Genomic DNA, 112,124 nt, shown 5'->3' with positions numbered 1-112,124 from the left:
TAGCGTGCAACCAGGTCATCGTGCAGCGGCCGCGCCAGGTCGTCGCGCTGCAGGGCGACGTAGGCCTCTTCCATGCCCAGCCGAGGTTCGATGTCACGCGGGTCCAGCGCGTGTGCCATCTGCTGTCGCTGCAGCGCCCTGCGTGGCCAGCCGCGCATCATGTAGACGCTGCCCAGCGCACTCTGCAGTCCTCCGTTGCCGGGTGCGATGTCCACCATCGACTCCAGATCGTGCTGCGCAGTGACCAGGTCGCCGCTGTAAGCGCGCACCATCGCCAGGTTGAGATCGGCCTCGTAGCGTGACCAGTTCGCGTACGGTGATTTGCCATTGCTCCAGCGCCACGCAGGCTCCTTGTCGCGCCATGCCTGCAGCACGTCGATCGCCTTTTCCTGCTGCTCGCTTTCCAGGTAGGCGTAGGCCAGTTCCGAATGCGAGGCGTCGCGCGCCGGATCGCCGGCGACGGCCGCCTGCAGTACCGGAATGGCTTCTTCCGGGTGCAGGGTGCCCATCAACGAATCGCCCACGGCAGGCAGCACGTAGTCGGGCAGGGTGTGGCCTTCGGCCTGCAGGGCTCGTGCTTCCTCGCGGACCTGCGCATGGCGGCCCAGCCGGTTGAGCAGGATCAGCCGGTCCATGCGGATCCGCAGTGGGGCCTGCGAGGGCTGGGTGCATTCGCCGCCGAGGTAGCGCTGCATGCGCGCCAGGGTCGATTCGGCTTCTTCCAGGCGGCTGTCCTCGCTGCTGCTGTAGGCCAGGCTCCAGACCACGAGTTTGGCCAGGTAGTCGCCTTCCAGGCGCTGCTTCTGGGCCTCGTCGAACAGCTGCGGCCGCTGCTGGTACAGCTCCCAGGCGCGCCAGGCATTGCCGATGTCGCCCAGGGTCAGCACGCGCAGCTTGAACAGCAGATCGTCGTTGGGCTGCTGCTGGCTGGCGCGCTCGATTGCGCCGAGCGCATCCAGCCAGCGGGCCTGGTCGCGATAGCGGCCGATCTCGGCCAGGGCCGCGTCGCGGTCGGACGGAGCCGCGCTGCTGGCCCAGGCCAGAGCGGTGCATGCGAGGCCGACGCAGAGCGCCAGCCGGCGGTGGACAACCATTGGGGACCCCCTTGGCTTCCTAACCAGACAACCCGTGAAAATGTGACGCAAATCACATGCCAGTGTTTGGCGTGGCCGTGGCCCGCGTCACTCCCTTCGTGCATTCCCGCCCAGCGAAGACGGATACAACCCGGACAGCGACCTGCAATGTCTTGTCTGAAACGAGAGTCCCCCGCACACCGAGTGGTGGCCTGGGCGGCGCTGCCGCCCCCATGCCCGATGCCGGCACGCGGCAGGAAAGGGCATTCGTGGGCACTATCCGCCCGGAATTGTCAGTTCGGCGTCAAGATCGCCCGGTGTCTGACGAGCGGTAGGCGGGGCCGTCTGGCGGCCCCGGCCGGGCTACCAGAGATCTTCCAGCTTGCGGGGCTTGCAGGCGACCCACGAGGCGCAGAGCATCAGGGTGGCGCAGCCGAACAGGAAGCTGAACGGGAGCGTCCAGCCATTGCTGACGGTATGCAGCCAGCCGACCAGGAACGGGCCCAGGCAGCTGAAGCTGTAGCCCACGCCCTGCATGAAGCCCGACAGTGCGGCCGAGCCGGCCGGGGTGCGGGTGCGCAGGTTGATCAGGGTCAGCGCCAGCGGGAAGGTGGACGGGCCGACGCCGAGCAGGCAGGCCCACAGCAGGGGAGCCTTCATCGGCGCCAGCAGCAGCCCGGTGAAGGCGATCACGAACGAGAAGAAGCCGATCAGCACCAGCGGGAACGGGTTCTGCATGCGTACCGCCATCGACGGAATGACCAGTGACGGCAGCAGGCCCAGTGCCGAGAACACCGCTACCATCACGCCACCGAACGCAGGCGTGCCACCGGCCTCGACCACGATGCGCGGCAGCCAGGTGAACATCGAATAGGTCATCAGTGACGTCATGCCGAACATCAGCGTCATGCTCCAGCCCAGCGACGTACGCCAGACCTTTCCGTGCGGCTGCGCGGTGGGATCGGCGGCGTCGGCCAGCGGCTTCGGTGCGCGCCTGGCCAGCACCAGCCATGGCAGCGCGGCGGCCAGTGCAAGCAGCGCCCACATGCCCAGCGACACCCGCCAGCCTGCAGCGTTGGCCACCGGTACTGCCAGCAGCGCCGGCAGCATCGTGCCCAGCTGCAGCACGCTGATGTAGAGCGTGCTCATGGTGCCGACCTTGTTGGCGAAGTAACGCTTCACCAGCGGCGGCACCACCACGTTGCCGATGCCCATGCCGGCCAGCGCGATTACCGAGCCCAGCAGCAGGCTGCCGACGTTGCCGGCGCTGGAGCGCAGCAGCAGGCCGGCCATCGCCATCAGCATCGCCAGCAGCGTCGTGCGTTCCAGGCCCAGGCGCCGCGCCAGTGCCGGCGTGGCCACGCCGAACAGCGCGAACGAGGCGGTCGGCAGCATGCCCAGCACGCCGGTCATGGTGGTACCGAAGCCGAACTGCTCGCCGAGCACGTCCAGCAGGGGCGTGATCGACGTGACTGCGGTGCGCAGGTTGATCGCTGCCAGCAGGATGGCGGCGAAAGCCAGCACGCGCCCGTGCAGCAGCGACGGCGAATCGGAAGTGGAGGAACTCATCGGTGGTCCTTGCAGGTGTCGCACGCCGCGGCAATGGCATGCAGCGCCGGCATCGGTCTACGCCGAAGCGGCAGGTGGGGGAGTGGTGGCTGCAGGTGGGCCGGCAGCGCGGCCATTGTACGTGTGCGCTCCGGCAAGGTCCCGTCATGCGGGCGGCCTGGCGCGGGGTACAAAAAAACCCGGAGGACAGTGATGTCTTCCAGGCTTCTTGGTGACCACCGAAGTGGTCGGGGAGACAGGATTCGAACCTGCGACCTCTACGTCCCGAACGTAGCGCTCTACCAGACTGAGCTACACCCCGAAGGGAGCCGCCTATTCTAGCGATTCACCCCGATGGCGGCAAGGGGTAAATGCTGGTTTCTTCACACCGCCGAAGCAGTGCCACCTCAGGGAACAAAAAAGCCTGGATGACTTCACCAGGCTTCTATGCGACCACGTGAGTGGTCGGGGAGACAGGATTCGAACCTGCGACCTCTACGTCCCGAACGTAGCGCTCTACCAGACTGAGCTACACCCCGAAGGAGCCGCCTAAGATACCGTGTGAAGGCCAAGGCGGCAAGGTTTTTTTACAGCTCAGCGACGATTTTCTTTCTCGATACGGTTCTGCTCGCGGGCTTCGAACCACATGCCGTTGAGGATGGCCACTGTCGAGGCGAGGCCGGCACCGAGAATCCAGGCGAAATACCACATGATCAGTCTCCTTCATTCCGGGTAGGTGCCGACCGTTGGTCGGCACACGTGCAAGCAATCAATACGCGTTGGGGTTGTTGCCCATCTCTTCGGTGGTGGTCTTGCCCTTCAGTACGCGGTACACCCAGGTGGTGTAGGCGAGGATGATCGGCAGGAACACCGCCGTGGCCAGCAGCATGATCCACAGGGTCAGGTGGCTGGACGAGGCATCCCACACGGTCAGGCTGGAGGTGGGCTGGCTCGAGGACGGCAGCAGGAACGGGAAGATGGCGAAGCCGACGGTCAGGATGATGCCGGCGATGGCCGCACCGGAGGCGATGAAGGCCAGGCCACCACGACGGGCACGCAGCAGCACCGCACTGGCCAGCAGACCCGCCAGGCCGAGCAGCGGGGCCAGGATCGTGGCCGGCATCGCGCTGTAGTTGCGCATCCAGCCACCGGCGGCGCCGAGTTCGGCGGTCTTCAGCAACGGATTGGTGGCGCCATCGGTAACCACCTGCGAGGTGATCTGGTAACCCGGCAGGCCGAAGGCCACCCAGGCGCCACCCACTGCGAACAGCACGAAGGCGATGATTGCCGCGATGCTGCCGAAGCGGGCGGCACGCTCGGCCACCGGGCCGTCGGTCTTCAGCACCAGCATGGCGGCACCGTGGGCGACCAGCATCGACACGCTGAGCAGGCCGGCCAGCAGCGCGAAGGGCATCAGCAGGCCGAAGAACGAGCCGGTGTAGAAGATGCGCATGCTGTCATCGAAATGGAACGGCACGCCCAGCAGCACGTTGCCGACCGCCACGCCCATGATCAGCGCCGGGATGAAGCCACCGATGAACAGCGCCCAGTCCCAGGTGTTGCGCCAGCGTTCGCTGGGCATCTTGCTGCGGAACTTGAAGCCGACCGGACGCAGGATCAGGGCGAACAGGATCACGAACATCGCCAGGTAGAACCCGGAGAAGCTGACCGCATACAGTGGCGGCCAGGCGGCGAAGATCGCGCCGCCACCCAGGATCAGCCACACCTGGTTGCCTTCCCAGACCGGGCCGATGGTGTTGATCACCCGGCGGCGTTCGGCATCAGTGCGGGCGACGAAGGGCAGCAGGGTGCCCACGCCCAGGTCGAAACCATCCATCACGGCGAAACCGATCAGCAGGATGCCGAGCAGCAGCCACCAGATCACGCGCAGCGTGGTGTAGTCCAGAAGAATGAAATCCATCTTGGTTCTCCTGCCTCAGGCCTGGCCGGCGGCCGGCGCCGAGGCAATGTGGGAAGCATGCGGCTGGGGCGACTGCAGCGACGGCAGCAGTTCGTCCGGCCCCTTGCGGATCGCCTTGAGCATCAGCTTGATCTCGACCACGATCAGCGCGGTGTAGATCGCGGTGAAGCCGGCCAGGGTGAGCACGATTTCATGCAGCGCCAGACCCGATGCCGCATAGAAGGTCGGCAGCACGCCATCGACCGCCCACGGCTGGCGACCATACTCGGCCACGAACCAGCCGCACTCGATCGCGATCCACGGTGCCGGCAGCGTCCACAGGGCCAGCTTGAGGAACCAGCGCTTGTCCTGGAAGTTGTTGCGGCACGAGTAGTAGAAGGCCAGCGCGAAGAAGGCGATCAGGTAGAAGCCCAGGCCGGCCATCACGCGGAAGGTCCAGAACAACGGCATCACGCGCGGCACCGTGTCCATCGCCGCCTGCGAGATTTCCTGCGGGGTGGCGTTGAGGATGTCATCGCGATAGCGCTTGAGCAGCAGGCCGTGGCCCAGGTCCTGCCAGTGGCGGTCGAACATCTCGCGCGCTTCCACGTCGTTCTTGTTCGCACGCAGGCGTTCCAGCGCGCCGTAGGCGAGCTGGCCGCCGCGCACGCGGTGTTCGGCGCGCTCGACCAGTTCCAGGATGCCTGGAATCGGCTGGTTCAACGAACGGGTAGCGATCAGGCCCATCAGGTAGGGGATCTTCACCGCGTAGTCGTTCTGGTGGGTGTCCTGGTTCGGGATGCCGAAGGCGGTGAAGTCGGCCGGCGCACGCTCGGTCTCCCACATCGCTTCGATCGCGGCCAGCTTCATCTTCTGGTGTTCACTGGCGGCGTAACCGCTCTCGTCACCCAGCACCACCACCGACAGCGAGGACAGCAGGCCGAACGCTGCGGCCACCGCGAACGAACGACGGGCCAGGTCCTTGTGCTTGTTGCGCAGCAGGAACAGGGCGCTGATCGCCATCACGAACACCGCACCGGTCACATAACCGGCGCTGACGGTGTGCACGAACTTGGCCTGCGCCACCGGGTTGAACACCACCGCCATGAAGTCGACCACTTCCATGCGCATGGTTTCCGGGTTGAACACCGCACCGGTCGGGTTCTGCATCCAGCCGTTGGCGACCAGGATCCAGATCGCCGACAGGTTGGTACCCAGTGCCATCAGCCAGGTCACCATCAGGTGCTTGACCTTGCTCAGGCGGCTCCAGCCGAAGAAGAACAGGCCGACGAAGGTGGCTTCCAGGAAGAAGGCCATCAGGCCTTCGATCGCCAGCGGCGCACCGAAGATGTCACCGACGTAGTGGCTGTAGTAGGACCAGTTCATGCCGAACTGGAATTCCATGACGATGCCGGTGGCGACGCCCATGGCGAAGTTGATGCCGAACAGGACGCCCCAGAACAGGGTCATCCTGCGCCAGATCTCCTTGCCGGTCATCACGTACACGCTCTCCATGATGGCCACCATGAAGGACAGGCCGAGGGTGAGCGGTACGAATAGGAAGTGGTACATCGCGGTCAGCGCGAATTGCAGCCGCGACAGTTCTACGACTGTCTGATCAATCATGGCCTGGCTACCTCGTTGGATAGTGCCGTTGCAGGTGGCGGGAAGGGTGGTCTACGACGTGAATGATGTGACCGACTACTTCAAACAGCCTTGATCCAGATCAATGTATGAACAGGTGCCCCGGTTGATCGTATGCCAACCCGATGAAGACTGCGACCGCTGGCCGCAGAGGCCGGCCATTGCCTGCGCCTACAATGCCGTGTCTCCCCCGTTGCCCGTGAAGACCCCTTGAGCGCTGCCGACACAACCCCCGACGCCCTGTCCCGGGACGCCGAAACGACCCGCCAGCGGCGCGCCCGCAGCGCGTGGCTGGCCGATCTGGCGCGGCCTGCTCGAGGCCGCCAGCGGCTGGCGGCACTGTGCATCAGCCTGTCCGGTGCCCTGTTGATCGGCCAGGCGGCCGCCATCGCCTGGCTGGTACAGCAGGTGCTGGTGGAGCGCGCGCCGCTGGCCTCGGGGTTGCCGGTGCTGGGCGGTCTGGCGGCGATCCTGGTGGCGCGCACGCTGCTGGGCAGCGCCACCCAGGCCGCCGCCGGTGATGTGGCCGATGCCGCGCGGCTGGCCCTGCGTGAACGCGTGTTCGGGCGCCTGCTTGGCCATGGGCCGCTGTGGCTGCGCCAGCGCCGCACCGGCGAACTGGGCGAACTGATGCTGCATCACGCTGATGCGATCGAGAGCTATTACAGCGGTTTCCTGCCGGTACGCACCGAAGTGGTGGTGGTGCCGCTGCTGATCCTGGCCGCCGTAGCCTGGGTCGACTGGGTGGTGGCGCTGATCCTGCTGCTCACTGCGCCGTTGGTACCGTTCTTCATGATGCTGGTGGGCTGGGGGGCCGAAGCGGCCGGCCGCGCGCAGCTGGGTGAGCTGGCGCGGATGAGCGGCCATTTCGCCGACCGCATCAAGGGCCTGGGCCTGCTGCGCCTGTATGGCCGCGGCGAGGCTGAGCTGGAGGGGATCGAGGCGGCTGCCGAAGGCGTGCGCGTGCGCACCCTGAAGGTTCTGCGCATCGCTTTCCTCTCGTCCACGGTGCTGGAGTTCTTTGCCTCGGTCAGCGTGGCGATGGTCGCCCTGTACCTCGGGCTGAGCTATCTGGGCATGATGTCGCTGCATGCAGCGGTACCGACGCTGGGGGTGGGCCTGTTCTGCCTGCTGCTGGCGCCGGAATTCTATGCGCCGCTGCGACGGCTGGCCGCGCACTACCATGACCGTGCCAATGCGCTGGCTGCCGCTGCCGAGGTGGAGCGCCTGCTGCAGTCGCTGCCCGATGAGCAGGGCCTGATCGAGAACGAAGCTGCGCCACTGGCGGTGGAACCGGCCGAGGCCGCGCTGCCGCCGCTGCGGGCACAGGGGCTGGTGCTGCGTCCGCTGGGCGCACCGCACGATGTGCTGCGGGATCTGGACGTGCTGCTGGAACCGGGCCAGCGCCTGGCCCTGGTCGGTCCCAGCGGGGCCGGCAAGAGTACGCTGCTGGAGGCGCTGGCCGGTTGGCTGCCGCCGCGTGCCGGCAAGCTGCAGGTGCGTCCCGGCGTGCAGGTGGCCTATGCCAGCCAGCGTCCGTACCTGTTCCACGGCAGCATCGCCGACAACCTGCGCCTGGCCGATCCCGGCGCCAGCGATGCGCGCCTGCGCGCGGTGGCCGAGGCTTCGCAGGTACTGCAGTTTGCGCAGCGCCTGCCGCACGGGCTGGATACGGTGATCGGCGAACGTGGCTTCGGCCTGTCCGGTGGTGAGGCGCGTCGCATCGGCCTGGCCCGCCTCCTGCTGCGTGATCCGCAGGTGCTGCTGCTGGACGAACCCACCGCGTTCCTGGACGCCGATACCGAAGCGGCATTGCTGCGCAGCCTGGCCGCATATGCACGTGGCCGCAGCGTGGTGGTCGCCACCCACAGCCCGGCAGTGATCGCCTGGGCCGATCGTTGCCTGCTGTTGCCGGAAGGCCGCCTGGTGGAACCGGCACAGGCGGTGCGCGCATGAGCCGTTCGCCCGATTCGCTGCGCGCGGTGTTCCTGCGTCATCGTCCGCGCCTGTTGCTGACGATCCTGTTGTTGTGGACCACGATGCTGGCCGGCACTGCATTGCTGGGCCTGTCCGGTGGTTTCCTCACTGCGGCCGCGCTGGCCGGTGCCGCAGGCCTGGGGCAGGGATTCAATTTCTTCTCGCCGTCCGCGGGTATCCGTGGCTTGACCATGGCGCGCATCGTGTCGCGCTACTTCGAAAAGCTGGTGGGCCACGATGCCACCCTGCGCATCGCCCGCGATCTGCGCGTCTGGTTCTTCCGCCGCGCGCTGCCACTGGCGCCGGCACGGCTGGGTGCTACGCGCACTGGCGAGCTGCTGGCGCGCCTGCTGGGCGACATCGGCGAGGTGGATGGCCTGCTGGTACGGGCGATCGGGCCGCTGGTGGCGCTGGGTGCGCTGTCGGTGGTGGCGGTTGCATCGGCGGCGCTGATCCTGCCGTCGGCGGCAGTGCTGCTGGCGGTGCTGGCGCTGCTGATCGCCTTCGGTGTGCCGTGGCTGGGCGTGCGTGGCCACGATGAGGAAGAAGCCGACCGCGCCGCGCATCGCGCCGCATTGCGCACCGCGGCCTTTGAAGGGTTGGAAGGGGCGGGAGATCTGACCGCGCTGCATGCCGATGCCGCGTGGCAGCTGAAGGTGCGCGTGGCAGCCAAGCAGCTGGCCTCGCGCGACCGCCGCCGCCGTTGGCGCCTGATCGCGGCCTCGACCCTGCACGGCCTGGTGGCCGGGCTGGGCCTGGTGGCGATGCTGGCGTTGGCCCTGCACGCCGCCGAACAGCAGCGCATCGCGCCGGAAATGGCGGCGGGCCTCGTGTTCCTGACCGTGGCGTTGATCGAACTGTGGGCCGGCATGGGCCTGGCGTGGCAGTCGCTGCAGTCCGGGCGCATTGCCGCCGATCGCCTGCAGGCGATCGTCGAGCAACCGCCGACGGTGGACGATCCGCAAGTGCCACAGCCGGTGCCGCAAGCCGCGCGCGTGCATTGGGACGATGTGCATTTCCAGTGGCCGGGCGCGGCGCGGCCGGTGCTGTCCGGCCTCCAGCTGACCCTGGCGCCAGGCGAACGCATCGCCATCCGCGGCGACAGCGGCAGTGGCAAGACCACGCTGTCCAGCCTGCTGCTGCGGCTGTGGGATCCGCGGCAGGGGCGAATCACCTATGGTGGCCGCGACCTGCGCGACTTCGCCCAGGCTGAGTGGCACCAGCAACTGGCGTGGCTGCCACAGAACGCACCGGTGTTTGCCGGCAGCGTGGCAGAAAACCTGCGGTTGGGTGATCCCGATGCCAGCGACGCAGCATTGTGGGCGGTGCTGCGTCGGGTGCGCCTGGGCGACTGGGCCGGGAACAATGGTGGCCTGCAGACCTGGGTGGGCGAGAACGGCGCGACGATGTCGGCCGGCCAGGCGCGGCGGTTGGCACTGGCGCGCGCGCTGCTGCGCAATGCGCCGATCCTGCTGCTGGACGAACCGACCGAAGGCCTGGACGTGGATACCGCACGTGCGCTGCTGCAGGACCTTTCCGGGTTGCTGGACGGGCGCAGCCTGTTGATGATCACCCACGACGACCTGCCCGAAGGCGTGGTCGATGCGCAGTACCGGTTGCGTGATGGGGCTCTGGTCCGCGAAGCGTGAATGGTAGTGCCGGCCGCTGGCCGGCAATTGGAGCGTATGAGGTTGCCGGCCAGCGGCCGGCACTACCGATTGCGGGCGTTACCGCGAGAACTCGCGCAGCAGTACCGCGATCGAGGCCACGTTGGCCAGCACGCACAGCCAGAACACCCATTGGAACGCGGCCTTGCGGTGCTTGTGGCGGAACATCGCCTGGCCCAGCAGTGCGCCGGGCCAACCACCGGCAAAGGCCAGCAGCTGCAGGGTGCGCTCGGGAATACGCCACTGCTTTCGCTGCGCCGCGCGCTTGTCATGGCCATAGAGGCCGAACGACACCGCACTGGCCAGCAGGCACCAGCCGCCCAGCCACAGCGGCAGCACGCCGCTGATCATCAGCGCGATCAACGCGCCGAACGCGGCCAGTGCGAGGTTACGCCGCCACGCCACTTACAATGCGTCGAGGAAGCCGCGCACGGCCGGGCCGAAACGCTCGAAATCGACGAGGAAGGCGTCATGGCCCTGCGGCGATTCCAGGCCGATGAAGTGCGCATCGGCGCCGCCGGCGCGCAGGCCATCGGCAACCTGTTGCTGCTGCTGCACGGGGAACAGGATATCGGTGTTCGCGCCGATCGCCAGCGCCTTCTCCACACGGATCTTCGCGAGCCCGGCCAGCACGTCGCCGTCGGCATACTCGGCCAGGTCGAACCAGTCCATCGAGCGGCTCAGGTACAGGTAGCAGTTCGGATCGAAGAAACGCACGAAGCGCCGTGCGTGGCCTTCCAGATAGCTTTCCACCTGGAATTCCAGGCCGAACGGATCGTCGTCGGTCTGGTCCGAATCCAGCCGCACGCGGCCGAAGCGGCCATCCCACTCCAGCGCCGAGCGGTAGGTGATCACGCCCAGCTTGCGCGCCATGCGCATGCCGGACTCGGGGTACTCGGCATCGTTGTAGTGGCCGCCATTCCAGCGCGGGTCAAGGCGGATCGCCTCGCGCTGCAGCGAGCGGATCGCGATCGAGAACGGCAACGCCTGCGCGCTGCCGGAAATGTTGACGTGGCTGCGCGCGATGCCCGGATGCAGCATCAGGATGGCAAGGGCCGTCATGCCGCCCATCGAGTTGCCGACCACGCAGGCCAGCTGCCCGATGCCCAGCGCACGCACGACTTCGATCGCGGCGCGAGCGCCGTCTTCGATCGACAGCTCGGGGAAGTCCAGGCGGTAGGGCTCACCGTTGGCCGGGTTGAGCGAAGCGGGGCCGGTCGAGCCCTTGCAGCTGCCCAGCGAATTCACGCACACCACGAACCAGCGGTTGGTATCGATGGGTTTGTCGGGGCCAACCATCGCTTCCCACCAGCCCGGTGCCGGATTGGCCTCGTTGGCCGCCGCATGCGCATCCGGCGACAGGCCGGTCACGATCAGGATCGCATTGCTGGCGTCAGTCGCCAGCGTTCCCCAGGTCTCGTAGGCCACCCGTGCACCATGCAGGGCGCCACCGCGCTTGAACGGGAAGGGCGAGGGCAGGGCGTGGAAGCGGGTGCCGGGCGGGATGAATTCGGTCATGCACGCATTCTAGCGGGGCCGCATGTGGAGCTGGCGACACGCTGGTTTCCATCGGCACTACCGGGCGGCGCGTTATGGAAACCGCAGCTCCACCACGCCCTCATGCGGCAGGCTTACCTTCACCGGAACGCTCTGCAGGTCGTCCTCGCTGCGATTGGCACTGCCGGTGCGCGAGATGCGTGCCAGCACTTCCACTTCGCGATGGGCCGACAGCGGTGCGGTTGGCATCGGACTGTCACCGTCACCCAGCCCGACCGTGTCCGGGAATCCGCTCAGCGGCAGCTTGCGAGCGGCCACCGGCATCGGCGGGCCGCCGACGGCACGGGCCAGCACGAACACCTCGGTGCTGGCTGGCCACTCGGCGTTCTTCAGTGCCGGCAGCTGCACGCGCACCTGCAGCAGCGCCGGTGGCGCCGCGGCGCCAGCATCGGGCGCCTGGCCGGCGGCCTCGCGGGCAATCGCGATCTGCGCTTGCAGCGCCTGCGCGGCACCCGGTTCCAGTCGCGGCAGCAGGCCGCTCCACACGTCCGCAGCCTCGGCGTTCTTTCCGCGTTGCCGCAGGGCGATGCCCAGCAGCCAGCTGGCGCGCTCGGCGTCGGGGGCCTGTGTACGTGCCTGCTGCAACCAGGCCATCGCAGTGTCATCGAACTGCTTGCCGGCATCAGCCTGCGCGCGCGCCTCCGCGGCTTCCACCAGCACGCCCGGATCATCCGGTGCCAGTTCGGCGGCCTTCGCGAAGGCGTCTGCCGCAGCTGAGGCATTGCCCAGTTCGGCCTGCGAACGCCCGAGCAATGCCCAGCCATCGGCACGCTGAGGGTCGCGCTTCAGTGCATCCTGCAGGGCCTGCACGCCATCGCGCAGGGTGGCTACCGACGGCGTCGGCTGTACCTGTGCTGCACGCGGATCACCGATCAGCAGGTACAGGCAGGCACCGGCCACGCCCAGTGCGAACACGCCGACCACGAAACCGCGACGACCGTGGTGGCGCAACGGCCACAGCACCAGGGCTGCCATCAGCGCAGCAACCAGACCGGCCAGCACCGGCAGCCAATGGTTCACCATTCGTCTCCTTCATCGGCCTTGCCGGCCGGCGCCGCGCCGACGGTGCGTCCACGTCGGCGGACGATGCCCAGCACCACCAGTGCACCGGCGCCGAGCACCAGCAGGGGGCCACCCCACAGCAGCCAGGTGCCCGGCTGCAACGGTGGTTGATAGAGCACGAACTCACCGTAGCGCGCGACCAGGAACTGCTTGATCTGTGCGTCGTCGCGTCCCTGCTGCATCAGCTGCAGCACCTCGCGGCGCAGGTCCTGGGCGATCTGCGCGTTCGAATCGGCCAGCGACTGGTTCTGGCACTGCACGCAGCGCAGCTGCGCGGCCAGGTCATGGAAGCGGCGTTCCTCGGCGTCATCGCGGAACTGCAGCGGCTGCGGATCGTGCAGCGGCTGCTGGGCCAGCGCGGCCAGCGGCAGCGTCAGAAGCAGCAACGCCAGCAGCCAGCGCATGGGTTCAGGGCGCCGTATGCAGGGTGTTGCCGGCACTGCCCTGCGCTTTCTCGATCTTCTGCAGTGCCGGGATGAGCTTCTCGTCGACCACGCGCTGGGTCATCGCTCCACTGTACTTCCAGCGCACGATGCCACTGCCATCGACCAGGAACGTCTCCGGTGCGGCGGTCACGCCCCAGTCGATCGCGGTGCGGCCCTCGACGTCGCTGAGCACGACCATGAACGGGTTGCCCAGCTGTTCCAGCCAGTGCAGCGCGTCAGTCGGGTCATCCTTCCAGTTGTAGCCGATCACGCGCACGCGCTTGCTTTCTGCGAAACGGGTCAGCACCGGGTGTTCTTCACGGCAGGCCGCGCACCAGCTGCCCCAGACGTTCAGCAGATAGGGCGCGCCGCGCAGCTCATCGCTGCGCACGATCATCGCCGGGTCGTGCAGCACCGGCAGCGCGAACGCCGGCGCCGGCTTGTCGATCAGTGCCGACGGCAGTACGTCGCGCTGCGGGTCGCCCGACTTCATCACCCCATAGATCATCAGCCCGAGCAGGCCGAAGAAGAACAGCACGCCGATCACGATGGCTACCGGCGGCAGCGGGCGGGAGGGACGCGGGGCGGGGGACTCGGACATGGGAACTCCTACGGACGACGGAAACGGCGGTCGGCGGCGGTGATGAATCCGCCCAGGGCCATCAGCAGCGCGCCGAGCCAGATCCAGCGCACGAACGGCTTGATGTGCACCCGGACCGCCCATGCATTGTTGCCCAGCGGCTCGCCCAATGCCACGTAGACATCGCCGTCGAAGCGTGCATCGATGCCGGCCTCGGTCATCACCTGGCCGCCGCTGGCGTACTGGCGCTTCTCGGGATGCAGCAGGGCCTGCTCGCGGCCGTTGCGGAACACCCGCAGGTGGCCTCGATCAGCGATGAAATTCGGCCCTTCACGATGGTCCACGCCTTCGAAGCGGACTTCGTAGCGACCGACCACCAGCTGCTGGCCCGGTGCCAGCGCCACTTCACGCTGCACGTTCAGCGCTTCGACCAGCAGGGCGCCGGCCAGGAACACGGCGATGCCGGCGTGGGCGACGATCATGCCGAGCATCTCGGCGGTGAAGCGGCCATTTCCGCGCAGGCGCTGCCAGACGAAGCGTGCGGTGCCGAGTGCGACCCAGGCCGCAGCGGCGACGCCGATGCCGGCCTTCCAGCCGTTCTGCGGCGCCTGCCACCAGGCCAGCGCGCCCAGCAGCAGCGCCAGTCCCAGCCAAGGTGCCAGCAGCGCGAAGGCGCGCGAGGGCTGGTCACGCTGCCATTTCACCAGCGGGCCGAACGGCAGCAACAGGATCATCGGTGCCATCAGCAGCAGGAACAGGCTGCCGAAGTAGGGCGGGCCGACCGAGATCTTGCCCAGCGACAGCGCATCGGCCAGCAGCGGGTACAGCGTGCCCAGCAGCACCATTGCGCAGGCGGTGGCCAGCAGCAGGTTGTTGGCCAGCAGCAGGGTCTCGCGCGAGGTGGCGGTGAAGCCACGGCGCGGATCGTCGGCGTCCACGCTCAGCTGGCTGGCACGCAGCGCATACAGCAGCAGGCTGCCGCCCACCAGCACCGACAGGAACACCAGGATGAACAGGCCGCGCGAGGGATCGGCGGCGAACGAATGCACGCTGGTCAGCACGCCCGAGCGCACCAGGAAGGTGCCCAGCAGTGACAGCGCGAAGGCGGCGATCGCCAGCAGCAGGGTCCAGCTGCCGAAGGTGCCGCGCTTTTCAGTGACGGCCTGTGAATGGATCAGTGCCGCACCGACCAGCCACGGCATGAAGCTGGCATTTTCCACCGGGTCCCAGAACCACCAGCCGCCCCAGCCCAGCTCGTAGTAGGCCCACCAGCTGCCCAATGCGATGCCCAGGGTCAAAAAGCCCCAGGCAACGTTGGTCCACGGCCGCGTCCAGCGCAGCCAGCGCGCATCCACGCGACCTTCCAGCAATGCCGCCACCGCGAACGCGAACGGCACCGCAAAGCCCACGTAACCGATGTACAGCATCGGCGGGTGGATGATCAGGCCCGGATCCTGCAGCAGCGGATTGAGGTCGCGGCCTTCCAGGGGCGCCGGGTTCAGGCGCAGGAACGGATTGGAGGTGAAGATCAGGAAGGCGAGGAAGCCGACGCTGACGATGCCCATCAGCGCCAGTACGCGCGCCTGCACCGATGCCGGCAGGTGCCGCGAGAACAGCGCCACCGCGCCGGTCCACAATGCCAGCACCAGCGCCCACATCAGCAGCGAGCCCTCGTGCGCGCCCCACACCGCCGAATAGCGGTAGATCAGCGGCAGCAGCGAATTGGAGTTCTCGGCCACGTAGCGCACCGAGAAATCCTGCTGCACGAACGCGGCGGTCAGCACGGCGAAGGCGCCGGCCAGCAGCAGCAGCTGCGCGAAGGCGGCAGGCCGCGCCACTGCCATCCATGCCGCGTTGTTGCGATGCGCACCGACCAGCGGCAGGCCGGCCTGCAGCAGCGAGGCCAGCAACGCACACAACAGCAGGATCTGACCCAGTTCGGGCAGCACTCAGCGCACCTCGGGGGCCGTCACCGGCACGTCGTGCTTGCGATGGGCATCGCCCATCTTGTCGGCCACTTCCTTCGGCACGTACTTCTCATCGTGCTTGGCCAGCACTTCGTCGGCGACGAAGACACCGTCCTGCAGGCGGCCACTGGCGACCACCGCGGTGCCTTCGGCGAACATGTCCGGCAGGATCCGCGAGGTGGTCACCGCCAGCTGTGCATCGCCGTCGGTCACTTCGAAGCGCGCCTCCAGCGAGCCGACCGGGCGGTTGAAGGAGCCCTTCACCACCATGCCGCCCAAGCGGAAACGCGACTGTGCATCGACATCGCCGCGCAGCACTTCCGAAGGGGTGTACAGGTAGGCGATGTTGCGCTCGAGCGCCATCGCCACCAGCGCGGTGGCCAGGCCGGAGGCGAGCAGGGCCAGCAGCACCCACACGAGGCGGCGACGCTGTACCGGGGTCATCGTTCCAGCTCCGTCGACAGCGGCGGCACCGCGTCCTGCCTGCCGGCGCGGGTCTGCTGGCGCTGCTGCCGGGCCAGTGCCAGCCGGCGCGCCACGCGCAGGCGCAGCCACGAACCGAGGGCATCGGCGCCGAGCACCAGCACGAATACGGCGTAGGCGCCGATCACATAGGGCAGGTGGGTCATGGCTGGGCCTCCCGGGAGGCGCGCGCGGTATCGACACGGCCGCCGACCCAGGCCTTGCCGGCCTCGCGGTCGAGATTGTCGGCGCGGGCCTTGGCCAGCACCGAACCGGCAAACCAGAACTTGGTGCCGATCACCATCCACCACAGCGGCGCGATCATCGCGCTGCTGATCGCCGATTCACCGAACACGTTGATCGACTGGCGCTGGTGCAGGCCGCCCCACCAGTCCACCGAATAGCGGATCACCGGCAGCAGGCTGACACCTACAATGGCCAGCAGGCCAGCGGCGCGCGCGGCGCTGCGGCGGTCCTCGATGGCGTGGTACAGGCCGATCACGCCCAGGTACAGGAACAGCAGTACCAGTTCGCTGGTCATGCGCGGGTCCCAGTCCCACCAGGTGCCCCAGGTGCCCTTGCCCCAGATGCTGCCGGTCAGCAGGGTGATCAGGGTGAAGCCGGCGCCCATCGGCGCGCAGGCCATGGCCAGGATCTCGCAGATCTTGATCCGCCAGATCAGCGCGATCGCGGCATACAGCGCCATCAGCGCGAACACGAACAGGCTCATCCAGGCACTGGGCACGTGGATGTAGAGGATGCGGAAGCTGTCCAGCTGCTTGGCTTCCGGCGGCACCACCAGCAGCGCCTGCCACATGCCGACCAGCAGCACCGGTACTGCAGCAAGGTAGAACACCCGCGACCAGCGGGCAGCGAAACGGTCGAACGTGGGAGGCGAACCGAGTTGGTGGAACCAGCGGACAATCGGATTCATGCGTGACGGCTATCCAGCAGGGGTGGATTGGCTCTCAGCTCGGTCAACTCAGAGAAATACGTATTGCAGCGGCAGTGGCCAGCGGCGCCAGCACCAGCGCAAGCAGCAGGCCGGCGCCCAGCATCAGCAGCGCACCGACCGGATCCTGCCCGCGTCCGGCTGCCGCCAGGCTGCCTGCGCCGAACACCAGCACCGGCACGTACAGCGGCAACGACAGCAGCGCCACGAGAATACCAGAGCGCCGGATGCCAACGGTCAGTGCGGCGACCACGCCACCGATCAGGCTCAGCAAGGGCGTGCCCAGCAGCAACGATGCCAGCAACATCGGCAGCTGGTCATGCGGCAGATGCAGCATTTCGGCCAGCAGCGGGCTGACCACGATCAGCGGCAGCGCGGTGGTCGCCCAATGCAGCAGCACACGCACCAGTACCAGCCAGGCCAGCGGCACCGGCGCCAGCAGCCATTGTTCCAGCGAGCCGTCTTCGGCATCGGAACGGAACAGCGAATCCAGCGACAGCTGTCCCGCCAGCAGCACGGCCAGCCACAGCACCGCGCCGGCGGTGGCGGCCAGCAGTCGTGGCTCACGACCCTGGGCCAGCGCGAACAGCACCACCACCAGCACCGCGAACAGCAGCGGTTGCAGCGCGTCGCCGCGGCGGCGCCAGAGCAGGCGCAGGTCGCGCTTGAGCAGGGCGCCTGCGGTCTGCCACAGGCCCGGTTCGGTGCCCGGCGCGATCATGCGGCACCGCCGAGGTCGAGCTGGCGGGTGCGCACCGGCGGTGCGGCATAGGCGCCGTGGGTGGTGACCAGCGCAGCGCCACCGGCGCGCAGGTGCGCCGAAATCATCCGGTTGACCAGGGTGATGCCCTCCAGGTCGAGGTTGGCATAGGGCTCGTCGAGCAGCCACAGCGGCGCCGGCGACAGCCAGATGCGCGCCAGTGCCAGCCGCCGCTTCTGCCCAGCCGACAGGTGGCGTACCAGAGTGTCCTCGTAACCGGCCAGGCCGACGATGGCCAGCGCGTTGCCGGGCATCTGCCGCGCACGGCGGCCGTGCAGGCCACACAGGAAGTGCAGGTTCTCCAGCGTGCCGAGGTCCGGCTTCAGCGCCGGCAGGTGGCTGAGATAGGCGACATAGCGCGCGCGCTCGGCGTTGCTGGCGGGCTTGCCGTCGATCCGCACCTGGCCGGCGCCGGGCCGGGCCAGGCCGGCCAGCACGCGCAGCAGGGTGGTCTTGCCGGCGCCGTTGCCACCCTGCACCAGCAGGGCTTCACCCGCGTCCACATGGAAGTCCAGCGGGCCGAACACCGGCTCGTCATTGCGGGAGAAGCTCAGGCCGCTGGCGGCCAGCAATGCAGGGGTGTCCAAGGGGCAGGGGTCTTCATGCCGGAGTGCGGTCGCAATTGTAGCGGTGAATGCCGACGGTAGTGCCGGCCGCTGGCCGGCAGATGCGACGCGACGTCGCAGATCGTCCCAGGGGTGCCGGCCAGCGGCCGGCACTACCGACGCGTGGATTGCGTAAACTCGGAGGCCTTGTTCCCCACAGTCCAGGCCGATGCAACCCACCACCAAGCTGCCCAAGGTCGGTACCACGATCTTCACCGTGATGTCCCAGCTCGCCGCCGAACACGGCGCGGTCAACCTGGGCCAGGGTTTCCCGGACTTTTCCGCGCCGCAGCGCCTGATCGATGAGACCGCCAGGGCGATGGCCGCCGGGCTGAACCAGTACCCGCCGATGACCGGCGTGGCCCCGCTGCGCCAGGCCATCGCGCAGAAGGCGCTGGACTGCTACGGCGCGCAGGTCGATGCGGACAGCGAGATCACCGTCACCAGCGGTGGCACCGAGGCCATCTTCAACGCCATCCACGCCGTGGTGCGTGCGGGCGAGGAAGTGATCGTGCTCGACCCGGCCTACGACTGCTACGAGCCGGCGATCGACCTGGCCGGCGCCAAGGCGGTGCATGTGTCGCTCGATCCGCAGACGTTCGCCGTCGATTGGGATCGCGTGCGTGCAGCGATCACCCCGCGCACCCGCATGTTGATCGTCAACACCCCGCACAATCCGTCCGGCGCGATGCTGTCGGCGCAGGACATGCAGGCGCTGGCCGAGCTGCTGCGTGGCACGCAGATCTACCTGATTTCCGATGAAGTGTATGAGCACATCATCTACGACGGCCGTCGCCATGAGTCGGCGCTGCGCTACCCGGAGCTGCGCGAGCGCGCGTTCGTGATCTCCAGCTTCGGCAAGACCTACCACTGCACCGGCTGGAAGATCGGTTATGCGATCGCCCCGCCGGCGCTGACCGCCGAGTTCCGCAAGGTGCACCAGTACAACACGTTCACCAGCTTCGGCCCGGCCCAGTACGGCTTCGCCGCGATGATCCGCGACGAACCCGAACACCACCTGGAACTGGGCGCGTTCTACCAGGCCAAGCGCGACCGTTTCCGCGAGCAGCTGGCCGGCACCCGCCTGAAGGCGCTGCCGGTGCCGGGCGGCTACTTCCAGCTGGTCGACTACTCGGCCATCAGCGACCTGCCGGACCATGAGTTCGTGAAGTGGCTGACCATCGAGAAGGGCGTGACCGCGATCCCGCTGTCGCCGTTCTACGAGACTCCTCCGGCCGGCCAGCGCTTGGTGCGCCTGTGCTTTGCCAAGAACGAAGCGACCATGGACGCGGCGATCGAACGCCTGCGCCTGCTGTGAGCGGAGGCGTAGACATGCAGGACCTGCGCATTTCCCTCGTACAGGGCGACACCCGCTGGCACGATCCGGCCGGCAACCGCGCCTACTACGGCGCGCTGCTCGCACCGCTGGCTGGCACCACCGACCTGGTGATCCTGCCGGAGACCTTCACCAGTGGTTTCTCCAACGAGGCCATCGCCCAGGCCGAAGGCATGGACGGCCCGACCGTGGCCTGGGTGCGCGAACAGGCGAAGGCGCTGGACGCGGCGGTGATCGGCAGCGTGCAGCTGCGCGACGGCGAGGGCGTCTACAACCGCCTACTGTTCGCCACGCCCGATGGCGGGCTGCAGCACTACGACAAGCGCCACCTGTTCCGTTACGGCGGTGAGCACGAGCGCTATGCCGCTGGCCGTGAGCGCCTGAGCGTGGAATGGAAGGGCTGGCGGATCAATCCGCAGGTCTGCTACGACCTGCGCTTCCCGGTGTTCTGCCGCAACCGCTACAACGTGGAGCGTCCTCAGCAGCTGGACTTCGACCTGCAGATCTTCGTCGCCAACTGGCCGTCGGCGCGCGCCTATGCGTGGAAGACCCTGCTGCGCGCGCGTGCGATCGAGAACCTGTGTTTCGTGGCAGCGGTGAACCGCGTTGGCGTGGACGGCAACCAGCTGCACTACGCCGGCGACAGCGCGGTGCTGGATTTCCTCGGCCAGCCGCAGGTGGAGATCCGCGAACGCGAACAGGTGGTCACCACCACCATCTCGGCCGATGCCCTGGCCACGCATCGCGCGCGCTTCCCCGCGATGCTCGATGCCGATGCCTTCCACCTGGACGAACAGGCCTGAGCGACGGCCTGAACACCGCCGCACCAGCGCGCGCGCCTGCATCCAACGTGCACGCGCGCGCTGCTAGATTCGCCGGCAGTCCGACCGAACTGGAAGTCCTGCCATGAACAAGCCCTTCGCCCTGCTGCTGGCCCTGTCTGCTGCCACGCTGGCCCCTGCTGCGCACGCCGCCGGCAATCTCGATTGCCAGCTGCGCTACAACCTGTCCGGCTGGTCGCTGATCTACAAGACCGCGTCCGGCACCGGCACGGTCACCTGCAGCAATGGCGCCAGCATGCCGGTGCGTATCGAAGTGAAGGGCGGCGGCCTGACCGTGGGCAAGTCGAAGATCACCAATGGGCGTGGCAGCTTCACCGGCGCCGTGAGCGTCAATGAGCTGCTGGGCACCTACGCCTCGGTCGGTGCGCATGCCGGCGCGGTGAAATCCAGCAATGCGCAGGTGATGACCAAGGGCGACATCTCGCTGGCCCTGTCCGGCACCGGCAAGGGCTGGGACCTGGGCGTGGACGGCGCCGCCTTCACCATCAGCCGTCGCTGACAACAAAAAAGGGGACGGAGGGGATTAAGTCGTTTTTGCCTAGCCAATTCACAATGTGGCAAAAACGACTTAATCCCCTCCGTCCCCTGTTTTACATCAGGCGCCGTCGGTGTTCGTGCGTACATTGAGTTTCCAGCGGATGCTGCCCTGCTGGGTCGAGTGCTGATGGTGCGACTGCGGCGGGAAGGGGTCGTTCTGATTGCTCGTGATCTCGCGCCTGCAGCCAAGGCAGACGTAGATGCCTGAAACGGGAACAGTGTGGCCCGGGCCGTAGACTGTGTTCCACCAGGTATTGGTGGGATTTACCAGTGTCAGCACAGAGCCGCTGGTATGCCATGCCATCGTCGTTTCCTTATGCGGGGAGAGGCTTCACGATAGGCGTTCATCGCGTTGCTCGCGTCGACCTGTGGCACTAATTGCACGTTTTCAAAGAAATCCTAATGCACGCTTTTCAACCACGTGTGGCGTGGATCTACCCGCGGGTCGACTTACCAGGCAAAGAAAAACCCCGACCGGAGCCGGGGTTTTCATTTCAGTCGGGCCGCTGATCAGCCGCCGCGCGGGCCGCTGCGGCGCGGACCGCCGGGACCGCGGTTGCCACCGGGGCCACCCGGGCCACGGTTGCCACCCGGACCGCCGGGGCCGCGATTGCCACCCGGCCCACGGTTGCCACCACCCGGACCACGACCGCCCGGACGGGCGCCGCGCGCCGGCTTCGGGCTGCCATACGGGTTGAAACCCGGGGTTGCATGGTCGGACGGGAAGCTCGGGGCGTTGCCCGGATGGCCGTACGGGTGCTTGTTGCCCTGGCCCTGCGAGCGGTTGCCCGCACCGGCCGGCCGGCCCTGGCCGCCTGCGCCACCACGGCCTTCGCCACCGAAACCGCCACGGCCCTGACCGCCACCGGCGCCAGCACCCGGGCCCTTCGGCTTGCCGTACGGGCGGCCCTGGCCGCCTGCGCCCGGACCACGGGCACCCGGGCCACGTGCGCCCGGACCGGCATTGCGATGGCCGCTCGGGCCGGTGCTCACGCCATCCGGCACGTACCAGGTGCGGAACGCCGCCGGATTGCCTTCCGGCAGCGAACGATCGTTCTTCTGGGCGCGCTGCTTGAACGGCTTCTGCGACTGCTTGGCTGCCGCTTCACCGCTGACCGTCAGGCCGCCCTTGAAGCCGCCGCCCTTGCCACCGCGGCCACGGCCGCGGTCTTCGCGGACGTTGTCGAAGCGGCGCAGTTCACGGCCTTCGTCGGCGGTGTTGTGGCCATTGACGTAGGCATTGCCGCGGCCACCTTCGCGCACGCGCACAGTGGTCTTTGCGGCGCGGCGCTGGCCGATCACCGGCTGCAGCGTCAATGCCGACGGAGCGCCTTCTTCCAGCTTCAGCTGCGCGCGCAGCGCTTCCACCTGGGCGGTGCCCAGTTCCACCGAATGGCCACGGGCCAGTTCGCGCGGCAGGCTCACCTTGCCATAGCGGGTGCGCTTCAGGCGGCTGACCTGGCAGCCCTGCGATTCCCACAGGCGGCGCACTTCGCGGTTGCGGCCTTCCTTCACCACGACGCGGAACCAGTCGTGGGAATCGGTGCCGCCGATGCGTTCGATCTCATCGAACTTGGCCGGACCGTCTTCCAGTGCGACGCCACGGCCGAGGCGGTCGACGATGGCGTCGGAGACCTTTTCCTCGCCTTCCGGTGCACGCACGCGCACCACGTACTCGCGCTCGACCTCGAACGACGGGTGCATCATGGCGTTGGCCAGCTCGCCGTCGGTGGTGGCCAGCAGCAGGCCGGTGGTATTGATGTCCAGGCGACCGATGGCGATCCAGCGCGCGCCCTTCAGCGGCGGCAGCGACTCGAACACGGTCGGGCGGCCTTCGGGATCTTCGCGGGTGGTCACCTGGCCTTCCGGCTTGTTGTAGACCAGCACGCGCGACGGTTCGGCCAGGGCAGTGGCGACGAAGCCACGGCCATCCAGTTCGATCCTGTCGCCGCTCTTGACCGACATGCCGGTCTGCGCGACTTCACCGTTGACCTTGACCAGGCCTTCGGCGATGCGCTGTTCCAGCGCGCGGCGCGAGCCGAGGCCGGCCTGGGCCAGCACCTTGTGCAGGCGCTCTTCCAGCTTGAACTGTTCGGAGGTGGCTTCGCGCTTCAGCGAGAGCTTGTTACGGGGGGTGTCACTCATCAGTTTTGCTCCGGCCGACGGTTTCGAGGTCGGCCTCTGGTTCGGAATCGGCTTGGTCAACAGCCACGGTCGTCATCGCGACGGCGTTGTCTTCGCGTTCGTTCACTGGCACCGCGCGCTCGCCCGGCGCGGAATCGGGGTGCCCATCATCGAGGGGCGAAGGTGCTTGCTCATCGGAGGCCGATGCAGGGGCTGCATTGGCGGAATCGGGGGTGTCACTGCCGGCCAGGCCGGCGTCATCGTTCGCGGCAACGCCATCGGCGCCGGCCGAGATGTCCGGACCCTCGGCACCGGCCACGGGCGGTGCATCACGGTCCAGGGCCAGCTGCGGTTCCAGCTCACCCAGGTCCTTCAGTTCCGACAGCGGCGGCAGTTCGTCCAGCCGCTTCAGCCCGAAGTAGTCCAGGAAGCCCTTGGTGGTGCCGAACAGCGCCGGCTTGCCGGGCACGTCGCGGTGGCCGACCACGCGGATCCATTCGCGTTCTTCCAGCGCCTGGATGATGTTGCTGCTGACCGCCACGCCGCGCACCTGCTCGATCTCGCCGCGGGTGATCGGCTGGCGGTAGGCGATCAGCGCCAGGGTTTCCAGGGTGGCGCGGGTGTAGCGGGTCTTGCGTTCGGTCCACAGCCGGCTGATCCAGCCATGTACTTCGCCGGTGACCTGGTAGCGGAAGCCGGAGGCGACCTCGACCAGTTCCACGCCACGCCCTTCGCAGGCCTCGCGCAGGCGCTCCAGCGCACGTTCGATGCTGCCCGGCGGTGCCGGTTCCTCTTCCGGAAACAGGTCCTTCAGCTGGGCCAGGGTGAGTGGCTGGCTGGAGGCCAGCAGGGCACCCTCGACAATGCGGTCGATCAGCGATTGATCCATCGGCAGTCAGCGCTCACTCGTTGGCATTGGCGGCGTCGTTGTCGTCGAACTCGCTGCTGAACTGCAGCGGGGCGTTGGTGTTGCCAGCGGCCAGCGACTTCACGTAGATCGGCGCCAGCGGTTCTTCCTGGACGATGTCCAGCAACTGTTCCTTGGCCAGTTCCAGCACTGCCAGGAACGTGACCAGCACGCCCAGCTTGCCTTCTTCGGCGGTGAACAGCCCTTCAAAACGATAGAACTTGCCGTCCTCCAGGCGCCCCAGCACTTCCCCCATGCGCTGCCGCACGCTCAGTGCTTCACGCTTGATGGCGTGGCCGCTGAACAGCTCGGCGCGCTTGAGCACGTCGTGCAGGGCCAGCAGCATTTCCTTCAGGTCCACCGGCGGCGGCAGCTTCACCGTGGCGCGCTCGGGCATGAAGGCATGCGCCACCGTGGTGTCGCGGTCCTGGCGGGGCAGCGCGTCGATGTCCTCGGCGGCCTGCTTGAAACGTTCGTACTCCTGCAGCCGGCGCACCAGCTCGGCGCGCGGGTCGGCCTCATCGCCTTCCTCGCTGACCGGGCGCGGCAGCAGCATCCGCGACTTCACCTCGGCCAGGATCGCGGCCATCACCAGGTACTCGGCCGCCAGCTCGAAGCGCAGCTCGCGCATCACGGTGATGTATTCCACGTACTGCCGGGTGATTTCGGCCACGGGAATGTCCAGCACATCCAGGTTCTGGCGGCGGATCAGGTACAGCAGCAGGTCCAGCGGGCCTTCGAAGGCGTCCAGGATGACTTCCAGCGCGTCCGGCGGGATGTACAGGTCCTGCGGGATCTGCAGGACCGGTTGCCCATGCACCACGGCCAGCGGCATTTCCTGCTGCTGGGGGGCGGGCGGCCGGGTTGGCGGGTTCGCGTCGAGCGCGAGTTCGGAAGTCATCTAATGGACATCAGGATTGCAACGGACCAGTCGCGGCACCGGGTTCGCCGGGCCAACGCCACGGAGCCCCAGGGCACCAGACACGCCGGGATCGGCGCGATTCCACACATATCAAACAGCAGGACGCGCCGCAGTAAACGGCAGCGACAGAACTACGGGGAGGTCGTCTACGTGGCCCGGCCAGGTGGTCCGGTTTGAAGCAGCGGATCTGTCGTCGGGGGCTGCGTGGCCGCAGAAACCGACGGGCTGCTGCATCCAGCCACGTGCAATGGAGTCTAGGGTAAGCCTTTGCTGCGCCAGTGTCCAGCCGGACCGGGGCAGGGGCTGCATTGGCTAGAATCGGCGGACCCGACAACGCAAGCGAGGAAATGCCGGTGTGGTATGTGATCGAAGGGTATGACGGCCAGGATGTGCTGGCACAGCGGCTGCAGGCCCGGCCGGAACACCTGGCGCGGCTGCACGCGCTGCGCGACGCGGGGCGCCTGCTGCTGGCCGGGCCTTGCCCGGCGGTGGACAGTGAAGACCCGGGCCCGGCCGGTTTCAGCGGTTCGGTGGTGATCGCGCAGTTCGAGTCGCTGCCGCAGGCCCAGGCCTGGGCCGATGCCGACCCGTACGTGGCTGCAGGCGTCTACACCCGCGTGCAGGTCCGCCCGTTCCGCAAGGTGCTGCCGTGAACGCGGAACGGATCGAGCGGATCCGTGATGCGCTGCAGCAAGCGCTGGCGCCGAGCGTGCTGGAGATCGAGGACGACAGCCATCGTCACGCCGGCCATGCCGGTGCGCGCGACGGGCGCGGCCATTTCAACGTGCATGTGGTCAGTGAGCGCTTCGCAGGGCTGGCTCCATTGGCCCGGCATCGCGCGGTCTATGCCGCGCTGGGATCGATGATGGACACCGATATCCACGCGCTGTCCATCCGCGCACAGACCCCGTCAGAACAGGGCTGAGTCCTTGTCCCGCACTGTCCTGGCCGGTCCCTGCGGGCCTCGCCGCGGACAGATTTTCATGTCCATTTCGGGACATTCGCCTAACGGACTGTTTACAAGCCTGGATGGAAACGCTTACATTCCGCGCCAATGCTGGTAGGTCCAAGCCGTGGAGGGCGGCTTCGTGAACAAGGCAGCCATCACAATCAAAGACGTCGCACGCGAAGCCCGGGTCTCCGTGGCCACGGTTTCCCGCGCGCTCAACGGGCATGAAAATGTCGCCGAACCGGTCCGCCAGCTTGTGCTGGAGGTGGCCGCACGGCTGCGTTACACCCCGCACGCCGCCGCCCGCAGCCTGAGCAGCCGCCGCACCAATACGGTGGGCGTGGTGCTGCCTGACCTGTACGGCGAATTCTTCTCCGAGCTGATGCGCGGCATTGACGGGGTGGCCCGCAACCGCCGCCAGCACCTGCTGGTGTCCAGCTACCACGGTGACCAGGAACAGCAGGGCGCCGCCCTGCGTGCCATGCGCGGCCGCGTCGACGGCCTGCTGGTGCTTTCGCCCTATGCCGAGAGTCCGGGCTTCCTGACCGACAACCTGCCGCAGTCGTTGCCGACGGTGTTGATCAACACCTATCTGCCCGGGCAGGACCACCCGGTGCTGAGCATCGACGACCACGCCGGCGCGATGGCGATGACCCGCCACCTGCTGGATGCCGGCCACCGCCGCATTGCCTTCATTTCTGGTCCGGACCTCAACTTCGACGCGCGCGAGCGCCTGCGCGGCTTCCGTGACGCGCTGGCGGCTTTTGGCGGTAGCGCCGAAGGCATCGAGCTGCCCGGTAATTTCGACGAAGCTTCCGGCCATCGTGCCGGTCAGGAGTTGCTGGCAGCCGGAGCGCTGCCCGATGCCGTATTCGCCGCCAACGACATGATGGCCCTGGGCTGCCTGTATGCGTTCACGCAGGCAGGGGTCCGTGTGCCGGCCGATGTGGCCCTGGCGGGTTTCGATGACATTCCACTGGCGCGTTTCGTCCACCCGTCGCTGACCACCATGCAGGTCAGCATCGCCGAGCTCGGCGACCGGGCCATGACGCGCCTGATGCAGTTGATGGACGGCACCTCCACGGATGGGGCAGGGGACAAGCAGACCCTGGTTCCCCGCTTGATTGTTCGCGATTCCACCACTCCGCCATCCGGCCGTTGAAGCCAGAGGCGTTTCTTCTTTTTTTGACTGATCGCAGGGACCGCGCAAGCGGTTACCGCCACCCGGAGATTGAGTTGATGATGCATACCACCTTCCGCATGCCGGCGCGCCGGCTGCTGAGCACCGCCCTGGTCAGCTGCCTGATGCTGGCTGCCGCCCCCAACGTCATGGCGCAGTCGGCCAACGCCAGCCTGCGCGGCCAGGTTGCCGGTGCCCAGGCCGGCACCGAAGTGACCGCCACCAATGTGGCCACCGGTACCGTCCGCCGTGGCACCATCCGCGCCGACGGCAGCTACTCGCTGATGGGCCTGGATCCGGGCACGTACAACGTGGTCGCCAACGGCCAGACCCAGAAGGTCACCGTCACCGTGGCGTCGACCGCGACGCTGAACTTCGCCGGTGCCGCCAGCAGCACCCCGGGTTCGACCGCGGCCACCAACCTGGACACCGTCAACGTTGTCGCGCCGACCCTGCTGCAGGAAGTGCGTACCTCCGAAGTCGGCAAGACCGTCAGCCTGCAGCAGATCCAGACCACCCCGCAGGTGTCGCGCAACTTCCTGGAGTTCGCCGACGCGGTGCCGGGCCTGATCTTCACCCGCGACGCCAAGGGCAACACCTCGCTGCGCGGCGGCGCCACCAATGCAGATGGCACCAACGTCTACATCGACGGCGTGGGCCAGAAGAGCTACGTCAAGGGTGGCGGCGTGGCCGGCCAGTCCGGCAGCGCCGGTAACCCGTTCCCGCAGCTGGCCATCGGCGAATACAAGGTCATCAGCGGCAACTACAAGGCCGAGTATGGCCAGGTGTCGAGCGCCGCAGTGACGGCTGCGACCAAGTCCGGTACCAATGAGTTCAAGGGTGAGGCGTTCTACCGCTACACCGATGAAGACATGCGTGCCAAGACCCCGGCCGAGCGCCAGGGCGGCAAGGAGAAGATGGTCTCGGCCGAGAAGGAATACGGCTTCGCCCTGGGCGGCCCGATCATCCAGGACAAGGCGCACTTCTTCGTGACCTACGAAGCCAAGCGCTTCGACCTGCCGGTCACCATCGCGCCGGATGGCGCGGTCACCGGCGCTGCCGGCCTGCTGCCGCCGGCCGGTGCCGCCGGCCTCGGCCCGGCCAGCCAGCCGTTCCAGCAGGATCTGATCTTCGGCAAGATCGACTTCGAGCCGACCGACAACGACCGCATCGAACTGACCTTCCAGGACCGCGACGAAACCCAGTCGCAGTTCAGTGGCCAGACCTCGCCGGAAGCCGGCCGTGAAGTGGTCAACACCGACCGCCGTTATGCCCTGCGCTGGAACCACAGTGGTGAGCGCTACTACAACGAGTTGATGGTCACCCACGAAGACTCGTTCAACAACCCGACCCCGCTGACGCTGGCCAACGGCATCACCTACACCGCACCGGACGGCCCCGAAGACCGCACCATCGTGAAGATCGGTGGCGCCTCGGCACTGGATTCGCAGGTGAAGGGCCAGAAGGGCTGGTCGATCGAAGACAACCTGACCCTGGATGGCATCCAGTGGGCCGGTGACCACACCATCAAGATGGGCGTGAAGTACAAGCAGATCGACCTGTACGCGTCCGACGCGGCGCAGATCAATCCGACCTTCACCTACTCGCTGGGCGATCCGGACTTCCCCGATTCCATTCCGTACAAGGCGCAGTTCGTCAAGCCGGTGACCGGCGTGACCGGTGTGTCCGGTGAAGTGCGTTCGAAGTCCAAGCAGTACGGCGTGTTCATCCAGGACGACTGGCAGGTCAATGACCACCTGCAGCTGAACATCGGCCTGCGCTGGGACTACGAAAAGACCCCGTCCTACCTCGACTTCGTGACCCCGCAGCAGGTGGTCGACGCCATCTATTCGCAGGATCCGCGCGCCCCCGCCGGCCAGACCTATGCCGATTCGCTGGCACTGGGCGGCCTGGACATCAGCGACTACATCAGCAACGGCCACAACCGCAAGGCGTTCAAGGACGCCTGGCAGCCGCGCCTGGGCTTCTCGTATGACATCAACGCCGACGAGCAGCACGTGATCCACGGTGGTGCCGGCCGTTCCTACGACCGTGACCTGTTCGACAACCTGCAGCTGGAAACCACCAAGCTGGCCCTGCCGCAGCCGACCATCTACTTCCGCAACCCGGCCACCGGCGCCTGCATCAACGGCCAGGCCGCCTGCTATGACTGGAACCCGAACCTGCTCAACGGGATCGGCAACCTGCAGGCACTGGTCGGCGCGACCAGCAATGCCGGCCTGGAAGTGGACCTGCTGAACAACAAGCTGAAGGCGCCGTACTCGGATCAGTTCAGCCTGGGCATGAGCAACCAGATCGGCGACTGGCTGACCGACGCCACCATCGCCCGTACCCTGAGCTACGACGGCTTCGCCTTCACCCTGGGCAACCGCTACCCGACCGGCCAGTTCTTCGATGATCCGCGCCTGTGTGGTGGCACCTCCCCGGGCCTGAGCCAGGCCTGGAGCTGCAACGTGCCGGGCTTCGGCAGCCTGATCATCGGCCAGCAGGGCATCAAGACCCGTGCCACCCAGGTCCTGTTGTCGGCACAGAAGCCGTTCACCAAGGAAAGCGGCTGGGGCACCTCGATCGCCTACACCTGGACCACCGCGCGCCACAACCGCGACATCAACGAGAAGTATGCGTTCGATCGCGGCCTGATCGGTGACTACCCGACCATCCGCTCCAACGGCGCACCGCGCCACCGCCTGGTGGTGACCGGTTCGTACGCGGGCTTCTGGGGCATCACCTTCGGCGGCAAGATCACCCTGGCCACTCCGACCGCCGTCAACGACTGGTACCCGGTGATGCAGGCCAGCGGCTACACCCTGCCGACCCCGCAGGCGGCCGTGCCCAACGCAACCGGCAAGTTCCTGGTGGGTGGCAAGATCTTCGGCTACCGTTCGGTCGACCTGCAGGCGACGAAGACGTTCAAGCTGGCGGGCAACACCGAGCTGTACGCCCGTCTGGACATCATCAACGTGTTCAACTTCGACAACTTCTCCACCTACAACTACGTCAAGACCAACGGCAAGCTGCAGGCCAGCTACAACGAGACCGGCGACATCATCGGCACTCCGCGCCAGGTCAAGGCCGAAGTGGGCTTCCGCTTCTAAGTGGCGCCGCCTGTTGCTGTATCCGATGCCGCCGGTCCGCCGGCGGCATCGATTGTGTGAGAACGGCAATGGCCGGCCCCGTGCCGGTCCATTGCCCACGCCGCTGCCGGGCAGGGGGCAGCGGCGTGGGCAATGATCGCGGTGTCAGACCACGTTTTTCGTGGTTTTTTAAGAGCGCATCTTGTAAACGATTTCAGATCATTGGACGGTATGCTTTCCCATCGATCAGACCACCGGAGGAACCGCGCCATGCAGGCACGCCATCTGTCGTCCGCCGCAATGCTGTGCTTGGCGGTGGCCGCCTGCCAGCCGGCCCAGCAGGAACCTGCCAAGCCGCGCCCGCCGGTGATCCTGATCGAGGCCGATGCACCGCCGCGGCCGATGAAGCCGGAGCTGCCGCCGCTGTTCGATGACATTGAGCGCCGCACCTTCCAGTTCTTCTGGGACACCACCAACGAAGTGAACGGGCTGACCCCGGACCGCTACCCGTCGCGGCCGTTCGCCAGCATCGCCTCGGTCGGCTTCGCGTTGACTGCCTATCCGATCGGCATCGAGAACGGCTGGGTCAGCCGCAACCAGGCCATCGACCGTACCCTGACCACCCTGAAATTCTTCCGCGACGTGCCGATGGGCCCGCAGCGCACCGGCAAGGCCGGCTACAAGGGCTTCTACTACCACTTCCTGGACATGCAGGAAGGGCATCGCTACGACAGCTGGGTCGAACTGTCCTCGGTGGATACCGCACTGCTGATGATGGGCGTGCTGTTCGCGCAGTCGTACTACGACGGTGACGATCCGCGCGAAAAGGAAATCCGCCAGATTGCCGATACCTTGTACAAGAAGGTCGACTGGCCGTGGCTGCAGCAGCGTGCGCCGCTGATCTCGATGGGCTGGTTCCCGGAGAGCGGCTTCATCGACCACGACTGGATGGGCTACAACGAGGCGATGATGGTCTACATCCTCGCCCTGGGCTCGCCCACGCACCCGGTCAGCCCGGATGCGTGGACGGTGTGGACGCGCACCTATGACAACGACTGGGGTGTCTACCAGGGCCAGGAATACCTGTCCTTCGGCCCGCTGTTCGGCCACCAGTACAGCCACGTCTGGATCGACTTCCGCGATATCCAGGACGCGTACATGCGCGAGCGCGGCAGCACCTATTTCCTCAACAGCCGCTCGGCTGCGCTGGCCCAGCGCGAATACGCCATCGCCAACCCGATGCAGTGGAAGGAGTATGGCGAGAATGTGTGGGGCCTGACCGCCAGCGATGGCCCGCAGAACACCACGCAGGAATACCGCGGCGAGCAGCGCCAGTTCCGCCATTACTCCTCGCGCGGCGCTGGGCTGCGCGAGAATTTCGATGACGGCACCATCGCCCCGACTGCGGCGATCGCTTCGGTGGTGTTCGCGCCGGAGCAGGTGATCCCGGCCACGCTGGAAATGCACAAGCGCTACGGCGACTACATCTATTCCAGCTACGGCTTCCTGGATTCATTCAACCCCAGCTTCAACTACGACATCCCGATCAAGACCGGCCGCCTGGTGCCGGATCGCGGCTGGGTCGCCAGCGACTACATCGCCATCGACCAGGGACCGATCCTGACCATGATCGCCAACTACCGCAACGACTTCGTCTGGGAAGTGATGAAGAAGAATCCGTACATCCGCAAGGGCCTGGAGCGGGCCGGATTCAGCGGCGGCTGGCTGGCGCCGGAAGGGTCGTTCCAGCCGCTGGAACTGCAGAAGGACGAAAAGGCCGCGGCAGCACGCGCGGTGGGTATCGCCGAATCACGCGCGGCTGCCGCGCAGGAACAGAAGAACAATGCCAACCGCACCACAGGCCAGGGCAAGTAACCCGATGCCGAACTGGATCGACCGCCTGCGCCGCTGGGCGCTGCCTGCCCTGGCCACCCTGGCCGTGGCCGGCTGCGCCCGCACCGAACCGGGCACCACCACCGTGCGCTTCTGGGCGATGGGCCGCGAAGCCGAGGTGGTCAGCGAGCTGATCCACGAGTTCGAGGCCGAAAACCCCGGCATCAAGGTGGATGTGCAGAACATCCCGTGGACCGCCGCGCACGAGAAGCTGCTGACCGCGTTCGCCGCCGACGGACTGCCGGACGTGTGCCAGCTCGGCAATACCTGGGTGCCGGAGTTCGCCGAACTCGACGCGCTTACACCGCTGCAACCGTTCGTGCAGCGCTCCACTGTGGTCGACCCGAAAGATTACTTCCAGGGCATCTGGGATACCAACGTGATCCACGGCGAACTGGTCGGCGTGCCGTGGTATGTCGACACCCGCCTGATCTACTACCGCAAGGACCTGCTGGCCAAGGCCGGCTACGACCACCCGCCGCGCACGTGGCCGGAGTGGGAGGAGCAGATGGCGGCGATCAAGCGCATGCAGGGCCCGAACCGCTACGCGGTACTGATGCCGATCAACGAATTCGAGCAGCAGCTGTCGCTGGCCCTGCAGCAGCCCGATCCGCTGCTGCGCGACGACGATACCCGCGGCAATTTCGCCAGCCCGGGGTTCCGCCGCACGCTGGCCTTCTACGCCAACATGTTCGAGCAGGGCTGGGCGCCGAAGATGTCCGAGACGCAGATCTCCAACGTCTGGGATGAATTCTTCCGCGGCTTCAACGTGTTCTACATCTCCGGCCCCTGGAACATCCGCGAGTTCAAGAAACTGCAGCCGAAGGAACTGGAAGGACAGTGGGGTACCGCCGCGCTGCCGGGGCCGGACGGTCCGGGCGCGGGCATCGCCGGTGGCACCAGCCTGGTGATCTTCCGCAGGTCGCAGCAGAAGGAGGCGTCCTGGAAGCTGATCGAATTCCTGTCGCGCCCGCAGATCCAGGCACGCTTCCATTCGATCATCGGCGACCTGCCGCCGCGCCGCAGCGCCTGGAACGCGCCGTCGCTGGCCAACGATCCGCTGGCCGCCGCGTTCCGCGATCAGCTGGAGCGGGTCAAGCCGACGCCGAAGGTGCTCGAATGGGAGCGCATCGTGCAGGAAATGCGCATTGTCACCGAGAAGGTGGTGCGCGGAGGCCTGCCGCAGGACAAGGCCGTGGCCGAACTGGACCAGCGCGTGGACAAGGTGCTGGCCAAGCGCCGCTGGATGCATGAACAACAACGCCTGCAGGAGCGCGCGCCGTCGCCGCAATCGAGCAGCGCAGTGGCCGCCGGGAGCGCGCAATGAAACGTACTTCGCTGGCCGGCTGGATCTTCGCCGGCCCCTCGCTGATCGTGCTGGGCGTGTTCTTCGGCCTGCCGGTCGCCTCGGCGCTGGCGCTGAGCGTGACCGACTTCGACCTCTATGCACTGGCCGACAGCAGCAACCTGCGCTTCGTCGGCCTGGGCAACTACATCGACCTGCTGCAGACGCCGATGTTCTGGAAGTCGCTGTGGAACACCACCTACTTCGTGCTGATCGGCGTGCCGTTGTCGATCGGCGTGTCGCTGGGCGCGGCGATGCTGCTCAACGCACCGGCCGCGCGCTTCAAGGCGCTGTTCCGCACGGCACTGTTCGCACCGGTGGTGACCACGCTGGTGGCGGTGGCAGTGATCTGGCGCTACCTGTTCCATACCAGCTATGGCCTGGTGAACTACGGCCTGGGCCATCTGGGCATCAGTCCGATCGACTGGCTGGGTGATCCCAACTGGGCGATGCCGACCATCATGCTGTTCGCGGTGTGGAAGAACTTCGGCTACAACATGGTGATCTTCCTCGCCGGCCTGCAGGCGATCCCGCATGACCTGTACGAAGCCGCGCGCATCGACGGTGCTTCGCGCTGGAAGCAGTTCCTGCACATCACCCTGCCGATGCTCGGCCCGGTGCTGCTGGTGGTCGGGGTGATCACCGTGTCCGGCTACTTCCAGCTGTTCGCCGAGCCGTACGTCATGACCCGCGGCGATCCGCTGCAGAGCACCGTCAGCGTGCTGTATTTCATGTTCGAGGAAGGCTTCAAGTGGTGGAACCTGGGGCGCGCCTCCGCGGTGGCGTTCCTGCTGTTCCTGATCATCCTGGCGGTGACCACCGTGATGCTGCGTTTCGGCCGCAAGAGGCAGTTGGTATGAGTCGTGAAATCGGCCAGTCGCGCTGGTATCCGTGGATGATCAATGGTGCGTTGCTGGTGCTGGCCCTGGTCAGCCTTGCACCGCTGCTGTGGATGCTCTCGGTCTCGTTCATGCCGCAGGGCGAGGCCAGTCATTTCCCGCCGCCACTGCTGCCTTCGAGCATCACCACGCACAACTACCACGAGCTGTTCGCGCGCACCGGCATGGGCGGCAACTTCGCCAACAGCCTGCTGGTGTCGCTGGCTATCACGCTGGGTTCGCTGCTGCTCAACACCATGGCCGGCTACGCCTTCGCCAAGCTCAACTTCGTTGGCCGCGAACGCCTGTTCCAGGTGCTGATGGCAGCGCTGGTGATACCGGCGCAGGTGGCGATGCTGCCGCTGTTCCTGCTGATGAAGCAGCTGGGCCTGGTCAACAGCTTTGGCGGGGTGATCGTGCCGGCGCTGGCCAGCGTGTTCGGCATCTTCCTGGTGCGCCAGTACGCGCGTTCGATCCCGGACGAGCTGCTTGAAGCGGCGCGCATCGACGGCGCGGGGGAGCTGCGCATCTTCTTCCAGATCGTGCTGCCGATGCTCAAGCCGGTACTGGTGACCCTGGCGATCTTCACCTTCATGGGTGCATGGAACGATTTCATGTGGCCGCTGATCGTGTTGACCGACCAGGAGCACTACACTTTGCCGGTGGCGCTGGCCACCCTCTCGCGCGAGCACATCATGGACGTGGAAATGATGATGGCTGGCGCGGTGGTCACCGTGGTTCCGGTGCTGGCACTGTTCCTGGTGCTGCAGCGGTACTACATCCAAGGTCTGTTGCTGGGGAGCGTCAAGGGATGAAGCGAGCGATCGCCGTTGGACTGGGCCTGTTGTGGACTTCCCTGGCGATCGCCGCACCACCGGCACTGCCGGCGCCGAAGGTACTGGACGATTTCGACGACATCGGCGCCTGGAAGCTGGTGCTGTCCGATCAGGTCAGCGGTTCGCTGCGGCCGGTGAGCGGTGCCGGTGGCGGCCGCGCGCTGTGCCTGGACTACGATTTCCACGAGGTGTCGGGCTACGTCGGCATCCGCCGCGCGCTGGGCATCGAGTACCCGGCCAACTACCGCTTCGGCTTCCAGCTGCGGGGAGATTCGCCGGGCAACGACCTGCAGTTCAAGCTGATCGATGCCAGCGGCGATAATGTCTGGTGGGTCAATCGTCCGGGCTACAGCTTCCCCAAGGCGTGGACGCCGGTCGAATACCGCCGTCGCCAGATCGACAAGGCGTGGGGGCCATCGCCGGATAAGGAGATGGCGCGCAGCGCTGCGGTCGAGTTCACGATCTACAGCAAGGTCGGCGGCCGCGGCACGGTGTGCTTCGACAAGCTGACCCTGCAGGGCCTGCCGCCGCAGGATGATTCGGCGCTGGTGCCGTCGGTGATCGCCGATACCGCCACCGCGCTGCAGGACCGGATGATCGACGGAAAGAGCGATACGTTCTGGATCAGTGGCGGGGTCAAGCAGCAGACCATCAGCCTGGACCTGCACAAGAGCCGCGAGATCGGCGGTGCGGTGATTGACTGGCTGCCGAACCTTGAAGCCAATCGCTACACCGTGCGGACGTCCGAGGATGGCCGGGACTGGCGCACCGTGCGCGAGGTGACCGGCGGTGCGGGTGGCCGCGACTGGCTGGCGCTGCCGGATACCGACGCGCGCTACGTGCGCTTCGATCTGCGCGATGGCCCGAACTGGCGCTATGGCATCCGTGACATCACGCTCAAGCCGCTGGCGTTCGCGGCCACGCCGAACGCATTCCTGTCCTCGGTGGCGGCCGACCTGCCGCGCGGCTCGCTGCCGCGTGCATACGTGGGCGAACAGCCGTACTGGACCCTGCTCGGCCTCGATGGCGGCCAGGAGCAGGCACTGATCAGCGAGGACGGTGCGCTGGAACCGGCCAAGGGCAGTTTCAGCATCGAGCCGTTCATCCGCGTGGACGGCAAGTTGCTGGACTGGTCGAAGGTGGCCATCACCCAGTCGCTGCAGGATCGCTATCTGCCCATCGCCAATGTCGACTGGGTGCATGAGAAGGCCGGCCTGGCGGTGACCAGCTTCGTGCAGGGCACGCCGGAGCGTGCGCAGCTGATCGGCCGCTACCGGTTGAGCAATCCGGACAAGGTGGCGCACGAGTACACCCTGGCACTGGCGATCCGGCCGTGGCAGGTGAACCCGCCGACCCAGTTCCTCAATACCGTCGGCGGCTTCAGTCGCATCGATGCGCTGGATGTGGGCGAACAGCTGGTGCGCATCAACGGTGAGCCGCGCATCTATCCGTTGCAGGTGCCGGATGCGCGCTTTGCCAGTACGTTCGATGGCAAGCTCGACGCGATGCATCTGGCCTCCGGTAAATACCCGGCCAGCACGGCGGTGAAGGACAGCACCGGCATGGCGTCCGGTGCGCTGCTGTATACGATCAAGCTGGAGCCTGGCCAGAGCCGAGAAGTGGCGGTGGTGTTGCCGCAGACCGGAGGCTGGGCGCCGCAGGCGCTGGATGTGGCCAAGGCGCAGGCACAGGTCGCAGAGCAGTGGCGGCAGAAGCTGGGGGTGGTCTCGTTGCAGGTACCGGCTGCGGGCCAGGCACTGGTCGATACCCTGCGCACCGCCGTGGCGCACATGCTGATCTCGCGGGTCGGCCCGCGCCTGCAGCCGGGCACGCGCTCGTACGCGCGCAGCTGGATCCGCGATGGCGCGATGATTTCCGAGGGCCTGCTGCGCATGGGGCGCAGTGATGCGGTGCGTGATTACATCAACTGGTATGCGCCCTATCAGTTCGAGAATGGCAAGGTGCCGTGCTGTGTCGATGCACGTGGCAGCGATCCGGTGCCGGAGAACGACAGCCATGGCGAGCTGATCTACAGCATTGCCGAGTATGGGCGCTATACCGGTGACAGCACCTTCGCCGAACTGATGTGGCCGCATGTGCAGGGCGCCTACAACTACATGGAGCAGCTGCGCGCCAGCGAGCGCACGGACGAGAATCGGGCGCGCAATCCGGCGTTCTACGGCATGATGCCGGCCTCGATCAGCCACGAAGGCTATTCGGCCAAGCCGATGCATTCGTACTGGGACAATTTCTGGGCGTTGCGCGGCTACAAGGACGCGGCGTCGCTGGCGGCCCAGCTGGGCAAGGTCGAAGCCATGCAGATCGCCGAATCGCGTGACCAGTTCCGTGATGACCTGCAGGCCTCGCTGCTGTCGGCGATGCAGCAGCACAGCATCGATTACCTGCCGGGCTCGGCCGAGCTGGGCGATTTCGACGCGACCTCGACCACCATCGCGCTGGCGCCGGGCGGCGAGCAGGGCCGCCTGCCGCAGCAGGCGTTGGAGGCGACCTTCGAGCGTTACTGGAAGGAATTCGTGGCCCGTCGGGACGGCAAGCGCGAGTGGAAGGACTACACGCCCTACGAGTGGCGCAACGTGGCCGCCTTCGTCCGCCTCGGCTGGCGCGATCGCGCCTGGCAGGCGACCGAGTTCTTCTTCAAGGACCGTGCGCCGCAGGCCTGGAACCAGTGGGCCGAAGTGGTCTCGCGCACGCCACGCAAGCCGTTCTTTGTCGGTGACCTGCCGCATGCCTGGGTCGCCTCGGACTTCGTGCGCTCGGCCCTGGACATGTTCGCCTACAGCCGTGACATGGACGATGCGCTGGTATTGGCCGCCGGCATTCCGACCGCCTGGCTGCAGGGCGAGGGCATCGCTGTGCAGGGCCTGCGCACGCCGCAGGGCCAGCTCAACTACCGCCTGCAGCGCAGCGACAAGCAGCTGGTGCTGGAGGTGCAGCCGGGCCTGGTGCCACCGGTCGGTGGCGTGGTCTTGCCGTGGCCGTACGCCGGTGATCCGGGCGAGGCGACCATCAACGGCGAAGCGGCCGAATGGACCAACAGGGAACTGCACGTGCACCAGCTGCCGGCGCGGATCGAGATCGATGTACCGGGCGCGGTGCGCCGCGCCGAGCGCAAGGGGCAGTAACGATGAAGCAGCAGGGGGCAAGGGCGCGCACGGCCGTGCGTGCCCTGGGACTGGCCATTGCATTCGCATTGCCGGGTGCCGTGATGGCAGCCGTGCCAACCGCCGCGACAGCGGCCGACGTCGCCAGCGCACCAGGCATGAGCATGGTGACCTTCAACCTGCATCACGACCGCGAGGACTGGCCGAGCCGCCGCCGCACCATCCTGGCCGAGCTCAAGCGCCTGCAGCCGGATGCGGTTGCCCTGCAGGAGGTGATCCAGCGGCGCAACGTGCGCAACCAGGCGCAGTGGCTGGCCAGCCAACTCGGCTACAAGTACGTGTTCGTGTCCACCGATCCGGTGGGTGCGCCGAAACGTTACGGCAATGCGCTGCTGACCCGGCGACCGATCCTCGCCCAGGGTGAGCACCTGCTACAGCCGCTGGACGATTATCGGACGGTCGCCCATCTGCGCATCGATGTGGACGGCAAGGCGGTCAACGTCTATGCCACCCACTTCAACGAGCGCAGCGACGAGAATGGCCAGCGCATCCGTCGCACCCAGGTCGAGGACCTGCTGCGCTTCATCGCCGGCACCTCGGCCGGCGCACCGGTGGTGATCGCGGGCGACTTCAACGCACTGGTCGATGCCAGCGACATGAGCGAGCTGCGCAGCCATTACGGTGACAGCTACGGCAGCGTGCACGTCAACACCGACCTGGCCGGGGTCAGTACGCTGAACAGGCACTACTATCCGGTGGCCTCGCGGATCGACCACATCTTCTTCCAGCAGGACGCGATGGTCGCACGTGAGGCCAAGCTCCTGTTCGACCAGCCCGATGACAGCGGTCGCTGGGCCTCGGACCATTATGGCGTGTGGACCCGCCTGCAATTCGCTCCGACGCGATGATGTCCTGGTAGGTGCCAACCTTGGTTGGCACGGACGTGTCCGCGTTCGCTCCAACAACGATGCCAACCAAGGTTGGCCTCTACCAGAGCGTTGCACGCATCCGGCGCACAAACAGAAACGGCGGGGATCATCGATCCCCGCCGTTTTTTCACGCGATCAAAGAGCGATCAGTTCGCCGGCGGAGTGCGCTTGGCGCCTTCTTCGCCTTCTTCGTCGGCCTTGGCTTCGGCCGCCTGGGCTGCCGCATCGGCGTGGCCATCGGCGACCGGATCGATCGACGGTGTCACCACTGCATCGGCGACCGGGGCCGCAGCTTCCACCGGTGCAGCTTCAACCGCCACCGGAGCGACCGGCTGTTCGGCGACCGGCGCGGTCTCGACGACCGGTTCGGCTTCAACCGCTGGAGCGGCTTCCGCCACCGGGGCAGCCTCAACGGCCAGCGGCTTGGCTTCGACCGCCGGAGCGGCTTCAGCGAGCTCCGGCTCCGATTCCACGACCGGAGCAGCCTCGGCCACGGCCGACTTCACTTCGACCACCGCAGTGGCTTCAGCGACCGGGGCAGCCTCAACCACCACCGGCTTCGCTTCGACCGCCGGGGCTGCCGCTGCCACTGGCTGGGCCGGGGTCGCAGCGTCGATGGCATCGAGCATGCTGGTCTGCACCGGCGACGCCGCCGGTTCGGCCTTGGCGACGGCTTCGACCGGAGCCTGTACCTTCGCCACGACCGGTGCAGCAGCATCGACCACGGCGCTGCTCACCACCGCGGCCGGCGCGGCGACAACAGCGGCGGCGCGGACCGGCTTCTCGGCTTCGGCAGCGGTCGGTTCGGCTTCGTCATCGAATTCGAACTCCGGCTGCGAACGCGCCGGCTGTGCCGCGGCCACCGGAGTGGTCCCGGCAACGCTGTCGTTGCTCTGTCCGGCGACATCAGCGGCATCGGTGTCATCACCGTCGTCCGCGTCGTCCTGTTCATCGCCCAGGCCATCGCTGCCGGCAGCGTTCTCGGCGCCACCACGACGGCGGCGACGGCCACCACGACGGCCACGGCGGCGGCGGGTTGCACCTTCACCGGCCTGCTCGCCGTTGGCGTCGAGGGCAGCCTCTTCACCGGTCACGGCAATCGCCTCGGCCTCGTTGCCGGCGTTGGCAGTGGTGTCGGCCGGTGCAGCGACTTCCGCCCGAGCGGAGGCAGCCGGTGCAACCGGCGCCACCGGCGCAGTGGCTTCCTGCGCGGTCACGACGTTGGCAGCGACGGCCGTAGCGGCTACGGCTGCAGCCCCGGTCACGGCCTCGGCCGGCAGCTCGGCGACGCTGCGCTGCGGCTTCTCGGCCGGCTTGTCACCGTCCTGCTGCTGGCGTGGCTGCTTGGGCTGCTTCAGCTTCGGCTGGTTCTGGTTCTGGCCCTGCTGCTCGTTGCGCGTCTTGTTCTGCTGCTGCGGCTGCGTCTGGCCATCCTTCTGCTGCGGCTCTTTCTGCCTGCCCTGCTGCGGCTGCTGCTGGGCATTGCCGTTGTTGCCGTTGCGGCCGTCCTTGTTGCGCTGCTCACCACGGTCCTTGCGGTTGCCGCCATCCTTCTGCTGCTGCGCGTTGCCGTTGCCACCGTTGCCACGGTTTTCGTCGCGACGGTCCTTGCGATCCTTGTTGCGATCCTTGTTGCGGTCCTTGCGACCACCGTCCTGCTGCTGGCGCGGAGCCGGGGCGGCCGGAGCCGGCGCCGGTGCCGGCTCGCCACCGAACACGCGCTTGAGCCAACCGATCACGCCGCCGCTCGGAGCCGGCGCCACTGGCGCTGCCACGACCGCAGCTGGAGCGGCTGCAGCCGGAGCCGCTTCCTCGCGCACCGGGGCGGGAGAGGTGTGCTTGACCTGGGTCACTGCCGGCGGCGGGATGTTCAGCTGGCCCTTGGTCAGGGCGTGCACCGGCAGCTTGCGCGGGGTGCCGCGCTGGTAGCTGGGCTTGCTGCTCTCTTCACCCAGCTCGTTCTCACGCAGGCGGGTGACCGCGTAGTGCGGGGTGTGCAGCTGCTCGTCGGCGACGATCACGATCGGCGCTTCGTGGCGTTGCTCGATCTCGCGCAGGGCGCTGCGCTTCTCGTTCAACAGGTAGTTGGCGATCTCCACCGGCGCCTGGACCAGCACCTGCCCGGTGTTTTCCTTCATCGCATGCTCTTCGGCAACGCGGATGATCGACAGCGACAGCGACTCGACGCTGCGCATGCGGCCGTGGCCGTCGCAACGCGGGCAGACGATCTGGCTGGATTCGCCCAGGCTCGGGCGCAGGCGCTGGCGGCTCATTTCCAGCAGGCCGAAGCGCGAGATGCGGCCGACCTGCACGCGGGCACGGTCGTACTTCAGCGCGTTGGCCAGGCGGTTCTCGACCTCGCGCTGGTGCTTGTTGGAGGCCATGTCGATGAAGTCGATCACCACCAGGCCGCCCAGGTCGCGCAGGCGCAGCTGGCGAGCCACTTCCTCGGCCGCTTCCAGGTTGGTCTGGAAGGCGGTGTCCTCGATGTCGCTGCCCTTGGTGGCGCGCGAGGAGTTCACGTCGACTGCGGTCAGTGCTTCGGTCTGGTCGACCACGATCGAGCCGCCCGACGGCAGGCGCACGTTGCGCTCGTAGGCGCCTTCAATCTGCGACTCGATCTGGAAGCGGTTGAACAGCGGGATGTCGTCCTTGTAGTGCTTGAGCTTGCGCAGGGTCTGCGGCATCACCTGCTGCATGAATTCGCGGGCGTGCTCGTACATCTCCTCGGTGTCCACCAGGATCTCGCCGATGTCGGCGCGCAGGTAGTCCCGCAGGGCGCGCACGATCAGGCGCGATTCCTGGTAGATCAGGAACGGGGCCGGCTTGCTCAGCGCGGCTTCGGCGATGGCGCGCCAGACGTTGAGCAGGTAGTCCAGGTCCCACTGCAGCTCTTCCGCATCGCGACCGACGCCGGCGGTACGGATGATCACCCCCATGTCGTCGGGAATGTTCAGCTTGTCCAGAGCCTCCTTCAGCGCGGCACGGTCTTCGCCCTCGATGCGGCGGGACACGCCGCCGGCGCTGGGCGAATTCGGCATCAGCACCATGTAGCGGCCGGCCAGCGAGATGAACGTGGTCAGGGCGGCGCCCTTGTTGCCACGCTCTTCCTTGTCGACCTGGACAACGATCTCCTGGCCTTCCTTCAGCAGCTCGCGGATGCCGGCCTTGTTGTGGTCGACACCGGCCTGGAAGTAGTCGCGGGAGATTTCCTTCAGCGGCAGGAAGCCATGGCGGCCACCGCCGTACTCGACGAAGGCGGCTTCCAGCGAGGGCTCGATGCGGAAGATCCGGCCCTTGTAGATGTTGGACTTCTTCTGTTCCTTCGACGGCTGTTCGATGTCGATGTCATACAACGACTGGCCATCCACGATGGCAACACGCAGCTCTTCAGCCTGCGTGGCGTTGATCAGCATTCGCTTCATTGTTGCGTTCCTCGCAAGCGGCTACCGCGCGGAACGCCATGGGGTTTCGCCTCTGGACACGGCTCGCCGCCCATTCGCGCAAGCGCGGGGAGGGCGGCTTGGGTTTCCAGCGCTACGACACCACGGCAGGCCGCGGGAGCGCTTCACTCTTATGGGTTTTGGGTGTTGCAGGGCCGCAGGCAGCTGTCAGCCAGGCTGGAGCGCCACGCGGGACATGTTCAGCACGGTTGCGTGTCAGGCATCCGGCGATGGCCGGGAAGGCCGGTGAGCCGCTAACATGGCCGCCCCGCGGGCGGTGGTCGCGCACTGTGCCGGATTCGTCGGAAGCTGGGCTTCTGGCCCTGAGTAACTTCCAACGAAATCAATCCCTTATCTCGCCCCCCGAGTGTAACAGAATAAACAGCCTGATGACCGCCCAAGACCCGACCAAACCCGCTGGCGACAAGCCTTCCGTGCGCATGATCACCGTTCCCGCCGACCGCGCCGGCCAGCGCCTGGACAACTTCCTGCTCGGCCAGCTGAAGGGAGCCCCGCGCAGCCTGGTGTACAAGCTGGTGCGCAGCGGGCAGGTTCGGGTGAACGGCGGCCGCGCCAAGGCCGAGCGCAAGCTGGAGGCGGGCGATGAGGTGCGTGTGCCGCCGGTCCGTCTCAGTGAGGAAGGAGACAAGGCCGGCCCGCCAGAGGCGTTCATGCGCCGGCTGGAGCAGGCCATCGTCTTCGAGGACGCCCGGCTGCTGGCCCTGAACAAGCCCTCCGGCGTGGCCAGCCACGGCGGCAGCGGCATCAGCTTCGGTGCCATCGAGACCCTGCGCGCCTTGCGCCCGGGACAGACACTGGAGTTGGTCCATCGGCTGGATCGCGACACCTCGGGCCTGCTGATCGTGGCCAAGAAGCGTTCGGCGCTGAGCGAACTGCAGGCGCTGTTGCGTGAAGACCACGGCGCCGGCATCCGCAAGCGCTACCTGACCCTGTTGGCCGGCCGCATGCCGGACGGTGTGATGACCGTCGACGCGCCGCTGCACGTGGGCCTGCGCCAGGGCGGCGAGCGCCATGTACAGGTGAATGCGATCGGCAAGGAATCGATCAGTCACTTCCGGGTGCTGGAGCGCCGCGGCGGCCATTCGTACTGCGAGGTGCGCATCGAAACCGGCCGCACCCATCAAATCCGCGTGCATGCCCAGCATCTGGGCCATCCGGTGGCCGGTGACGACAAGTACGGTGATCCGGCAGTCAACAAGCGGCTTCGTGAGCAGATCGGGCTGAAGCGCCTGTTCCTGCACGCGGCCTCGCTGGAGTTCGCACTGGACGACGGCAAGAGCCCGTATGTGCTGAACGCGCCGCTGGCCGATGAACTGGTCGAGGCGCTGGATCGCCTGCGCTGACGGCGGTTCGGCCGTGCTGCGCGAAAGCCGGTCGAGCATGGCTCAACTCTACAGGGCGAACCGGGAACCCCTCACCATTTGAACAGCACCAGGCTGATCGCCAGCGTGCCCATGCCCGCCACCAGCCCATAGACGGTTTCGTGGCCCTTCGCATAGCGCTTGGCGGCCGGCAGCAGCTCATCCAGCGCCAGGAACACCATCACGCCGGCAATCAGCCCGAACACCCAGCCGAAGGTGGCGTGCGACAGCGACCCGGACAGCAGCCAGTAGCCGAGCGCGGCGCCCACCGGCTCGGCCAGGCCCGACAGCAGGCTGGCGCTGAATGCATAGGCCTTGTTCTGGGTGGCGAAGTACACCGGCACCGCGATCGCGATGCCCTCGGGGATGTTGTGGATGGCAATCGCAAAGGCCAGTGGCATGCCCACCGACGGGCTTTCCAGCGTGGCGAAGAAGGTCGCCAGCCCTTCCGGGAAATTGTGCGCGGTGATCGCCACCGAGGTCAGCAGCGCGACCCGCTTCAGGTACTCGCGGCTGTTTTCGCGGAACGCGGGATCCTGCTTGTCCAGGCTGTCATGCGGGTTGGGAATGAAGTGGTCGATCAGCACGATCACGATCACGCCCAGCAGGAACGCCAGGGTGCCGTAGGTGAAGCCGGTGCGCTCGCCATGGGCCAGTGCGAACGAAGCAATGGATTTGTTGAGGATTTCCGACAGCGACACATAGACCATCGCGCCGCCGGCGAAGGCCAGGCCGAAGGCCAGCAGGCGCGGGCTGGGCCGGCGCGAGAACAGCACCAGCAGGCTGCCGATCGCAGTGGCGAGGCCGGCCGCGAGGGTGACCGCCAGCGCAATCCAGATGTTTTCGGGGGGAATCTGCAGCATCTACCGACGCAGTCCTGGTCAACAGACAACCGCCCCGGACAGGGCCGGGGCGGCGAGGGCGAGGCGGGCGCCGGCTGGCCTCGTCGGGTGCGTGCGATCAGCCGCCGCGGCGCAGGCGCTCTTCAATGGCGAAGCACTGGTCCGGCTTCGGCTGCGGCGGGTTGAAACTGACCGGCACCTGGATGGTGGCCGGCACCGGCTGGCCATTGCGGGTCGCGGCCTTGAACTGCCAACCCTGCACGGCGGTTTTGGCCAGTTCGTCCAGCTGCGGGTTGCCCGCGCCAGTCAGCAGGGCGACCTCGCTCGGCTTGCCGTCGGTGCCGATGGTCACCTTGAACGTGCTGGTGCCGCCCACGCCCATGCAGGCCAGTTCAAGCGGGTACTGCGGCGGCGGCGTCTTCACTGCTGCGACTTCGGTCGGCGGCGGCGGCGGTGGTGCCGGCGGTTCGGATGAGCCGCAGCCGGGCAGGCCGGCCGCAGCGATCAGGGACAGGCTCAGCAAGCGTACGTTCATGGCAGTTGCTCCGTCAGGGCCGAAGTCTTCGCCGCGCAGATGAAGTCGTTCTCGCTCAGACCGCCCACGTCGTGGGTGGAAAAGCGCACGACCGCGCGGTCGTAGTGCACGCCCAGGTCCGGATGGTGGTCCTCGCGGTGTGCAATCCAGGCCAGCGCGTTCACGAAGGCCATGGTGGCGTAGTAATCCTTGAAGCGGAAGGTGCGCGTCAGGGCCTGCCCGCCCTCGCTCAGCTCCCAGCCGGGAACCTGCGGCAGCAATTCGGCCAGGCGGGCTTCGCCGAGCTTGTGGTCGCTGCCTTTGCGTGGCACGCAACGGGCCTGGGCCAGTGGAATCAGGTCGGCCATGGGAATCTCCACCTCGTGTTGACTGAACAATGCGCCGGACGGTGTATAAACCGAATGAGCGGCTGACGCTTACTTGGCTAGAATAGCCTGATGATCCAGATCTCCGACACTGCCCAGACCCATTTCCGCAAGCTGATCGAACGCGAGGGCGTGCCTGGCATGGGCGTGCGCCTGAGCGCGGTCGACCCCGGTACCCCGCGCGCCGACGCCCGGCTGGAGTTCGCCGAACCCACCGACCTGCTGGGCGACGAGTGGGCGGTGGACTGCGATGGCTTCACCCTCTATGTCGATGCCGGCAGCGTTGGCTGGCTCGACGGTGCCGAGATCGACATCGTCGCCGGCACCGCCGGTGCCCAGCAGCTGACCATCAAGGCGCCGCGCATCAAGGGTGAAGCGCCCGGTGATGCGGCCTCGCTGGTCGAGCGCGTGCACTGGGTGGTGGAGAACGAAGTCAATCCGCAGCTGGCCTCGCATGGCGGCAAGGTGGCCGTGCAGGAAGTCTCGGCCGACGGCGTGGTGCTGCTGCGTTTCGGTGGTGGCTGCCAGGGCTGCGGCATGGCCGACGTGACGCTCAAGCAGGGCATCGAAAAGACCCTGATGGGCCGCGTGCCGGGCGTGACCGCCGTGCGCGACGCGACCGACCACGACAGCGGCCACGCGCCGTACATCCCGCGCGACAACGTCGCCTGATCGCTGACGCGTGCCTCTGACCCGGGCCGAGCAACTCATCGATCTGCTGCTGGCCCGCCAGCAGCCCCGCGCCGTCCTTGAGAAGACCACGCGCCTGCCTTATGGCTGGGCGTTGTGGCTGCGCTCGCTGGGGCCGCTGCCGCGGCCGTTGCATGCCCGCGAAGTGATTGCGGTATTGCTGCCGCGTCCGCTGCCCGCCCGGCCAGGCCAATCGCCGCAGTTGTCACCGTGGCAGGCGTTGCGCCGTCTGTTCTGGCAGGACTGGGACGCTGCGCCGCGCGACCAGCGCTGGATGCGCTGGACCTCGGCGCTGATCAGCGCACTGCTGCACCTGCTGTTCTTCATGCTGCTGCTGTGGGTGGCGGTGATCCGCACCACTGCGCCAGACGAAGAGGGCACCGACGGCGAGCGCGTGCAGGTGGAGTTCGTCGGCCGCGCGACCCAGGAAGGTGGGGGCGATCAGCCAGGCGCCGAAGTCGCTGCGGCCGCCGCGGCAGGTCGGGTTGCGACGGGGCAGCAGGCGGGCGCCGCCACGGCTCCTGCTTCGCGCCCGGCGACTGCCGAAGCCGCCGCATCGTCCCCTGCATCCGCGCCGACCGCCAGTGTTCCTCCGCCGCCAGCCGAAGCCGAGCCGGCGCCGGTTGCCGCGCCGCCGCCTTCACCGGTCCAGGCCACCGAAGTGGCGCAGGCCAGCACGGATTTCGTGGTGCCGCCGGTCAGCGTGCCGCGAACCGAAGTCAGCGTCGTGCCGCGGGACAGCACGCCCAGCGTACGCGAGCGCAGCGTGCAGCCGGTGCACGCGCTGCCGGCGCCTGCCCAGGTGCGCACCCCGGAGCTGGCCGTGCACACACCACAGGTGCGTGACATCCAGGTGCGCGAACGCGAAGTCAGCACCGTCGAAGCGCCGGTCGCGCCCAAACCGCTGCGCAGCCCTGAAATGCAGGTGCGCGTGCCACAGCAGGACGTGCAGGTGCGTGAACGTGAAGTGCAGGTAGTGGCCGATCCGCAGGTGCGGATGGCGGCGGTGGCCGGGCGTGAGCCCGCCGTACGCGCGCCCACCGGCCGTGATGTACAGGTGCGGGAGCGTGAAGTGGCCCCGGCACCGGCGGCGGCACCGGCATCCTCCAGTGGCAGTGCCACCGTGACGCCTGCGGCTGCGGCCCAGGGCAGCGCGGCGCAGACGAGCAGCAGCACGCGTCCGTCGGCCTCCAGCAGCACACCGGCAAACGCGGGAGCGCGCCCGGCCCCCGATCCCGGCAACTGGGCGACACCGGCCAAGGGCGATGACTGGGGATCTTCCAGCCGCAGCCGCGACGGCAGCAATGGCGGTGCCCGCCAGGCCAGCGCCGCCGGCAGGGGCAATGGCCTGTTCAATGCCGATGGCAGCGTGCGCGTGCCGGGCCAGGACGGCGATGGCCACGCCGAGCGCGGTGCGCCCGGGGGCGCCAACGACGGCTGGAGCAAGGAGCGCATCGCGCAATCGGGCACATGGCTGAAACGTCCACCGTACGACTACACGCCGACGTCGTTCGACAAGTACTGGGTGCCGCAGGAATCGCTGCTGGCCGAATGGGTGCGCAAGGGCATCAAGTCGATGGAGATTCCGTTGCCGGGCACCGGTACGAAGATCTCCTGCGTGATCTCGATCCTGCAGGCGGGTGGCGGCTGCGGCCTGACCAACCCCAACATGCAGGACCAGCCGGCGGTGGCGCGACCGCCGCCGGACATTCCGTTCAAGAAAGAGCTGCAGGAAGATAACGGGAGCCGGTAGGCAAGGGGCGCCACGCCTGGCAGGCTCGTGCTTTGGTAGATGCCAATCCTGGTTGGCGCAGAAGCGCCGACCAAGGTCGGCCTCTACCCAGGCACTGGCCTTACGTGCTCTGTGACAGGAACACCCAGAACGGCACATCGCGACCGACCCAATCGCGGCTGGCTTCATCCATCACGTCCAGCAGGGTGTCGAAGTCCTTCTGCGCGGCGGCGCGCAGCGCGTCCACGTCGCACAGGAACAGCGCGTAGCCGTTGGCCGGCAGCCATTGCAGATCACGCAGGTTGTCCGACAGTGCATCCCAGTTGCCGCCGAAACCGGCCGGGAAATCCAGTTGCGCGGCGAGCCGGGCGAGCAGGGTGCGCTTGTCCGTCACGCCTTCCAGGTCGATGCGGATCACCTTGAGGCTGGCATCGCGCATTGCTGCGGCCAGTGCGCCGATGTCATCGCTGTCGATGGCATAGACACCGGCATTATTGATGTCATGCAGGCCGAGGCCGAAATCATCGTGGCTCATCATTGCGCTCCCTGGGCCGGTACGGTGAAGCTGCGGAACGATTCGTAGTGGTCGTCGGTGTAGTACCACGCCTCCGGCGGATCGCCGCCGGTGACGATGCGGCGCGTGCCACGCGTGCGTGCACCGGGGGTGTCGACGGTGTACTCGCGGTAGTAGCCACGCGGACGTTGCGGCAGTTGCTGCTCGCGGTTGCCGAAGGTGGTGCCATCCTGACGGTGCGGGAACGGGCCGCCACGCTGGATCAGGGCGATGGTCGCGCGTGCTTCGGTGGGCAGGAACGCGGGCAGGCCGTTGTCCCCTCCGGGCGTGGCCGTGGCAGGCGCCCGTGTGGTCGGTGTTCCCTGCAGGTCCGGTGCGAACTGTGGCGTCGGCGGCCGCTGCAGGAAATGGTTGGCGACCAGGCCGAGCAGCAGCAGGGCGATGGCGGTGATCAGCAGCCGGGGGTTGCGCATGGGCAGGGGCGGGCGAGGGTGGTGCACGCACTGTAGCGCCTGCGCGCTGCATGGTGCATGAGGGCGGCGCCGCGTCACTGCTGCGTAACAATTGCCGTCGTGCTCACTGGCAGGACGCAATTTCCTTTACATCCCCCTTGGTAATCTGATGGTCTGTCCCCATCATTCACCGCGCACCGCCCGACATCGTCGGGTGCCCTCGCAATCAGGAGATGCATCATGGCCTACACCCTGCCCAAGCTGTCCTACGCCTACGACGCGCTGGAGCCGCATATCGATGCGGCGACGATGGAAATCCATCACACCAAGCATCACCAGACCTACATCAACAACGTCAACGCGGCGCTGGAAGGCACCGAGTACGCTGACCTGCCGGTCGAAGAGCTGGTGAAGAAGCTCAAGTCGCTGCCGGAGAACCTGCAGGGCCCGGTGCGCAACAACGGTGGTGGCCATGCCAACCACTCGCTGTTCTGGACCGTGATGGCTCCGAATGCTGGCGGCAACCCGGTGGGCGACGTGGCCAAGGCCATCGACAAGGACCTGGGCGGTTTCGACAAGTTCAAGGACGCCTTCACCAAGGCGGCGCTGACCCGTTTCGGCAGCGGCTGGGCGTGGCTGAGCGTGACCCCGGACAAGAAGGTCGTGGTCGAGAGCACCGGCAACCAGGACAGCCCGCTGATGGAAGGCAACACCCCCATCCTCGGCCTGGACGTGTGGGAGCACGCGTACTACCTGAAGTACCAGAACCGCCGCCCGGAATACATCGGCGCGTTCTTCAACGTCATCGACTGGAATGAAGTCGAGCGTCGTTACCAGGAAGCGATCGCCTGATCGCGGTGACGGGATGAGTGGAAAGGCCGGGGGAGACCCCGGCCTTTTCTGTTGCAGGACTCATACGGTAGTGCCGGCCGCTGGCCGGCAATCGTGTGGTCCCGAGGGAGCCGGCCAGCGACCGGCACGACCTATTCGGCGGTGGCCGTATCGTCCTGCAGGCGCAGGGTTGCCAGCACGCCCAGGCGCAGCTCGGGCAGGTCGCCGTCGGCGGGCAGCAGGATCGGCTGCTGGCGGATGCCGCCGAAGTGCTTGACCTGGAACAGCACGTCCAAGCCGTGGCCACTGGCGCCGCCGCCACTGGCCGCAGGCGGCTCGGGGCGGCCGCCGGGATTGCGCCGTGCCGGCTGGAAGCCGGGCGTGCTCCGCACCAGCTCCACCGTGCTGGCCGAAAAGTCGCCCGCGATCAGGCTGGGCATGCCTTCGGCGGTGGCGTCGATCCAGGTCATCAGGTCGCTGGTCTGGTGTTGGCGGGCGGGGGCCTCGTCCGGGTCCGGGCGCAGCCGCGCCACATAGATGTTGACCAGCGCCTCGCCCAGCTTCAGCCGCATCATGCCGGCCGCACTGAAGGTGCCGGGAGGATGCAGCAGGGTCACGCCGTCCTCGCTCACCGGCAGTCGGGTCAGCATGGCGTTGCCATGGCGCAGTGGCTGGCTGGGTGGGTCGGCGGTGACGAAGTCGCAGCTGTAGCGCAGCCGGCTGGCCAGCCAGCAGGCCGGGTTGCGGCCTTGCTGCTGCAGCACCTGCTGCACCGAGATCACGTCCGGCTGCAGGTCGGTCAGCAGTTGAGCGACCTGCTCGCGACGCTGCTTCCATTGCGCGTCATCGCGGCTGGGCAGCTCCAGCGCGGCTACCGTCAGCTGCCGAGGTTCGCTCTCACTGGCAACGGCGGCCGGCGCCTGTGGTCGTGCCTGCGCCTGCAATGCCAGCAACAGCGCAAGGCAGCTGAGCAGGAGGCGGGCGGGGGCGAGGGGGCGCATAACGATAAGTTTACGCTTTTGTCGTGCAGGTGCCGTGACTTCCGGCAGGGCCTGCACTGCCTGCCATGGATTGGCACCGTTGTCATGCAGCCCTGCAGCGTGCTTCGCAAGCCCTGGTTCCGGTAACCTTGCGCCTTTCGCTTTGCAGGAATGCCTTACAGGATGAGCCACGACGCAGTCGCCCCCATCGCCGGCCAAGGAAAGATGCCGCGCCAGATTCCGTACATCATCGGCAATGAGGCCTGCGAACGGTTCAGTTTCTACGGGATGCGCAACATCCTGGTGCAGTTCCTGATCACCTCGCTGCTGCTGCAGGAAATCACTGCGGAAGGCCGTGCTGGTGAAGCCAAGGACATCATGCACAGCTTCATGATCGGCGTGTACTTCTTCCCGCTGCTCGGTGGCTGGCTGGCCGACAGGTTCTTCGGCAAGTACCACACCATCCTCTGGTTCAGTCTGGTCTACTGCGCCGGCCACCTGTGCCTGGCGCTGTTCGAGAACAGCCGCGAGGGCTTCTTCCTCGGCCTGGGCCTGATCGCGCTGGGTGCCGGTGGCATCAAGCCGCTGGTGGCCTCGTTCATGGGCGACCAGTTCGACCAGAGCAACAAGCACCTGGCCAAGATCGTCTTCGACGCCTTCTACTGGATCATCAACTTCGGCTCGCTGTTCGCCTCGCTGCTGATCCCGCTGGTACTGAAGAACTGGGGTCCGCAGTGGGCGTTCGGTATCCCGGGCATCCTGATGTTCATTGCCACCTTCGTGTTCTGGCTGGGCCGCAAGCGCTACGTGCTGGTGCCGCTGCCGCCGAAGGATCCGCATTCGTTCGCCAACGTGGTGCGCACCGCGCTGACCACGCGCGTGGCCGGCCAGGGCCGTCCGGGCCTGGTGATCGCCGTGCTCGGCCTGGCGCTGGCTGCGGCCTCGTTCGGCCTGGTCGGCTCGCTGGGCATCGTGATCTGCCTGTGCCTGGCGCTGGTGTCGATCCTGGCGGGCATCGGCGGTGGCACCTGGCTGCAGCTCGATCGCGCCCGTGGCCAGCATCCGGCCGAAGCCGTGGAAGGCGTGCGCTCGGTGCTGCGCGTGCTGGTGATCTTCGCGCTGACCACGCCGTTCTTCTCGCTGTTCGACCAGAAGGCCTCGACCTGGGTCCTGCAGGGCCAGCAGATGCAGATGCCGAACTGGTTCACCGCCTCGCAGATGCAGGCACTGAATCCGCTGCTGGTGATGATCCTGATTCCGTTCAACAACCTGGTGCTGTACCCGGCCCTGCGCCGCTTCGGCTTCGAGCCGACCGCGCTGCGCCGCATGACCGCCGGCATCGCCTTCAGCGGCCTGGCCTGGATCGTGGTCGGCGGCATCCAGGTGGTGATGGACGGCGGCAACGCCATGTCGATCTTCTGGCAGATGCTGCCGTATGCGCTGCTGACCTTCGGTGAGGTGCTGGTCTCGGCCACCGGCCTGGAGTTCGCCTACAGCCAGGCGCCGCAGGCGATGAAGGGCGTGGTGATGAGCTTCTGGAACCTGACCACCACCATCGGCAACCTGTGGGTGCTGCTGTCGAACGCTGCCGTGCGCAACGATGCCGTGACCCACAGGATCGCCAGTACGGGCCTGAGCGAAGCGGCGTTCCTGATGTTCTTCTTCGCCGGTTTCGCCTTCGTCGCGGCGTTGGCCTTCGGTTGGTACGCGAAACGCTATCGTATGGTCGACAACTACCGTAGCGCCTGAGCCTGACATGACCCCCGTCAATCTGCTGCTGATCGCCATCACCGCCATCCTGTCGTGGATGGCGTTCAACAACCGCAAGCTGGCCGATCGCCTGATCCTGTGGCCGCCGGCCGTCGACCGCCATCGCCAGTACGACCGGCTGGTGACCTATGGCTTCATCCATGCCGACTGGTCACACCTGATCTTCAACATGATCACCCTGTTCTTCTTCGGGGGATTCATCGAGAGCGTGATGGTGCAGCTGACCGGCAGCTACCTGACCTACCCGGCGTTCTACATCGGCGCGCTGCTGGTCTCGATCCTGCCCAGCTACCTGAAGAACCAGAAGAACCCGAACTACCTCAGCCTCGGGGCATCCGGTGCGGTGTCGGCGGTGCTGTTCGCCTTCATCCTGATCAAGCCGTGGTCGATCATCCTGGTGTTCTTCATCCCGGCACCGGCGATCATCTACGCCGCGTTCTACGTCGGCTACAGCATCTGGATGGACAAGCGCGGCGGCGATCGCATCAACCACAGCGCGCACCTGGCAGGTGCGGCGTTCGGCGTGATCTTCATGCTGGCCATGCAGCCGAGCATCTTCAACCACTTCCTGCGCGAACTCTCCAACCCGACCTTCCGCCTGGGCGGCGGTTGATGCGGGTGGCGGGGCGGATCGGGTCCGATCCGCCCCGGCCGGGTCAGGCCGCGGTCTGCTGGCCGTAGGTATCCAGCAGGCGGGCGAACACTTCCTCGCCGATGCGCTGGAAATCCTGATCCTCGGTCTGCCCTTCCACCGCCAGTTGAAGCAGGCCCTCCAGCAGGGCGCGGTCGGTATCGGAATGGGAATTGCTGGCGTGCATGGGAGCCTCCACGGTGGTGCGCATGGTCAACGGTCGCAAGGGTCGTGCCAGCCTGGCCGTACCCCTCCATAGGCGATAGCGGCCGGCCCGCCTCCAGCTTGAGGGCTAAAACTGACGTGAATGGACTGGACTTGCCCCTGTTCAGGCTTCACGCGATCATGGCGCCCGGCTGCGCACCATCCACGCAGTCGCCGCAGGAGACAGTTCCATGGCTTCGGTCACGCCCCCCGGTCTGGCCTACGAGGTCGAACACGACCTGGCCAACCACCGCTTCACCGCCCGTGTGCGAGGACAGCTGGCGGTGCTGGACTACCAGATCAAGCGCAAGCGCATGGTGATCACCCACACCGAGGTGCCCGAGCCGATCGCCGGCCGTGGCATCGCCGGTGAGCTGACCCGCGTGGCACTGCGTTTCGCCCGCGAGCAGAAGTACAAGGTGGTGCCGGCATGTTCCTACGCCGAGGCTTTCCTGCAGCGGCACGAGGAGTACCACGACCTGCTCGTTGGCTGAATGCCAGCGGGCCACGCTTCAGCCATGGCAGGCGATGATGTACAAACATGAACAGGGGATCCCGATGAAGATTGGAAACAACCGGCCACTGCACGGCAGCGTGCTGGCCGGCGTGGTGGGCGTGCTGTTGCTGGCCGGTTGCCAGCGTGAAAGCGAGCCGGCGCCGGCGACCGACGCGGCGCCCGCCGCCGAAGCCACCGCCGCCGGCGAGACGCCGGCCACGGAAGCGCCGCTGGACCTGCGCGACGTGATCGAGAACAACGAGCGTGAGGTGGTGGGCATCAGCTACCCGGCGGGTATCGACCGCTACCCCGGCCTGGCGCGCGCGCTGCAGGACTATGCCACCAGCGCACGCAGCGACCTGCAGCAGGCGCTGGACGGGCTTGGCAACGACAAGCCGACCATGCCCTACGAGCTGTCGCTGAGCTTCGAGAAGCTGCTGGAAACGCCGCAGCTGGTGGTGGTCAGTGCCGATGGCAGCCGCTATACCGGTGGCGCCCATGGCGAACCGCTGGTGGCGCGCTTCGTGTGGCTGCCGGCGCAGCAGCAGATGCTCAGCGCCGACAAGCTGGTGGCCGATGCCAAGGGCTGGAAGGTGATCAGTGAGTTCGTCGCCGACCAGCTGCGCGAGCGCGTGGCCACCCGCCTCAGCGGCGAGGACATGGACCCGGCCCAGCTGCAGGAATCGCTGCGCAACGCATCGCGCATGATCGCCGACGGGACCGGCCCGCAGGCCGACAATTTCAGCCAGTTCCAGCCAGTGACCGACGACAAGGGGCAGATCACCGCGCTGCGCTTTGTGTTCCCGCCTTACCAGGTGGGTCCATACTCGGACGGCACCCAGACCGCCGATGTGCCGGCGGCGGTGCTGTTGCCGCACGTGGCCAAGGACTACGTGGAGCTGTTCGCACGCGGTTGAGCGCAGTCGAGGAGGTGGCGTGGATACAGGGTTGCAGGAGCGGGTCGCCGGCCTGCTCCACGAAGCCGGGGTCCGCATCGGCGGCACCCAGCCACAGGACATCCAGGTGCATGACCCGCGCTTCTTCGCGCGGGTCATGGGCCAGGGCTCGCTCGGCCTGGGCGAGAGCTACATGGAAGGGTGGTGGGATGCGAACGTCCTGGATGAATTCCTCGTCCACCTGATGCAGGCGCACCTGGATGAACGGGTGCACGGCTGGCGCGAAGTGGCCGATGCGCTGAAGGCGCGCCTGTTCAACCTGCAGGCGGGGCAGGGCAGCTACGAGGTCGGACGCCGTCATTACGACCTGGGCAACGATCTCTACCAGGCCATGCTCGGCCAGCGCCTGGTCTACAGCTGCGGCTATTGGCGCAACGCCGATGATCTCGACGCCGCACAGGAAGCCAAGCTCGACCTGGTCTGCCGCAAGCTGGGCCTGCGCCCGGGCCAGCGCGTGCTGGACATCGGCTGCGGTTGGGGCGAAGCGCTGAAGTTCGCCGCTGAGCGCTACGGTGTCAGTGGCGTCGGCGTGACGATTTCGCAGGAGCAGGCCGAGTTCGCGCGGAACCTGTGCGCGGGCCTGCCGATCGAGATCCGACTGCAGGACTACCGCGAGCTGGACGAACCGTTCGATGCGATTTTCTCGATCGGCATGTTCGAGCACGTCGGTGACAAGAACTACGCGGGCTTCTTCGAGGTGGCCAAGCGCTGCCTGTCGCCGCGCGGCCTGCTGCTGTTGCACAGCATCGGCACCAACATCTCCCGGCATCGCACCGATCCGTGGATCGCGCGCTACATCTTCCCCAACTCGATGCTGCCGTCGGCAGTGCAGATCACCAAGGCGTTCGAAGGCCGTTTCGTGCTGGAGGACTGGCACAACTTCGGCACCGACTACGACCTGACCCTGCAGGCCTGGCGGCGCAACGTAGAGGCGGCGTGGCCACGGCTGGATGCGCGCTACGACGAGCACTTCCGCCGCATGTGGCGCTTCTACCTGGCCGGGTCGATGGCCACCTTCCGCTGCCGGCACGCGCAGCTGTGGCAGCTGGTGCTGTCGCCGGAAGGCGTGCCGGGCGGATACGTGGCGCCACGCTAAAGGGTGCGCGGGGGGGGTAGAGCGGGCCGGATGCGACACTCACTGACGCCAAATCCGTGTGTTGCACGGTCTGCTCCGCGCGTGGGCGTCGTCGACGCTAAGCTGTTGGGTCGGCGGGATTACCGCATTCCTGAAGGCGTTGCAGCATGGGTTGGGACATCACCTACCATCCAGTCGCGGATTCGGAGATCCGTGACATCTATTTCCGTGCGCTGCAGGACGTGACGCTGGTCGAGGCGCTGCAACAGCGGTTCCGGATCGAGCCGTTCTACATGGAGCAGTTGCAGGAACGCATCGACGAGGCCCGCGCGATCAGCGCCGAAGTGCCTTTCGAGAAGGGGCACGCGTTGTACCTGGCGATCGTGGCCGGTCACCTGCGCCGGTATCATTACCTTCGCGGGAGCGCCCTTTCGTTCTTCATCGACGACCCAGTGATTGCCCGTTATTTCGCGGACTGGCGGCAACTGGTGCCGCCGCAGTGGGCGGACGCCGCTGCCGGAAACCACCTGCGCGAGAACTACGGTGGTGGTGTCTTCATCACGCATGACCGGCTGAAGCAGATGCGCGCGGACTACGGCGGGGACAATGAACTGCGTGCGCGTCTGGACGAGCTGTTTTCCGATGGTCGACTGGCCGTGTTCTGGAGCGTTGTCGATGATGCCATCGGCAAGGAATGCGGATTGCTGGAAGCAAGCGAGGTGGTCGAGCCGAACCCGATGGACCTCAATGCATCGACCAGCATGAGCAATCTACTCAACTGCGCCCCCGATGGCGCGTTGCTGTACGCGGAGGCCGCCGCGGCCCAACTGCAGGAGTTCCTGGGCGCCCATACCTCTCCTGCAGTTGCTCCAAAAAGCCGATGGTGGGAGCGGCTGTTCCGGCGGTGACCGGAGATCATCCACGGATGGATGGGATCTACCGGGACTGCAGTAGATCCACGCCATGGGTGGATGCCACAAAAAAACCGCCCGGTCTCCCGGGCGGTTTTCGTTTCACGCTACCGCGCAGGCGATCAGTTGCCGGCGCCGGTCAGGCCACGCTTTTCCAGCAGCGGTTCGATCTGCGGCTCGTGGCCGGCGAAATCGCGGAACAGCTGCATCGCGTCGACGCTGCCGCCCTTGGACAGCAGCGTGGCGCGGAAGTGGTCGCCGTTCTTGCGGCTCAGGCCGCCATTGTCCTTGAACCACTTCTGGGTGTTGGCGTCGAGCACTTCCGACCAGATGTAGGCGTAGTAGCCGGCCGAATAGCCGCCCATGATGTGGCTGAAGTACGGGGTCTTGTAACGCGGCGGAACCGGCGCGTAGTAGATGCCGTCCTTCTCCAGCGCGGCGCGCTCGAAGGCCATCACGTCCTTGGCCGCCGGCACCTGGTCGGCGCCGATCTGGTGCCAGCGCTGATCCAGCATGGCCGCACCCAGGTACTCGGTGGTGGCGAAGCCCTGGTTGAACTTGGCCGCCGCCAGCACCTTGTCCAGCAGCGCCTGCGGCATCGCCGAACCGTTCTGGTAGTGCTTGGCGTAGTTCTTCAGGATGACCGGGTTGTCAGCCCACATCTCGTTGACCTGCGAGGGGAACTCGACGAAGTCACGCGGCACCGAGGTGCCCGAGAAGTACGGGTACTTCACGTTGGAGAACATGCCGTGCAGGGCGTGGCCGAACTCGTGGAAGGTGGTGTTCACCTCATCCCAGGTCAGCAGGGTCGGCTGGCCGGCCGGCGGCTTCGGGATGTTCAGGTGGTTGGCAACCACCGGCTTGAAGCCGGTCAGCTTCGACTGCGAGACGTAGGAGTTCATCCACGCGCCACCGCGCTTGGAGGCGCGTGCATACGGGTCGAAGATGAAGATCGCCAGCTGGCTGCCGTCGGCATCGAACACGTCGTAGACGGTCACGTCATCGTGATAGACCGGCAGGTCGGTGCGCTGCTTGAAGGTCAGGCCGAATTCCAGGTTGGCGGCATGGAACACGCCGTTCTCCAGCACGTTCTTCATTTCGAAGTACGGCTTCAGCTGCGACTCGTCGAAGTTGTACTTGGCCTGGCGCACCTTCTCGCTGTAGAAGGCCCAGTCCCACGGTTCCAGCTTGAAGGTCGGCTTGCCTGCGGCCTTCTGTTCCTGGTCGATCATCGCCTGCAGGTCGGCGGCTTCGCGCTTGGCGTTGGCCACCGCGGCCGGGGCCAGCTTGCCCAGCATCGCGTTGACCGCTTCCGGCGTCTTGGCGGTCTGGTTGGTCAGGTTGTAGGCCGCGAAGTTCGGGAAGCCCATCAGCTTGGCCTTGTCGGCACGCAGCTGCATGATGCGCGAGACCAGCGCGGTGTTGTCGAACTCACCGCCACGGCTGCCACGGCTGACCGATGCTTCGTAGATCTTCTGGCGCAGGGCGCGGTTGGCCAGGTTGGTCAGCGGCGGCTGGCCGGTGGTGTTGAGCAGGGTGATCACGTACTTGCCGTCCTGGCCGCGGGCCTTGGCGGCTTCGGCGGCGGCGGCGATCTGCTCCTTGGACAGGCCGTCCAGTTCCTTGACGTCGTCGACGGTGATCGCCGAAGCGTTCACCTCCGACTGCACGTTCTGGCTGAACCTGGTGCCCAGGTTGGCCAGCTCGGCGTTCATCTCCTTCAGCTTGGCCTTGTCGGCGTCGGACAGCTTGGCGCCTGCGCGCACGTAGTTGTCGTAATACTTCTCGACCAGGCGCACGCCTTCGGCGTCCAGGCCCAGCTGGCTGCGGGTGTCATACAGCGCCTGGATGCGGGCGAACAGCTTGCCGTTCAGCGCGATCGCATCGCTGTGCGCGGCAAACTTCGCCGAGTAGTCGGCCTGCAGCTTCTTGCGGGTGTCATTGGTATCGGCGCCGACCAGGCTGAAGAACACGGTGGTCGCGCGGTCGAGGATGTCACCGCTCTTTTCCAGGGCGATGATGGTGTTGTCGAAGGTCGGCTTGGCCTTGTTGTTGGCGATCGCTTCCACTTCCTTCAGCTGCTGCGCCATGCCGGCGTCGAAGGCCGGGGCGAAGTCGCTGTCCTTGATCCGGTCGAACTGCGGATAATGCAGGGGCAACGGGCTTTCGGCGAAGAACGGATTGGCCTGCTGGGCATTGGTGCTGGCAGCCGGGGTGGCGGCGCCGGCCGAGAAGGCGGGCAGGGCAAGGCCGAGGGACATGGCCACGGCAAGGGCAAGGCGGGTGGTCAAGGCAGGAACTCCGGTAAGGCAAACAAGGGCCCGAGGGTAACCCGGCCGGCGGCGCCCGCACTTGTGTCAAAAGGCATGCTGGCGGGTCCGGGCGCGGGTACCATGCATTTACCGCCCACGGCCCGTCACCATGACCACCGCCTACGATTTCAGCTTCCGTGACCTCGACGGCCATCCGCAGGCGCTGGCGCAGTACCAAGGGCGCGCGTTGCTGCTGGTCAACGTCGCCAGCCGCTGTGGCTTCACCCCGCAGTACACCGGGCTGGAACAGTTGTGGCAGGACTACCGCGAACGCGGCCTGGTGGTGATCGGCTTCCCGTGCAACCAGTTCGGTGCGCAGGAGCCCGGTGATGCCGCGCAGATCCGCCAGTTCTGTTCGCTGGACTATCCGGTCAGCTTCCCGCTGTCGGAGAAGATCGAGGTCAACGGCGAGGGCGCTGATCCGTTGTGGGCCTGGATGACGCACGAAAAGCGTGGCCTGCTCGGCAGTGCCCGCATCAAGTGGAATTTCAGCAAGTTCCTGGTCGATCGCCAGGGGCAGGTGGCGTCGCGGCATGCGCCCACCACCAGGCCGGAGCAGTTGCGCAGCGCGATCGAAGCGCTGCTGTGAGGTAGTGCCGGCCGCTGGCCGGCAACCCCGTGGGCCAGGAAGCGCCGGCCAGCGGCCGGCACTACCGTTGCAGCATCACTTCTCGACGAACGCGCGCTCGAACACGTAGTGGCCCGGCTGGCCGATGCGCGGCGAAACCTGGAAGCCCCGGGCGTCGAGCACGGTACGCAGGTCGGCCAGCATCTGCGGGCTGCCGCAGATCATCGCGCGGTCGTTTTCCGGGCTCAGTTCCGGCAGGCCGAGGGTGCGCTGCATCTCGCCGCTCTCCATCAGCTGGGTCAGGCGGCCCTGGTTGGCGAACGGCTCGCGGGTGACGGCCGGGTAGTACAGCAGCTTGTCGCCGATCATCTCGCCGAGGAACTCGTGCTCGCGCAGTTCCCTCTCGAAGTAATCGCGGTAGGCCAGGTCCTTTTCGTAGCGCACGCCGTGGCACAGGATCACCTTCTCGAAGCGCTCGTAGGTTTCCGGGTCCTTGATGACCGACAGCCACGGCGCCAGGCCGGTGCCGGTGCCCAGCAGGTACAGGTTCCTGCCGGGATGCAGGTCGCTGATCAGCAGGGTGCCGGTGGGCTTCTTGCCGACCAGTACCTTGTCGCCCGGCTTGATGTGCTGCAGGCGCGAGGTCAGCGGGCCGTCCTGCACCTTGATGCTGAAGAACTCCAGCTGTTCTTCCCAGTTGGCACTGGCAATGGAATAGGCGCGCAGCAGCGGTCGCGCCTCGGTTTCCAGGCCGATCATCACGAATTGGCCGTTCTCGAAGCGGAAACCGCTGTCGCGGGTGGTGGTGAAGCTGAAGTAGGCATCGGTCCAGTGACGGACCTCAAGCACCGTTTCGGCGCCGAAAGCGGAGGACATGGGCGTATCTATCGAAAGTCGTCGGGGGTGATTCTATCTCAAATGAGACAAGTTCTCATTGGGCGGAACGAGAGGCGTTCTCAGCGGTAACCCGCCGCCTGCAGCTCGAACAGCTCGGCATAGCGGCCGCCCTGCGCCATCAGCTGCGCATGGGTACCGCTGGCCTCGATCCGGCCATCGGCCAGCACCAGGATGCGGTCGGCCATGCGTACCGAGGAAAAGCGGTGGGAAATCAGTACGGCGGTGCGATTATCCGCCAGTTCCCTGAACCGCTGGAACACCTCGAACTCACTGCGGGCATCCAGCGCTGCCGTTGGCTCATCCAGGATCATCACCTGCGCATTGCGCATCCATGCGCGGGCAATGGCGATCTTCTGCCATTGGCCACCGGACAGGTCCACGCCCTGCTTGAAGCGGCGGCCGATCTGCTGGTCGTAGCCGCCGGGCAGGTCGTCGATCACTTCCTCGGCCATGCCGCGTCGCGCCGCGTCAGCGATGCGTGCCTGGTCGTCCATCGCCTCGACCTGGCCGACGCCGATGTTCTCGCCGGCGCTGAGGTTGTAGCGCACGAAATCCTGGAAGATCACCCCGAGATTGGCGCGCAGGTCATGCAGGTCGTAATCGCGCAGGTCGCGGCCATCGAGCAGGATGCGGCCTTCGTCCGGTTCGTACAGCCGCGCCAGCAGCTTCACCAGGGTGGTCTTGCCGGCGCCGTTCTCGCCGACCAGGGCCAGCACTTCGCCGGCGTGCAGCTGGAAATCCAGATGGCGCACCGCCCACTGTTCGGCATCGGGGTAGCGGAAGCCGACGTTCTCGAACACGAAGCCCTGGCGGATCGGCTGCGGCACGCGCACGGCCCCATCGCGCGAGTGGATTTCCGGCTGGATCTGGAAGAACGAGAACAGGTCATCCAGGTACAGCGCCTGGCTGGCCACCTGCGAGAAGCCGATCAGCAGGCCTTCCAGCAGCTGGCGCAGGCGCAGGAAGCTGCCGGCGAGGAAGGTCAGGTCGCCGATCGAGAAGTCCCCGCGCACCGTGCGCCATGCGATGTAGGCGTAGGCGGTGTAATACCCCAGCGTGCCCAGCGCAGCCAGCAGCGTGCCCCAGAACGCGCGGCGCCGTGCCAGGGCGCGGTTGGCCTGGAACAATGCCACCGACAGGCGCCGGTAGCGCTCCACCAGGAAGCGGTGCAGGTTGTAGATCTTCACTTCCTTGGCCGTTTCCACGCTGGCGCCCAGCTGGCGCAGGTAGTCGAGCTGGCGGCGCTCGGGCGTCCACTGGAAGTTGAGGCTGTAGCCGGCCGCGTTGAAGTGCGATTCGCCGATGAAGGCCGGCACCAGTGCCAGCGCCAGCAGCAGAATCAGCCACGGCGCGTAGACCAGCAGGCCAACGGCGAGGCTGGCCACGGTGATCGCGTCCTGCACCTGGCCGAACAGCTGGCTCATCAGGTTCATCCGGCCCATGGTCTGGCGCCGTGCACGGTCCAGCTTGTCCTGCAGGTCCGGGTCCTCGAAGTCCTCCAGATCCAGCGTCGCGGCGTGTTCCATCAGGCGGATGCTGGTGGCGTTGGCGAACAGTTCGGAGAGCAGGGCATCGGCATAGCTGACCAGCCGGCCGAGCAGGTCCGAGGCGATGGCCAGGCCGAATTCCAGTGCCAGCAGGCCCAGCAGTGGATTGAGCAGGCCGCTGGACAGCGCCTCGCCCAGCGGCGGGAAGCCGGCATCGTGCTGGCTCAGCCGCAGGGCGCTGTCGATGATCAGCTTGCCGACGTAGAGCATCGCCACCGGCAGCAGCGCACGGATCAGGCGCAGCCCCAGGCTGGCCAGGGTCAGCGCCGGACTGGTCTTCCAGACCATGCGCAGGAAGGGGGGCAGATTGCGCATCGCCCTGAAGCGCTGGCGCAGGCTGGGTTTCTTCGCGGCGGCAGCGCCAGCGGTGGGGGAAGCAGGCATGCGCGTATTGTGCGCGCCTGATACGTGCAGATGGGGTCAGTGCAGCCGTGTGGCCGGCACCGGGGTCAGAGCCCTTCGCGAAGCGAAGGGATCCGACCCTCCCGCATCCACGCATGGCGTGGATCCACCCTGCCAACCCGCAGAAGAGCCAGCTTTTGCCGTTGCTCCAGCTGTTGCTCTGGCCTCTGCGGGTGCCGGGCGGCAGCCCGGCCAACAGGACCCTTTTACGGCAGCGGCGGCAGCAGCCCCGCACCCAGCCGGTTCCAGGCATTGATCACCGCAATGCCCATGCTCAGGTCACTGATGCCCTTCGCATCGAAGTGCGGTGCCAGCGCATCGAACGCTGCCTGCGACGGCGCACCGTCGGTCAGCCGGGTCAGCGCCTCGGCCCAGCCCAGTGCTGCGCGTTCGCGCGCGTCGAAGAAGCGGCTTTCGTGCCAGGCGGGCAGGGTGTCCAGCTTGCGCGGCTCGATGCCACCCTTGCGCAGCGCGGTGCCGTGCATGTCCATGCAGTAGCCGCAGCCGTTGAGCTGCGACACGCGCAGGAACACCAGTTCCATCAGGGTCGGGTCGATCGAGCTGTCATGCACCGCCTGGCTGGTGGCCAGCAGGCCCTTGAAGGCCTCGGCGGCCAGGCGGGTGTAGGGGACGCGGGGGGAAGTGTGGTTGGACATCGTGGGCTCCACGGCGGCCACAGTGGCCGCCTTTCATTACAAGGACGCCGTGCCGTCCCTGTTCGTGACATCGAATGGTCAAAAGCGAAATGCCGACGGGCCAAGTGCGACTCCAGATGCGCGTACCGACCTCCTCAAAGAATCCTGCAGTGTCATCGAGCCGTGGTGCATCTCGCTCAGGTGAGAATCTGGAACTCAGCTGCTGACGTGAGAATCAACGCTTTCAATTGGTCAGTATCGGCTTTGATGAGCACGGGTAGAGTGTCCCATTCGCCATATTTTTCAGCAGGAACAAAGTTGCCCTTGACTACCACGAGCCTGACATCCGGACGGATCGTTGATAGTTGCCTTCTTGGTGGTGCCCAAGTTGATTCTTCATTCGGAAAAGGAAAAGAGCCGATTCTGGGCCAATCACCTCTTTCAATTCCGGTGCGAATAGTCAGTACATCCATGAAGCTCTCCAACGTGGGAAGTTCGCAGTCGCGGAGCATTCTGCCCTTTGAAATGAATGGAAGGATCGCTACGTCCGGATCTTGGTAAGTGCGCAAATAGCCAAAAACGAGCTCGACTTCATTGAGCGGTACGGCAAATACATCGCCGACTTTCACTTTGATCCTCTTTCTTGGCCTATTGGGATTCATTGCCGTCAATTTCCTTTCCATTGCGCTGACAGATTGCCCAAGCCCAAGTCCGTATGTCTAATCGGAGAGTGCGCCTTGAATACTCGGCAGCTTTTCCGGATTCAGCACGCTGTAAATGTTGGCGATGCGGCCATCGACCACTTCGATGGTGGTGATCGAGTGCAGGCGATCGCCCTGGAAGCGCAGGATCGCAGGCTCGCCGTTGACGTAGCCCAGCTGCGCCGGATGCGCGGCGCCGCGGCGGGCGATGGCCCAGAACAGGCGGCCGATGCGCTCGGCACCCCGCAGTGGGCGGATCGCGGCGGTAACCACGCCGCCACCGTCGGAGACCAGTTGCGCGTTGGCGTGCAGCAGGGCCTGGATCGCCTCGCTGTCGCCGCGCTGCGAGGCATCCATGAAGCGCGCCAGCAACCGCCGGTGCTGGATGGCATCGGCGTTGAAGCGCGGCCGTCCGGCCTGCAGACGCTGCCGGGCGCGGTGCACCAGCTGCCGGCAGTTGGCTTCGCTGTGGCCGATCAGGTCGGCGATCTCACGGTAGTCGTGGTCGAAGACCTCCTTCAGCAGGAAGGCGGCGCGTTCTTCGGGGCCGAGCTGTTCGAGCAGGGTCAGGAAGGCGACCGAGACCTCGTCGGCCAGCGCATGCAGCTGGGCCGGGCCGGGCGCGGGGTCAGGCTCCAGGGTGACCGCCAGCGGTTCGGCCAGCCATGGGCCGACATAGTGGACACGCTCGCGCTTGGCCGCTCGCAGGCGGTCCAGGCCGAGCCGGGTGGTGGTGGTGACCAGCCAGGCCTCTGCATCGCGGACGCTGGCAGGATCGGCGCCGGACCAGCGCAGCCAGGCGTCCTGCACCACGTCTTCGGCGTCGGCGCGGCTGCCGAGCAGGCGGTAGGCCAGCGCCATCAGGCGCGGGCGGTGGGTCTGGAAAACGGTTTCGGCGTTCATGTGGGCAAGGACGCCGCAGTGGCGCGTGGCGTGACAGAGCGTCGGGGGAATCTTGCCGGCCAGCGGCCGGCACTACCACCCCGGGGCCGGGGGAGGGGGTAAAATGGGCGGATTACCCCCGCCAGCCTCGAGCAAGCGAGCAAGCCGTGACATCGATCAAGCAGGAAGACCTCATCCAGTCCATCGCCGACGCGCTGCAGTACATCTCGTACTACCACCCGGTCGACTACATCAAGAACCTCGCCGCCGCATACGAGCGCGAGGAGTCGCCGGCCGCGAAGGAAGCGATGGCCCAGATCCTGATCAATTCGCGGATGTGCGCCGAAGGCCACCGTCCGATCTGCCAGGACACCGGCATCGTCACCGTGTTCCTGGAAATCGGCATGGACGTGCGTTGGGATGACGCCACCATGGGCGTGGAAGACATGGCCAATGAAGGCGTTCGCCGCGCCTACATGCATCCGGACAACAAGCTGCGCGCCTCGGTGCTGGCTGATCCGGCCGGCAAGCGCATCAACACCAGGGACAACACCCCGGGCGTGGTCAACGTCAAGGTGGTGCCGGGCAACAAGGTGGACGTCATCGTTGCTGCCAAGGGCGGTGGTTCGGAAGCGAAGACCAAGTTCGCCATGCTCAACCCGTCCGACTCCATCGTCGACTGGGTGCTGAAGACCGTGCCGACCATGGGCGCCGGCTGGTGCCCGCCGGGCATGCTCGGCATCGGCATCGGTGGCACCGCCGAGAAGGCGATGCTGCTGGCCAAGGAGGCGCTGATGGAACCGATCGACATCACCGAGCTGCAGGCCCGTGGTGCCTCCAACCGCATCGAGGAGCTGCGCCTGGAGCTGTATGAGAAGGTCAATGCGCTGGGCATCGGCGCGCAGGGCCTGGGTGGCCTGACCACTGTGCTGGACATCAAGATCAACGACTATCCGACCCATGCGGCCAACCTGCCGGTGGCGATGATCCCGAACTGCGCCGCCACCCGCCATGCGCACTTCACCCTGGATGGCAGTGGCCCGGTGATGCTGGACCCGCCGTCGCTGGAAGACTGGCCGAAGCTGACCTATGACGCGTCCAAGGGCACCCGCGTGGACCTGGACACGATCACCCCGGAAGATGTGGCCAGCTGGAAGCCGGGCCAGACCCTGCTGCTCAATGGCAAGCTACTGACCGGCCGCGATGCCGCGCACAAGCGCATGGTCGACATGCTCAACAAGGGCGAGCAACTGCCGGTCGATCTGAAGGGCCGCTTCATCTATTACGTCGGCCCGGTCGATCCGGTGCGCGACGAAGTGGTGGGCCCGGCCGGTCCGACCACGGCGACCCGCATGGACAAGTTCACCGAGCAGGTGCTGGCGCAGACCGGCCTGCTGGGCATGGTCGGCAAGGCCGAGCGTGGCCCGGCCGCGATCGAGGCGATCAGGAAGCACAAGTCGGCCTACCTGATGGCCGTCGGTGGATCGGCCTACCTGGTGTCCAAGGCGATCAAGGCCGCCAAGGTGGTCGGTTTCGCCGACCTGGGCATGGAGGCGATCTACGAGTTCACCGTGCAGGACATGCCCGTGACCGTGGCGGTGGATTCCACCGGCGAATCGGTGCACAAGACCGGCCCGCGCGAATGGCAGGCCCGCATCGGCAAGATTCCGGTGGTTGTGGAGTAAGCCCTCCATCCCGGACCGGACAACGGCGCCCCTGTGGCGCCGTTGTTGTATGGGCAAGAATATTGATGTTCCGGTAGCGGTTGTTCTGCTACGGTCGGAACACTCTCGCACAGGACGTGTCCATGGCCCTGCATCGGTTCATCGTGGTAGGCGTGCTGCTGGCCCTGGCTGGTTGCAGCACCCCGGCGTCGTACGAAGGCGCGGATTTCCCCGCATCGGCGCAATGCCGCGTGCAGTGCCAGGCCGGCTATCGCAGCTGCATGGCGCAGAATGACTCCCTCGGCAGCCGCCAGAGCAACTGCGAGCAGCAGGTGGTGCCGGCGCCGGACAAACGCTGCAGGGACGTGGACAATCCGGAGCTGCGCCGTGCCTGCGAACTGAAGACGCACGACTGCGCGATGCGCGCGCCGATGATGTCCTGTGGCGAGCGCCGGGATTCCTGCATGAGCGGCTGCGGCTGAGCAACGATCGCGCGCGTGGGCGCATAATCGGCTGATCCACCTGCACAGGATCTTCCGCATGAGCACCACGCTGTATGGTTCGACCAGTACCGCCGCGCTGGTCGTGCACTGGCTGCTGATCGAGCTCGGCATCGAGCATGAACTGGTGCTGCTGGATTTCGACGCGCGCGAGCACAAGTCGGCGCAGTACCTGGCGCTCAATCCGGCCGGTGTAGTGCCGACACTGTTGATCGATGGCCTGGTACTGACCGAAGCGGCGGCCATCGCCTTGTACCTGGCTGATCGCCACCCGGAGGCCGGCCTGCTCCCGGTGCCGGGCACGCCGCAGCGTGGCGATGCCTACCGCTGGATGTTCTGGTGTGCCAGTACGCTGCAGCCGGCCTATCGGGCCTGGTTCTATCCGCATGAAATGGCCGGCCAGGCGAACGTTGAGGCCAGCCGCGAGATGGCGCGTCAGCGGCTCGAAGCGGCCTGGCAGCACGTTGCCGCTCACCTGCAGGCGCACGGTCCGTACCTGCTGGGCGCCACGCCCTGCGTGGTCGACTACATGCTGGTGATGCTGATGCGCTGGTCGCGCAACATGCCCAAACCCAGTGACACCTGGCCGGTGCTCAAGGCGCATGCCACCTCGATGAAGGCGCGCCCGGCGTTCGCCGAGGTCTACCGCCGCGAAGGCATCACCGACTGGCGGTAACCCGAAAAAGGGGACGGAGGGAATTAAGTCGTTTGTGCACAAACGACTTAATTCCCTCCGTCCCCTTTTTCGGGTTACAGGATCTCCAGCACTGTTTCCGGTGGGCGGCACAGCCGCGTACCCTTGGTCGTGCGCACCACGGGGCGATTGATCAAGCGGGGGTGTTCGCTCATCGCCGCCAGCAACGTGGCGTCGTCTGCGCCGTCCAGGCCCAGTTCGGCGAACAGCGCCTCCTTGCTGCGTACCAGTTCCTGTGCGTGCAGCCGGGATTCGGCCAGTACCTGGCGCAGCGTGGCTGTGTCCGGCGGGTTGCCCAGGTAGTCGATCACCACCGGATCGAAGCCCGCATCGCGGATCAGCTTCAGTGCGCCGCGCGAGTTGCTGCAGGCCGGGTTGTGCCAGATCGTCACGTCCATCAGAACCACTCCAGCAGAGACACGCCCACACCCACATAGGTGGCCTTGTGGTTGTAGTCGATCAGGCTTTCGCCGTAGCCGTCGAAGACCTGCACATGGCCACGCAGCAGGTTGCTGATCGGGAAGCCGTAGTCCAGCTGCAGCGCACCGTGCGAACGGCTTCCGGTGCGCAGTGAATGGCGCGCCATCAGCGAGACCTCATGCCCATTGCGGTTCCAGGTCAGGGTGGCGTCGCCGCGACCCATGTAATCCTCGATGTCCGGATTGTTGTCTTCGCTGCGGCTTTCGGGAATGCGGTACCAGGGACGCAGCACCAGCGCCCAGTTCTCGCGGTCCAGGCCGATGTTGAGCATGACCCGGTTCCAGCTGCGTGACAGCGGGTCGGCGCGGCCATTGGACTGGTGGTTCAGCGCGATACCGGTCATGCGGCCGCGCCAGCCACCGACCGAGTAGCCGTTGCGGAACACCATCATCACTTCCGGCTCGTAATTGGTTTCGCGGAACGGGCGTGAATCCTCGCTGTTGTAGGCCTGCCAGCGCGAACTCTGGGTGTAGCCGGCCCAGATGTCGCCGTTGTCGCCGAACAGGTTCTCGGCGATCTTGGTCTTGAAGCTGATCTGGAACTTCAGCTCGGCACTGTCGAGTACCTGCGGGGTGGTCACGCTGTTGGCCGGGTTCGGCGAGTGCGGCATGGTGTTGCGATCGCTGGTCCAGAAGGCGGGCAGCAGGTACACCGGCTTGTAGGCGCGCAGTTGGAACGGCCCCAGCTTGGAGTCCTCGGCCAGTTCCCAGCGGCTGTCCAGCAGCGAACCGCGGCCGGCGTTGGCCAGCGCGCTGTCCGGCGTCGCCGGGCGGAACAGGTCGCTCACCCGCTCGCGCAGCTTTTCCTCGCCCTGGCTCACGCGCGCGGTCTGCCGTTCTTCGCGGCGGGCCTGCGCAGCCGCTTCGGCGGCAGCATCAGCGGCGGCGGTAGCCTCCGGGGTATGCCCGAACAGGCGGTCATAGCAGGCCAGCCGGGCCGCGTCGGTGGTGATTGCCGCGCAGGCGGCCGGTGAGGCGTCGGCGGTAGGCGCGAACTCCTGCGCAGCCAGCGGTGCACTGGCCAGGGCAAGCGCCAGCGGCGCCAGACGGGGAAACAGCGTGGGGAGGGTCATTGCAGCAGGCCCTTCGATGAATTCGGGAATCACACAGTGTGGCGGCTGTGCCGGATTGCGGCCAGCCCCACGGTTTATGCACGGCCACAGCGTGCGCGTGGCGTGAAGGCCAGGTGGCTCAGAAGAACCAGGCGAACGCGAACAGGCCCAGCATCGCGATCACGACCGCCAGTTTCAGTGCCAGGCCAAGCAGGATGCCGAGCCAGGTGGCCAGGCCGACCTTGGTCGAGCGGCCGAGTTCGCGGGTGTGCCAGTACTCGCCGAGCAGGGCACCGACCAGCGGTCCCGCAAACAGGCCGATGGGCATGAAGAACAGGCCGACGATGCTGCCGACGAAGGTTCCCCACAGCGCCTTGCGGCTGGCGCCGACACGCTGCGCGCCGACCACCGTGGCCAGCACGTCCACCAGCAGCGAAAGCAGGGTCAGTACCCCAAGCGCGACCAGGGTGGGCCAGCCGACGTGGGCGAAGCCGTCGGCCCAGGCGGCCAGCAGCAGTCCGATGAACACCAGCGGGATGCCCGGGAGGGCCGGCAGGATGATGCCGGCGATGCCTATGAGGACAAAAATGACCGCTAGCAGATACAAGATGAATGAGAGTCCCATGCTGTCCCGTATGGAGTCCGTTTTGGGGTTGACAGTGAAAGATTTTGCCAGTTGCTTTTTCGTTTTGGCCGGGTTAAGTTGCAGTCGCTGAGCTTGGCAAGGTCACCGTGGATCGTGGCCTGATGAAGCAAGATCTTCCCGATCCGCTGCATCGATGCACCTCGCTTCCCCCTTGCTTGTCAGCCGCCCACCAGGCGTTTCCAACAACAAGAGAGAGTCAAAGGGAGTTAGTGAGATGGCTGATCGCGAGACCGGTACCGTAAAGTGGTTCAATGATGCGAAGGGCTTCGGCTTCATCAGCCGGCAGAATGGCGAGGACGTGTTCGTGCACTTCCGCGCCATCGAGACCCAGGGCTTCAAGAGCCTCAAGGAAGGCCAGACTGTGAGCTTTGAAGTCGTGCAGGGCCAGAAGGGCCTGCAGGCTGACAAGGTCCAGCCGGTGTAACAGCTGCCGTCCGTCGGCATGAAAAAGGCCCGCGCAAGCGGGCCTTTTTCTTTGCCTCAGGCCCGCTGCAGGTCAGCGCAGGATGACCTTGCCGTTGACCACGCGCACATAGGTGTTCTCACGGATGCCACCCAGGTCGCGCTGGTTGACCACGATGGTGCGGCCATCATCCATGCGCACGCTGATGTCGTAGGTATCGCTGGTGACATTCTTCTGGATCTGGTTGCCGGCCAGGGCGCCACCGACCGCGCCTGCAGCGGCGGCAATGTTCTTGTTGCCACGGCTGCCACCGGTGTGGTCGGAGATTTCATGGCCGGCCACGGCGCCGACGATGCCGCCGAGAATCGCACCGGTCGCACTGGGCGCGGTGCGGCCCGAGGGCACGGTGTTGATGCGGGTGACGATGCCACAGTCGGCGCAGCGGCCCTGGTTGTAGCCGCCGTTGTTGCCGTAGCCGCCGTTGTTGTAGCCGTTGTTGTAACCACCGCTACTGTAACCGGGCGAGGTGGCACAACCGGCCAGCGCGAGGGTAGCGATGGCGCTGGCGGCGATGAGCTGGATCTTCATGGGGCGTCTCCTGGCCGTGAAGGCGGGTGTGTTGGGTGGTACTGCGTCATGCAGCAGGGTGGACGAATCCTCTCCCTTCGAACGTGAACAACGCGCCAACCACGCACCCGATGCCCGGCTGCAGGATGAACGCGCCTCAGCGGAAATCCTGGTGGCAGGCCCGGCAATCGGCCTGCAGCGTTTCCACGAGCTGGGCCAAGGCCCTGCAGTCGCCTGGCGGTGCAGCCAGCGCCGTGTTGAGGTTGCCGCGCAGTCGGCTGGCGTGCTGCTGGAACTGCGTGCTGTCCTTCAGCCCGGGAAACGCCAGGTCCAGGTCATTGGACAACAGGCGTAGCGCCTGCAGCCGCGGCACGCTGTCGGCCAGGCTGCAGCGGTTCTGCTGCTGGGCCTGCTGCAGCAGCTGCGACTGCCGCTGCATCACCTGCATCAGGCTGTCCGGGAACGGGTCGCGACGCGCCTGCAGGGCGCGGCCCACCATAACCGTGGCGACCAGGCCGATCAGCAGGCCCAGGCATAGTACGAACAGGTAGCGATGGGCAGTGGACAGGCGGCGGGGCGGGCTGGCGTTCATGCAGGCTCTCCGGGCGTGCAACGGTGGGTTCGACGCCGGCGTACTTTGGGCGCTGGCACCTGCACGTTAAAATAGCCCGATGAACGAACAGGTCAAACAACGCTTCGCCGGCATCGAACGGCTGTATGGCGTGGGTGCGCTCGAGCGCCTGCAGGGCAGTCGCGTGGCGGTGGTCGGCATGGGCGGCGTCGGCTCGTGGGTGGTGGAGGCGCTGGCCCGTTCGGCGGTCGGCCATCTGACCCTGATCGATGCCGACGACATCTGCGTGTCCAACACCAACCGGCAGCTGCCGGCGATGGAAGGCAATTACGGGCGCAACAAGGCCGAGGCGATGGCCGAGCGCTGCCGTGCGATCAATCCGGGGATCGACGTCGATGCCGTGCAGGCATTCCTGACGATGTCCAACATGGCTGAGCTGCTGGACCGCGGGTTCGATCTGGTGATCGATGCCTGCGACAGCTTCCGGGTCAAGGTCGAGACGATCGCCTGGTGCCGCCGCCGCAAGCTGCCGCTGCTGACCGTCGGCGCTGCCGGTGGCCGCACCGACCCGACCCTGGTACGTATCCGCGATGTCTCGCGCACCGAGCATGACGCCATGCTGGCGCTGATCCGCAAGAAGCTGCGCAGCGAGTTCAACTTCCCGAAGAACGCCAAGCGCTATTTCGGCGTGCCGGCGGTGTATTCGCTGGAGAATGTGAAGTACCCCCAGGCCGATGGCAGCGTCTGCGGCATTCGTCCGAACCTGGGTGCCGATGCGGCGTTGAAGCTGGACTGCGGCGCCGGCCTGGGCGCGGCGACCCACATCACCGGCGCGTTCGCCTTTGCGGCGGTGGGCAAGGCGCTGGAGATGCTGCTGGAGCCGAAGAAGGCGAAAACCGAGGTGACCGAGGCCTACGCCGACGCATGACGGTGGTGCCGGCCGCCCGGGGTTGCCGGCCAGCGGCCGGCACTACCTTCCAAACGTCGGCGACTCAGTCGTTCCGTGGCGGCGCCGGTAGTGCCGGACGCTGCCCGGCGTCGGGTTCGCCGCGGTCGTTGCAGCGTGCCGACCAAGGTCGGCACCCGCCGTTACATTGACGGCAGCGCGAACAGCCGCCGTGCATTCTCGGTCGTGGCCTGCGCCAGGGCCTCCAGCTCCATTCCGCGCAGCGCAGCTACGTGCCGGGCAATGGTTTCCAGCCGCGCCGGTTCGTTGCGCCGGCCGCGGACCCCTGCGTCGGGCTGGTCGGGCGCGTCGGTTTCCAGCAGCAGCTGCTCCAGCGGCATCCCGCGTACCAGCCGTTGCAGGCGCTGGGCACGTTCATAGGTCAGCGGACCGCCAAGACCCAGCAGGAAGCCGTGCCTGTGCAATTGCGCGGCCTGTTCGGGGCTGCCGGAAAAACTGTGCACCACGCCGCGCAGGCCGCCGATGCGGCGGATGGCGGCGATCACCGCATCCACCGCGCGTCGTGCGTGCACGATCACCGGCAGCTCGAACTCACGGGCCAGTTCCAGCTGGCCGATGAAATACGCCTGTTGAGCCTCGGCATCCAGTCCTTCGACGAAGAAGTCCAGCCCGCATTCGCCGATCGCACACGGGCGTTCGCGCTCGATCCAGCCGCGCAGCAGTGGCAGGTGCCCAGGCTGGTGCTCGGCCAGGAACATCGGATGCAGGCCGTAGGCCGGGTACAGCCCCGGCGCCTGCTGGCAGACCTCGCGCAGTTTCGGCCAGCTGGCAGCGGTGACCGCGGGCACCACCTGTTGGCGTACACCCACGGCCTGCGCCCGCTCGATCACTGCGGCACGGTCAGGGTCGAACGCGCTCGCGTCGAGATGACAGTGGCTGTCGACCAGCACGCTCAACGCTGTTCCAGCGGCGGTGGCGTGGTGGCGTTGCGGCTCTTCCAGTTGGCCAGCAGCAGCGTGCCGAAGCCCAGCACCAGCTCATCGATGAACGGGATCGGGTCCGGGATGAACAAGGTCAGCACGAACAGGCCGGCGGTGAGCTTGAACAGGGTGGGGTAGCGCAGCCGGCGCGCCCATTGCAGTACCGGCAGCAGCATCGGGTTGGCCATGGCGGGAATCCTCGTGGGGAATATGCAAACGCTACCACGGGCCCAGCATTTCCCGATGCTGAATGGGTTACAGGAATGAGCAGGAAATGTGGAGATTCCGTTCAGGCAGCGCATGCTGCAATCTGTCCCGAGAACGTTGCGGATGGTCCGCAAGGAGCAGGTCATGAAAAGCACAACTACAACTGTCCTGGTCGCAGCGGGCGCGCTGCTGGTTGGTGGCATCGCCACCGCCGCCTTCATGAAGAGTGGCGACAAATCGCCGGACTCCATCAGCGCCGCAACCCCCAATGGCGAGTCGCGCCTGGTCGATGGCAACGCCACCGACGATGGCGTGCGTGGTGACCAGCTCGACCCGTCCGCGCCGCGCGGGCTGGAATATGCCGATGTGCTGAAGGTCGACCCGATCACCGAGAAGCAGAAGGCCTATGCCACCGTGATCGGCACCGATCCGGTGCGTGAGACCTCCACCACCCAGACCCCGCACGAGGTCTGCCAGGACGTGACGGTGCAGGAACGCCTGCCGGAGCGTGATGGCAACGTTGGCGGTACCGTGGTTGGCGCGGTGGTGGGTGGCCTGCTCGGCAACCAGGTCGGTGGCGGCAACGGCAAGAAGGCCGCGACCGCAGCCGGTGCGGTGGCCGGTGGCTTCATCGGCAACCAGATCGACAAGCGCCACGTGGGCGGCCGCGTGGTCAACCGCACCGAGCGCCAGTGCCACACCGAAACCGCAACGTCCGAGTCGAGCCGCGTCACCGGTTACAACGTGACCTATCGCAACGAAGACGGCACCACCGGCACCATGCGCATGGCCAGCAAGCCGGGCAGCCGCATCGCCATGGGTACCAATGATGTGGTGAAGGGCTATAACGTGACCTATCGCTATGATGGCGCCGAGAAGACTGTGCGCATGGACAACAAGCCGGCCAGCGATCGCCTGCCGGTGGTCGATGGCCAGCTGGTCACGCAGACCGCTGCTGCCGGCGCCACGGCGGCCACGCGCCAGTAATCCAGAACACGCTGCTGCACCCGACGGGCCGGCTCATGCCGGCCCGTTTCGTTGTGCGCACGGGCATTCATCCGTGGGCAAAGGGAATCGACCATGATGGACGCCCCCTTCGACAAGGAGTCGGCATGAGCATCTTCGACCTGCGCCTGGAAACCGAGCGGCTGATCCTGCGCCCGCTGCTGCGCGAGGACTACGAACCGTACCTGGCATTCTGTGCCGACGAGGAAACGATGCGTACCCTGGGGGGTGTTCAACCGCCCTCGGTGGCATGGCGCGGCTTCTGCAGCCTGGCCGGCACCTGGCAGCTGTTCGGCTTCTCGATGTTCAGCGTGATCGAGAAATCCAGCGGTGACTGGATCGGCCGGATGGGACCGTGGCAGCCGCAGGACTGGCCTGGAACCGAGGTCGGCTGGGGTATTCGGCATGCCAGCTGGGGCCGGGGCTATGCACCGGAAGCGGCGGTTGCCGCCATCGACTGGGCGTTCGACACGCTGGGCTGGGACGAGGTGATCCACACCATCGCCGAGAACAACGACAACTCGAGGGCGGTCGCGCGCAAGCTCGGCAGCACGCTGCTGCGCATGGGTGAATTGCCACCGCCGTACAACGACAAGCCGATGCAGATCTGGGGCCAGTCGCGAGAACAGTGGCGGCAGCGCGCGCGCTGAGCGTTGCCGGTAGTGCCGGCCGCTGGCCGGCAATCGCTTGGATCCAGCTGCATTGAGGATGCCGGCCAGCGGCCGGCACTACCAGCTGCATCGAGGATGCGGGCCAGCGGCCGGCACTACCAGCTGCATCGAGGTTGCCGGCCAGCGGCCGGCACTACCAGCTGCATCGAGGATGCCGGCCAGCGGCCGGCACTACCAGCTGCATCGAGGATGCGGGCCAGCGGCCGGCACTACCAGCTGCATCGAGGTCGCCGGCCAGCGGCCGGCACGACCGTGTTGCCATGCTGCACCCGCGCTTGGCATTCACCGGCGGGCTTGCCAGACTGCGTGCAGCTGGCCGCCGGCCGGATCCGAGGAAGCAGGCAATGGTGGAAGAGCGCGTCCCGTTGACGGTGCACGGCATGTCGGTGTCCGGCAATTGCCACAAGGTCCGCCTGCTGCTGGAGCAGCTCGGCAGCCGCTACCGCTGGGTGGAAGTGGACAGTGCCCATGGCCAGACCCACACCGCCGAGTTCCTCGCGCTCAACCCCAATGCCAAGGTGCCGTTGATCGTCCGCGACGATGGCCGCGTGTTGACTGAATCCAATGCGATCCTGTTCTGGTTGGCCGAAGGGACGCCCTACCTGCCCACCGACGGTTGGGAACGCGCGCAGGCATTGAGCTGGATGTTCTTCGAGCAGTACACGCACGAGCCATGCGTGGCGGTAGCGCGCTTCATCCGCGGCTGGACACCTGCCGATTCACCGCGCCGTGCTGAACTGCCACGCCTGCACGAGCGCGCCGCCACCGCGCTGGCGGTGATGGAGCAGCACCTGCGCGAAGCGCAGTGGTTCACCGGCAGCGCATACGGCATCGCCGACATTGCGCTGTTCGCCTATACCGACGTCGCAGGCGAGGGCGGCATCAGCCTGGCGCCCTTCCCGGAAGTGCGCGCCTGGCTGCAGCGCGTGCGCGCGCAACCGCGCTTCGTGGCGATGCCAGCGGTGACCGCCGAGGTGCGCGCGCGCTTCGAGGCTGCCTGATCCCACAGGGTAGCGCCCGGCGTTGCCGGGTGGAACGCAACAACGACACGGAGGGTGTTCGATGTTTGCTGTGGTTCCAGATCCGATTCCTGCGCGCATGCGCGTGCTCAACCGCGCCGAAGTGTGCGACGCCAATTTCCTCGACGCGGTGCGTGGCTGGCGAGGCACACCGCGCGCACGTCCTGCGCCGGACGCGCCGATCCTGCCGGGCAGCACGCTCAGCGCGGCCGCCTTCGGTGAGCTGTTCGATTCGCAGCTGGCCAGCCGCCAGCTGGACCTGATGGCGCGCGTATTGCGCGTGCAGAACAAGGTCTTCTATACCATCGGGTCGTCCGGCCATGAAGGCAACGCGCTGCTGGCGCGGGCCTGCCGGCATACCGACCCCGCATTCCTGCACTATCGCTCCGGCGCCTTCATGGTCGAACGCTCGCGCCAGGTGCCGGGCATCGACCCGCTGCGCGATGCCGCGCTTTCCTTCGCTGCCAGCGCCGATGACCCGGCCAGTGGTGGTCGGCACAAGGTGTGGGGCAGCAAGCCATTGTGGGTATTGCCGCAGACCTCGACCATCGCCTCGCACCTGCCCAAAGCGCTGGGCACGGCACTGGCCATCGAGAGTGGCAAGCGACTGGCGCAGGCGCTGCCGATTCCCGCCGACAGTATCGTGCTGTGCTCGTTCGGCGACGCCTCGGCCAATCACGCTACCGCGCAGACGGCGTTCAACACCGCGATGTGGGCGGCCTACCAGAAACTGCCGGCGCCAATCCTGTTCGTCTGCGAGGACAACGGGCTGGGCATCTCGGTGAAGACGCCGGACGGCTGGATTGCCGAGCGCTTCAGCCACCAGCCGGGGCTGGACTATTTCTACGCCGATGGCCTCGACCTGGCCACCGGGCACGCCCAGGTGCAGGCCGCAGTGGACCACTGCCGGCGGACGCGGCGACCGACCTTCCTGCATCTGCGCACCACGCGCCTGATGGGCCACGCCGGCACCGACTTCGAGGTGGAATGGCGTGCATTGCCGGAATTGTGCGCGGCCGAGGCGCAGGATCCGCTGTTGCGCTCGGCGCAGATCGCGCTGGAATCGGGCTGGATGGATGCAGCCGCCATCGAAGTGGCCTACGAGACGATGCGCGCGCGCTGCATGGCCGCCGCTGCCGATGCCGAAGGCCGTGCGAAGCTGCAGTCGCTGCAGGAGGTCATGGCGCCGTTGGCACCCTATACGCCCGCGGCGGTGCAGGCCGAAGCCCGGCGCGAGGTCGCCGACGAGGCGCGCGAGGCACTCTATGGCGGTGCCGAGGCCTTGCCGGAACGACAGGTGCCACGGCATCTCGCGATCCAGATCAACCACGGCCTGCTGGAACTGCTTGCGAAGTATCCGCAGAGCCTGCTGTTCGGCGAGGACGTGGCTCAGAAGGGCGGTGTGTACACCGTCACCAAGGATCTGCTGCGCCGCTTCGGCCCACGCCGGGTGTTCAACACGCTGCTGGACGAGACCATGATCCTGGGGATGGCGCAGGGTCTGGCCAACCTGGGCATGCTGCCGATTCCGGAGATCCAGTACCTGGCCTACCTGCACAACGCCATCGACCAGCTGCGTGGTGAAGCCTGTTCGCTGCAGTTCTTCTCCAACGACCAGTATCGCAACCCGATGCTGGTGCGGGTGGCCGGGCTGGGCTACCAGAAGGGTTTCGGCGGGCACTTCCACAACGACAACTCGATCACCGCGTTGCGCGACATCCCCGGGCTTGTGGTCGGCTGCCCCTCGCGCGGCGACGATGCGGTGATGATGCTGCGCACGCTGGCCGCACTGGCGCGGGTGGATGGGCGCGTGGCGGTGTTCCTGGAGCCGATCGCGTTGTACATGAACAAGGACCTGCACGAAGCGGGGGATGGCCAGTGGCTGTTCGACTACCCGGCACAGGGCCAGGCGCTGGTGCCGGGCGAGGGACGGGTCTATGCACCGGAGGCCGAAGACCTGGTGATCTACACCTATGGCAATGGCGTGCCGATGGCGTTGCGCGCGGCGCGGGCGATCGAGCAGCAGCTGGGCTGGCAGGTACGGGTGGTCGACCTGCGCTGGCTGGTACCGTTGGATGCCGGCTTCATCGCGGCCCAGGCCGCGGGCGCGCGGCGGGTGCTGGTGCTGGACGAAGGCCGCCACAGCGGCGGAGTGGGTGAGGGCGTGGTCACCGCGCTGGTCGAAGCCGGGTTCGGCCATCTGCCGTTGCGCCGGATCTGTGGTGCCGATACGTACACACCACTGGCGGGGGCAGCAATGTTCGGCCTTCCAAGCGACAATGCGGTGATTGGCGCCGCCCTCGACCTGGCGCAGGAACCCTGATGCATGTGTGGATTGGCGGGAATGTTGTTGCCGGCGCCGCTGGCGTCGGCCGAGTCGCTGCAGGCGCAGGCGCTGGCCATGGGCCAGGCGCTGCACCATCGCGGGCCGGATGATGGCGGCAGCTGGGTCGATGCCGAGGCGGGCATCGCGCTGGCGCATCGGCGCCTGAGCATCCTCGACCTGTCCCCGCTGGGCCACCAGCCGATGGCCTCGGCGGACGGCCGCTACGTGATGGCCTACAACGGCGAGGTCTACAATTTCGCGGCCCTGCGTGAACAGCTGGAGCCGCTGGGGCACACCTTCCGCGGCCATTCCGACACCGAAGTACTGCTGGCGGCGATCCTGCAGTGGGGCGTGGAAGATACCCTGCAGCGCTGCAACGGCATGTTCGCCATCGCGCTGTGGGACCGCCAGGAGCGTTGCCTGTGGCTGGCCCGCGACCGCGTCGGCAAGAAGCCGCTGTACTACGGCTGGGCGGGCGACACGCTGGTGTTCGGTTCGGAACTGAAGGCGCTCTGGCAACACCCGGCGTTCGACAACGACATCGACCGCGATGCGCTCACCTTGCTGCTGCGGCTGGATTACATCCCGGCGCCGCACAGCATCCACCAGCGCTGCTACAAGCTGATGCCGGGCCGGGTGCTGCGGCTGGATGCAGCGGCTGTGGCCGCAGGCGCCGCGGCACACCGCCCGGAGCAGGCGCAGCGCCCATACTGGGATGCGCGCGCACGCATGCAGGCGGCGTTGGCCGCCCCGTTCCAGGGCCGCATCGAGGAGGCCGAGGAACAGCTGGACACGCTGCTGCGCGATGCGGTGGCGCTGCGCATGGTGGCCGACGTGCCGGTCGGCGTGTTCCTGTCCGGTGGCACCGACTCATCGCTGGTGGCGGCGCTGATGCAGGCGCAGAGCGGGCAGCCGGTGCATAGTTTCAGCATCGGCTTCACCGACTCGGGACATGACGAAGCACCGCTGGCCAGGGAGCTGGCGGCTCACCTGGGCTGTGATCACACCGAGTTGTATGTCAGCGGCGCCGACGCGCTGGCGGTGGTGCCGCAGTTGCCGGCGATGTTCGATGAGCCTTTTGCCGATGCGTCGCAGGTGCCGACCGCGCTGGTCGCACGGCTGGCACGGCAGGGCGTGACCGTCGCGCTGTCCGGCGACGGTGGCGATGAGCTGTTCTTCGGCTACACCCGGTATGTACGCGCGCTGCGCAACTGGCAGATGCTCGGACGCGTACCGGGGCCGCTGCGGCGCTGGATGGGCGCACGCTCGCAGCAGCAGGGCGAGGCCTCGCGGACCGGTGGCCTGGCGGCGCTGCTGGCCGAGACAGGCGCACGTGGCATCGGCGACGTCTACCGCAACCGCATCTCGCGCTGGCGCGACCCTGCCGCGGCGGTGCCCGGTGCGCAGACGGCCGGCAGCTTCTACGACCTGGCCGATCCGCTGCATGGCGCGGGGACACCGGCCGACGCGATGATGCTGGCCGATTTCGTGACCTACCTGCCCGATGACCTGTTGTGCAAGGTCGACCGGACCTCGATGGCGGTCAGCCTGGAGGCGCGCGCGCCATTGCTGGACTGGCGCGTGGCCGAGTTCGCCTGGTCACTGCCGCTGGGCTTCAAGCGCAGTGAGACGACCAGCAAGGTGCTGCTCAAGCGCGTGCTGGGCCGTTACGTGCCGCATTCGATGGTGCACCGTCCCAAGCGCGGTTTCGGCGCACCGGTCAGCGACTGGCTGAAAGGCGACCTGCGGCCCTGGGCCGAGGACCTGCTGCAGCCGGCGCGGCTGGAGCGTGAGGGCGTGCTGTCGGCGGCGGCGGTGCAGCCGCTGTGGCAGCAGTTCCTGGGCGGGCAGCGCAAGTGGCATACCCACCTGTGGAACGTGCTGATGTTCCAGGCCTGGCAGGCGCATTGGCGGCAGGCGCGGAGCGGCGTGACCGGCGGCTGATCTTCACCGGATGGCACGGGCCTGGCGACTAGGCTGGGCCTCCCGCACCGTGAGGAGTATGTCCCGATGTCCGTCCCCACCATCGCCGTGTTCGTTGGCAGCCTGCGCAAGGATTCCTGCAACCGCAAGCTGGCCCATGCGCTGGAGAAGCTCGCCGGTGATCGCGCGCGCTTCCAGTACGTGCAGATCGGCGATCTGCCATTGTACGACCAGGATTTCGACGCCGATTATCCGCCGCAGGGCACCCGGCTGAAGGACCAGGTGCGCGCCGCCGACGCGGTGCTGTTCGTGACACCCGAGTACAACCGGTCGGTGCCCGGCGTGCTGAAGAACGCCATTGATATCGGATCGCGCCCGTACGGTGACAGTGCGTTTGCCGGCAAGCCGGCGGCGGTGATCGGCGCCTCCATCGGCCAGATCGGTACTGCCGTGGCCCAGCAGCACCTGCGCAACAGCCTGGCCTTCCTGGACATGCATGTGCTGGGCCAGCCCGAGGCATTCATCCACTTCAAGGACGGCCTGATCGATGCCGATGGCACGATCCACAACGAAGGCACGCAGAAGTTCCTGCAGGGCTACGTGGACCGGTTCCTGGCGTTGATCTCAGTGCACGTCAAGGGCGATTGACGCCTGCGGGGTCAGAGCCCCTGCGTCGCAGGGGATCCGACCCAAATCGTGCCCAGGGTCGGATCCCGGCGCGCAGTGACGGGCTCCGACCCCGGGGCGTTGATCTGCGATAATGTCCCGCTCGGGCGCCGCAATGGCGCCCGTCGCAGGCAGTGCGACGCTCTCACGCCAGTCTGGCCAGGTACCGGCGGATATCCCCCGTTTTCCCACGGCTTATCCACAGGCTTGTCCATGGCTGCCGGGGGCGGCACATGCCTACACTCGTCTGGCCCACTTTTGCAGGAAACACCGCAGCATGTCCGCTCGTCCCGGCTTCCGTTCCAACCGCAGAGAGCGCGGTGATGGCTTCGATCGCGATCGCGACGAGTCGCGCATCGACCAGTTGCGGGTACCGCCCCATTCGGTGGAAGCCGAGCAGGCGGTACTGGGTGGCCTGATGCTGGCGCCCGAGGCGTATGACCGTGTCAACGACCAGCTGACCGAAAGCGACTTCTATCGTCGCGATCACCAGATGATCTATCGTGCGATCCGCGAGCTGTCCGAACGCGAACGACCGTTCGATGCGGTGACGCTGGGCGAGTGGTTCGAATCGCAGGGCAAGATGGAACTGGTGGGTGACGGCGCCTACCTGATCGAACTGGCCAGTACCACGCCGTCAGCTGCCAACATCGTGGCCTACGCCGAGATCGTGCGCGACAAGGCGGTGCTGCGGCAGCTGATCCAGGTCGGCACCGACATCGTCAACGACGGCTTCCAGCCGGAGGGGCGCGACAGCAGCGAGCTGCTGGCCTCGGCGGAAAAGAGCGTGTTTGCGATCGCCGAACAGGGTGCGCGTGGCCGTACCGATTTCGTGGCCATGCCCGGTGCACTGAAGGATGCCTTCGAGGAGCTGCGCAACCGCTTCGAGAACGGCGGCAACATCACCGGCCTGCCGACCGGTTACAACGAGTTCGACGCGATGACCGCCGGCCTGCAGCCGACCGACCTGATCATCCTCGCGGCGCGCCCGGCAATGGGCAAGACCACCTTCGCGCTGAACATCGCCGAGTACGCGGCGATCAAGTCGAAGAAGGGTGTGGCCGTGTTCTCGATGGAAATGTCGGCATCGCAGCTGGCGATGCGCCTGATTTCCTCCAACGGCCGCATCAACGCGCAGCGCCTGCGCACCGGCCAGCTGGAAGACGAGGACTGGAGCCGCGTCACCAGCGCGATCAAGATGCTGAAGGAAACCAAGATCTTCATCGACGATACGCCGGGCGTGTCGCCGGAAGTGCTGCGCTCCAAGTGCCGCCGCCTGAAGCGCGAGCATGATCTCGGCCTGGTGGTGATCGACTACCTGCAGCTGATGAGCGTGCCGGGCAACAGCGAGAACCGCGCGACCGAAATCTCGGAAATCTCGCGTTCGCTGAAGGGACTGGCCAAGGAACTGAACGTGCCGGTGATCGCGCTGTCGCAGCTCAACCGCTCGCTGGAAACGCGTACCGACAAGCGCCCGGTGATGGCCGATCTTCGCGAATCGGGTGCAATCGAGCAGGACGCGGACATGATCGTGTTCATCTACCGCGACGACTACTACAACAAGGAAAACTCGCCGGACAAGGGCCTGGCCGAAATCATCATCGGCAAGCACCGTGGTGGCCCGACCGGCTCGTGCAAACTGAAGTTCTTCGGTGAGTACACCCGCTTCGACAACCTGGCCCACGATTCGGTCGGTTCGTTCGAATAATGGTCATGCCGGCCTGGCCGGCAACCACGCTCCGGCGCTGTAGAGCCCAAGGCACCGGCAGGAGCCGCTGTCAGCGCGGGTTCCATGCGGTCGCCACGAAGCGCAGCCGGGCGCGGGCTTGGCGTTGCACTGCGCTGGATCGGTTTCATCGCCCCCAGCCCGATTTCGTCGCAAACCGTTTGCCGGCGCCAGGGCAGGGCGCCAAGGTGTCCGCAGGCGGCAGGGTGCCGCCCCAAGGAGACCGTGATGAAGACCCTGTTCGCGCTCGGTGTGTGGTGCCTGCTGTTCGTACTGTGCTGGCCGCTGGCGATCCTCGCCCTGATCGCCTGGCCGTTCGTGTGGCTGCTGAGCCTGCCGTTCCGACTGGTCGGCATCACCTTCTCGGCGTTGTTCGCGTTCCTGCGCGCGCTGTTCATGCTGCCCGCGCGCCTGCTTGGTGGCCGGGCGGTGCCCGCATGAGGGCGGTGGTGCTGGTCGGTCTGGCCCTGTTGGCGGGTCCGGTGCTGGCCGCACCTCCGGCACCCCCTTCGGTGTGGCTGGAGCGCCAGCAGGCAGCCGGTGCCGACGAAGCGAATGCAGCTGGGGCGAAGCCTCTGGCGGTACCCGAGGCCAGGGAGCGCTGCCGGGTCACGAAGGAATGGAAGGTCGGCGATACGGTGGTGCAGCACAGGGTCTGTGAGGATCCACCGAAGAAGCCTGCTGGAAAGGTGTAGCGCCGAGGCCATGCTCGGCGGCCTTTGCAGGGCAGCCGAGCGTGGCCTCGGCGCTACAGGGAAATGAGCGACAAAAAACCCCGCCGAGGCGGGGTTTTTCATATCCGGGTGATGCCGGCCAGCGGCCGGCACTACCGAACGATCAGTTTGCCTTGTGGATGGCGCGCTTGCTGACCGCCATCGCTGCGTCGTGGATCACTTCCGACAGCGACGGGTGGGCGTGGCAGATGCGGGCCAGGTCATCGGCCGAGCCGCTGAACTCCATGGTCAGCACGCCTTCGTGCACCAGTTCGGAGACGTTGGCGCCAACCAGGTGCATGCCGAGGATGCGATCGGTTTCGGCATGGGCCAGGATCTTCACGAAGCCGGCCGGCTCGATCATCGCCACGGCACGGCCGTTGGCGGCGAACGGGAAGCTGCCGGCCTTGTACGGAATGCCTTCGGCCTTCAGCTGGGCTTCGGTCTTGCCGACCCACGCCAGTTCCGGCTCGGTGTAGATGACCCACGGGATGGTGTCGAAGTTGACGTGGCCCGGCAGGCCGGCGATCAGCTCAGCCACCGCGATGCCTTCCTCGAAGCCCTTGTGCGCCAGCATCGGGCCGCGCACGCAGTCGCCGACCGCCCACACGCCGTTGACGCCGGTGTGGCAGTGCGCATCGACTTCGATCTGACCACGCTCGTTGACCTTGACGCCGGTGCCTTCGGCCAGCAGGCCCTTGGTGGCGGCGCGACGGCCGACGGCCACCAGCAGCTTGTCCACGGTCAGGGTCTTTTCGCCTTCCGCGTCGGTGTAGGTGACGATGACTTCCTTCTTCTTGCCCTTGCCGGTGATCTCGGTCTTGGAGACCTTGGCATTGAGCTTGATGTCCAGGCCCTGCTTCTTGAATTCCTTGGCAGCGGCCTTGGCCACTTCGGCGTCGGCAGCCGCCAGGAACTCCGGCATGGCCTCAAGGATGGTGACTTCAGCGCCCAGGCGCTTCCACACGCTGCCCAGTTCCAGGCCGATCACGCCGGCACCGATCACCGCCAGGCGGTTCGGCACTTCGGTGAAGTCCAGGCCGCCGACGTTGTCGACGATGGTCTCGCCGTCGAACTTGGCGAACGGCAGTTCGATCGAATCCGAACCGGCCGCGATGATGACGTTGGTGCCCTTCAGCTCGACTTCCGAACCGTCGTGCTGCTTCACCTTGACCACGTTGCCCGGCTGCAGCTGGCCGAAGCCGTAGTAGGCGGCGACCTTGTTGGCCTTGAACAGCATGCCGATGCCGCCGGTGAACTGCTTGACGATCTTGTCCTTGCGGCCAATCATCGCCTCGACGTCGATCTTGGCATCCTTGAAGCTGATGCCGTGGTCGCCAAAGATGTGGCCCATGTTCCAGAACTGGCGCGAGGAATCCAGCAGCGCCTTGGACGGGATGCAGCCCACGCGCAGGCAGGTGCCGCCGAGGGCCGGCTTGCCGTCCTTGCCCAGCGCTGCGTCGATGCAGGCGGTCTTCAGGCCCAGCTGGGCCGCGCGGATGGCAGCGTGGTAACCGGCCGGGCCGGCACCGATGACGACGACGTCGAATTGTTCAGCCATTGAATTATTCCTTGATGCATTACCAGAACCCCTCCGCGCAGGCGCGGAGGGGCGGGAGGTTTCTTACAGGCCGAACAGCATGCGGCCCGGGTTTTCCAGCTGGTTCTTGATGTCCACCAGGAACTGCACCGAGTCCTTGCCGTCGATGATGCGGTGGTCGTAGGACAGCGCCAGGTACATCATCGGCGCGATCACGACCTGGCCGTTCTGGGCGATCGGACGCTCCTTGATGGCGTGCATGCCCAGGATGGCGCTCTGCGGCGGGTTGATGATCGGGGTCGACAGCAGCGAACCGAAGGTGCCGCCGTTGGTCACGGTGAAGGTGCCGCCCTGCAGTTCTTCCAGGCCCAGCTTGCCGTCACGTGCCTTCTTGGCGTAGTCGGCGATGGTCTTCTCGATGTCGGCGAACGACATGCGCTCGACGTTGCGCAGGACCGGCGTGACCAGGCCCTTCTCGGTCGACACGGCGATCGAGATGTCCGAGTAGCCGTGGTAGATGATGTCGTCGCCGTCGATCGAGGCGTTGACCAGCGGGAAGCGCTGCAGTGCGTTGGCAGCGGCCTTCACGAAGAAGCTCATGAAGCCCAGCTTGATGCCGTGTGCCTTGACGAACTCGTCCTGCAGCTCCTTGCGCGCCGCCGACACCTTGGACAGGTCGACTTCGTTGAAGGTGGTCAGCATGGCGGTGGAGTTCTTCGACTCCATCAGGCGCTCGGCGATGCGCTTGCGGATGCGCGTCATCGGCACGCGTTCTTCCGGACGCGCGCCACCGGCCTTGCCGGCGCCGCCGTTGCGGGCGAAGTTGACGATGTCTTCCTTGGTCACCGCGCCACGACGGCCGGTGCCGTCGACGTCGGCCGGGTTCACGCCTTCGGTGATGGCGGTGAAGCGGGCGCCCGGCGGCAGCGCGTCGGCGGCCGATTTGGCAGCCGGGGCCGGCGCAGCGGCAGCGGCCGGAGCAGCGGCGGCCGGTGCGGCTTCAGCCTTCTTCTCTTCAGCGGCCGGGGCCGGAGCCGCAGCCACGGCGCCTTCTTCGATGATCGCCACGACCTGGCTGGAGGTCACGGTATCGCCTTCCTTGAACTTGATTTCCTTCAGCACGCCGTCAACCGGCGACGGCACTTCCAGCACGACCTTGTCGGTTTCCAGGTCAAGCAGGTTTTCGTCGCGCTTGACGGCGTCGCCCACCTTCTTGTGCCAGGTGGCGATGGTGCCGTCGGCGACGGATTCGGGCAGTACCGGGGCTTTGACTTCGGTGGCCATTGCGGGAGCTTCCTGGTTTGTCTTCTAAATAGGGGGAGGATTATTCAGCGAACGTGTCGTTGAACGGGTTGACCAGTGCGTCGGCAATCAGCTGCTGCTGCTCGCGGACGTGGTCAGCCATGTGACCGGCAGCCGGCGACGCCGAACGTGCGCGACCGGCGTAGTGCAGGTTCTGGCCATCGGCCAGGCAGAACTGCAGGTGGTGGCGGATCTGGTACCACGCGCCCTGGTTCTGCGGTTCTTCCTGCGTCCACACCACGTCGGTGGCCTTGCCGTACTTCTTCAGTTCGGCCGCCAGCAGCGCACGCGGGAACGGATACAGCTGCTCCACGCGGATGATCGCCACGTCGTCCTGGCCACGCTTGGCCTGGTCTTCCAGCAGGTCGTAGTAGACCTTGCCCGAGCACAGCACCACGCGCTTGACCTTCTTGGCATCGGCATTGGCGTCGCCGATCAGGTGCTGGAATTCGCCATTGGCCAGCTCGTCCAGGGTCGACACGGCCAGCTTGTGGCGCAGCAGCGACTTCGGCGACATCACCACCAGCGGCTTGCGGGTGGTCATGTGCAGCTGGCGGCGCAGCATGTGGAAGGCCTGCGCCGGGGTCGACGGCACGACAACCAGCATGTTCTCCAGGGCGCACAGCTGCAGGAAGCGCTCCAGGCGCGCCGAGCTGTGTTCCGGGCCTTGTCCTTCGTAGCCGTGCGGCAGCAGCAGGGTCAGGCCGGAAATGCGGCCCCACTTGGCTTCACCGGCGGCGATGAACTGGTCGATCACCACCTGGGCGCCGTTGGCGAAGTCGCCGAACTGGCCTTCCCAGATGCACAGCGTGTTCGGATCGGTGGTGGAGAATCCGTACTCGTAGGCCATCACTGCTTCTTCGCTCAGCAGCGAGTCGATGACGGTGGCCTTCTCCGGCGAATCCACCAGCTGCCGCAGCGGCATGTAGTAGTTGTCGGTCTTCTGGTCGTGCAGGATCGCGTGGCGGTGCGTGAACGTACCGCGGCCGACGTCCTGGCCGACCAGGCGCAGCGCATGGCCTTCGTCGAGCAGGGTGGCGTAGGCCAGGTTCTCGGCAAAGCCCCAGTCGCCCGGAATCTCGCCGGCGGCCATCTTGCGGCGGTCGTCGTAGACCTTGGCCACGCGCGAGTGCAGCTGCACTTCGTCCGGGATGGTGTTGATCAGCCTGGCCAGCTCGACCAGCTTGTTCTTCTCGACCTTGGTCGAGACCGGGTCGGACAGCTTGCCTTCCAGCAGCTTCGGCCAATCGACGAACAGCGGGCTGCTCGGCGGGGTCTTCTCGACCTTGGCCAGCTCGGTGGTCACTTCACCGGCATCGAGCTTCTCGCGGTAGGCATCGACCATCGCCTTGCCGGCACCGGCGGCGATCACGCCCGCCTTTTCCAGCTGCTCGGCGTACATCTCGCGGGTGGTCGGGTGCTTGCGGATCACCTGGTACATCAGCGGCTGGGTGATCGCCGGCTCGTCGGCCTCGTTGTGGCCCCAACGGCGGTAGCACATCAGGTCGATGACCACGTCCTTGGCGAACTTCTGGCGGAACTCGAAGGCCAGCTGCGCGGCGAACACGACGGCTTCCGGATCATCGCCGTTCACGTGCAGCACCGGGGCGGCGATCATCTTTGCCACGTCGGTGGCATAGCGCGTGGAGCGCGTATCCAGCGGGTTGGAGGTGGTGAAGCCGACCTGGTTGTTGACCACGATGTGCACGGTGCCGCCGACGGCGAAGCCGCGGGCCTGCGACATCTGGAACAGCTCCATGACCACGCCCTGGCCGGAGAAGGCCGCGTCGCCGTGGATCAGGATCGGCATGACCTGCTTGCGTGCGGTGTCCTTGCGGCGCTCCTGGCGCGAACGCACGGAACCGGCCACGACCGGGTCGGCGATTTCCAGGTGCGACGGGTTGAACGCCAGTGCCAGGTGCACCGGGCCACCGTCGGTAGCCACGTCGGCGGAGAAGCCCATGTGGTACTTCACGTCGCCGGCCGAAGCGTGCTCGTCGTGTTCGAACTTGCCTTCGAACTCGTCGAACAGCTTGCGGGGGTTCTTGCCCAGGGTGTTGACCAGCACGTTCAGGCGGCCGCGGTGGGCCATGCCGATCACCACGTCCTTGACGCCATCCTTGCCGGCACTGCGGATGATGGTGTCCATCATCGGAATCAGCGAGTCGCCGCCTTCCAGCGAGAAGCGCTTCTGGCCGACGTACTTGGTGTGCAGGTAGCGCTCCAGGCCTTCGGCCGCGGTCAGGCGCTCCAGGGTGCGGCGCTGGGTGTCAGCGTCCAGCTGGTAGTTGCCACCAGCCGCTTCCAGCTTCTTGTAGATCCACTGGCGTTGCTCGACCTCGGAGATGTGCATGAACTCCGCACCGATCGAGCCGGTGTAGGTCGCCTTCAGGCGTGCGAGCAGGTCGCGCAGCTTCATGCGCGGCTGGCCGCCGACGCCACCGGTGCTGAACTCGCTGTTGAGATCGGCATCGGACAGGCTGTGGAACGGCAGGCCCAGGTCGGGCGTGTTGACCGGCGCGGCCAGGCCCAGCGGATCGAGGCGGGCGTCCAGGTGGCCGCGCGAGCGGTAGGCGGTGATCAGACGACCGACATTGCGCTCGCGCTCGTCGCCCGCACCGGTGCCGGTGCCAGCTTTCAGCGCATCCTTGGCCGCGTCCGCGATGTGGGAGATGACGGCCGAGTGCGGAATGTCACCTGCTTCGCGGCCCTTGAAGCCGTCGAAGTAGGTTTTCCATTTGGGATCGACACTATCCGGGGAGACCAGGTACTGCTCGTACAGGTCCTCGACATAGGAGGCGTTGCCGCCGGCGAGTTGCGAAGATTGCGCAAACTGCTTCAGTTGATTGTCCACGATGGAGGGTGTTGATTCGCTTTGTGGGGTATGGCTTCAGAAGGACCCGGCAGGAAGATGAATAGCCCTGCGCGGGCGCGTTCAAACAGCCAAATTGTACCCCCAACGGGACACGAAGGGGCACCACCACAGGTATCCCGCGTCCGCTGGTGCCGGTTCCAGACAGGTTGGGTCAGCGGTGCCGGCTCAGATGCCGAGCGCGCGCAGTTCGCTGCAATCGCGCGAACGGTCCCAGACGCGCTGCAATTGCTGCTCGAACGGCTGCGAACGTGCCGGCAGCGCGATGCCGGCCTCGCCGTCGAGGCGATGGCCGATCAGACGAAAGTAGAAGTCGCCCGCATCGTTGAGCAGGCAGGCCGAGGCCAGCGCGCGGTCGACCGGATCGCTGACCTCGCGGAACTGGATCACGCTTGGCAGGCGCTGGGCCAGCGCCAGCAGCGGTGCCCCGGCAGAGGCGATCGCAGCGGCATCGTGCACGATCACCCGCAGCTGCTTGTCATGGCGGGCGGTGACGAAGCGGCGCAGGGCGGCCTGCACCGGCGGCGCATCGAGCAGCCCCGGGTCCAGCTGGCGGCTGTGCAGCCACAACTGGCGGCGGGCGCGGTGGACGATGGCCGTGGTGATGGCCACCGCTTCGGCGCGGCGGTCGATCGCGCTGGCCGCGCCCAGCCGGCGGCGCATCTGCTGGTGGCCGATGCCGGCCTCCTCGAACACCTCGCCTTCCGGCAGGAAGCCCTGGCGGGCATAGAAATCACGGGCGGGCAGCTGGGCGTGCAGGTGCAGTTCGGCCAGGCCGAGCCTGCGCCCGGCCTCGACCAGTGCCTCCAGCAGGGCCTCACCGACCCCGTGGCTGCGATGGCTGGCCAGCACGGCCATACGGCCGATGCGGCCGTCCGGGGCCAGGCGGCCGGTGCCGACCGGCTGGTTGTCACTGTCCAGCGCCAGCACATGGGCGCTGACCGGGTCCAGCGCATCGCGTTCCAGTTCCGCAGCGATGCCCTGTTCCTGCACGAACACGCGTTGGCGCACGTCGTGGATGGCGACGTGGGCGTCGGCGTGGCTGACCTGCTGGACCCGGATCATGGTGAGGGCTCAGGCCCGGCCAGTGCTGTCGTCGTCTTCGCCGTCCTCGAAGTTGACGATGACCTCGATGCCGTCGTCGTGCACGGTCACGGAGTGGACATCGTCGGACACCGCGTCGGCGTCGATCGCATCCACCCGGTCACGGCCTTCAACGACCTCGCCGAGCACCACGGCATCCTCGCCGTCTTCCTCGTCTTCGGCCTCGTACACCTCATCCGGGTCGATCAGCTGGAACACGCCGCCGACCAGCAGCTGCTGGAGCACGGCGCGGCCCTTGTCGGACAGGCCACGGTAGGCGGTGGCATCGAGCTGTTCGGCAGCGGCCAGGCGCTGGGCGTCCTTCACCGGCAACGCGAAGTCCTGGCCGCTGACGTACAGGCTGGCACCGCGCTTGGCCCGGCGCCAGGCCAGGCGTGCCCACGGGTGGCGCTGCAGCAGCAGGCCGGAGGCCAGCGCCTGGACCACTTCCTCTGGTGCCGGTGCGGCCTGGTGGGCCATCACCTCGCCGGCGGCGCGGTAGGTGGTGATGAAGCGGCCGAACCAGTCACCCAGCTTGTCCGGGTCGTTCATGCGGATGGCGTTGAGCGCGGTGATCACCCGCGCCATCGCCACCGTGTCGATTTCGTTCGGGTCGGCCGGCACCTTGAGGTCGGCATCCTGGTAGCGGATGTTCTCGTCGGCATCGGCGATCAGGGTGTCCAGGTAATCGCTGATCAGTTCGGCCGAGGACGGCGCGCGCATGCCGAACGAGAAGGTCAGGCAGGGGTCTTCGGCGACGCCGTGGTGCGGCACGTTCGGCGGCAGGTACAGCATGTCGCCCGGCGCCAGCACCCAGTCGTGGGTGGGCTTGAACACCTTCAGCAGCTTCAGCTCCACGTCCGGGCGGAAGCCCAGCGGCGGCTGCTTGCCCTTGATCGATTCGCTGGCGTCGATCTGCCAGCGGCGGTGGCCATGGGCCTGCAGCAGGAACACGTCGTACTGGTCGACATGGGCGCCGACCGAGCCGCCGGTGGCGGCAAAGCTGATCATCACGTCATCCATGCGCCAGCGCGGCAGGAAGCTGAAGTGCTCGATCAGGGCGCGCACGTCCGGGTCCCACTTGTCCACGTCCTGCACCAGCAGGGTCCAGTCGTGGTCGGGCAGGGCGGGGAACACGTCTTCCTGGAACGGACCGGTGCGCACGCGCCAGCCGTCCCGGGCCTTGTCGTGCTCGATCAGGCGCGCCAGTACGCCTTCCTCGCAGGCCAGCCCGGCCAGGTCTTCCGGCTGTACCGGGGTCTGGAAATTGGGGAAGGCGTTGCGGATCAGCAGCGGGCGTTTCTGCCAGAAGTCGCGCAGGAAGGTGGCCGGCGCCATGCCCAGGGGCTGGCCGGGGCGGGCGGTGACTTCGATCAGGGGGGCAGGGGACTTGCGGGCGGCCATGGGGGAATCCTTGCAGCGGAAAGCGGGAGGGGCGGCGTGGCGGGCCGCCAAGGCTTCCATTGTCCGCCGTTCGTCGGGATTGCGCACGTGCGGTGGTTTGTCGCGGGGTGTCCGGCCAACGGCGGAGCCCCTCGTGGCGGGGTTTGGGTTGGTCGCTGAAGGCAAAAGCCGGGTTTGGCCGGGCGGGTGGGCTGCGCGGGGGACGCTGCAAGTACGTCCCTGTAAGCTTGGCCGCCGCATCCATGCGACGGACTGATCTGGCCCCCTGAAAACGGACGCCATGAAGCCGTTTCAGGCGGCAGCCCGGAGCTGCCGGGCATAGTTGTTAGGCGAGTGGTAGCCCAGCGCCGAGTGTAGCCGGGCTGGATTATAGAAGCCGTGGATGTAAGCAGCGATGGACTGGCTGGCTTGTTCCCTACTGGCGTAAGGCTCGGCAGCCTCTTCTGTCTTGAACGTCGCAAAGAAGCTCTCGGCCACTGCGTTGTCCCAGCAATTGCCAGGCCGGCTCATGCTTTGGACCACGCCATGGGACTGCAGCAGCTGGCGAAACTCGTTTCCCCAGTACTGCCCACCACGATCTGAATGGAAGATCAGGCCGGGTCGTTGTGGATGCAGAGCCCAAGCATTGGCAAATGCTTTCACCACCAGCTCTTCAGTCAGACGCTTGGAAACGCTGTAGCCCAGCACCTGCCGGGTCTGGACGCTGATGACCACGGCCAGATGCAGCCATCCCTGGCGGGTGGGGACATACGTGATATCCCCGACCCACGCCGTCGGTCCGGTTCCGGGGGCAAATTGCCGATCCAGCAGGTTGGGAGCGAGCTGAGATGAGCCGCCAGAGGATTGGGGTCGGAATCGGCCTTTGGTCTTGCCCTGGATTCGCTCCTCGGCCATTAACCGTGCCACGCGCTTGTGGCCGACTGGATGATTCCTGGCTCGTAAAGCCCTGACCAGCCGACGTCGCCCATAACTGCGCTTGCTGGTCACATGAATGGCCCGAAGCTCGGTACGGAGGGCCGAATCGACATCGCACGTTTGGGCACACTGCCGGCGCAGGTAGTCATGGAATCCAGAGACAGAAACCCCAAGAACCCGACACAACAACCTGGTCGGGTAGTGAGTCCTTTGACTGGCGACGAAGGCGTACCTCACTTGGACTCTCTGGCAAAGAACGCCGCCGCTTTTTTTAGGATTTCCCGCTCCATCTTCAGATTGGCGTTCTCGGCCCGAAGGCGGCTGATCTCGCTTTCCAGGTCGGTGGCTGGCCTGCGAGCCTCAGAGGTCAACGACCGGCCAGCACGGACCGCGTCAAGCCAATTTGCCAGCGTCTTGACCGACATCTCCAGCTGACGGGCCGCTGCGGCCGGCCCGAGCGACTCGGCCAGCTCCACGGCTTGGTGCTTGAACTCATCGGTGTAGCTACGACGGGTGATACGGGACATAAGGGGCCTCCAAGTGCGATCAAAGTATCGCTTCTTGGCGTCCGCTGACGGGGGGCCAGATCAGACACCCCCCGCGCAGCCCACCCGCCCGGCCCCTGTCAGTTCTCTGCGCGGCCCGCCACGGAATGAAGAAGAAGATCAAAGGCAACAGCGGTTCGCGCGCTGCGCTTGCTTGTGTAGGGCCGAGCCACGCTCGGCTTGCTGTTGCCCACGCCCAAGAGCAGCCGAGCACGGGCTCGGCTCTACAAAAGACCCTCAAACAAAGAGGGACGCGGCGAAGCCGCGTCCCTCTTTCAAATTCCGTCCCGACAACCCCACGCTCTTCGATCCGTCACCGGGAATCTGTCAGAGGTGGGGCGGGAGGGGCCAGCGGGACCGTTGGCGCCATGGATGGCGCCATCGAGCCCCCATGGATGGGTTCACGGCGTGTCCCGCTGGCCCCTCCCGCCCCACCCAGCTAGCAGCAATCCAGAGCCGCTCTTGACGTTGCTGTTGCCGTTGCCGTTGCTGTTGCTGTTGCTGTTGCCGTTGCCGTAGCCTGCCGCAGGCAGCGCCCGCGGCCGCCGCCGCAAAGGAAACCCCTTAAATCTTCTTCGCCAGCGACTCGGCCAGACCGGTGTAGCTGCCCGGGGTCATCTCCAGCAGGCGCTGCTTCGCATCCGCCGGCAGCTCCAGCTCCTGCACGAACGCACGCATCGACTCGGCCGTGATGCCCTGACCACGGGTCAGCGCCTTCAGCTGCTCGTACGGGTTCGGCAGGCCATGGCGGCGCATCACCGTCTGCACGGCCTCGGCCAGCACTTCCCAGGCCGCGTCCAGATCCGCATCCAGGCGCTGCGGGTTCACCTCCAGCTTGCCCAGGCCCTTGGCCAGCGAATCCAGCGCCACCTGGCTGTGGCCGAACGCGGTACCCAGCGCACGCAGCACGGTGGAATCGGTCAGGTCACGCTGCCAGCGGCTGATCGGCAGCTTGGCGCTGAAGTGCTCGAACAAGGCGTTGGCGATGCCGAAATTGCCTTCCGCATTCTCGAAGTCGATCGGGTTGACCTTGTGCGGCATCGTCGACGAGCCGACTTCACCTTCCTTCAGGCGCTGCTTGAAGTAGCCCAGCGAGATGTAGCCCCAGATGTCGCGGGCCAGATCGATCAGGATGATGTTGGCGCGGCGTGCGGCATCGCCGATCTCGGCCACGTTGTCGTGCGGCTCGATCTGCGTGGTGTACGGGTTGAACACCAGGCCCAGGCCGGTCACGAAGCGCTCGGCGAAGGCCGGCCAGTCCACGTCCGGGTAGCTGGCCACGTGGGCGTTGTAGTTGCCGACGGCACCGTTGATCTTGCCGGTCAGTTCGACCGCGGCGATCTGCCGGCGCTGGCGTTCCAGGCGAGCGACCACGTTGGCCAGTTCCTTGCCCAGAGTGGTCGGCGAGGCGGTCTGGCCGTGGGTGCGCGACAGCATCGGCTGGCCGGCCTGGGCGTGGGCCAGGCTGCGCAGGGTGCTGGCGATGCCGTCCAGGGTCGGCAGCAGCACTTCACGGCGGGCCTGTTCCAGCATCAGGCCGTAGCTGAGGTTGTTGATGTCTTCGCTGGTGCAGGCGAAATGCACGAATTCCAGTGCCGGGGCCAGTTCGGCGTCGTCCTTCAGCTGTTCCTTGATGAAGTACTCCACCGCCTTGACGTCATGGTTGGTGGTGCGCTCGATCTCCTTCACGCGCGCGGCCTGGGCCGGGCTGAAGCGGGCGGCCAGGTCGCGCAGGCGGGCGACGGCGGCGTCGGAGAACGGCGCCAGTTCGACGATGCCCGGTTCGGCGGCCAGCGCCAGCAGCCATTCCACCTCGACCGTGATGCGGGCCTTGATCAGGCCGTATTCGGAGAAGATCGGGCGCAGCGCGTCGACCTTGCCGGCGTAGCGGCCATCGAGCGGGGACAGGGCGAGCAGGGCGGAATCGGACATGTCGGCAGGGCTGGGACGAGCGGCGGGGCCGATATTCTACGACGTGCCGGTCAGCTAGTGCCGCCCGCTGGCCGGCAACCACGCCCGGCCCACTCCGCCATGGCTTGCCGGCCGGCGGCCGGCACTACCTTGCGCGCGCACAACGGCCGTGCGGACGGAACGTTCTGGCCCGTCCTCGTCATCCCACGCTGCGGGCAAGGGAGTATCGTTGGCGCAGCCGCCAGCCCGGGAAGCGACACCCTGCCAGCCGCCGCTTCCCTTTCCCCAACTGAAGTAGTGCGGAGTTGATGCAATGAGCAAAGCTGCAAGCAAGGGTTTCAGAATCGAACACGACAGCATGGGCGAGCTGCAGGTGCCTGCGGACGCCCTGTGGGGCGCCCAGACCCAGCGTGCCGTGCAGAACTTCCCGGTGTCGGGCCAGCGCATGCCGCGCGGTTTCATCCGCGCGCTGGGCCTGGTCAAGGGCGCGGCCGCCGGCGTCAACGCGGAGCTGGGACACCTGCCGAAGACCGTGGCCAAGGCCATCCAGACCGCTGCCGCCGAAGTGGCTGCCGGCAACTGGGACGCGCACTTCCCGATCGATGTCTACCAGACGGGTTCGGGCACGTCGTCGAACATGAATGCCAATGAGGTCATCGCCACCCTGGCCAACCGTGCCGGCAAGGCGGGCAAGACCACCGTGCATCCCAATGACCACGTCAACCAGGGGCAGAGCTCCAACGACGTGATTCCGACCGCATTGCGCGTGTCGGCGGTGCTGGCCACGCACGAACAGCTGCTGCCGGCGCTGGTGCACCTGCGCAAGACCCTCGACAAGAAGGGCCGCAGCCTGCGCAAGGTGGTCAAGACCGGCCGTACCCACCTGATGGACGCGATGCCACTGACCTTCGAGCAGGAGTTCGGCGCATGGTCGGCACAGCTGGCTTCGGCGCAGGAGCGCATCGAAGACAGCCTCAAGCGCGTGCGCCGCCTGCCGCTGGGTGGCACCGCCATCGGCACCGGCATCAACGCCGACCCGCGTTTTGGCGCGCAGGTAGCCAAGGCACTGAAGCAACAGACCGGTTTCAAGTTCGACAGCGCCGAGAACAAGTTCGAAGGCCTGGCCGCGCAGGATGATGCGGTGGAGCTGTCCGGCCAGCTCAATGCACTGGCCGTGGCGCTGATCAAGATCGCCAATGATCTTCGCTGGATGAACGCCGGTCCGCTGGCCGGGCTGGGCGAGATCGAACTGCCGGCACTGCAGCCGGGCAGCTCGATCATGCCGGGCAAGGTCAACCCGGTGATTCCGGAAGCGACCGTGATGGCCTGCGCGCAGGTGATCGGCCACCACACGGCAATCACCGTGGCCGGGCAGACCGGCAACTTCCAGCTCAACGTCACCCTGCCGCTGATTGCGGTGAACCTGCTCGATGGCATTGGCCTGCTGGCCAATGTGTCGCGGCTGCTGGCCGACAGCGCGATCGCCGGGCTGAAGGTGCGCGAGGACCGTGTGGCCGAAGCGCTGGCGCGCAATCCGATCCTGGTCACGGCATTGAATCCGATCATCGGCTACGAGAAGGCCGCGGCCATTGCCAAGCGTGCCTACAAGGAACAGCGCCCGGTGCTGGACGTGGCGCTGGAAGACAGCGGGCTGGAGGAGGCCGAATTGCGGCGCCTGCTGGATCCGACCGCACTGACTGCCGGTGGCATCCACGCTGGGGGCGGTGGCGGCGGCGGTTGATGCGCCGGTCGTAGGGCCGAGCCCGTGCTCGGCTGCTTCCTGGACCTGAGCCGAGCATGGGGTCGGCTCTACAAGAGGAAACGCCGCCCAGGGGCGGCGTTTCTGCTTCAGCGACGGTCGGCGACGATGTTGCCGAACGTGTCGGTGTAATCCTTGAACTCGGGGATGCGCTGGACCAGGTCCGCCGGGATCACTTCCATGCCCTCCGGCGGCTGGATCTTCACCGGTTGCATGTTGGGATCGGCCGGGGCGGCGACCAGGGTGTTCTGGCGCAGCACCTGCAGCCTGCCGAACATCGTCTGCAGCATCTGCTTCTGCCCTTCGTCCAGCGGGATCTGGATCTCGTCCACCTTCATCGTGCCATCGCCGAGGATGATGATGTTCGGTGCCGGCGGGCGACGCACGGTCACCATGCCTTCGCTGACGGAAATCTTGGGCTTGCCGCGCTCGGCGCGGTGGTTGCGGTAATCCTTGTCACAGCCGACCAGGCCCAGGCAGAGCAGGGCGGCCAGCAGCAGGAACAACTTCTTCATGGCATTCGGTTCGGGGGGCGTCCGGGGCCGACATTGTAAGCCGGTCGGCACGTGACGGCCGGCAGCGGGGCGCCGCTGCCGGCCGGGTGCGCTGATCTGTCACAGGCCTAGCGCTGGACCACGGTGTCCTTGCCGCAGTCGTCGACGTCACTCTGGTCCATCGTGGCGTAGGGCTTGAAGGCGGGCAGCGATGCGGCCAGCGCCTGCTGGCTGGCCAGCATCGCCGGCATGCGGTTGCAGATGCGCTTGGCCTGGGCTTCGATCTTCTCCGCCTCGGCATTGATCCGCTTCTCGATGCCCTCGCTGTCGCCGCTGAAGATGCCCTTCAGGGCCTCTCCGGCAGCACTGGCGCCGAGCTTGGCACCGGCCAGGCCGACATCCATGCCGTCCATTGCAATGGCGACCACGTGGCCGCGGTACTCCTGCAGTTGGCGGCGCTGGGTTTCGTTGGCGGCCACTTCCTTGCCGGCGATCAGCAGGCGGCCATCCGGGGTGATCTCGGCACGCGGCTGCTTGTCGGCCGAGATCTTGATGTTGCCCTGGGTGATGTCCTTGCGGGCATCGTCCATGGCCTCCTTGACCGTCTGGCCGACCCCGCTGGTCGCGTCGGCCACGCTTTTGCCGACGGTGGTATCAGGCGTGGAGGACGTGCCGCCGCAGGCGATCAGCGGCAGGCACAGCAGGGTGGCAGGCAGCACGCGCAGCAGATTCATGGCAGTTCCCTCGATCGGTCAGGTAGTGGTTACTTCTTACGGGGCAGGGTGACGGTGCCGCTGACGTTGCGGTGGCCGACATCGCCGCTGCCGCTGTGGTCGACGGTCAGGCTGCCGCGCACGCCATCGACCTGGATGTCCCCCGAGCCGTGGCTGCGTACATGCACATTGCCGCCGATGTCGGACAGATCAACATCGCCCGAGCCGACCACACCGACCTCGACGTTGCCCTGCACGCGCTTGAACCCGATGTCGCCGGAACCGACCGTGTCCAGTCGTGCGTTGCCGCGGACATCGCTGATCTTCAGGTCACCCGAACCGACAGTGCCGGTGACCGCATCGCCACCGATGTTGCGCACCTTGACGTCGCCGGAACCCAGCGAAAGCAGGTTCAGCGAACTGCCGCCATCAATGTCCAGGTCGCCCGAACCCACCGCTGCGTGGATGCTGCCGCGGGTACCACGCACGATGGCATCACCAGATCCGACGTCCACGCTCAGCGATTGTGCATTGTCCACGCTGGCATCGCCGGAGCCGACCTTGAACTGCAGCGGCAGGTTGTCCGGCACACTGCCACGGATGTCCAGCCAGGCGTAGCTGTTGCCCAGGCTGATGCCGCTCTGGCGGCCGTCGCGGCGCAGGCTCACCACCAGCTTGTCGCCCACCTTGCGCTGGTCCAGTACCAGCTGCTCCAGCCATTCCTGGCTGGACGCGCAGGCGCGGCCGTCCAACTGGCCGCCGCCGGCGCTGGCGACCACCTTCAGGTCATGCTGGTTGACCTCGAATACCACCGCTTTGGCACCGGCCACGTCCAGCTTCAGCGCGCGGGCAGCGGTGAACTTGCAGTTCGGAGCATCGGCGGCCAGCGCCGACAGCGGCAACAGCAACAACGCAGAACAGGCGAGCAGGGAACGCATGGGTGGTGCCTCCGGGTGGATGGAATCAGATCTCGCCGGCGCGCTTGCGCAGGCGGATGGCAAGGACGATGAACACGGCGCCGACGGCAGCACCGATCCACAGTTCCGGCATCGCCAGTGACTTCAGCTGCGAGGCCGGCGACATCAGGCTGACCACCGATTCGAGGTCGCGACGCGTGCCTTCCTCGGCGCTGAGGCGATACACCAGGTCCGTGCCCGGTACGCCGCCCAGCAGCAGCCGGCCAACGATGTTCTGCCAGAACCAGCCCGTGGTCAGGCCGATCAGCGGCATCACCTTGGTGGTGCTGACGATGACGCCGGCGAACAGCGGCAGCATCACCGCCCACAGGAACGGCTTGCTGCGGGCCCAGGCCGAGCACAGCAGCAGCCAGCCGGCGGTGGGCAGGGCCCAAAGGGCGTAGACCGGGATCCAGGCAAGGTGGCCGGCGGCCAGGGTCAGCGGGCTGGCCGGGCCCCAGATCAGGGTCATCGGGCTGCCGCCGTGCATCAGCGCTACGATGCTGATCACCAGCATGAAGCCGAACATGGTGATGATGCCGGCAATCACCGCGATCAGTGGGGCCACGACCAGTGCGCTGATCACCTTGGACAGCACGGTCTGGGTATCCGACAGCGGCAGTGACTTCCAGAACAGGATGCTGCGGTCGCGGCGGTCGTCGTACAGGGCACCCAGACAGTAGAAAAACACCACGAAGGCCAGTACCAGGAACGGCCAGGCCGAGCTGAGCACCAGGGTCAGGTCGAGGCCGTTGCCGAGGTCAGCCAGGTCCTTGGCACTGATGTCGCGGGTCAGCAGGGCCAGGTCCAGGCCGTTGATGTTCACGTCTTCGCCGTCGATGTGCAGGCCACCATCACGCGCGGCCCGGTGCAGGGCGAACAGGCCGAAGGCGATGCCGACGGTGCTCATCACCAGCGAGATCAGGCCGGCGATCAGCGGTGCATACAGGAAACCGCCACGGTTCTCCCAGTACTCGCGCTTGAGCAGCCAGCGCAGGGTGCCCATCGGGCTGACGGGGTGGTTGACGGCATTCATGCGTAGGTCCCCTTCATGATGGCGACGAACAGATCGGCCAGGCCCGGGCTGCGGGTCTCGCCAAGGGTGGAGAGCTGGGTACGCGGCACGCCGTCGAACAGCATCACGGTCTTGCCGAACGCCAGGCTGCGCTCGTCGATCGGCTTCAGCGCACGCGCGGTCTCCAGCTGGTCGGCATTGACCAGCAGCTCGGTGTAGCGCTGGCCGACGTCGTCCATGTCCGCGTCGAGCACGATGCGGCCATCACGGATGAACATGACGTCGCTGAGGATGTGCTCGATCTCTTCCACCTGATGGGTGGTGACGATGATGGTCTTCTGTTCGTCGAAATAGTCCTCCAGCAGGCGCTGGTAGAACTCCTTGCGATAGAGGATGTCCAGGCCGAGAGTGGGCTCGTCCAGCACCAGGATGCGGGCGTCGATGGCCATCACCAGCGCCAGGTGCAGCTGCACGATCATGCCCTTGGACAGTTCGCGCACGCGCTGCTTCGGTTGCAGCTTGGTATTGGCCAGGAAGCGCTCGCAGCGGGCGCGGTCGAAGCGCGGGTGGACGCCGGCGACGAAGTCGATCGCCTCGCGCACCTTCAGCCAGCGCGGCAGCACGGCGACGTCGGCGATGAAGCAGATGTCATTCATCAGCTCGTCGCGATGCAGTCGCGGATCCCGGCCGAGCACGCTCAGGTCGCCTTCCACCGAGGTGAGGCCGAGGATGGCCTTCAGTGCGGTGGTCTTGCCGGCGCCGTTGGGGCCGATCAGGCCGACGATGCGCCCGCTGGGAATGCTGAAGCTGGCGTTGTCGAGGGCTACCGTGGTCTTGTAGGCCTTGCGCAGGCCTCGCGCGGTGATGACTGGTTCGCTTGCAGTGCTGTTCATCAGACGTTCCCCTGGGGCAGCAATTCGTCAAGGCTCAGGCCCAGGCGCTGGATGCGCTCCAGCACCGCGGGCCATTCTTCGTTGAGGAAGCGCTCGCGCTCGCTGCTGCGCAGCTGCGTGGCCGCCTGCTCGGTCATGAACATGCCCAGGCCGCGGCGCTTCTCGACCAGGCCTTCATCGGCCAGTTCCTGGTAGGCGCGCGAAACGGTGATGGGGTTGAGTTGATAGTCGGCGGCCACCTGGCGCACCGAAGGCAGGGCATCGCCCGGCTTCAGGATTCCGTCGAGCATCATGGCGATCACGCGCTCCTTCAATTGACGGTAGATGGGAGCGCCGTCGCTCCACTGGATGTCGCTCATATTCAGCTCCGTGGGGTCAGCGGCTGGGCGAACGAGAAATACGGCATGGACAGGGAGCTGTGCAGCCGACGCGGGGGAGGGGGGGAGGAATCGGCGTTCCCGGCCGGTGCAGCGGTCGCATCCTGCGCACCGTCGGGAGAGGCGGGGGCGCTGGGGGTGGCCAGCCAGGCCAGCACGATCAGGGTCGAAACGGCAGCGGCCGCGGGTGCGGTGAGGTTGCGACGGATGCGGGCGTTCATGGCTTCCCCCTGTCTCAGGTGACTGGTGTTGTATGCAACTATAACACCGGCACGCCTGGGTGCAACCCCCTGCCGTCCCCAACTGATGGCAGGGGTGGTCAAAATGCTGAAATATCCACTTATCCAATTGATTGGCAAGGGAAATAAGATTGATGCGCGGGCTGACCCAATTCCGCCTGCCATTCAGTGTTGTCCATGCTATGTCATCACTGCCCCGTCGCTGGTGGGACCAGCGGGAAGACGCCACGCCGCGCAAAGCCGCTGGCGCTTGCCGCAACAAGGGGGGGCGAGGGGCGGTGCTATAGTTCGGCCGATTCCCGGCCGCTACCGGCCGGCCCTGTGAATGGCTACCGCGGACCGCTCTCGATGCCCCTGCCGACCGTTATCCCGCGCCGCCTGCGCGGCCTGTCCCTGCTGACCCTGCTGGTGGCCGGCCTGGCCGGTTCCGGCCATGTGCTGGCGGCCGATCTGCTGGACCTGGAGTACCGCCCACTGGCCAGCAAGCAGCAGGTCAACCTGCAGCAGCGCTACCACGGGCAGGTACTGCTGGTGGTCAATACCGCAAGCAAGTGCGGCTATACCCCTCAGTACGAAGGCCTGGAGGCGCTGCAGAAGCGTTATGCCGGCCGCGGCTTTGCCGTGCTCGGTTTCCCGTCCAACGATTTCAAGGGCCAGGAGCCCGGTGACGAGAAGCAGATCCAGGATTTCTGCACGCTCACCTACGGCGTCAGGTTCCCGATGTTCGAGAAGGTGCATGTCGTCGGTGCACAGGCCACGCCGCTGTACCAGAGGCTGACCGCGGCCACCGGCGTGGCGCCGGGCTGGAACTTCCACAAGTACCTGGTCGGCCGCGATGGCAAGGTCATCGCCCAGTTCGCCAGCAAGGTGACGCCGGACGATCCGCAGCTGACCGCCGCCATCGACAAGGCGCTGGCCGCAGCCGCCACGCATTGATATGCAGCCGCCACGCATTGATATCCGGCACGGATGCCTCGACATCGACGGCATGCGTGCGACAATGTTTCTTTTCGCGCCGACGTCGGCGCCCAGACACTTCCAGGAATGCAGCGAATGAAGATGGGAATGCGCGGCGCCGCGGCGTCGGTTCTGATTCTGGCGATGGGCACTTCGGGTGTCGCTCTGTCGCAACAACCGGCTGCCCCCGCAGCCGCCAAGGAGACCGCAACCTTGAATTCCCCCAAGCAGAAGCTCGGCTACGCCATCGGCCTCGATGTCGCCAAGTCGTTCACCCCGATCGCCGATGAGATCGATGTGGCCGCACTGCGCACCGCCGTGGAGCGTTCGTTCGAAGGCCTGCAGCCGCAGATCACCCAGGAACAGGCCAAGGCCACCGATGCCGCGTTGCGCCAGGTCGTGATGGCCCGCAGTGGCCAGCAGGTGCCGGGCATGGCGCCGGGTTCGCAGCCGCCGAAGGTCGATCGCGTCAAAGTGTCGCAGATGATCGGTTCGTACTCGGTCGGCCCGTCGCTGGCACAGCTGAAGGACGACATCGATGTCGCCTCGCTGTTTGACGCGATCAGCACCGGCCTGAGCAAGGGCCAGCCGAAGATGACGGAAGCTGACGCGACCGCCACCATCCAGGCCTTCATGGGCAGCAAGCAGGCCGAGATGCAGGCCAAGGCCGCCGCCGCTGCGCAGACCAACCGCGAGGAAGGCAACGCGTTCCTGGCCAAGAACAAGACCCAGCCGGGCGTGGTGACCACCCCGTCTGGCCTGCAGTACCAGATCATCCGCCCGGGTAGCGGCGAGCGCCCGCTGCCGAGCAGCAAGGTGCGCGTGAACTACGAAGGCAAGCTGCTCAACGGCACCGTGTTTGACAGCTCCTATGGCCGCCAGCCGGCCGAGTTCGGCCTGGACCAGGTGATCAAGGGCTGGACCGAAGGCGTCGCGCTGATGCCGGTCGGGTCGAAGTATCGCTTCTGGATCCCGGGTGAGCTGGCTTACGGTGAGAACGGCACCCCGGGTGGCCCGATCGGCCCGAATGCGACTCTGACCTTCGACGTCGAGCTGCTGGGCGTCCTGCCGTAAGCGACCACGGAGCCTGCACGGACATGCGCGTTGCGATTTTCGGTACCGGTTATGTAGGGCTGGTGACCGGTACCTGCCTGGCCGACGTCGGCCACCAGGTGGTCTGCGTCGATATCGACCAGGCCAAGGTCGATGGCCTCAACCAGGGCATCATCCCGATCTATGAGCCGGGCCTGGAGCCGATGGTGAAGGCCAACCACGCCGCGTCGCGGCTGGTGTTCACCACCGATGCCGCGGCCGCGATCGGCCACGGCCAGGTCGTGTTCATCGCCGTCGGCACGCCGCCGGACGAGGATGGCAGTGCCGATCTGCAGTACGTGCTGGCTGTGGCCCGCACCATCGGCCGGCACATGAGCGTGCCGACCGTGGTGGTCAACAAGTCGACGGTGCCGGTGGGCACCGCCGACAAGGTGCGTGCCGCCATTGCCGCAGAGTTGGCGGCACGTGGCGCGGACATCGCCTTCGATGTGGTGTCCAACCCTGAATTCCTGAAGGAAGGCGACGCTGTCGCCGACTGCATGCGCCCGGATCGCATCATCATCGGCGCGACCAGCGCCGAGTCGGTGGCGGTGATGCGGCGCCTGTACGCGCCGTTCAACCGCAACCACGACCGCGTGGTGGAAATGGACGTGCGTTCGGCCGAGTTGACCAAGTACGCCGCCAACGCGATGCTGGCGACCAAGATCTCGTTCATGAACGAGATCGCCAACATCGCCGAGCGTGTCGGTGCCGACGTAGAGCAGGTCCGGCAGGGCATCGGCTCGGATCCGCGCATCGGCTGGCATTTCATCTACCCGGGCGCCGGTTATGGCGGCTCGTGTTTCCCCAAGGATGTGCAGGCACTGGCCCGCACCGCGCAGCAGGCCGGGCTGGAGCCGAAGCTGCTGAACGCCGTGGAAGCGGTCAACGATGCGCAGAAGGGCCATCTGTTCACCCTCATCCAGCGTCATTACGACAAGGGTGAAGACGAAGGTGTGCGTGGCAAGACCTTTGCCGTGTGGGGCCTGGCGTTCAAGCCGAACACCGATGACATGCGCGAAGCCTCCAGCCGTCGCCTGCTGGCGCAGCTGTGGGAAGGCGGCGCGATGGTACGTGCCTACGATCCGGAAGCGATGCACGAGTCGCAGCGCATCTTCGGCGAACGCGATGACCTGGTGTTCTGCAGCAGTGCCGACGAGGCGCTGCAGGGGGCCGATGCACTGGTCGTGGTGACCGAGTGGAAGCAGTTCCGCAGCCCCGATTTCCAGATGCTGCGCGAGCAGTTGAAGGACGCGGTGGTGTTCGACGGCCGCAACCTGTACGAGCCGGCGGATGTGGAAGCGGCGGGCCTGGCGTACTACGGCATTGGCCGGGGGCGCTCGCTGCATGTCTGATCTGCTGCCAACCGAACGCGAACAGGCGCTGGAAGCGCGCCTGGTCGAACTGGAAATGCGCGTGTCCTTCCAGGAACAGGCGCTGGCCGAACTGAGCGATGCGCTGGCCGATGCCCGCATGCAGGGCATGCGCAACGCCGACGTGCTGCGCGTGCTGCTGGAAGATCTGGGCAAGGTCCGCAACGCGCTGAATTCTTCCGATCCGGCGAGCGAACCGCCGCCGCCGCACTACTGATCCGAATCCTATGAGCGATACCCTCCGCGACCAGCTGATGGGCCTGGGCTTCAAGCCTGCGCCCAAGCCCGAGCGCAAGAATGATGGCCCCCGCCGTGACGGTCGCCCGCAGGGCAAGGGTGGCAACAGCAATGGAAAGCCGCAGGGCGCTGGCAAGGGCGAGCACAAGCCCGGCGAGCGTCGTGGGCATGGCCATGGCGGCCCGGGCAAGCCCGGCCAGTCACGTGGCCCGGGCCAGCAGGGCCCGCGCAAGCCGCGCAGCGCCGAAGAGATGGACCTGGCCAAGGCCTACGCCATCCGCGCGCAGAAGGAAAAGGAAGAGCGCATCGAGACCGAGCGCCTGAAGCAGGAAGAGGCGCGTGTGCGCCGCGAGGCCAAGGCCAAGCTGGAAGAACTGCTGAAGGACAAGAGCCTGAACTCGGAAGCGGCCGATATCGCCCGCCACTTCCCGTATGGCGGCAAGATCAAGCGCATCTATGTGACCGCCGAACAGCTGACCGCGCTCAATGCCGGCGAGCTTGGGGTGGTCCAGCTCAATGGCCGCTACCTGCTGGTGACCGCCGACGTGCTGGCGCAGTCCGAGGCAGTGTTCGCTGCTTCGGTGGCGCTGAAGGTCGATCCGAATGCGCCGGCCGAGGAAGATCCGTACGCGGACCCGCAGTACCAGGTGCCGGACGACCTGGTCTGGTAGACCGACCTTATGGACGATCACGACGCCGGGCATTGCCCGGCGTTCTTCATTTGGGACGGACGGAATAGCGGCGCGCGCGTATCAGCGGCAGGCTCAGCGCGAAGAAACAGAGCAGGGCGCCCATCAGGGCGAAGCCGCTGCCGGCCAGGAACGCGGTGCGGCCGTCGTCGATCTTCCACAGTTGGCCGGCAATGAGCGCGCCCAGCACACCGCCGACACCGGACGAAAAGCCGTACAGCAGTCCTTGGCCGTGGCCGTTGAGACGACCGGGGAAATAGGTCGCCAGCATCTGCATCGCTGCAGCGAAGAACGCCGCAAAGCCCAGCGCGTGCGCGGTCTGAGCCAGCAGCATCACCGGCAGGTTCTCCGGGAACAGCGCAGTCACGGCCCAGCGCAGGCAGGAACTGACCAGCGCGATCAGCAGCATCCAGCTGGCGTCGTAGCGGCGGAAGAAGCGGCCGATGGTGAAGAACACGCCCACTTCGAAGACCACGCCGATGGTCCACAGCAGGCCGAGGGTGGAGGTGCGGTAACCGTGATGGTCCATGTAGACCGAAAAGAACGTGTAGTACGGGCCGAACGACAGCTGTTCCATGAAGGCGGCCAGGAAGAAGGCCAGCACCGGCGGTCGGCGCACGATCTGCCAGAAGCCGCTGGCGTCACCCGCCGTCTTGCCGATGTCGCGCGCGTAGTGGTTGCTGAAGGCCGAGGCAACCAGCAGCACGAACAGAGGCAGCATCATCCACGGCAACAATCCGGCGTGGTTGCCGGCGTCATCGCCTTCGATCAGCCAGCCGAACAGGGTGACCACGGCGATGAAGCCGAGCGAGCCCCAGACCCGGATCAATCCGTAACGATGGCTGTCGTTGCCCAGGTGGGTGAGGGTGATCGACTCGAACTGCGGCATCACCGCGTTGTAGAAGAAGCAGAACACGATCATCGCCGGGTACATCCACGGCTGCGGCAGTGGCAGCAGGAAGGCAGCGAAGCTGAGCAGGGTCAGCACGCAGCCGACGCGCAGCAGGCGGATCGGTCGCGGTGAGGCGGCCGCCAGCGAGGTCCAGGTACTGGGTGCGATCACGCGGGTGGCGTACCACAGGCCCATCATCACGCTGATCGCGGTCACGCTCATGCCGCGCGCGGTCAGGAACAGGCTCCAGTACGGCGTGAACGCGCCGAGCGCCGCGTAGTAGAACAGGTAGAAACTTGAGAGGCGGGCAACGGGAACGGTCATCGCGGGAATAATGCACGGTAGCGCCGGGCCATGCCCGGCGGACGGGAGATGACGCCGGGCATGGCCCGGCGCTACCGCCTCATTCGGGGTCGTAGTCGAGATTGGAGGCCAGCCAGCGTTCGGCCTGGGCGCGGTCCACGCCCTTGCGCCGGGCATAGTCGGTGACCTGTTCGCGGCTGAGCCGCCCGACAACGAAGTACTGGCTCTGCGGATGGCTGAAGTAGTAGCCCGAGACAGCGGCCGTGGGCAGCATCGCGAAGCTCTCGGTCAGTTCCATGCCAGCGTTCTTCTCAGCCTGCAGCAGGTCGAACAGGCGGCGCTTCTCGCTGTGCTCGGGGCAGGCGGGGTAGCCCGGTGCCGGACGGATGCCGCGGTACTGCTCGTCGATCAGGGCTTCGTTGTCCAGCGTCTCGGCGCGGCCGTAGCCCCAGAATTCGGTACGCACGCGCTGGTGCAGGCGCTCGGCCAGCGCCTCGGCGAAGCGGTCGGCCAGTGCCTTCAGCAGGATCGCGTTGTAGTCGTCATGCTCGGCCTCGAAGCGCGCGACGTGGGCATCGATGCCGATGCCAGCGGTGACCGCGAACGCACCGATCCAGTCCTGCGTTCCGCTGTCGGCCGGTGCAATGAAATCGGCCAGGCAGAAATCCGGGCGCTCGGCCGGCTTGTCCACCTGCTGGCGCAGGAAGTGCAGGGTGGTTTCGCCCTGCGGGTGCTGCACGCGGACATCGTCGCCGATGCTGTTGGCCGGCCACAGGCCGAACACGGCCTTGGCCGTCAGCCACTTCTCGCCGACGATGCGCTCGAGCATCGCACGGGCATCCTTGTACAGCTCGCTGGCCTGGGTGCCGACGATCTCGTCGGTGAGGATGGCCGGGAACTTGCCGGCCAGCTCCCAGGCCTGGAAGAACGGCGTCCAGTCGATGTAGTCGACCAGTTCGGCCAGGGGATAGTCGTCGAATACGTGCAGGCCGGGCTGATTCGGTGCCGGTGGAGTGTAGTTGTCCCAGCCGCCCTGGAATTTCTGCCCGCGCGCATGTTCCAGCGTGACCAGCCGCTTGGCGTCGCCCCGGTTGCGGTGGCGTGCGCGGATTTCGGCATAGTCGGCTTCGTTGGCGGCAACGAAGGCCTCGCGCAGATCACGCGAGATCAGCGACTGCGCCACGCCCACCGCGCGCGATGCATCCTTCACCCACACCGTCGGCGCCTTGTAGTGCGGGTCGATCTTCAGCGCGGTATGCGCACGCGAAGTAGTCGCGCCGCCGATCAGCAGCGGCAGGTCGAAGCCCTGGCGCTCCATCTCGCGGGCGACGTGGCTCATCTCCTCCAGGGACGGGGTGATCAGCCCGGACAGGCCGATCAGGTCGGCGTTGTGCTCGCGGGCGGCATCGAGGATCTTCTGCGCCGGCACCATCACGCCGAGGTCGACCACGTCGAAGTTGTTGCAGGCCAGGACCACGCCGACGATGTTCTTGCCGATGTCATGCACATCGCCCTTCACCGTGGCCATGATGATCTTGCCGTTGCTCTTGGCGGTGTCACCGCTGCGCGCCTTCTCGGCCTCGATGTAGGGCAGCAGGTAGGCCACCGCCTTCTTCATCACGCGCGCGGATTTCACCACCTGTGGCAGGAACATCTTGCCGGCGCCGAACAGGTCGCCGACGATGTTCATGCCGTCCATGAGCGGTCCTTCGATCACGTCCAGCGGGCGACTGGAGGCCTGCCGGGCCAGTTCGGTGTCTTCCTCGACGAAGGCATCCAGGCCGTGTACCAGGGCGTGCGCCAGGCGTTGGGCCACCGGCTTTTCGCGCCAGGCCAGGTCTTCGGTCTTCGCCGCGCCCTTCTTGCCCTTGTAGCGCTCGGCGATCTCCAGCAGGCGCTCGGTCGCATCGCTTCGGCGGTTGAGGATCACGTCCTCGACGCGCTCGCGCAGGTCAGGCTCCAGTTCGTCGTAGATCGGCATCGCGCCGGCGTTGACGATGCCCATGTCCATGCCGGCGGCGATGGCGTGGTAGAGGAACACCGAGTGGATGGCCTGGCGCACCGTTTCGTTGCCGCGGAACGAGAACGAGACGTTGGAGACGCCACCGGAGACATGGCAGTACGGCAGGGTCTGCTTGATGATGCGGGTGGCTTCGATGAAGTCCACCGCGTAGTTGTCGTGCTCTTCGATGCCCGTAGCGACGGCGAAGATGTTCGGGTCGAAGATGATGTCCTGCGGCGGGAAGCCGATCTCGTCGACCAGGATGCGGTAGGCGCGGGTGCAGATATCGACCTTGCGCGCACAGGTGTCGGCCTGCCCGGCCTCGTCGAACGCCATCACCACTGCCGCGGCGCCATAGCGCAGCACCTTGCGCGCGTGCTCGCGGAACAGCGCTTCGCCTTCCTTCAGCGAGATCGAGTTGACCACGCTCTTGCCCTGCAGGCATTTCAGGCCGGCCTCGATCACGCTCCACTTGGAGGAGTCGACCATCACCGGGATGCGCGCGATGTCCGGCTCGGACATGATCAGGTTGAGGTAGCGCGTCATCGCCGCTTCCGAATCGATCAGGCCCTCGTCCATGTTGACGTCGAGGATCTGCGCGCCGCTGGCCACCTGCTGGCGGGCCACGTCCACCGCCTCCTCGTAGCGGCCCTCCTTGATCAGCTTGCGGAACTGCGCGCTGCCGGTGACGTTGGTGCGTTCGCCGACATTGATGAACAGCAGGTCCGGGGTGATGACCAGCGGTTCCAGGCCGGACAGGCGGGTAGGGCGGACAGGCGTCATGGCAGGCGTCGGCTCAACAGCAGTAGGGCGGGAAGTGCGGGACGGTGGCGGCAACGTTCATGCGGCCTGCTCCCGGGTGCCGGGCAGTGCGCGCGGCGGCAGTCCGGCCACGGCATTGGCAATCGCACGGATATGCTCGGGGGTGGAGCCACAGCAGCCGCCGACCAGGTTCAACAGGCCATCCTCGGCGAAGCCGCGCAGGGTGGTGGCCATCTCTTCAGGGGTTTCGTCGTACTCGCCGAACGCGTTGGGCAGGCCGGCGTTGGGGTGGGCGCTGACATGACAGTCGGCGACCTGCGAGAGGGTTTCCACATGTGGGCGCATCGCATCGGCGCCCAGCGCGCAGTTCAATCCGATCGACAACGGTCGGGCGTGGGCGAGCGATGCATGGAAGGCCTCGGCGGTCTGCCCGGACAGGGTGCGACCGGAAGCGTCGGTGATGGTGCCGGAGATCATCACCGGCAGCCGCGCGCCGCGCGCATCGAACGCTTCCTCCAGCGCATACAGCGCGGCCTTGGCGTTGAGCGTGTCGAAGATGGTCTCGACCATGAGGGTATCGGCGCCGCCGTCGATCAGGCCTTCGATCGCCTCGCGATAGGTATCGCGCAGTTCATCGAAGCTGGTGTTGCGGAAGCCGGGATCGTTCACGTCCGGGCTGATCGAGGCGGTACGGCTGGTGGGCCCGATCACACCGATGACGAAGCGCGGTTTGTCCGGCGTGGTGGCCTCGACCGCATCGCAGCAGGCGCGCGCGACGGCTGCGCCGGCCTTGTTCAGCTCATACACCAGGTGTTCCAGGTGGTAATCGGCCTGGCTCACCGAGGTGGCGTTGAACGTGTTGGTTTCCACCAGGTCGGCGCCGGCCAGCAGATAGGCAGTATGGATGTCGGCAACGATCTGCGGGCGGGTCAGCAGCAGCAGATCGTTGTTGCCCTTCAGGTCGTGACCCTCGGGCGCGGCGTGGTCGCAGCCGGGTCCATGGGCATGGTCGTAACCACCGGCGAAGCGCTCGCCGCGATAGTCCTGCTCCTGCAGCCCGTGGCGCTGGATCATCGTGCCCATCGCACCATCGATGATCAGGATCCGCTCGCGCAGGGCATCCAGCAGGGCGTTGGCACGATCAGGATGCAACCAGGGCAGGGCGGGCATGGCGGTCTCTGGCTCAGGGCTTGTTGGCGATCAGCGAAATCACTTCGAAGTGCGGCGGACGCTTCTCGCGCGTGACCGTCTCCAGGCTGGACACCTGCAGGCCGGCCTTGTCGACGAACCTGCGCAGCTCCTTGTCGCTGAAGCCGAGGTTGACGTGGCCGTAGGCTTCCACCGCGGCCTTGTGTTCGTGGCGGGCCAGGCTGCACAGCAGCAGGCGGCCGCCCGGGCGCAGTACGCGTGCAGCTTCGGTCACCGCCTGCGCCGGTTTGCTGGCGTAGGTCAGCGCATGCATCAGCACCACCAGGTCGAAGCTGGCATCCTTGAACGGCAGGGCATGCATGTCGCCCTCGCGCACTTCCACATTGGGCAGCCGCCGCAGGCGCTCGCTGGCGGCGGCGACCACGCGCGCGCTGGTATCGATGCAGATGTAGCGCTTGGAATGCGGGGCAACCAGTTCGGCCAGCACGCCATCACCAGAGGCGATATCCAGCACGTCGCCGGTCTCAAGCAGCGGCAGCGCGGTGCGTGCCAGCGCCTCCCAGGTACGGCCCGGAGAGTAGTGGCGTTCCATGTCGCCGGCCACGCTGTCGGCCCAGTTCTGGTCGGAGGCGCGGTGGGCCAGCACGGCGGCCACGCGTTCAGCGTCCTGGCGCAGCAGCGGGTCATCGCTTCCGTTGCTCAAGGCATGCCACAATGCACGCTGCGCCGGGTCCAGCTGGGCCTCGTCGAAGCGGTAATAGGCCGACACGCCGGCGCGGCGGTCGCGGACCAGCCCGGCTTCCTTCAGGCGTGCCAGGTGGGTGGACACGCGCGGCTGCGCCAGCCGGGTGATCGCCGACAGTTCGGCCACGGTCAGTTCCTCCTGCTCCAGCAGCGCCAGCAGGCGCACGCGAGTGGCATCGGCGAACACCTTCAGGCGGGTCGACCAGTCTTCCAGATCCATAAACATCTACCTATCGCGATATAGAGATATATTCGCTGAAGGGGCCTGTCGCGGTCAAGTCGCCAGCGTACGGAAACTGCCGGGCCCCGGTACAATCGCAGCACCTGGGCGCGCCGTATGCGGCCCATAACTTCATGTAC

106 protein-coding genes and 2 tRNA genes (1 of these 108 cut by a window edge) are annotated in these 112,124 nt (G+C 66.6%); 46 read left to right on the top strand and 62 right to left on the bottom strand.

Features of this window, described 5'->3' with window-relative positions; genetic code table 11:
- The 7 genes from pgaA to ACMGRF_RS11445 form a co-directional block, all read right to left on the bottom strand.
- A protein-coding gene (pgaA, locus tag ACMGRF_RS11475; protein WP_180879242.1) for a poly-beta-1,6 N-acetyl-D-glucosamine export porin PgaA crosses the window boundary here: on the bottom strand, positions 1-1,094 show its 5' portion. Its footprint begins 934 nt before the window's first position; 1,094 of the gene's 2,028 nt are visible here — the first part of the coding sequence; it begins with the start codon at positions 1,092-1,094; its stop codon lies beyond the left edge, outside the window.
- A 342-nt stretch (positions 1,095-1,436) separates the two neighbouring features.
- A complete protein-coding gene (locus tag ACMGRF_RS11470) occupies positions 1,437-2,642 on the bottom strand; it encodes a CynX/NimT family MFS transporter (RefSeq protein WP_414485227.1) in 1,206 nt (401 codons plus the stop codon).
- A 224-nt stretch (positions 2,643-2,866) separates the two neighbouring features.
- Positions 2,867-2,943: transfer RNA gene (locus ACMGRF_RS11465), tRNA-Pro, on the bottom strand.
- 140 nt (positions 2,944-3,083) lie between these two features.
- Positions 3,084-3,160 (bottom strand) — tRNA-Pro (locus ACMGRF_RS11460).
- A 55-nt stretch (positions 3,161-3,215) separates the two neighbouring features.
- Positions 3,216-3,332, bottom strand: coding sequence for a cytochrome bd-I oxidase subunit CydX (cydX, locus tag ACMGRF_RS11455; protein ID WP_005410354.1), 117 nt, complete (start codon positions 3,330-3,332; stop codon positions 3,216-3,218).
- 58 nt (positions 3,333-3,390) lie between these two features.
- Entirely contained in the window at positions 3,391-4,542 is a 1,152-nt protein-coding gene (cydB, locus tag ACMGRF_RS11450) for a cytochrome d ubiquinol oxidase subunit II (RefSeq protein ID WP_049411665.1), read from the bottom strand.
- A 15-nt stretch (positions 4,543-4,557) separates the two neighbouring features.
- On the bottom strand, positions 4,558-6,147 hold the full coding sequence (locus tag ACMGRF_RS11445; protein WP_049411667.1) for a cytochrome ubiquinol oxidase subunit I: 1,590 nt from the start codon (positions 6,145-6,147) through the stop codon (positions 4,558-4,560).
- Positions 6,148-6,375: 228 nt separating this feature from the next.
- On the opposite strand from ACMGRF_RS11445, the gene cydD reads away from it, so the two are divergent.
- Together cydD and cydC are read left to right on the top strand one after the other, a co-directional pair.
- Complete coding sequence (gene cydD, locus ACMGRF_RS11440) at positions 6,376-8,121, top strand: thiol reductant ABC exporter subunit CydD (RefSeq protein WP_099487277.1); 1,746 nt, start codon at positions 6,376-6,378, stop codon at positions 8,119-8,121.
- The gene (cydC, locus tag ACMGRF_RS11435) at positions 8,118-9,791 is read left to right on the top strand and encodes a thiol reductant ABC exporter subunit CydC (RefSeq protein ID WP_099487275.1); all 1,674 of its coding nucleotides are present in this window, start codon (positions 8,118-8,120) and stop codon (positions 9,789-9,791) included. The genes cydD and cydC overlap by 4 nt, the downstream gene beginning before the upstream one ends.
- A gap of 78 nt (positions 9,792-9,869) precedes the next feature.
- Here the strand turns inward: cydC and ACMGRF_RS11430 are convergent, their stop codons facing one another.
- From ACMGRF_RS11430 to ccmA, 11 genes are all read right to left on the bottom strand, one after another.
- Positions 9,870-10,214, bottom strand: coding sequence for a DUF1294 domain-containing protein (locus tag ACMGRF_RS11430; protein WP_049411676.1), 345 nt, complete (start codon positions 10,212-10,214; stop codon positions 9,870-9,872).
- Positions 10,215-11,327 (bottom strand): homoserine O-acetyltransferase MetX, encoded by a 1,113-nt coding sequence (gene metX / locus ACMGRF_RS11425; RefSeq protein ID WP_049411680.1) that lies wholly within the window; start codon positions 11,325-11,327, stop codon positions 10,215-10,217.
- A gap of 72 nt (positions 11,328-11,399) precedes the next feature.
- Entirely contained in the window at positions 11,400-12,389 is a 990-nt protein-coding gene (locus tag ACMGRF_RS11420) for a tetratricopeptide repeat protein (protein WP_099487273.1), read from the bottom strand.
- Complete coding sequence (locus ACMGRF_RS11415) at positions 12,383-12,832, bottom strand: cytochrome c-type biogenesis protein (protein ID WP_049438352.1); 450 nt, start codon at positions 12,830-12,832, stop codon at positions 12,383-12,385. The genes ACMGRF_RS11420 and ACMGRF_RS11415 overlap by 7 nt, the downstream gene beginning before the upstream one ends.
- Before the next feature lie 4 nt (positions 12,833-12,836).
- Positions 12,837-13,454: a DsbE family thiol:disulfide interchange protein gene (locus tag ACMGRF_RS11410; protein ID WP_049412438.1), complete on the bottom strand. Its 618-nt coding sequence runs from the start codon at positions 13,452-13,454 to the stop codon at positions 12,837-12,839.
- Positions 13,455-13,462: 8 nt separating this feature from the next.
- Positions 13,463-15,382 carry a heme lyase CcmF/NrfE family subunit gene (locus ACMGRF_RS11405; protein ID WP_065178271.1) on the bottom strand — a complete coding sequence of 640 codons (1,920 nt, stop codon included), beginning with the start codon at positions 15,380-15,382 and terminating at the stop codon, positions 13,463-13,465.
- Positions 15,383-15,844 (bottom strand): cytochrome c maturation protein CcmE, encoded by a 462-nt coding sequence (gene ccmE / locus ACMGRF_RS11400; protein ID WP_005417653.1) that lies wholly within the window; start codon positions 15,842-15,844, stop codon positions 15,383-15,385.
- Entirely contained in the window at positions 15,841-16,029 is a 189-nt protein-coding gene (locus ACMGRF_RS11395) for a heme exporter protein CcmD (RefSeq protein WP_049438350.1), read from the bottom strand. Before ACMGRF_RS11395 ends, ccmE begins: the two co-directional genes overlap by 4 nt.
- Entirely contained in the window at positions 16,026-16,796 is a 771-nt protein-coding gene (gene ccmC / locus ACMGRF_RS11390; protein ID WP_099496128.1) for a heme ABC transporter permease CcmC, read from the bottom strand. The genes ACMGRF_RS11395 and ccmC overlap by 4 nt, the downstream gene beginning before the upstream one ends.
- 43 nt (positions 16,797-16,839) lie before the next feature.
- Positions 16,840-17,535 carry a heme exporter protein CcmB gene (ccmB, locus tag ACMGRF_RS11385; protein WP_049438348.1) on the bottom strand — a complete coding sequence of 232 codons (696 nt, stop codon included), beginning with the start codon at positions 17,533-17,535 and terminating at the stop codon, positions 16,840-16,842.
- Positions 17,532-18,161, bottom strand: coding sequence for a heme ABC exporter ATP-binding protein CcmA (gene ccmA / locus ACMGRF_RS11380; protein ID WP_032954317.1), 630 nt, complete (start codon positions 18,159-18,161; stop codon positions 17,532-17,534). The genes ccmB and ccmA overlap by 4 nt, the downstream gene beginning before the upstream one ends.
- A gap of 187 nt (positions 18,162-18,348) precedes the next feature.
- Here ccmA and ACMGRF_RS11375 point away from each other — a divergent pair, with 187 nt between their 5' ends.
- From ACMGRF_RS11375 to ACMGRF_RS11365, 3 genes are all read left to right on the top strand, one after another.
- Positions 18,349-19,497, top strand: coding sequence for a pyridoxal phosphate-dependent aminotransferase (locus tag ACMGRF_RS11375; RefSeq protein WP_180879226.1), 1,149 nt, complete (start codon positions 18,349-18,351; stop codon positions 19,495-19,497).
- A gap of 14 nt (positions 19,498-19,511) precedes the next feature.
- The gene (locus tag ACMGRF_RS11370; RefSeq protein ID WP_100478474.1) at positions 19,512-20,318 is read left to right on the top strand and encodes an amidohydrolase; all 807 of its coding nucleotides are present in this window, start codon (positions 19,512-19,514) and stop codon (positions 20,316-20,318) included.
- A gap of 103 nt (positions 20,319-20,421) precedes the next feature.
- Positions 20,422-20,856, top strand: a complete 435-nt coding sequence (locus ACMGRF_RS11365; RefSeq protein ID WP_049414524.1) for a hypothetical protein — start codon at positions 20,422-20,424, stop codon at positions 20,854-20,856.
- A 96-nt stretch (positions 20,857-20,952) separates the two neighbouring features.
- Here ACMGRF_RS11365 and ACMGRF_RS11360 read toward each other — a convergent pair whose 3' ends face one another.
- The 4 genes from ACMGRF_RS11360 to ACMGRF_RS11345 all read right to left on the bottom strand — a co-directional run bounded on the left by ACMGRF_RS11360 (position 20,953) and on the right by ACMGRF_RS11345 (position 24,826).
- Positions 20,953-21,198: a protein L gene (locus ACMGRF_RS11360; protein WP_111191703.1), complete on the bottom strand. Its 246-nt coding sequence runs from the start codon at positions 21,196-21,198 to the stop codon at positions 20,953-20,955.
- A 206-nt stretch (positions 21,199-21,404) separates the two neighbouring features.
- Positions 21,405-23,039, bottom strand: coding sequence for a pseudouridine synthase (locus tag ACMGRF_RS11355; protein WP_100478472.1), 1,635 nt, complete (start codon positions 23,037-23,039; stop codon positions 21,405-21,407).
- The gene (gene scpB / locus ACMGRF_RS11350; RefSeq protein WP_049414527.1) at positions 23,032-23,907 is read right to left on the bottom strand and encodes an SMC-Scp complex subunit ScpB; all 876 of its coding nucleotides are present in this window, start codon (positions 23,905-23,907) and stop codon (positions 23,032-23,034) included. Before scpB ends, ACMGRF_RS11355 begins: the two co-directional genes overlap by 8 nt.
- A gap of 13 nt (positions 23,908-23,920) precedes the next feature.
- Entirely contained in the window at positions 23,921-24,826 is a 906-nt protein-coding gene (locus ACMGRF_RS11345) for a segregation and condensation protein A (protein WP_005417635.1), read from the bottom strand.
- Between the two features lie 374 nt (positions 24,827-25,200).
- Here ACMGRF_RS11345 and ACMGRF_RS11340 point away from each other — a divergent pair, with 374 nt between their 5' ends.
- The 10 genes from ACMGRF_RS11340 (at position 25,201) to ACMGRF_RS11295 (ending at position 39,053) form a co-directional block, all read left to right on the top strand.
- Complete coding sequence (locus ACMGRF_RS11340; RefSeq protein ID WP_005417634.1) at positions 25,201-25,500, top strand: YciI family protein; 300 nt, start codon at positions 25,201-25,203, stop codon at positions 25,498-25,500.
- Positions 25,497-25,772, top strand: coding sequence for a BolA family protein (locus ACMGRF_RS11335; protein ID WP_049414528.1), 276 nt, complete (start codon positions 25,497-25,499; stop codon positions 25,770-25,772). Before ACMGRF_RS11340 ends, ACMGRF_RS11335 begins: the two co-directional genes overlap by 4 nt.
- Before the next feature lie 148 nt (positions 25,773-25,920).
- Entirely contained in the window at positions 25,921-26,958 is a 1,038-nt protein-coding gene (locus ACMGRF_RS11330) for a LacI family DNA-binding transcriptional regulator (RefSeq protein WP_180879222.1), read from the top strand.
- Between the two features lie 77 nt (positions 26,959-27,035).
- Positions 27,036-30,092, top strand: a complete 3,057-nt coding sequence (locus tag ACMGRF_RS11325; protein WP_049414530.1) for a TonB-dependent receptor domain-containing protein — start codon at positions 27,036-27,038, stop codon at positions 30,090-30,092.
- A 249-nt stretch (positions 30,093-30,341) separates the two neighbouring features.
- Positions 30,342-31,946, top strand: a complete 1,605-nt coding sequence (locus ACMGRF_RS11320) for a glucoamylase family protein (protein WP_414485226.1) — start codon at positions 30,342-30,344, stop codon at positions 31,944-31,946.
- Positions 31,947-31,950: 4 nt separating this feature from the next.
- Positions 31,951-33,291, top strand: coding sequence for a sugar ABC transporter substrate-binding protein (locus ACMGRF_RS11315; RefSeq protein WP_180879220.1), 1,341 nt, complete (start codon positions 31,951-31,953; stop codon positions 33,289-33,291).
- Positions 33,288-34,169 (top strand): carbohydrate ABC transporter permease, encoded by an 882-nt coding sequence (locus ACMGRF_RS11310; protein WP_005410323.1) that lies wholly within the window; start codon positions 33,288-33,290, stop codon positions 34,167-34,169. Before ACMGRF_RS11315 ends, ACMGRF_RS11310 begins: the two co-directional genes overlap by 4 nt.
- A complete protein-coding gene (locus ACMGRF_RS11305; protein WP_005417620.1) occupies positions 34,166-35,002 on the top strand; it encodes a carbohydrate ABC transporter permease in 837 nt (278 codons plus the stop codon). The genes ACMGRF_RS11310 and ACMGRF_RS11305 overlap by 4 nt, the downstream gene beginning before the upstream one ends.
- Positions 34,999-38,166 carry a discoidin domain-containing protein gene (locus ACMGRF_RS11300; RefSeq protein ID WP_414485225.1) on the top strand — a complete coding sequence of 1,056 codons (3,168 nt, stop codon included), beginning with the start codon at positions 34,999-35,001 and terminating at the stop codon, positions 38,164-38,166. Before ACMGRF_RS11305 ends, ACMGRF_RS11300 begins: the two co-directional genes overlap by 4 nt.
- Before the next feature lie 2 nt (positions 38,167-38,168).
- Positions 38,169-39,053, top strand: coding sequence for an endonuclease/exonuclease/phosphatase family protein (locus tag ACMGRF_RS11295; RefSeq protein WP_180879216.1), 885 nt, complete (start codon positions 38,169-38,171; stop codon positions 39,051-39,053).
- Between the two features lie 167 nt (positions 39,054-39,220).
- Here the strand turns inward: ACMGRF_RS11295 and rne are convergent, their stop codons facing one another.
- Positions 39,221-42,499: a ribonuclease E gene (rne, locus tag ACMGRF_RS11290; protein WP_180879214.1), complete on the bottom strand. Its 3,279-nt coding sequence runs from the start codon at positions 42,497-42,499 to the stop codon at positions 39,221-39,223.
- A gap of 407 nt (positions 42,500-42,906) precedes the next feature.
- Here rne and ACMGRF_RS11285 point away from each other — a divergent pair, with 407 nt between their 5' ends.
- Positions 42,907-43,881 carry an RluA family pseudouridine synthase gene (locus tag ACMGRF_RS11285; protein ID WP_031269982.1) on the top strand — a complete coding sequence of 325 codons (975 nt, stop codon included), beginning with the start codon at positions 42,907-42,909 and terminating at the stop codon, positions 43,879-43,881.
- 71 nt (positions 43,882-43,952) lie between these two features.
- On the opposite strand, the gene zupT is transcribed toward ACMGRF_RS11285, so the two are convergent.
- The 3 genes from zupT to ACMGRF_RS11270 all read right to left on the bottom strand — a co-directional run bounded on the left by zupT (position 43,953) and on the right by ACMGRF_RS11270 (position 45,623).
- A complete protein-coding gene (zupT, locus tag ACMGRF_RS11280) occupies positions 43,953-44,762 on the bottom strand; it encodes a zinc transporter ZupT (RefSeq protein ID WP_049417245.1) in 810 nt (269 codons plus the stop codon).
- Between the two features lie 97 nt (positions 44,763-44,859).
- A complete protein-coding gene (locus ACMGRF_RS11275; RefSeq protein ID WP_049417243.1) occupies positions 44,860-45,276 on the bottom strand; it encodes an energy transducer TonB in 417 nt (138 codons plus the stop codon).
- Positions 45,273-45,623, bottom strand: a complete 351-nt coding sequence (locus tag ACMGRF_RS11270; RefSeq protein WP_021203009.1) for a 4a-hydroxytetrahydrobiopterin dehydratase — start codon at positions 45,621-45,623, stop codon at positions 45,273-45,275. Before ACMGRF_RS11270 ends, ACMGRF_RS11275 begins: the two co-directional genes overlap by 4 nt.
- 90 nt (positions 45,624-45,713) lie before the next feature.
- Between ACMGRF_RS11270 and ACMGRF_RS11265 the strand changes: the two genes are divergently transcribed.
- Complete coding sequence (locus ACMGRF_RS11265) at positions 45,714-46,313, top strand: NfuA family Fe-S biogenesis protein (protein WP_049417239.1); 600 nt, start codon at positions 45,714-45,716, stop codon at positions 46,311-46,313.
- Positions 46,314-46,323: 10 nt separating this feature from the next.
- Complete coding sequence (locus tag ACMGRF_RS11260) at positions 46,324-48,084, top strand: hypothetical protein (protein WP_180879212.1); 1,761 nt, start codon at positions 46,324-46,326, stop codon at positions 48,082-48,084.
- A gap of 100 nt (positions 48,085-48,184) precedes the next feature.
- Here ACMGRF_RS11260 and ACMGRF_RS11255 read toward each other — a convergent pair whose 3' ends face one another.
- Entirely contained in the window at positions 48,185-48,598 is a 414-nt protein-coding gene (locus tag ACMGRF_RS11255) for a barstar family protein (RefSeq protein WP_049417235.1), read from the bottom strand.
- Entirely contained in the window at positions 48,598-49,050 is a 453-nt protein-coding gene (locus ACMGRF_RS11250; RefSeq protein WP_049417233.1) for a ribonuclease domain-containing protein, read from the bottom strand. Before ACMGRF_RS11250 ends, ACMGRF_RS11255 begins: the two co-directional genes overlap by 1 nt.
- Before the next feature lie 219 nt (positions 49,051-49,269).
- Here ACMGRF_RS11250 and ACMGRF_RS11245 point away from each other — a divergent pair, with 219 nt between their 5' ends.
- Positions 49,270-49,881 (top strand): superoxide dismutase, encoded by a 612-nt coding sequence (locus ACMGRF_RS11245; protein WP_005410310.1) that lies wholly within the window; start codon positions 49,270-49,272, stop codon positions 49,879-49,881.
- Positions 49,882-50,012: 131 nt separating this feature from the next.
- Here the strand turns inward: ACMGRF_RS11245 and ACMGRF_RS11240 are convergent, their stop codons facing one another.
- Entirely contained in the window at positions 50,013-50,861 is an 849-nt protein-coding gene (locus ACMGRF_RS11240) for an endonuclease/exonuclease/phosphatase family protein (protein ID WP_049440642.1), read from the bottom strand.
- Between the two features lie 162 nt (positions 50,862-51,023).
- On the opposite strand from ACMGRF_RS11240, the gene ACMGRF_RS11235 reads away from it, so the two are divergent.
- Together ACMGRF_RS11235 and ACMGRF_RS11230 are read left to right on the top strand one after the other, a co-directional pair.
- On the top strand, positions 51,024-52,589 hold the full coding sequence (locus ACMGRF_RS11235) for an oligopeptide:H+ symporter (protein WP_049417228.1): 1,566 nt from the start codon (positions 51,024-51,026) through the stop codon (positions 52,587-52,589).
- A 7-nt stretch (positions 52,590-52,596) separates the two neighbouring features.
- Positions 52,597-53,223 (top strand): rhomboid family intramembrane serine protease, encoded by a 627-nt coding sequence (locus ACMGRF_RS11230; RefSeq protein ID WP_049417227.1) that lies wholly within the window; start codon positions 52,597-52,599, stop codon positions 53,221-53,223.
- 43 nt (positions 53,224-53,266) lie between these two features.
- Here the strand turns inward: ACMGRF_RS11230 and ACMGRF_RS11225 are convergent, their stop codons facing one another.
- Positions 53,267-53,428 carry a hypothetical protein gene (locus ACMGRF_RS11225; protein WP_014037806.1) on the bottom strand — a complete coding sequence of 54 codons (162 nt, stop codon included), beginning with the start codon at positions 53,426-53,428 and terminating at the stop codon, positions 53,267-53,269.
- 208 nt (positions 53,429-53,636) lie between these two features.
- Here ACMGRF_RS11225 and ACMGRF_RS11220 point away from each other — a divergent pair, with 208 nt between their 5' ends.
- The 4 genes from ACMGRF_RS11220 (at position 53,637) to ACMGRF_RS11205 (ending at position 56,880) form a co-directional block, all read left to right on the top strand.
- Positions 53,637-53,939 carry a GNAT family N-acetyltransferase gene (locus tag ACMGRF_RS11220; RefSeq protein ID WP_005417588.1) on the top strand — a complete coding sequence of 101 codons (303 nt, stop codon included), beginning with the start codon at positions 53,637-53,639 and terminating at the stop codon, positions 53,937-53,939.
- 37 nt (positions 53,940-53,976) lie between these two features.
- The gene (locus ACMGRF_RS11215; protein WP_049417225.1) at positions 53,977-54,858 is read left to right on the top strand and encodes a DUF3298 and DUF4163 domain-containing protein; all 882 of its coding nucleotides are present in this window, start codon (positions 53,977-53,979) and stop codon (positions 54,856-54,858) included.
- A gap of 19 nt (positions 54,859-54,877) precedes the next feature.
- Entirely contained in the window at positions 54,878-55,993 is a 1,116-nt protein-coding gene (gene cfa / locus ACMGRF_RS11210) for a cyclopropane fatty acyl phospholipid synthase (protein ID WP_049440646.1), read from the top strand.
- 146 nt (positions 55,994-56,139) lie between these two features.
- The gene (locus ACMGRF_RS11205; RefSeq protein ID WP_414485224.1) at positions 56,140-56,880 is read left to right on the top strand and encodes a hypothetical protein; all 741 of its coding nucleotides are present in this window, start codon (positions 56,140-56,142) and stop codon (positions 56,878-56,880) included.
- A 125-nt stretch (positions 56,881-57,005) separates the two neighbouring features.
- Here ACMGRF_RS11205 and ACMGRF_RS11200 read toward each other — a convergent pair whose 3' ends face one another.
- The gene (locus tag ACMGRF_RS11200; RefSeq protein ID WP_134709694.1) at positions 57,006-59,174 is read right to left on the bottom strand and encodes a M3 family metallopeptidase; all 2,169 of its coding nucleotides are present in this window, start codon (positions 59,172-59,174) and stop codon (positions 57,006-57,008) included.
- Positions 59,175-59,304: 130 nt separating this feature from the next.
- On the opposite strand from ACMGRF_RS11200, the gene ACMGRF_RS11195 reads away from it, so the two are divergent.
- Positions 59,305-59,784 (top strand): glutathione peroxidase, encoded by a 480-nt coding sequence (locus ACMGRF_RS11195; RefSeq protein ID WP_049417219.1) that lies wholly within the window; start codon positions 59,305-59,307, stop codon positions 59,782-59,784.
- Positions 59,785-59,859: 75 nt separating this feature from the next.
- Here the strand turns inward: ACMGRF_RS11195 and ACMGRF_RS11190 are convergent, their stop codons facing one another.
- The 5 genes from ACMGRF_RS11190 to ACMGRF_RS11170 form a co-directional block, all read right to left on the bottom strand.
- A complete protein-coding gene (locus tag ACMGRF_RS11190) occupies positions 59,860-60,639 on the bottom strand; it encodes a ferredoxin--NADP reductase (protein WP_005417572.1) in 780 nt (259 codons plus the stop codon).
- Between the two features lie 80 nt (positions 60,640-60,719).
- A complete protein-coding gene (locus ACMGRF_RS11185; RefSeq protein WP_414485223.1) occupies positions 60,720-62,591 on the bottom strand; it encodes an ABC transporter ATP-binding protein in 1,872 nt (623 codons plus the stop codon).
- A gap of 224 nt (positions 62,592-62,815) precedes the next feature.
- Entirely contained in the window at positions 62,816-63,265 is a 450-nt protein-coding gene (locus tag ACMGRF_RS11180; RefSeq protein ID WP_111097167.1) for a carboxymuconolactone decarboxylase family protein, read from the bottom strand.
- Positions 63,266-63,441: 176 nt separating this feature from the next.
- The gene (locus ACMGRF_RS11175) at positions 63,442-63,906 is read right to left on the bottom strand and encodes a hypothetical protein (protein WP_134709693.1); all 465 of its coding nucleotides are present in this window, start codon (positions 63,904-63,906) and stop codon (positions 63,442-63,444) included.
- A gap of 57 nt (positions 63,907-63,963) precedes the next feature.
- Positions 63,964-64,848: an RNA polymerase sigma-70 factor gene (locus tag ACMGRF_RS11170; RefSeq protein ID WP_134709692.1), complete on the bottom strand. Its 885-nt coding sequence runs from the start codon at positions 64,846-64,848 to the stop codon at positions 63,964-63,966.
- Between the two features lie 146 nt (positions 64,849-64,994).
- Here ACMGRF_RS11170 and ACMGRF_RS11165 point away from each other — a divergent pair, with 146 nt between their 5' ends.
- The 3 genes from ACMGRF_RS11165 to ACMGRF_RS11155 all read left to right on the top strand — a co-directional run bounded on the left by ACMGRF_RS11165 (position 64,995) and on the right by ACMGRF_RS11155 (position 67,667).
- On the top strand, positions 64,995-66,512 hold the full coding sequence (locus ACMGRF_RS11165; RefSeq protein WP_049439373.1) for a fumarate hydratase: 1,518 nt from the start codon (positions 64,995-64,997) through the stop codon (positions 66,510-66,512).
- A gap of 122 nt (positions 66,513-66,634) precedes the next feature.
- On the top strand, positions 66,635-66,973 hold the full coding sequence (locus ACMGRF_RS11160; RefSeq protein ID WP_134709691.1) for a hypothetical protein: 339 nt from the start codon (positions 66,635-66,637) through the stop codon (positions 66,971-66,973).
- 58 nt (positions 66,974-67,031) lie between these two features.
- Entirely contained in the window at positions 67,032-67,667 is a 636-nt protein-coding gene (locus tag ACMGRF_RS11155) for a glutathione S-transferase family protein (RefSeq protein WP_049417208.1), read from the top strand.
- 74 nt (positions 67,668-67,741) lie between these two features.
- Here ACMGRF_RS11155 and arsC read toward each other — a convergent pair whose 3' ends face one another.
- The 3 genes from arsC to ACMGRF_RS11140 form a co-directional block, all read right to left on the bottom strand.
- Complete coding sequence (arsC, locus tag ACMGRF_RS11150; RefSeq protein WP_049410547.1) at positions 67,742-68,083, bottom strand: arsenate reductase (glutaredoxin); 342 nt, start codon at positions 68,081-68,083, stop codon at positions 67,742-67,744.
- Positions 68,083-69,237 carry a phospholipase A gene (locus ACMGRF_RS11145; RefSeq protein WP_164284447.1) on the bottom strand — a complete coding sequence of 385 codons (1,155 nt, stop codon included), beginning with the start codon at positions 69,235-69,237 and terminating at the stop codon, positions 68,083-68,085. Before ACMGRF_RS11145 ends, arsC begins: the two co-directional genes overlap by 1 nt.
- Before the next feature lie 118 nt (positions 69,238-69,355).
- Positions 69,356-69,841 (bottom strand): DUF456 domain-containing protein, encoded by a 486-nt coding sequence (locus tag ACMGRF_RS11140; protein WP_032958895.1) that lies wholly within the window; start codon positions 69,839-69,841, stop codon positions 69,356-69,358.
- Between the two features lie 235 nt (positions 69,842-70,076).
- Between ACMGRF_RS11140 and ACMGRF_RS11135 the strand changes: the two genes are divergently transcribed.
- Complete coding sequence (locus tag ACMGRF_RS11135; protein WP_010486802.1) at positions 70,077-70,286, top strand: cold-shock protein; 210 nt, start codon at positions 70,077-70,079, stop codon at positions 70,284-70,286.
- Between the two features lie 72 nt (positions 70,287-70,358).
- Here the strand turns inward: ACMGRF_RS11135 and ACMGRF_RS11130 are convergent, their stop codons facing one another.
- Positions 70,359-70,853: a glycine zipper 2TM domain-containing protein gene (locus ACMGRF_RS11130; RefSeq protein WP_099494575.1), complete on the bottom strand. Its 495-nt coding sequence runs from the start codon at positions 70,851-70,853 to the stop codon at positions 70,359-70,361.
- Between the two features lie 136 nt (positions 70,854-70,989).
- On the bottom strand, positions 70,990-71,424 hold the full coding sequence (locus tag ACMGRF_RS11125) for a cytochrome c (protein WP_049410541.1): 435 nt from the start codon (positions 71,422-71,424) through the stop codon (positions 70,990-70,992).
- A gap of 79 nt (positions 71,425-71,503) precedes the next feature.
- Between ACMGRF_RS11125 and ACMGRF_RS11120 the strand changes: the two genes are divergently transcribed.
- A complete protein-coding gene (locus ACMGRF_RS11120) occupies positions 71,504-72,331 on the top strand; it encodes a ThiF family adenylyltransferase (protein ID WP_005417543.1) in 828 nt (275 codons plus the stop codon).
- A 161-nt stretch (positions 72,332-72,492) separates the two neighbouring features.
- Here ACMGRF_RS11120 and ACMGRF_RS11115 read toward each other — a convergent pair whose 3' ends face one another.
- Positions 72,493-73,266: a TatD family hydrolase gene (locus ACMGRF_RS11115; protein WP_414485222.1), complete on the bottom strand. Its 774-nt coding sequence runs from the start codon at positions 73,264-73,266 to the stop codon at positions 72,493-72,495.
- Positions 73,263-73,478, bottom strand: a complete 216-nt coding sequence (locus ACMGRF_RS11110; protein WP_005417541.1) for a DUF6116 family protein — start codon at positions 73,476-73,478, stop codon at positions 73,263-73,265. Before ACMGRF_RS11110 ends, ACMGRF_RS11115 begins: the two co-directional genes overlap by 4 nt.
- A 163-nt stretch (positions 73,479-73,641) precedes the next feature.
- Here ACMGRF_RS11110 and ACMGRF_RS11105 point away from each other — a divergent pair, with 163 nt between their 5' ends.
- From ACMGRF_RS11105 to ACMGRF_RS11065, 9 genes are all read left to right on the top strand, one after another.
- Positions 73,642-74,484: a glycine zipper 2TM domain-containing protein gene (locus ACMGRF_RS11105; protein ID WP_049410551.1), complete on the top strand. Its 843-nt coding sequence runs from the start codon at positions 73,642-73,644 to the stop codon at positions 74,482-74,484.
- Between the two features lie 125 nt (positions 74,485-74,609).
- A complete protein-coding gene (locus ACMGRF_RS11100; protein ID WP_134709689.1) occupies positions 74,610-75,152 on the top strand; it encodes a GNAT family N-acetyltransferase in 543 nt (180 codons plus the stop codon).
- A gap of 365 nt (positions 75,153-75,517) precedes the next feature.
- A complete protein-coding gene (locus ACMGRF_RS11095) occupies positions 75,518-76,174 on the top strand; it encodes a glutathione S-transferase family protein (protein ID WP_049410529.1) in 657 nt (218 codons plus the stop codon).
- Positions 76,175-76,235: 61 nt separating this feature from the next.
- Positions 76,236-78,515 carry a transketolase C-terminal domain-containing protein gene (locus ACMGRF_RS11090; RefSeq protein ID WP_262257115.1) on the top strand — a complete coding sequence of 760 codons (2,280 nt, stop codon included), beginning with the start codon at positions 76,236-76,238 and terminating at the stop codon, positions 78,513-78,515.
- Positions 78,516-78,518: 3 nt separating this feature from the next.
- Positions 78,519-80,462, top strand: a complete 1,944-nt coding sequence (asnB, locus tag ACMGRF_RS11085; protein ID WP_414485221.1) for an asparagine synthase (glutamine-hydrolyzing) — start codon at positions 78,519-78,521, stop codon at positions 80,460-80,462.
- A gap of 66 nt (positions 80,463-80,528) precedes the next feature.
- A complete protein-coding gene (locus tag ACMGRF_RS11080) occupies positions 80,529-81,089 on the top strand; it encodes an NADPH-dependent FMN reductase (protein ID WP_100478456.1) in 561 nt (186 codons plus the stop codon).
- A 295-nt stretch (positions 81,090-81,384) separates the two neighbouring features.
- Complete coding sequence (locus tag ACMGRF_RS11075) at positions 81,385-82,815, top strand: replicative DNA helicase (protein ID WP_049410515.1); 1,431 nt, start codon at positions 81,385-81,387, stop codon at positions 82,813-82,815.
- A gap of 246 nt (positions 82,816-83,061) precedes the next feature.
- Positions 83,062-83,274, top strand: coding sequence for a hypothetical protein (locus ACMGRF_RS11070; protein WP_014647705.1), 213 nt, complete (start codon positions 83,062-83,064; stop codon positions 83,272-83,274).
- Complete coding sequence (locus tag ACMGRF_RS11065; protein WP_111191301.1) at positions 83,271-83,528, top strand: hypothetical protein; 258 nt, start codon at positions 83,271-83,273, stop codon at positions 83,526-83,528. Before ACMGRF_RS11070 ends, ACMGRF_RS11065 begins: the two co-directional genes overlap by 4 nt.
- 142 nt (positions 83,529-83,670) lie before the next feature.
- On the opposite strand, the gene lpdA is transcribed toward ACMGRF_RS11065, so the two are convergent.
- From lpdA to purB, 8 genes are all read right to left on the bottom strand, one after another.
- Positions 83,671-85,107, bottom strand: coding sequence for a dihydrolipoyl dehydrogenase (gene lpdA / locus ACMGRF_RS11060; RefSeq protein WP_005417523.1), 1,437 nt, complete (start codon positions 85,105-85,107; stop codon positions 83,671-83,673).
- A 63-nt stretch (positions 85,108-85,170) separates the two neighbouring features.
- Positions 85,171-86,370: a dihydrolipoyllysine-residue succinyltransferase gene (gene sucB, locus ACMGRF_RS11055; protein ID WP_019660411.1), complete on the bottom strand. Its 1,200-nt coding sequence runs from the start codon at positions 86,368-86,370 to the stop codon at positions 85,171-85,173.
- 40 nt (positions 86,371-86,410) lie between these two features.
- Entirely contained in the window at positions 86,411-89,242 is a 2,832-nt protein-coding gene (locus ACMGRF_RS11050) for a 2-oxoglutarate dehydrogenase E1 component (protein ID WP_134709685.1), read from the bottom strand.
- Between the two features lie 186 nt (positions 89,243-89,428).
- Positions 89,429-90,325: a GNAT family N-acetyltransferase gene (locus ACMGRF_RS11045; RefSeq protein WP_262224194.1), complete on the bottom strand. Its 897-nt coding sequence runs from the start codon at positions 90,323-90,325 to the stop codon at positions 89,429-89,431.
- A 9-nt stretch (positions 90,326-90,334) separates the two neighbouring features.
- On the bottom strand, positions 90,335-91,747 hold the full coding sequence (locus ACMGRF_RS11040) for a JmjC domain-containing protein (RefSeq protein WP_414485220.1): 1,413 nt from the start codon (positions 91,745-91,747) through the stop codon (positions 90,335-90,337).
- Positions 91,748-92,038: 291 nt separating this feature from the next.
- Positions 92,039-92,899, bottom strand: coding sequence for an IS3 family transposase (locus ACMGRF_RS11035; RefSeq protein ID WP_099485319.1), 861 nt, complete (start codon positions 92,897-92,899; stop codon positions 92,039-92,041).
- Positions 92,896-93,189, bottom strand: coding sequence for a transposase (locus tag ACMGRF_RS11030; protein WP_006388655.1), 294 nt, complete (start codon positions 93,187-93,189; stop codon positions 92,896-92,898). Before ACMGRF_RS11030 ends, ACMGRF_RS11035 begins: the two co-directional genes overlap by 4 nt.
- Before the next feature lie 582 nt (positions 93,190-93,771).
- Positions 93,772-95,139 (bottom strand): adenylosuccinate lyase, encoded by a 1,368-nt coding sequence (gene purB, locus ACMGRF_RS11025; RefSeq protein ID WP_049412964.1) that lies wholly within the window; start codon positions 95,137-95,139, stop codon positions 93,772-93,774.
- A gap of 292 nt (positions 95,140-95,431) precedes the next feature.
- Here purB and ACMGRF_RS11020 point away from each other — a divergent pair, with 292 nt between their 5' ends.
- Positions 95,432-96,859, top strand: a complete 1,428-nt coding sequence (locus ACMGRF_RS11020; RefSeq protein WP_099486663.1) for a class II fumarate hydratase — start codon at positions 95,432-95,434, stop codon at positions 96,857-96,859.
- Between the two features lie 107 nt (positions 96,860-96,966).
- Here the strand turns inward: ACMGRF_RS11020 and ACMGRF_RS11015 are convergent, their stop codons facing one another.
- From ACMGRF_RS11015 to ACMGRF_RS10985, 7 genes are all read right to left on the bottom strand, one after another.
- Positions 96,967-97,392 (bottom strand): hypothetical protein, encoded by a 426-nt coding sequence (locus ACMGRF_RS11015; RefSeq protein WP_032953534.1) that lies wholly within the window; start codon positions 97,390-97,392, stop codon positions 96,967-96,969.
- 107 nt (positions 97,393-97,499) lie between these two features.
- A complete protein-coding gene (locus ACMGRF_RS11010) occupies positions 97,500-98,105 on the bottom strand; it encodes a hypothetical protein (RefSeq protein ID WP_099486661.1) in 606 nt (201 codons plus the stop codon).
- A 29-nt stretch (positions 98,106-98,134) separates the two neighbouring features.
- Positions 98,135-99,022, bottom strand: a complete 888-nt coding sequence (locus ACMGRF_RS11005; protein WP_049412972.1) for a DUF4097 family beta strand repeat-containing protein — start codon at positions 99,020-99,022, stop codon at positions 98,135-98,137.
- A gap of 25 nt (positions 99,023-99,047) precedes the next feature.
- Positions 99,048-100,076: an ABC-2 transporter permease gene (locus tag ACMGRF_RS11000; protein WP_049412974.1), complete on the bottom strand. Its 1,029-nt coding sequence runs from the start codon at positions 100,074-100,076 to the stop codon at positions 99,048-99,050.
- Positions 100,073-100,948 carry an ABC transporter ATP-binding protein gene (locus ACMGRF_RS10995; RefSeq protein ID WP_049412976.1) on the bottom strand — a complete coding sequence of 292 codons (876 nt, stop codon included), beginning with the start codon at positions 100,946-100,948 and terminating at the stop codon, positions 100,073-100,075. The genes ACMGRF_RS11000 and ACMGRF_RS10995 overlap by 4 nt, the downstream gene beginning before the upstream one ends.
- Positions 100,948-101,307: a GntR family transcriptional regulator gene (locus ACMGRF_RS10990; protein ID WP_005417481.1), complete on the bottom strand. Its 360-nt coding sequence runs from the start codon at positions 101,305-101,307 to the stop codon at positions 100,948-100,950. The genes ACMGRF_RS10995 and ACMGRF_RS10990 overlap by 1 nt, the downstream gene beginning before the upstream one ends.
- A gap of 2 nt (positions 101,308-101,309) precedes the next feature.
- Positions 101,310-101,546 carry a hypothetical protein gene (locus tag ACMGRF_RS10985; RefSeq protein ID WP_049412978.1) on the bottom strand — a complete coding sequence of 79 codons (237 nt, stop codon included), beginning with the start codon at positions 101,544-101,546 and terminating at the stop codon, positions 101,310-101,312.
- Positions 101,547-101,912: 366 nt separating this feature from the next.
- Between ACMGRF_RS10985 and ACMGRF_RS10980 the strand changes: the two genes are divergently transcribed.
- The 5 genes from ACMGRF_RS10980 (at position 101,913) to ACMGRF_RS10960 (ending at position 105,894) form a co-directional block, all read left to right on the top strand.
- Positions 101,913-102,500 (top strand): glutathione peroxidase, encoded by a 588-nt coding sequence (locus tag ACMGRF_RS10980; RefSeq protein WP_005417477.1) that lies wholly within the window; start codon positions 101,913-101,915, stop codon positions 102,498-102,500.
- 117 nt (positions 102,501-102,617) lie between these two features.
- Positions 102,618-103,595, top strand: coding sequence for an FKBP-type peptidyl-prolyl cis-trans isomerase N-terminal domain-containing protein (locus ACMGRF_RS10975; RefSeq protein ID WP_014037761.1), 978 nt, complete (start codon positions 102,618-102,620; stop codon positions 103,593-103,595).
- A gap of 23 nt (positions 103,596-103,618) precedes the next feature.
- A complete protein-coding gene (locus ACMGRF_RS10970) occupies positions 103,619-104,968 on the top strand; it encodes a UDP-glucose dehydrogenase family protein (RefSeq protein ID WP_049439082.1) in 1,350 nt (449 codons plus the stop codon).
- On the top strand, positions 104,961-105,203 hold the full coding sequence (locus ACMGRF_RS10965) for a SlyX family protein (RefSeq protein WP_005410256.1): 243 nt from the start codon (positions 104,961-104,963) through the stop codon (positions 105,201-105,203). Before ACMGRF_RS10970 ends, ACMGRF_RS10965 begins: the two co-directional genes overlap by 8 nt.
- Positions 105,204-105,213: 10 nt before the next feature.
- Entirely contained in the window at positions 105,214-105,894 is a 681-nt protein-coding gene (locus ACMGRF_RS10960) for a DUF2058 domain-containing protein (protein WP_111190710.1), read from the top strand.
- Between the two features lie 46 nt (positions 105,895-105,940).
- Here ACMGRF_RS10960 and ACMGRF_RS10955 read toward each other — a convergent pair whose 3' ends face one another.
- From ACMGRF_RS10955 to ACMGRF_RS10940, 4 genes are all read right to left on the bottom strand, one after another.
- A complete protein-coding gene (locus ACMGRF_RS10955) occupies positions 105,941-107,128 on the bottom strand; it encodes an MFS transporter (RefSeq protein ID WP_049412987.1) in 1,188 nt (395 codons plus the stop codon).
- Between the two features lie 79 nt (positions 107,129-107,207).
- Positions 107,208-109,892, bottom strand: a complete 2,685-nt coding sequence (metH, locus tag ACMGRF_RS10950) for a methionine synthase (RefSeq protein WP_414485219.1) — start codon at positions 109,890-109,892, stop codon at positions 107,208-107,210.
- 57 nt (positions 109,893-109,949) lie between these two features.
- Positions 109,950-111,041, bottom strand: coding sequence for a homocysteine S-methyltransferase family protein (locus ACMGRF_RS10945; RefSeq protein ID WP_049412991.1), 1,092 nt, complete (start codon positions 111,039-111,041; stop codon positions 109,950-109,952).
- Positions 111,042-111,054: 13 nt separating this feature from the next.
- On the bottom strand, positions 111,055-111,984 hold the full coding sequence (locus tag ACMGRF_RS10940; RefSeq protein WP_049412993.1) for an ArsR/SmtB family transcription factor: 930 nt from the start codon (positions 111,982-111,984) through the stop codon (positions 111,055-111,057).
- Positions 111,985-112,124 lie beyond the last annotated feature (140 nt).

It is taken from the genome of Stenotrophomonas sp. EMP41, assembly GCF_047495535.1.
Classification (GTDB): Bacteria; Pseudomonadota; Gammaproteobacteria; order Xanthomonadales; family Xanthomonadaceae; genus Stenotrophomonas; species Stenotrophomonas sepilia.
Note: the sequence above shows the minus strand (reverse complement) of the source record. Positions and strands in the feature narration are given on the sequence as shown.

Bases quoted from the DNA above. Each gene is read 5' to 3' on its own strand.
- ACMGRF_RS11195 (WP_049417219.1), top strand. From the start codon at position 59,305: ATGACCACCGCCTACGATTTCAGCTTCCGTGACCTCGACGGCCATCCG.
- ACMGRF_RS11470 (WP_414485227.1), bottom strand. From the start codon at position 2,642: ATGAGTTCCTCCACTTCCGATTCGCCGTCGCTGCTGCACGGGCGCGTG.
- ACMGRF_RS11270 (WP_021203009.1), bottom strand. From the start codon at position 45,623: ATGGCCGACCTGATTCCACTGGCCCAGGCCCGTTGCGTGCCACGCAAA.
- ACMGRF_RS11005 (WP_049412972.1), bottom strand. From the start codon at position 99,022: ATGCGTTCCCTGCTCGCCTGTTCTGCGTTGTTGCTGTTGCCGCTGTCG.
- ACMGRF_RS10945 (WP_049412991.1), bottom strand. From the start codon at position 111,041: ATGCCCGCCCTGCCCTGGTTGCATCCTGATCGTGCCAACGCCCTGCTG.
- ACMGRF_RS11365 (WP_049414524.1), top strand. From the start codon at position 20,422: ATGAACAAGCCCTTCGCCCTGCTGCTGGCCCTGTCTGCTGCCACGCTG.
- scpB (WP_049414527.1), bottom strand. From the start codon at position 23,907: ATGGATCAATCGCTGATCGACCGCATTGTCGAGGGTGCCCTGCTGGCC.
- ACMGRF_RS11320 (WP_414485226.1), top strand. From the start codon at position 30,342: ATGCAGGCACGCCATCTGTCGTCCGCCGCAATGCTGTGCTTGGCGGTG.
- ACMGRF_RS11135 (WP_010486802.1), top strand. From the start codon at position 70,077: ATGGCTGATCGCGAGACCGGTACCGTAAAGTGGTTCAATGATGCGAAG.
- ACMGRF_RS11355 (WP_100478472.1), bottom strand. From the start codon at position 23,039: ATGAGTGACACCCCCCGTAACAAGCTCTCGCTGAAGCGCGAAGCCACC.
- metX (WP_049411680.1), bottom strand. From the start codon at position 11,327: ATGACCGAATTCATCCCGCCCGGCACCCGCTTCCACGCCCTGCCCTCG.
- ACMGRF_RS11410 (WP_049412438.1), bottom strand. From the start codon at position 13,454: ATGTCCGAGTCCCCCGCCCCGCGTCCCTCCCGCCCGCTGCCGCCGGTA.
- ACMGRF_RS11185 (WP_414485223.1), bottom strand. From the start codon at position 62,591: ATGCCTGCTTCCCCCACCGCTGGCGCTGCCGCCGCGAAGAAACCCAGC.
- ACMGRF_RS11265 (WP_049417239.1), top strand. From the start codon at position 45,714: ATGATCCAGATCTCCGACACTGCCCAGACCCATTTCCGCAAGCTGATC.
- ACMGRF_RS10985 (WP_049412978.1), bottom strand. From the start codon at position 101,546: ATGAACGCCCGCATCCGTCGCAACCTCACCGCACCCGCGGCCGCTGCC.
- ACMGRF_RS11030 (WP_006388655.1), bottom strand. From the start codon at position 93,189: ATGTCCCGTATCACCCGTCGTAGCTACACCGATGAGTTCAAGCACCAA.
- ACMGRF_RS11305 (WP_005417620.1), top strand. From the start codon at position 34,166: ATGAGTCGTGAAATCGGCCAGTCGCGCTGGTATCCGTGGATGATCAAT.
- ccmE (WP_005417653.1), bottom strand. From the start codon at position 15,844: ATGACCCCGGTACAGCGTCGCCGCCTCGTGTGGGTGCTGCTGGCCCTG.
- ACMGRF_RS11070 (WP_014647705.1), top strand. From the start codon at position 83,062: ATGAAGACCCTGTTCGCGCTCGGTGTGTGGTGCCTGCTGTTCGTACTG.
- ACMGRF_RS10995 (WP_049412976.1), bottom strand. From the start codon at position 100,948: ATGAACAGCACTGCAAGCGAACCAGTCATCACCGCGCGAGGCCTGCGC.
- ACMGRF_RS11190 (WP_005417572.1), bottom strand. From the start codon at position 60,639: ATGTCCTCCGCTTTCGGCGCCGAAACGGTGCTTGAGGTCCGTCACTGG.
- ACMGRF_RS11080 (WP_100478456.1), top strand. From the start codon at position 80,529: ATGTCCGTCCCCACCATCGCCGTGTTCGTTGGCAGCCTGCGCAAGGAT.
- ACMGRF_RS11040 (WP_414485220.1), bottom strand. From the start codon at position 91,747: ATGGCCGCCCGCAAGTCCCCTGCCCCCCTGATCGAAGTCACCGCCCGC.
- ACMGRF_RS11120 (WP_005417543.1), top strand. From the start codon at position 71,504: ATGAACGAACAGGTCAAACAACGCTTCGCCGGCATCGAACGGCTGTAT.
- purB (WP_049412964.1), bottom strand. From the start codon at position 95,139: ATGTCCGATTCCGCCCTGCTCGCCCTGTCCCCGCTCGATGGCCGCTAC.
- ACMGRF_RS10975 (WP_014037761.1), top strand. From the start codon at position 102,618: ATGAAGATGGGAATGCGCGGCGCCGCGGCGTCGGTTCTGATTCTGGCG.
- asnB (WP_414485221.1), top strand. From the start codon at position 78,519: ATGTGTGGATTGGCGGGAATGTTGTTGCCGGCGCCGCTGGCGTCGGCC.
- ACMGRF_RS11345 (WP_005417635.1), bottom strand. From the start codon at position 24,826: ATGACTTCCGAACTCGCGCTCGACGCGAACCCGCCAACCCGGCCGCCC.
- ACMGRF_RS11095 (WP_049410529.1), top strand. From the start codon at position 75,518: ATGGTGGAAGAGCGCGTCCCGTTGACGGTGCACGGCATGTCGGTGTCC.
- ACMGRF_RS11130 (WP_099494575.1), bottom strand. From the start codon at position 70,853: ATGAAGATCCAGCTCATCGCCGCCAGCGCCATCGCTACCCTCGCGCTG.
- ACMGRF_RS11205 (WP_414485224.1), top strand. From the start codon at position 56,140: ATGGGTTGGGACATCACCTACCATCCAGTCGCGGATTCGGAGATCCGT.
- ACMGRF_RS10970 (WP_049439082.1), top strand. From the start codon at position 103,619: ATGCGCGTTGCGATTTTCGGTACCGGTTATGTAGGGCTGGTGACCGGT.
- ACMGRF_RS11445 (WP_049411667.1), bottom strand. From the start codon at position 6,147: ATGATTGATCAGACAGTCGTAGAACTGTCGCGGCTGCAATTCGCGCTG.
- ACMGRF_RS11370 (WP_100478474.1), top strand. From the start codon at position 19,512: ATGCAGGACCTGCGCATTTCCCTCGTACAGGGCGACACCCGCTGGCAC.
- cydC (WP_099487275.1), top strand. From the start codon at position 8,118: ATGAGCCGTTCGCCCGATTCGCTGCGCGCGGTGTTCCTGCGTCATCGT.
- ACMGRF_RS11395 (WP_049438350.1), bottom strand. From the start codon at position 16,029: ATGACCCACCTGCCCTATGTGATCGGCGCCTACGCCGTATTCGTGCTG.
- ACMGRF_RS11075 (WP_049410515.1), top strand. From the start codon at position 81,385: ATGTCCGCTCGTCCCGGCTTCCGTTCCAACCGCAGAGAGCGCGGTGAT.
- ACMGRF_RS10960 (WP_111190710.1), top strand. From the start codon at position 105,214: ATGAGCGATACCCTCCGCGACCAGCTGATGGGCCTGGGCTTCAAGCCT.
- ACMGRF_RS11105 (WP_049410551.1), top strand. From the start codon at position 73,642: ATGAAAAGCACAACTACAACTGTCCTGGTCGCAGCGGGCGCGCTGCTG.
- ccmB (WP_049438348.1), bottom strand. From the start codon at position 17,535: ATGATCGCGCCGGGCACCGAACCGGGCCTGTGGCAGACCGCAGGCGCC.
- ACMGRF_RS10965 (WP_005410256.1), top strand. From the start codon at position 104,961: ATGTCTGATCTGCTGCCAACCGAACGCGAACAGGCGCTGGAAGCGCGC.
- ACMGRF_RS11295 (WP_180879216.1), top strand. From the start codon at position 38,169: ATGAAGCAGCAGGGGGCAAGGGCGCGCACGGCCGTGCGTGCCCTGGGA.
- lpdA (WP_005417523.1), bottom strand. From the start codon at position 85,107: ATGGCTGAACAATTCGACGTCGTCGTCATCGGTGCCGGCCCGGCCGGT.
- ACMGRF_RS11315 (WP_180879220.1), top strand. From the start codon at position 31,951: ATGCCGAACTGGATCGACCGCCTGCGCCGCTGGGCGCTGCCTGCCCTG.
- ACMGRF_RS11045 (WP_262224194.1), bottom strand. From the start codon at position 90,325: ATGATCCGGGTCCAGCAGGTCAGCCACGCCGACGCCCACGTCGCCATC.
- ACMGRF_RS10940 (WP_049412993.1), bottom strand. From the start codon at position 111,984: ATGGATCTGGAAGACTGGTCGACCCGCCTGAAGGTGTTCGCCGATGCC.
- ACMGRF_RS11275 (WP_049417243.1), bottom strand. From the start codon at position 45,276: ATGAACGTACGCTTGCTGAGCCTGTCCCTGATCGCTGCGGCCGGCCTG.
- cydX (WP_005410354.1), bottom strand. From the start codon at position 3,332: ATGTGGTATTTCGCCTGGATTCTCGGTGCCGGCCTCGCCTCGACAGTG.
- ACMGRF_RS11145 (WP_164284447.1), bottom strand. From the start codon at position 69,237: ATGACCCTCCCCACGCTGTTTCCCCGTCTGGCGCCGCTGGCGCTTGCC.
- ccmC (WP_099496128.1), bottom strand. From the start codon at position 16,796: ATGAATCCGATTGTCCGCTGGTTCCACCAACTCGGTTCGCCTCCCACG.
- ACMGRF_RS11225 (WP_014037806.1), bottom strand. From the start codon at position 53,428: ATGCACGCCAGCAATTCCCATTCCGATACCGACCGCGCCCTGCTGGAG.
- ACMGRF_RS11140 (WP_032958895.1), bottom strand. From the start codon at position 69,841: ATGGGACTCTCATTCATCTTGTATCTGCTAGCGGTCATTTTTGTCCTC.
- ACMGRF_RS11235 (WP_049417228.1), top strand. From the start codon at position 51,024: ATGAGCCACGACGCAGTCGCCCCCATCGCCGGCCAAGGAAAGATGCCG.
- ACMGRF_RS11170 (WP_134709692.1), bottom strand. From the start codon at position 64,848: ATGAACGCCGAAACCGTTTTCCAGACCCACCGCCCGCGCCTGATGGCG.
- ACMGRF_RS11020 (WP_099486663.1), top strand. From the start codon at position 95,432: ATGAGCAAAGCTGCAAGCAAGGGTTTCAGAATCGAACACGACAGCATG.
- ACMGRF_RS11065 (WP_111191301.1), top strand. From the start codon at position 83,271: ATGAGGGCGGTGGTGCTGGTCGGTCTGGCCCTGTTGGCGGGTCCGGTG.
- ACMGRF_RS11240 (WP_049440642.1), bottom strand. From the start codon at position 50,861: ATGCGCCCCCTCGCCCCCGCCCGCCTCCTGCTCAGCTGCCTTGCGCTG.
- ACMGRF_RS11180 (WP_111097167.1), bottom strand. From the start codon at position 63,265: ATGTCCAACCACACTTCCCCCCGCGTCCCCTACACCCGCCTGGCCGCC.
- ACMGRF_RS11160 (WP_134709691.1), top strand. From the start codon at position 66,635: ATGGCCCTGCATCGGTTCATCGTGGTAGGCGTGCTGCTGGCCCTGGCT.
- ACMGRF_RS11100 (WP_134709689.1), top strand. From the start codon at position 74,610: ATGAGCATCTTCGACCTGCGCCTGGAAACCGAGCGGCTGATCCTGCGC.
- ACMGRF_RS11230 (WP_049417227.1), top strand. From the start codon at position 52,597: ATGACCCCCGTCAATCTGCTGCTGATCGCCATCACCGCCATCCTGTCG.
- ACMGRF_RS11360 (WP_111191703.1), bottom strand. From the start codon at position 21,198: ATGGCATGGCATACCAGCGGCTCTGTGCTGACACTGGTAAATCCCACC.
- ACMGRF_RS11255 (WP_049417235.1), bottom strand. From the start codon at position 48,598: ATGAGCCACGATGATTTCGGCCTCGGCCTGCATGACATCAATAATGCC.
- ACMGRF_RS10980 (WP_005417477.1), top strand. From the start codon at position 101,913: ATGCCCCTGCCGACCGTTATCCCGCGCCGCCTGCGCGGCCTGTCCCTG.
- sucB (WP_019660411.1), bottom strand. From the start codon at position 86,370: ATGGCCACCGAAGTCAAAGCCCCGGTACTGCCCGAATCCGTCGCCGAC.
- ACMGRF_RS11325 (WP_049414530.1), top strand. From the start codon at position 27,036: ATGATGCATACCACCTTCCGCATGCCGGCGCGCCGGCTGCTGAGCACC.
- ACMGRF_RS11175 (WP_134709693.1), bottom strand. From the start codon at position 63,906: ATGAATCCCAATAGGCCAAGAAAGAGGATCAAAGTGAAAGTCGGCGAT.
- ACMGRF_RS11415 (WP_049438352.1), bottom strand. From the start codon at position 12,832: ATGCGCTGGCTGCTGGCGTTGCTGCTTCTGACGCTGCCGCTGGCCGCG.
- ACMGRF_RS10955 (WP_049412987.1), bottom strand. From the start codon at position 107,128: ATGACCGTTCCCGTTGCCCGCCTCTCAAGTTTCTACCTGTTCTACTAC.
- rne (WP_180879214.1), bottom strand. From the start codon at position 42,499: ATGAAGCGAATGCTGATCAACGCCACGCAGGCTGAAGAGCTGCGTGTT.
- ACMGRF_RS11310 (WP_005410323.1), top strand. From the start codon at position 33,288: ATGAAACGTACTTCGCTGGCCGGCTGGATCTTCGCCGGCCCCTCGCTG.
- ACMGRF_RS11155 (WP_049417208.1), top strand. From the start codon at position 67,032: ATGAGCACCACGCTGTATGGTTCGACCAGTACCGCCGCGCTGGTCGTG.
- ACMGRF_RS11125 (WP_049410541.1), bottom strand. From the start codon at position 71,424: ATGAACGCCAGCCCGCCCCGCCGCCTGTCCACTGCCCATCGCTACCTG.
- ACMGRF_RS11090 (WP_262257115.1), top strand. From the start codon at position 76,236: ATGTTTGCTGTGGTTCCAGATCCGATTCCTGCGCGCATGCGCGTGCTC.
- ACMGRF_RS10990 (WP_005417481.1), bottom strand. From the start codon at position 101,307: ATGAGCGACATCCAGTGGAGCGACGGCGCTCCCATCTACCGTCAATTG.
- metH (WP_414485219.1), bottom strand. From the start codon at position 109,892: ATGACGCCTGTCCGCCCTACCCGCCTGTCCGGCCTGGAACCGCTGGTC.
- ACMGRF_RS11250 (WP_049417233.1), bottom strand. From the start codon at position 49,050: ATGCGCAACCCCCGGCTGCTGATCACCGCCATCGCCCTGCTGCTGCTC.
- cydB (WP_049411665.1), bottom strand. From the start codon at position 4,542: ATGGATTTCATTCTTCTGGACTACACCACGCTGCGCGTGATCTGGTGG.
- ACMGRF_RS11245 (WP_005410310.1), top strand. From the start codon at position 49,270: ATGGCCTACACCCTGCCCAAGCTGTCCTACGCCTACGACGCGCTGGAG.
- ACMGRF_RS11375 (WP_180879226.1), top strand. From the start codon at position 18,349: ATGCAACCCACCACCAAGCTGCCCAAGGTCGGTACCACGATCTTCACC.
- ACMGRF_RS11015 (WP_032953534.1), bottom strand. From the start codon at position 97,392: ATGAAGAAGTTGTTCCTGCTGCTGGCCGCCCTGCTCTGCCTGGGCCTG.
- ACMGRF_RS11110 (WP_005417541.1), bottom strand. From the start codon at position 73,478: ATGGCCAACCCGATGCTGCTGCCGGTACTGCAATGGGCGCGCCGGCTG.
- ACMGRF_RS11285 (WP_031269982.1), top strand. From the start codon at position 42,907: ATGACCGCCCAAGACCCGACCAAACCCGCTGGCGACAAGCCTTCCGTG.
- ACMGRF_RS11300 (WP_414485225.1), top strand. From the start codon at position 34,999: ATGAAGCGAGCGATCGCCGTTGGACTGGGCCTGTTGTGGACTTCCCTG.
- ACMGRF_RS11000 (WP_049412974.1), bottom strand. From the start codon at position 100,076: ATGAATGCCGTCAACCACCCCGTCAGCCCGATGGGCACCCTGCGCTGG.
- arsC (WP_049410547.1), bottom strand. From the start codon at position 68,083: ATGGACGTGACGATCTGGCACAACCCGGCCTGCAGCAACTCGCGCGGC.
- zupT (WP_049417245.1), bottom strand. From the start codon at position 44,762: ATGCTGCAGATTCCCCCCGAAAACATCTGGATTGCGCTGGCGGTCACC.
- ACMGRF_RS11420 (WP_099487273.1), bottom strand. From the start codon at position 12,389: ATGGTGAACCATTGGCTGCCGGTGCTGGCCGGTCTGGTTGCTGCGCTG.
- ACMGRF_RS11215 (WP_049417225.1), top strand. From the start codon at position 53,977: ATGTACAAACATGAACAGGGGATCCCGATGAAGATTGGAAACAACCGG.
- ACMGRF_RS11010 (WP_099486661.1), bottom strand. From the start codon at position 98,105: ATGAATCTGCTGCGCGTGCTGCCTGCCACCCTGCTGTGCCTGCCGCTG.
- ACMGRF_RS11220 (WP_005417588.1), top strand. From the start codon at position 53,637: ATGGCTTCGGTCACGCCCCCCGGTCTGGCCTACGAGGTCGAACACGAC.